The sequence below is a fragment of the Nonomuraea sp. NPDC050540 genome, assembly GCF_044457485.1.
In the GTDB taxonomy this organism is placed as follows: Bacteria; Actinomycetota; Actinomycetes; order Streptosporangiales; family Streptosporangiaceae; genus Nonomuraea.
The window spans coordinates 56544-168232 of sequence record NZ_JBITHA010000012.1 but is presented as its reverse complement, the minus strand read 5'-3'; the positions used below and the strand labels follow the sequence as shown (position 1 = coordinate 168232).

The window sequence follows — 111689 nt, the reverse complement described above, 5'->3', positions numbered from 1 at the left end:
TCGGTGAGCCCGTCGACGACCCGCCGCATCGTGGCCATGCGGGCGCGCCGCGGCGCGAGCACCTCGCCGAGCGTCGGGGTGGCTTCGAGGGTGAGACCGAGCTTGGCCGCCGCCTCGGGCGACATCCCGCCGTGAGGCAGGCCCAACGGGTGGTACGGCGCCTCCTCCTCCAGCACGGCATTGCCGAGCCAGGCATCGCCGGCCATCAGCAGGTGCCGTTGGGCCTCGACGAACGACCACTCGCCGTTGACCCGCTCGTGCAGCTTGGCCTCGGGCAGCAGCCCGGCGCGGTCGAGTGTCGCCGCCCACAGCGTCTCGATGGCCTCCCAGGCGGCCCGGTAGTCGTCGGGGGACGCGGCGTCACGCGCCAGCACCCGCGTGGGGTGCAGCCGGTCGAGTTCGGCCTCGACGTAGGCGGTCACGTCGACGTCGTTGACCACGACACGCTCGAAGGCGCCTCCGAGGTAGACGTCGCCCCCATAGCAGTCGACGATCTTCAGGCCGCTGACCTCGCAGTCGCGGATCTCGAGACCGGCAAGGTCGCACAGGTGGATGCGGGCACCACGGAACTGGTCGCTGTGGGCATATTCAGCAGCCATCGAGGCAGTCTCCCGCACCCGTCCCGCCCGCGCCACCATCGCGGCATGCTCCCCGCACCTGAGTGTGCCGCCCAGATCAGTGCACGGTGAGGAAGACCAACTGGGCCGAAGGCGTCAGGCCGCTGTCGAGCGGTTCGTAACGCGCGCGGAGCATGTATTGCGCCGGAGGAAGGCTCACGGTCGTGTAGCTGGCCGATCCCGAGTTGAGCCGGATGCGCTTCAGGTCCACCTGTCCCAGGCTTCCGAACAATTCGAAGATCGCATCCCCGTTCGCGGGAACGCCGCTATGAGAAACGACGGCCCCCCATCGGGTGCGTGAACCCGCGGGCGCCTCGTACTGAAACGGCCCCGTGAACGTCGCCCTGGCCGTCGTCGGCGGCTGGGGCTCTTCGGGAGTGAGGTTGGTCATCGTGATCGTGGTGACGAACTGCGCGAACTGCGCGACGTAGGGGTGCTGGAGTTTGAAAAGCTCCCAGTCCTCCACGGTGGGCGTTCCCCTGAAGACCGCCGCGGTGTGGTCCTGTACGGCCGCCATCTTCGCGTCCAGCGGCCATTGGTGGAACGGGACGTTCTGCCGGGCCAGTTCGCGCCAGTCGGACATGTTCTTTACCGCCTTCATTCAGCGATCGCGGCTGCCTGCCACCTCCATGTCTTCCCTGCGCCCGGCGTCCTATGGACGCCTTTCCGTCCAGAGGCGGTCAAGTTTCGGGATGCCGTGGGCCTCAGCGGATCCTCAACACGTTCTCAACATCGGCCGCCCTACCTTTCGCTCCATCAAAGGAGAGGAAGGCGACATGAGAGTGAAGCTGTTCGGATCGCTCGCGGCCACCTCCATCGCCGTGGGACTGCTCGCCAGCGTGCCGGCGCACGCCGCGGGCGTCTCCGGCGCGGGATCCGCCGCTACGTCGGCCACCGCGGCCTTCTCGGCGCTGGGTACGGCCCCGGCCTGCGTCGCGCGCTACGTCAGCACGTTCCACAAAACAATCATCCTGCGCAACACCTGCAACAAGAAGATGTGGGTCAAGGTGATCATCAAGCGCGGCCCCGACAGCCCCTGCTACGGCATGGGCAAGGGCAGCGTCAGGGCCTGGAAGTGGGGCACGCCGCTGTCCAGCTACGACAAGACCGTCACCTGCTGAAAGGGCGAAGTCATGAACAGAAGGTTCCGCATCGGCGCGGCCGCGTTCGTCGCCGTCGCCGCCCTCGGGCTCAGCGCGCCCGCGGCGGTCCAGGCGGCTCCGCAGCCCGCGGCCGCGGCGGCCTCCGTCCAGATGGCCCGCTGGGTCACCTACGGGCACTACCCGACGAAGTGGCAGTGCAAGGCCGCCGGGAAGTTCTACACGACCGGCAAGAAGCTGGCCAAGGAGTACCGGTGTGTACGGAAGGTCAAGATCGGTCCCTTCAAGACCTACCGTCTTGATCTGCTGATCACCTGGCTCTGATCGTGCCGGCGCGCCCATGGACCTGTGGTGATATCTCACTGGATATGGGTGCGCCGACGATATCGCTATTGGACAGGGCGACGCCTTGCCTGTTTGGCTCCTGCCGTTCAGTCAAGCGATCAGCAAGGAAATCACGCCCTATGCGCATCTCTCGTATCTCAGCCGGTCTCGCGCTGGCCGCCGCGCTCCTGGCCGGTGGTGTGACGACGGCGCCGGCCGTACAGGCGAAGGAGTCGCCGGAGGCCAGCGCGCGCAAGGAACTGCGCGCGCTGGAGGTGGCCTTCGGCGGCCGCATCGGCGCCTTTGCGATCGACACGGGCAGCGGCAGGACGTTCGGTTACCGGGCGGGTGAGAGGTTCCCGCTGCTGTCGACGTTCAAGGCGCCGTTGTGCGGGGCGGCGCTGCACCGGGCGCGCACCGTCGAACCCGGGCTGATGGAGAAGGTGGTGAAGTGGACGAAGGCGGATCTTAAGCCCAACTCCCCGACCACCGAGAAGCATGTCGAGGACGGGCTGACGGTCGCGCAGCTGTGCGAGGCGACCATCACGCTGAGCGACAACACCGCCGGCAACATGGTGCTCAAGCAGATCGGCGGCCCGTCCGGCCTGACCCGGTACTTCCGCACGCTGAAGGACCCGATCTCCCGCCTGGACCGCTGGGAGACCGAGCTCAACGACTGGAACCCGAAGGAGCGGCGCGACACCACCACGCCCGCGGCCATCTCACGCGACATGGTCAAGCTCACCGCGGGCAAGGCGCTGCACCCCAAGGACCGCGAGCGGCTGAACGGCTGGCTGATCGCGACCAAGACCGGTGACGAGCGCATCCGCGCCGGCCTGCCCAAGTCCTGGCTCATCGGCGACAAGACCGGCACCAACACCGAGATCGGCGCCGGCAACGACATCGCGGTCGCCTGGCCGGGCAAGTCGGGCGCGCCGATCATCATCTCCGTCTACACCAACCGGGACCAGCCCTCGGTCGACAACACGGTGATCGCGAAGACGGCGACCATCCTGGCCCGCGCGCTGAGCAGGATCTGACCGCTCACGTGCCGGGGTCGCCCGGCACGAGCGTGGCCAGAGCGGCCACGCAGAAGAGCGCGGCCAGGATCGCCCACGTCAGCCCGCCCACGGCCTGCAGCAAGCCGGTGACCAGGAGCGGGCCGAGCACATAGCGGCCGAACGAGCGGCCCATGCCGAACGCCGCGAGGTACTCCGCGCGGCGTTCGCCGGGGGCCAGCGCGTACGACAGGGTCCAGGCCGCGGCCACCACCGCGATCTCGCCGACCGTCAGCACCACGATCGCCACCGGGAACCAGGACGCCCAGAACGCCAGGCAGGCGGCCGCCAGCGCGACGGCGCCCGCCACCTGGCAGCGCCTGGCCGCCTTGACCGAGGCGGTGAACCGGGCGGAAGGCACCATGAGCGCCACGCCCAGCACCGTGTTGATCGCGTACAGCGGCCCGATCCAGGCTCGTGGCACCTGCCCGTCGGCGATCAGCCACAGCGGGAAACCCAGGTTCAGTATCGGCAGCCACAACTGCAGCACGGTGTCGATGCCGGCGAAGGCCAGCAGCCGGCGGTCGCGCAGGGCGAGCGAGCGCCGGACGGGGGCGGGCGCGGGGGCGGGCGCGGGGGTGCCGCGCCGGCCGATCGTGCGGACCAGCAGCGCGGTCAGCAGGTACGCCAGCGCGTTGACCAGCAACGTCACCTGAAAGGCCGAGCGTCCGGAGGCTCCGGTCAGCAGCCCGCCGAGCGGCCCGCCGATGCTGATCCCGATGTTGGCGATCGCGCGATAGGCGGCCATGACGCGCCCCCGCTGTTCCTCATCGGCCAGTTCCCCCACGAACGCCTGGGTCAGCGCCGCGATCGCCTGGTCGGCCACGGTGACCACGGTCACGGCGGCCACGAAGCCCCCGAACTCCCCCACGACCGCGTACGCGGCGGTGCCGCCGGCCCGCACCAGGTGCAGCGCCACCAGCATGCGGCGTACCCCGACCCGGTCGGCCAGCCGTCCGAGCGGCGTCGCAGCGGCCATGGCCACGCATCCGGCCGCCCCCATACCGAGCCCGACCTGGGCGATGGTCAGGCCGACGAGCTGGGTGAAGTACACGACGGAGAAGGCCAGGAACAACCCGGCGCCCAGATAGTCGACCAGCCCCGACACGAGTAACCGGCGAACAGATGCACTATATTGCGCCATAGACGCAATATAGTGTGTACATGGATCCCGCAGAGCCGATCAGCCGCGCGCTCGCCGCCAACCTCCGCGCGGCCCGGCAGGCCCGCGGCTGGCGGCTGGAGGACCTGGCCGCACGTTCGGGGGTCAGCCGCGGCATGCTCCAGCAGATCGAGACCGGCCGGACCAATCCGAGCATCGCCACCCTCGCCCGGATCTGCTCCACGCTGGGCGTCTCCGTCGGCCGCCTCGTCGAGCCGCCGGAGGAACTGGGCCACGTGGTGCGCGCCGCGGAGGTGGCGATCCGCCCCGCCGGAGCCGGCGGGCGGGCGCGGCTGCTCATCAACGACGGGCGGGCCGAGTTGTGGGACTTCCTCATCGCGCCGGGCGAGGAGGTGCGCTCCCCCGGCCACCCCGAGGGCACCGGCGAGCTTCTGCACGTCAACACGGGAGAGCTGGCGGTGACGGTGGGCGGAGCGGCGTTCTCGCTCGGGCCCGGCGACGCGCTGCGGATGCGCGGGGACCGGCCGCACGTCTACGCCAACCCGGGCGCCGAGCCGGTGCGCTTCACGATGACGGTCATCTACGGCGGCAGGCAGGATCCCCGGTTCGCCACCTGAAAGCCGTGTGATGATCGGTGGATGGTGAGACGGGTCCTCTGCGCGCTGCCGGCCGTACTCCTGACGGCTGCCTGCACGAGCAGCCCCGCCCCGCCCGCCCCCACCGCCAAGGCCGAGTGCGTGCTGAAGCCGGGACGGCACAGCCTGCGCTTCGCCGGCGAGGAACGCACCTACCTGCTGTCACTACCCGGCAAGGGCAAGGGCCCCTGGCCGATGGTGCTGAACCTGCACGGCCTCGGCTCCAACGCCGGCCGCCAGGCGGAGAAGAGCCGCCTGCCCGAGGCCGGCGCCGCGCGCGGGTACGCGGTGGTCACCCCGCAGGTGGCCCGCTACCGCATGGCCTGGACGCTGCCCGGCTACTACGGCCCCGACGACACCGGCTTCCTGACCGCGCTGCTCGACAAGCTCGTCGCCTCGGGATGCGCGGACAAGGACCGGCAGTTCGCCGCCGGCATGAGCTACGGCGCCGGGATGGCCATGGCGCTGGTCTGCGCGATGAAGGGCCGGCTGGCCGCCGTCGCGCCGGTGGGCGGGCTCACCATCGTGCCGCCCTGCGAGGAGGCGGCGCCCACCACGATCGTGGCCTTCCACGGCACCGGCGACGGCACCGTCCCCTACCGGGGCGGGCATCCGTTCTCGCGGGCGCCCTCGCGGCTGCGGACCCTGGCCAAGCTGGTACGGCTGGCCTCGGTGGAAGGCGCCGCCCGGCGGTGGGCGCGCATCATGGGCTGCGCCGAGCCCGCCACCTCCAAGGTCAGGACCGGCGTACGGCTGCGCACCTGGAAGGACTGCCGTCACCGGGCGAGCCTGCGGCTGTACACGATCGGCGGCGCCGGGCACGTGTGGCCACGCCCGGACGGCGGCCGGCGCATCGATGCGGCCGGGCTGATCCTGGACGCCTTCGACGCCGTCAGCGTCCGGCGGGGCGGGTGATGAGGGCGTCGATCAGGCCGGGGAAGGCGTCGTCGAGCTCGGCCCTGCGCAGGGTGTTCATGCGCGAGGTGCCGACGTAGTACTGCCGGATCAGGCCCGCCTCGCGCAGCACGTTGAAGTGGTGGGTGGCGGTGGACTTGCTGACCGGGATGTCGAACGCGCCGCATTTGATGTCCTGGCCGGAGGCGTCGAGCTGGGTGACGATGCTGCGCCGTACCGGATCGACGAGGGCTTCGAGCACCTGCTGGAGGTCGAAGGTGTCGGGGTGGGGCGGGGTGCGGGCCATGGCCCCATAGTACGACAGACATCGAAGTTTGACAGCCATCGTACTTCTGTTCCACAGTGGTGGCCATGACGAGAACGGTGCGTTTCCACGAGATCGGCGGCCCCGAGGTGATGCGGCTGGAGGACGTCGATCCCGGGGAGCCGGGGCCCGGCGAGGTGCTCCTGCGGGTGGAGGCGATCGGCGTCAACCGGGCGGAGGCGTTGTTCCGCGGCGGCCACTACATCGAGCCGGTCAAGGAACTGCCCGCGCGGCTCGGGGCCGAGGCCGCAGGGGTGATCGAGGCGGTCGGGCCACCAGCCGGGCCGCACGCGGCGGGGTTCGCCGCCGGGCAGGCGGTCAGCGTGGTGCCCGCCTTCTCCGCCAACGACTACGGCGTCTACGCCGAACGGGCCATCGTGCCCGCCGCGGCGCTGGTGCACCGCCCCGCGGACGTGGACGCGATCTCCGGCGCGGCCGTCTGGATGCCCTACGTCACCGCCTACGGCGCGCTGGTCGAGGTGGGCGGCCTGCGGGCCGGGGACACGGTGGTGATCAACGCGGCGTCCAGCAGCGTCGGGCTGGCCGCGATCCACACCGCGCTGCGCGTGGGCGCCGTCCCCGTCGCCGTGACCCGCACCGGCGCCAAGCGGGAGCGGCTCATCGAGGAGGGCGCGGCCGAGGTGATCGTCTCCGAGCAGGACGTGGCCGGGCGCGTGCTGGAGCTGACCGCCGGCCGCGGCGCCGAGTACGTCTTCGACGCCGTCGCCGGCCCCGGCGTCACCGACCTGGCCAGAGCCGTCGCCCCCGGCGGCACCCACTTCCTGTACGGCGCGCTGAGCGGCCTGCCCACGCCCTACCCGGGCTTCGACCTGGGCATGCCCGCCCTGAACCTGCGTACGTACACGATGATGGAGACGACCAGGGACCCGCGCCGGCTCGCCAGGGCCATCGCCTTCGTCGGCGCGGGCCTGCGCGCCGGCGCCTTCCGCCCGGTCGTCGACCGCGTCTTCCCGCTGGAGGAGATCGTGGCCGCGCACCGTCACATGGAGTCCGGAACCCGGTTCGGCAAGATCGTGGTGACCACCGGCTGATGGGCCTTCCGGCGCGACGGCCGGGGCGGTATGAACACCTCGGGGAGATTTCTCATCTTCGACGGGGAGAGTCCATGAGCGATGAGGTTCGCGTCATCATCGAGGCCGTTGCGCGCCCCGGCCTGTCGGCTGAGCGTGTCCGCCAGATCGTGGCCGAGCATCCCGAGATCCTGGCCGAGCTGGAGGTGGCCGAACCCGGCCGCCTGCTCGTCAGCGGCGCCGAGGCCCTCGGCCACGACCCGGGAGACGACGCGCCCTTCCGCGCCACCGTCTTCGACCCGGTCGGCAACCGCGGCCTGGAGCTCAGCGGCACCCTCGACCGGCTCGGCCACACCGAGGTCACGCCCACCGCCGCCCGCCCCGAGCCCAGCAGGGAAGAACTCGCCGCGGCCGCCGCCGTCCTGCGCGCCCACCCGGCCTTCCCCGCGGGCGAGGACGTCGTGGTCTACCGCCCCATGCCGCCCCTGGCCGACCTGGACAACCCCGACGGCACCACCACCCGCCGCCCCGCCCTCGGCCTCTACACCCCGAGCGACCCCACCGGCCTTCGCCACCGCATCGTCGCCGTCGACGTCCACGCCCGCACCGTCGACTGGACCCCGGCCGGCATCAACGTGCGGATGCACCACGACTGCGAGGACACCGTCCCGGAGGAGGTCGGCGCGCTCGCCGACCGCGGCGGCCCCGACCAGGTGCGGGTGCGCGTGGTGCGCGGCGAGAGCGAGCTGTGGAACCTCATCGTCGTACGGCCGCGCGCCTCCTCACCCCAGGACGGAGCCGGATCCGGCGTCGAACTGCGCAACGTCCGCTACAAGGGCCGCCTGCTGCTGCGCCAGGCCCACCTGCCCATCCTCAACGTCGAGTACGAGGAGGGCACGACCTTCCGCGACGGAGTCAGCTTCGAGACCCGCTTCTCGGCCACCGGCAGCGACCCGGTCGGCTGGGGCTGGCGCCTGTGCACCGCCGCGCCGCGCACCATCATCGAGCGTCCCTCCACCGACGCCGGCAACTTCCAGGGCGTCGCCTTCCACCACGACGGCGAGCAGTTGCGCATCGTCAGCGAACTGGCCGCCGGCTGGTACCGCTACGCCTCCGACTGGCGCCTGGGCGACGACGGCGCCATCAGGCCCCGTTTCGGCTTCGCCGCCACCCGCAACCCGATGACCTGCAAGGTCCACCGCCACCACGCGTACTGGCGCTTCGACTTCGACCTCGACGGCGCCGAGAACGACGTCGTCGAGCAGATCAACGACAGCGGCTCGATCATCCCCGAACCGGTGCCGATCATCCGCGAGACCTCCCGCAAGCGCCGCCACCCCGCCCTGTACTGGCAGGTGCGCGACAAGTCCTCCGGCCGCGGCCTGCAACTGCACCCCGGCCCCTTCGACGGCACCGCCGACGCCTTCGGCATCTCCGACCTGTGGTTCCTGCGCCACCACCCGGGCGAGCTCTACGACGGCGACCCCGACCCCCGCAACCGCGCCATGCTCAACCGCTTCGTCAACGGCGAATCCATCAACGGCGCCAACCTCGTCATCTGGTACGCCGGCCACTACTACCACGACCAGGCCCACCCGCAGCCGCACCAAGGGGAGCTGATCGGCCCCGAACTGATCCCCATCCCCTGACGGATACCCTGGTCTGCCATGAGTCAGGTTGAGGAGACGACGGCGCGGGCCCTGCTGCGCAGGCTCGCCGTCGAGCAGAGTGAGTGCCGGGTCCCGTCGCTCGCGGCGGCGATCGTCCGCGACGGAGAGATGGCCTGGTTCGGCGCCCGCGGGCAGGTCGAGGGCGCCGCGCCGACGGCCGACACCCAGTACCGGCTCGGCTCGATCACCAAGAGCATGGTCGCCGCCCTGGTCATGCGGCTGCGTGACGAGGGCGTGCTGAGCCTGCTCGACCCGATCGGCGGGCACGTGCCGGGCACGCCGTTCGACGAGGTGACGATCGCCCAGTTGCTCTCGCACACCGGCGGCCTGACGGCCGAACCGCCGACCGCGTGGTGGGAGCGCACACCCGGCCTCACCGCCGAGGACCTGTTCGCCCGGATCGGCCCGGCCGAGGCCAAGCACCGCCCCGGCCGCACCTTCCACTACTCCAACGTCGGCTACGCGCTGCTCGGCCGGCTGATCGCCAAGCACCGCGGCATGACCTGGTACGAGGCGCTGCGCCGGGAGGTGCTGGAGCCGCTCGGCATGACCCGCACCACCCTGCGCCCGGCGGCCCCGCACGCCACCGGCTTCGCCGTCCACCCGTGGGCCGACGTGCTGCTGGAGGAGCCCGAGCACGACCACGGAGCGATGGGGCCCGCCGGCCAGCTGTGGTCCACCGCCGCGGACCTGGCCAGGTGGGCGGCGTTCCTGGGCGGCCGGAGCGACGGCGTGCTGTCGCGGGAGACGCTGGCCGAGATGGCCGAGACCGCCGTGGTGGCCGACGGCGACGCGTGGGTGGCCGGGTTCGGGCTCGGCCTGCAACTGGCCCGGATCGACGGCCGCCGCCTGAGCGGGCACGGCGGCTCCATGCCCGGCTTCCTGGCCGGCGTGTGGGCCGACGCGAACGCGGGCACCGGCGTGCTGTTCCTGGCCAACACCACCTCCGGCGTGCGCTACCAGCTGCTCAACGAGCTGCTGGCCATCCTCGACGAGCACGAGCCGCGCCTGCCCGAGGAGTGGCGGCCGGTCGCCACCGACCCCGCGCTGCTGGCGGTGACCGGGCTGTGGCACTGGGGCCCGACCCCTTTCCACCTGCGGGTGCTGCCCGACGGCAAGCTGTCGCTGAACGCCGTCGCCAACTCCAGCCGCGGCTCGCGCTTCGTCCCCCAGCCCGACGGCACCTGGCTCGGCCTCGACGGCTACTACGCCGGCGAGACCCTGCGGGTGGAGGCCGGCCACCTCGACCTCAACACCTTCATCCTGACGCGCGAGCCGTACGAGCAGGGGCCGCCGATCCCGGGCGGCGCCGGCGAGTGGCACGCTTGACCGGGTGCGCATAGCGATCCTCGGCCCGCTCGCGGCCGGGTCCGCCACCATCGGCGGGCCCCGGCTGCGATGGCTGCTGGTCCGCCTGGCCCTGGCCGGCGGCCGTGCCGTCACGCTCGAAGAGCTCACCGACGCCCTGTGGCCGGGCGCCGTTCCCGCCGATCCGGCCAACGCCGTGCAGTCGCTCGTCTCCCGCCTGCGCCGCGCGCTGCCGTCGCCGTCGGCGCTGGAGTCGGTCCCCGGTGGTTACCGTCTGACGGCCGTGACCGACGCCGCCGAGTTCGAGCAGCTGGTACGGCGGGCCGCCGCCACCCCCGACCCCGCCGCGTCCGCGACCCTGCTGCGCCGGGCCCTGGGCTTGTGGCGCGGACCGGCGCTCGCGGACGTCACCGCCGCGCCCTTCGCCACCGGCCACGCCGCCCGCCTGGAGGAATCGCGCCTGTCGGCACTCGAAGACCTCGCCGAAGCCGACCTCACCCTCCTCACCCGGGGAGACGACCTCGCCGAAGCCGATCGTCACGGGGCGGCGGGGCTGGTGGCGCGCCTCAGCGAGCTCACCGTCCGGCACCCCCTGCGCGAACGCCTGCACGCCCTTCACATCCGCGCCCTGCACGCCGAGGGCCGCACCGCCGAGGCCCTGGCCGCCTACGAACACCTGCGCCGCGCACTGGCCGGCGAGCTGGGCGCCGACCCCGGCCCCGATCTGCGGGCCCTGCACCTGGACCTGCTGCGCGCCGCCCCGCCCCCACCCCCGCGCACCAACCTGCGCACCCCGCTGACCAGCTTCGTCGGCCGCACCACCGAGATCGACCGCATCCTCGGTCAGCTGCGCGGCCACCGCCTGGTCACCCTCGTCGGGCCGGGCGGCGCGGGCAAGACCCGCCTGGCCGCCACGGTCGCCGCCCTCGTCCTCGACCCGGACGCCACGACCGCGGACGACGTACGCGAGAGGGTGTGGCTGGTGGAGCTGGCCGCGGTCAGCGATCCGGGCGACGTGGCGCAGGCCGTGCAGGGCGTGCTGGGCGCGATGCCACCCCGGCGGCCGCCGGGCGACACCATGGGACGGCTGGCCGAGGCGCTGTCCGGCGGCCCCGTGCTGCTCGTGCTGGACAACTGCGAGCACCTCGTCGACGCCGCCGCCCGGCTGGCCGGCGACCTGCTCGGCCGCTGCCCCGAGCTGACCGTCCTGGCCACGAGCCGGGAGCCGCTGGGCATCGCCGGCGAGGCGCTCTCCCCGGTCGGGCCACTGCCGCTCGACCTGGCGGTGCGGCTGTTCGAGGAGCGGGCGGCCGCGGCGGACCCGTCGTTCGAGCCCGGACCACAGGTGACCGAGATCTGCCGCCGCCTCGACGGGCTGCCGCTGGCCATCGAGCTGGCCGCGGCCCGGCTGCGCTCGCTGACCCTGAGCCAGGTGGCCGAGCGGCTCGACGACCGCTTCGCGCTGCTGACCGGCGGCAGCCGTACCTCGTTGCCCAGGCACCAGACGCTGCGCGCGGTCGTGGCGTGGAGCTGGGACCTCGCCGAGGACGGCGAGCGGGCGCTGGCCGAGCGGCTGTCGGTGTTCGCCGGCACGTTCGACGCCGGTGCGGCGGGCTGCGTTGGCGCCTCGCTGGACGCCCTGGCCGCCCTGGTGGACAAGTCGTTGCTGCAGCAGGCGCCGGGCGGGCGCTACCGGATGCTGGAGACGATCAGGGAGTTCGCCCTGGAGCGCCTGGCCACCGGCGGTGGTGCGGAGGCGGCTCGGGACGCGCACGCCGCGTACTTCCTGCGCCTGGCCGAGACCGCGGAGCCGCACCTGCGCGGCGGCGGCCAGCGCGAGTGGATCAACCGGCTGATCGGCGAGCACGACAACCTGCTCGCCGCGCTGCACCACGCCGCCGCCCGCGACGACGCCGACACCGCGGTACGGCTGGCCGCGGCCCTGGGCCAGTTCTGGATGACGTGGGGCAACAACAGCGATTCGGTCGGCTGGCTGAAGACGGCGCTGGCGGTGCCCGGTCCGGCGCCGGTGCGAGCCCGTGCCATCGCCACGGCCGTCTTCCTGACCAACAGCGCGTTCGGCGGCGCGCCGAACAGCCCCGGCGCGGCCGTGGAGGGCGTCCAGGAGCTGATCGACGCGATCGACCCCGGCGACGACCACCCGCTGCTGGCGCTGATCGAGCCGGCGCTCGGCCTGTTCACCGACGACGACGCGCTCGGGCTGGCGGCGGTGGAGCGCAATCTGGACCACCCCGACCCGTGGACCCGGGCGGTCCTGCGCATGGCCAGGGGCGCGCTGCTGGAGAACCGCGGCGACTCCCTCGGCATGCGCGCCGACCTGCTGGTGGCCGAGGCCGAACTGGCGGCGCTCGGCGAGCACTGGGCACGTTCACAGGCGCTGACGATTCTGGCGGGCTCGCACGTGCTGCTGGGTGACTTCGATCGGGCGGTGACGGCGCTGGAGACCGCGATCGAGCTGATCCGCGCCCTCGATTCGGCCAACACCACCGGCCACCAGCGGGTCTGGCTGGCCGGCGCCCGCATCCTGCAGGGCGACGCCGCGCGCGGACGGGCCGAGCTGGAGGCGCTGGCGGCCGAGCCGCCGCGCGGCTGGAACACCAGCAGCGTGGCCTTCGCCCAGCTGGAGCTCGGCGACCTGGCCAGACGCGAGGGCGACCTGACCGAGGCGGCCCGCCGGTACGCGATCTCCTCGCGCACGATCGAGCGGCTGCCGGTGGTCGCACCGCAGTTCCACGCGCTGATCCTGGCGCAGCGGGCCCACCTGTCGGCGGCGCTCGGCGACGTCGACGACGCCGCCCGGCGGGTGCGTGGCGCGGTCGAGCAGGCGCTGTCGGTCAAGGACATGCCGGTGCTGGCCACGATCGGGGTGGCCGCGGCCGCGCTGTGGGCGGCCAGGGGCGAGCCCGCCCGCGCGGCGCGCGTGCTGGGCGCCACCGAGCAGCTGCGCGGCCTGCCCGCCGCCCACCATCCCGACGTGATCGCGCTGACGGCGCGGCTGCGGGCGGAGCTGGGCGAGGCCGCCTTCGGCAAGGAGTACGCCGACGGGAGCGGCCTCACCCGCGAACAAGCCGTCAGCCAGGTGCGCGACCTCGACTGACCGTCAGTCGGTGCCGACCTCCATGGCGGCGTTGTCGAGCAGCTCGTCGGCGTCGGGGCCCTCGGGGCGGGCGGCGATCACGTCGGCGCCGCCCTCGGGCATCGCGCCGATCAGCCCGCTGGCCGCCGTCTGCGTGGCGCCGATCAGCGTCGGATGCGCGCTGCCGACCATGCCGAGCCTGGCGTACTGCTCCAGCTTGGCGCGCGAGTCGGCGATGTCGAGGTTGCGCATGGTCAGCTGGCCGATCCGGTCGACCGGGCCGAAGGCGGGCTCCTCGACGCGTTCCATCGACAGCTTGTCCGGGTGGTAGCTGAAGGCCGGGCCCGCGGTGTTGAGGACGGTGTAGTCCTCGCCGCGCCGCAGCCGCAGCGTGACCTCGCCGGTGATGGCGGTGCCCACCCAGCGCTGCAGCGCCTCGCGCAGCATCAGCGCCTGCGGGTCCAGCCAGCGGCCCTCATACAGCAGCCGGCCCAGCCGGCGGCCGTCGTTGTGGTAGGCGGCGAGGGTGTCCTCGTTGTGGATCGCGTTGACCAGCCGCTCGTAGGCCGCGTGCAGCAGCGCCATGCCGGGCGCCTCGTAGATGCCGCGGCTCTTGGCCTCGATGACCCGGTTCTCGATCTGGTCCGACATGCCCAGGCCGTGCCGGCCGCCGATGGTGTTGGCCTCCAGCACCAGGTCGACCGAGGAGGCGAACTCCTTGCCGTTGATGGACACCGGCCGGCCCTGCTGGAAGCCGATCGTCACCTCCTCGGCGGCGATCTCGACGGCGGCGTCCCAGAAGCGCACGCCCATGATCGGGTCAACGATCTCGATGCCGGTGTCGAGGTGTTCGAGCGACTTCGCCTCGTGGGTGGCGCCCCAGATGTTGGCGTCCGTGGAGTACGCCTTCTCCGTGCTGTCGCGGTACGGCAGCGCGTGCGCGACCAGCCACTCCGACATCTCCTTGCGGCCGCCGAGCTCGTGCACGAAGTCGGCGTCCAGCCAGGGCTTGTAGATGCGCAGGGAGGGGTTGGCGAGCAGGCCGTACCGGTAGAACCGCTCGATGTCGTTGCCCTTGAAGGTGGAGCCGTCGCCCCAGATCTGCACGCCGTCCTCGAGCATGGCGCGCACCAGCAGCGTGCCGGTGACGGCCCGGCCGAGCGGGGTGGTGTTGAAGTACGTGCGCCCGCCGGAGCGGATGTGGAACGCGCCGCACGCGAGCGCCGCGAGCCCTTCCTCGACGAGCGTCTCGCGGCAGTCGACCAGGCGGGCGATCTCGGCGCCGTAGGCGGTGGCGCGGCCGGGGACCGACGCGATGTCGGGCTCGTCGGCCTGGCCGACGTCAGCGGTGTACGTGCATGGGATTGCACCCTTGTCGCGCATCCACGCGACCGCTACTGAGGTGTCGAGGCCGCCTGAAAAGGCGATCCCGACTCTTTCGCCGACTGGCAGGGAGGTGAGAACCTTGGACACGAGCAAAAATATATACACACCACTGCATGTCCATGCAAGCCTTTCCAGTCTCTGAGACGGGCGATGTCGAAAAAGTCCCCGGGGTTTCGACTTCTGGACGAAGCCGGTGATCCGAGGGGAGCCCTTGATGAAGTACCTGATCCTGATCTACAGCGGCCCGGAAGGCGCGGAACGGCCGGACCTGGCGGACGAGGTGACCGAGCCCGGCGAGCTGGTCGCGGGCGGGGTGCTGGCCGATCCGGTGAACACCGTGACCGTGCGCGTGGCGCGCGGGGCCGCGCTGGAGGAGCAGTTGTCCGGCTACCTGGTGGTCGACTGCGACTCGGGGCACCGGGCCGCCGAGATCGCCGCCCGGGTGCCCGGCGCCCGCACCTCCACCGTGGAGGTGCGCCCGATCATGGACCTGTCCGGCCAGGAGATGTGACCGGGCCCGTGTCACGAAGCCACCCGCTCGCGCCGAAGGCGTCGATCACGCGGGCCACCAGCCGGAGACGTCCACGCCGGAGTCGTGCAGCGTCCGGCGGATGAAGTCCTCGATGTCGGCCACGGTCCGCAGGTGGCGGCCCTCCCCCGTACGCAGGTCCTGGACCCAGGCCACCAGCCGGGGGGCGGCGCCGGGGACCTCGCGGGCCTCCACGAACACGCGGAGCAGGAACGCGTGTGTGCCTTGTCCGAGGCTTCCCTCCACCGCCGGCCACCCTTCAGGCGACATGCCTTTTCCTCTTGGGCAGGGCCGTCACCCGGCCGGGTGCGGGGTGAGCGCGCGCAGTTCGTCGGCGGCGCGTCCCAGCACGTCGGCGAGGCCACGCAGTTCGGCTTCCGCGCGTTCGAGCTGCCCCAGCAGCCGCAGCGCGTGCTCCTGCCCCGGTATCCAGGCGGCGGGCGCGCCCGCGGCGATGCGGGCCGCGGCGGCCGTCGTCTCCGGCAGGGGGTCCACGCCCAGCTCGTCGGAGAGCAGCCGCCTGCAGATCTCGTACTGGCCCAGCGCCTGCGCGCGGCGGCCCGCCTCGGCGTGCATCTCGATCATGGCGCGGTGCACGTCCTCGCGCAGCGGCTCGGTGTCGAGGATGGCCTGGCCGAACGTGAGCGCCGTGTCGAGATCGCCGCTGCCCCGGTACCAGGTGAGGAGCCTGGCCAGGGCCCGCAGGTACAGCTCGCGCAGCCGTTCGCGCTCCAGGACGACCCAGTCGTCGTCGGCGCCTTCGAGCAGGTCGCCGACGTACAGGCCGACCGCGCCCTTCAGCCGCTCGGCGTCGGCCCCCGACACCCGCCCCGGCCCGAGCGCGGGGGTGACCGCGGCCTCGAACCTGGCGACGTCCACGCGGGCGTCGCTGCGGCCGTTGAACGACATCGCCCCCGTCGGCTCGACCAGCAGGTACGTGCCCCGCGCCACGTGGGCGGGCTCGATCACCCTGCGCAGCCGCCAGAGCGCGGTGTTCAGCCGCCGCCTGGCCTCGGCCGTGGACAGCTCACCCCAGAACGCCGCGGCCACCACGTCACGCGGCTGAGGTCGCTCCCGCCGGAGCACCAGGTAGGCGAGCAGGCTGGCCGCGACCGGCTGTAGCCGCAGGCGGCCGCCTTTCGCGGTGCCTTCTCCCCGGTCGACCGAACGATGGTGTCCCAACAGCTTGATCTCCAGCATTCCTGACCCCCGTCCCTCACCTACCCGGAGGGCGAGCACGTCCCGCTGATACATCCCGCGGCTAGATCCATCCCTGTTCCCAGGCCCTCCGGGCCGCCGCGTGCCTGCTGGAAACGCCGATCTTGCCCATGGCCGACGAGAGGTAGTTCCGGACCGTTCCCGGCGCCAGGTGTACCTGTCCCGCTATCCAGTCGATGGAGTGGCCGGAGCGGGCCGCCCGCAGTACCTCGAGCTCGCGGGCGGTCAGGGGGCAGTCGTTCTCGGTCAGGGCGGAGGCGGCGATCTCCGGGTCCACGTAGCGCCGGCCCGCGTGGACCTCGCGGATGATCTCGGCCAGGCGTTCCGCCGGGGTGGTTTTGGGGACGAACGCCTTCACCCCGGCGGCCAGGGCGCGTCGCAGCACTCCGGGCCGGGCGTGCCGGGTGACCAGGACGATCCGGGTGGCCGGCTCGCCGTCGGTCGCCGGCTCGCGCAGGATGCGTTCGGCGGCGACCAGTCCGTCGGCCGGGGGCATCTCCAGGTCCAGCACCGCGATGTGGGGCCTGCTGAGCGCGGCGGCGGTCACGGCGCCGGTGCTGGTGTCCGCCTCGGCGACCACGGACAGGTCGGGTTCGAGGCCGAGCAGCGCCACCAGCGCGCCGCGGATGAGGGCCTCGTCGTCGGCGACGAGCACGCGGATCATGCGGCGGCCAGCGTCGCGGTCACGGTGAAGCGATCGCCGGTGTTTTTCCAGCTCAGCCGTCCACCGACCTGCTCCAGCCGCTCAGCCAGCACCCGCAGCCCGCTGCCCGCCTCTCCCGGCGCCTGCCGGGCGGCGTCGCCGGAAAGTCCGTGGGGGCGGTCGACGCCGTCGTTGGTGACGGTCAGGAAGGTCGTGCCGTCCGAGGTGGTCAGCGACAGGCGTACGGCCGACGCCGTCGAGTGGCGCAGGATGTTGGTCGTGGCCTCGCGGACCACCAGGCCGAGCAGCGGCTCCGCCGTACCGGCGACCGTCGCGGTGACGTGCGTCTCGGCGAGGACGCCGGCGGCGGTGAGCACCTTGCCGGCGTTGGCGAGTTCGGTGCGGAGCGAAACCCGCCGATACCCGCCCACCACGGCCTTGGTGTCGGCGAGCGCGTCGTGCGCGAGCTGACGGACCTCCCGCATGAGCGCGGTCGCCTCTCCGGTACGGCTGGGCCCCAGCCGCGCGGCCAGTTCGCTCTTGAGCGCGATGACCTGCAGATGATGTCCCTGAATGTCGTGAAGGTCGGCGGCGAAACGGACCCGTTCCTCGGCCACGGCCAGCTCACCGGCCACGGACCGGGCCGATTCCAGCCGCCTGGCCACCTCGTAGGTCCAGGTCTGCGCCACCACGACGAGACAGATCGCGGGCGGCAGGATCAGGGCGGGCAGGACGAAGGAGAAGAAGTCTCCCCGCGGCGCGCCCGCCGCGGCGGCCACCGCGGCCACCGCCACCAGGGCGAGAACGGTGGCCGGAAGCCGCCGCCCCTCCCGCGCCCGCAGCCCGGCGCCCGAGCACACGAGTCCGGCGATCCCGCCCGCGGCCAGCAGGTCGTTGGTGCTCGCCCACCCGGCGGCGGCGCCGACACCGGCCAGCGCCATGACGCCCGCCACGCCGGTCGCCATCCGCTCCCCAGAGGTGACGGCGGCGCCGAGGACCGCACGTACGAGCAGCAGCCCCGCCAGCCCGGCCACCGCCCCGCCACCGGCGGCTAGCGCGAACGTCAGCGGTCCCCACCCATGGGACACGCCCAGCATCACCACGGCGAACACCCACAGGAGCGGCACCCCGCTGACCAACGTGACCTGGGTGAACCACCGTAGACCGGTCAGTGATGGAGCACTCATGTCTCGTATTGTGCCTGGTAGGCGGCATGACATGTGTCACGAAAAATCAGGACATCCGGTTGTGGTCACGTGGTCGTCCGGCACTACACGCACCGGCCGCGCCCGGCCGACGCTGAGGTCATGCGAACACCAACCACCGGGGACGACACCCTCGCCGTGGACGTCCGGGGGCTCCGGGTCGTCTACGGCGGCTTCACCGCCGTCGACGGCATAGACCTCCAGGTACGCCAGGGCGAACTCCTGGCGCTCCTCGGCACCAACGGAGCGGGCAAGACCAGCACCCTGGAGACGCTGGGCGGCCACCGCCGGCCGAGCGCCGGGGAGGTGCGGGTGCTCGGAAAGGACCCCTACCGCGAGCGCCGTCACCTGGCCGGAGAGGTGTCGGCGATGCTCCAGCAGGCCGGTCTGGCCGACGAGCTGACCGTCACCGAGACCCTGCGCATGTGGCAAAAGCTGCATGCGGGACGTTCCGGCCCCGCCGATCCGCTGGCGGTCGTGGACCTGGACCGCCACAGGGACATCCAGGTCAAACGCCTGTCGGGCGGCGAGCGGCGGCGGCTGGACCTGGCGCTGGCCATCTCGACCGGCCCGTCGCTGCTGTTCCTCGACGAGCCCACCACCGGCCTGGACCCCGCTTCACGCGAACGCGCCTGGAACGTCCTGCGCGATCTGCTCGACGAGGGCCGCAGCATCCTGCTCACCACCCACTACCTGGAGGAGGCCGAAGCCTTGGCCGACCGCGTCGCGATCATGAGCGGAGGCACGGTGGTCGTGTCGGGCACCCAGGCCGAGGTGATCGCCGGCTACCCCGCCCGCATCCGCTGCGTGCTGCCGGGCGGAGCCGGGCGGGAACTGCCCCGGCTGACGGGCCGGCCGACCGTCCTGGGCGACGAGCTGAACGTGCTCACACACGAACCGCAGGCCGACCTCGACCGGCTGCTCGACTGGGCGCGGCGCCAACGTGTGGCACTCGGTCGCCTGCGCGTCACCGAGGCCTCCCTGGCCGAGGTCTTCGCGGCGATCAGCAGCCAGGAGGAGACACGATGAGGGCGCCCTGGCTGGTCATCGCGGCCACAGAACTGCGGCTCATTCTGCGCAACAAGCTCGTGGCCGCCATCGCGCTGCTGGTCCCGCTGGCGTTCGGGGCCGTGTTCGCGTTCGGGGGGTCCGACGGCGACATGCCGCCGCCGGTGCGGGCGATGGTGCAGATCGCGACGTTGCTGGCATTCACCGTGTACTGCACGGCGACAACCACCCTGACGGCCAGGCGGCAAGGGCTCTACCTGAAGCGCCTGCGAACCTCGAGGGCGTCCACGATGAGCATCGTGACGGGGCTGGCGGCGCCGCTGTTCGTGGTGGTGATCGTGCAGGCCGGGTTGCTGACGGGAGTCTCCGGCGTCTATCGCGGGCAGTGGCCGGAACGCCCGTGGACCTTGGTCCTCGCCCTGGTGATCGGCTCCGTGACCTGTGCGGCGGTGGCGTTCCTGACGGCGGCCTTCACCTCGTCTCCTGAGATGGCCCAGGTCACGACGATGCCGTTCATGCTGTCGTTGATCGGCAGCACGATCTGGGTCATCGACCGGCCGTCCGGCCAGGTCGACTGGATCGGGCTGGCCATCCCGGGGGGCGCGTTGGCGCACCTGACGCGGGCCGCGTGGGGCGAGTCGCACCTGGTGGCTGAAGTGCTGCCCGCGGCGGCGGTCGCCCTCGTCACGGCCGCGGTCTCGATCGGGCTGGCCGTGCGGTTGTTTCGCTGGGAACCGCGCGCCTGAAAAGAGAATGCCCGGCGCCCGCCGTTCAACCGCGCAGTCGCGCGTTGAGGCGGGCGGCCTGTCGCGTGAGGTGCTCGCGTTCGGGGAGGCTGGGCGCCGACCGGGCGGCATCGGCGTAGAGCCGCGCCGCGGTCGCCGCGTCACCGTCACGCTCGTGCAGGTACGCCAGGACGGCGGTATGGCGGGGCAGCGCCGGGTCGAGCCCGGCCAGGGCGGCCAGGCCGGCCCGCGGGCCGTCGGCCTCGCCGACCGCGACGGCCCGGTTGAGGCGGGCCACCGGGCTGTCGGTGAGACGCACCAGTTCGTCGTACCACTCGACGATCTGCACCCAGTCGGTCTCCCCCGCCGTCCGGGCGTCGGCGTGCAACGCGGCGATGGCGGCCTGAGCCTGGAACTCGCCCAGGCGGTCGCGGGCGAGGGCCGCCTGCAGGATGTCGACGCCCTCGGCGATCAGGCGGGTGTCCCACAGGCAGCGGTCCTGCTCGGCGAGCGGCACGAGCCGGCCACCGGCGCCGGTCCGTGCCGGGCGCCGGGCGTGGTGCAGCAGCATGAGCGCGAGCAGGCCCGCGACCTCCTCGTGGTGGGTCCTGGCCGCGAGCTGGCGGGTGAGCCGGATCGCCTCGGCGGCGAGGTCGACGTCGCCGGAGTAGCCCTCGTTGAAGACCAGGTAGAGCACGCGCAGCACGGTGGCGACGTCACCGGGCTGGTTGAACCGGACCTCGGAGACGGTCCGTTTGGCCCTGCTGATGCGCTGGGCCATGGTCGCCTCCGGCACGAGGTAGGCCCGCGCGATCTGACGTGTGGTCAGGCCGCCGACCGCGCGCAGCGTGAGCGCCACCGCCGAAGCGGGTGTCAGGGACGGGTGCGCGCACAGGAAGTACAGCTGGAGCGTGTCGTCCACCGCCTCGCCCTGGCCGGGCGCGGGCTCGGCGTCCACGCGTACCTCGCGGTGCCGCCGTGAGGTGTCCGCGCGGGCGGCGTCGAGGAACTTGCGCCAGGCCACGGTGACCAGCCAGCCCTTGGGGTCTCGCGGCGGGTCGTCCTGCCACACGCGCACGGCCTCGGCCAGGGCGTCCTGCACGGCGTCCTCGGCCGCCGCGAAGTCGGCTCCGCGACGGACGAGGACACCGATCACCGCGGGCACCAGTTCCCGCAGCAGCGACTCGTTCACTCGGTTACCACGCACGGCTCGCCGTAGAACGGGCGCACCTCGAGCCACTCGTGGATCGGCTTGCCGCCCGCGCCCGGAGCCGCGGACAGCTCGCCGGCCAGTTCGAGCGCCCGCTCGTAGCTCTCGACGTCGATCACCATCCAGCCGGCGATCAGGTCCTTGGTCTCGGCGAACGGTCCGTCAGTGACCGGCGGCCGCCCCTCACCGTCGTAGCGGACGAACGTGCCCTCCGGCGAGAGCGCCTGCTCGCCGACGAACTCGCCGGTGCTCTCCAGCCGCGCGGCGAAGTCACGCATGTACTGCACGTGGGCCGAAACCTCCTCCGGCGTCCACTGCTCCATCGGCACGTCGTTGACCGATGCCGGCGCGCCCCGGTAGTGCTTGAGCAGCAGGTACTTGGCCATCGTGTTTCTCCTTGGTGTGTTCTGGGCCCATTGTGGCCGTGTTCGCTCCGGGGACGGAGCCGCGGGCGGGTTCTCGACACCGTCTTGGCGGACTTTCTCCGACGTTCACGCGCGCTGGCGCGCCTCCCGCTGCCGGATCAGTTCCTCGACCGGGCTCGGCAGCGTCGTCTCGAAGTCGATCAGTTTCGCCCAGGTCGGGGTCACGACGATCCGGACCATGCCGTCGTGGTAGAGCGAACGCACCTCCGCCTCCCACACGACCCGCTGCTCGGGCGTCATCTCGTAGGTGCTGGTCGTCTGGAGGTACTCGTCCGGGATGCCGTCGACGTAGTCCAGCTCCGCCCGGCCCCGGATGAGCAAGATCTTGGGCGGGTGCACCTCGGTGTCGATCGTCAGCGCGACCATCGGGTTCTCGCTCAGGGCCCGGAGCTTCAGGGCGTTCTTCGGCGTGCACATGACGATCTGCGAGCCGTTCCAGGCGAAGATGATCGGGATGTTACGCGGTGTGCCGTCCTGGGCGACGTAGGCCAGGCGGGTCATGTCGCGAGCCAGGAGCTCCTGGCTGATCGGCCGGTTCAGCACCTCGGTGATCTCGTTCGGTCGCATGGTCGTTTCCTCCGGTCGTGGTTCTCGGGATGTGCCGGTACGCCGGGCCGTCAGCCGAGTTCCTCGGCCAGTGCGACGACGATGCCCTCGGGGCCGCGGAGGTAGCAGAGCCGGTAGCTGTCCTCGTACCGGGACACCTCGCCGACGAGTTCGGCGCCGTGGGTGCGCAGGCGGGCGAGGACGTCGTCGATGTCGTCGACCGCGAACATGATGCGGCGAATGCCCAGCGTGTTCGCCGGAGCCTCCTGCGGCACCCCGCCGATCGCCTCCGGCGTGTGGTATTTCGCCAGCTCGATCCGCCCATGGCCGTCCGGGGTCCGCATCATCGCGATGTCGACCCGCTGGTCGTCGAGCCCGACGAGCCGCGCCGCCCACGGGCCCTCGATGAGCGCCTTGCCCTCCAGCTCCATGCCGAGTTCCGTGAAGAACGCGATCACCACGTCGAGGTCGTCGACGACGATGCCGATGTTGTCCATCCGCTTGAGCGTCATGGTGGTTCTCCTTCGTCACGCGGCCCCGGTCGTGGCCACTGATGTACCTGGGACGAAGCCACCGCCACATTCTCGACACCCGGAACGCGACGAATTCTTCGCGACCCGTCACGCACTCACCCCGCCGAACAAGACCCGCGCACGCCACCTCGTCCACCGCGGCCCGGAAGCCACGTGCGCGGGACTACGGGCAGCCGCGCTCTACCTGGCCCGCCGTCGAAGGCAGGCCCGGCGACATCCAGGTTTGTATGCAATGTATGCTGTGCATGCAATCAGGAGGTGGCATGCAGACAGAGTCCGTGTATCGGCGGCTGCGCGAGCGGATCGTGACCGGCGGGTACACAGCTGGCGAACGGCTCACCGAGTTGTCCGTCAGCGCCGCGCTGGAAGTCAGCCGCACCCCGGTGCGGGAGGCGTTGCGGCGGTTGGAAGGCGACGGTCTGGTTCGCAGCGCCGGGCGGGGTGTGATCGTGGCGGCGCTCAGCGGCGAGGCGCTGGCCCATGCCTACGCCGTCCGGGCTTCGCTGGAGGCGCTCACCGCCGAGACCGCGGCAGCACGGCAGCGGGCCGGGCGGATCGCCCCCGCCGACCTGGCCGACCTCGGCCGCGACAACACGCTGCTGGCCGAGGTCACCAGGGCGGGCGACTACGACCAGGCGATGCTGCTCAACCGCCGCTTCCACCGGCGGGTCGCCGAGCTCGCGGCCAACCCGATCGCGCTGGAGATGCTCGACCGGCTCTGGGACCAGATCGTCGTCTCCACGCGTGCCTCCCTCACTCCCCCGCAGCGCCCCGACGCCGTCGTGGCCGAGCACCGGCTGCTGGTCCGCGCGATCGCGGACGGCGAAGCCGAACGCGCCGGCCGGATCGCCGCCGGGCACGCCCGTGCCACCGCGCTGGCCGTACCCGATGTCGATGCGGCGAACAACGGCACAACCGTCGAGAAAGGATCGTGACCCCATGGCCAGGACGCACCAGTACGAGGTTCAGGTGACGTGGACCGGCAACACCGGCACCGGCACCAGCGGCTACCGCGACTACAAGCGGAACCATGACGTCTCCGCACCGGGCAAGGACGTGATCGCGGGGTCCTCCGACCCGGCCTTCCGCGGCGACCCGGCCCGGTGGAACCCGGAGGAGCTGCAGGTGGCGGCGGTGTCGCAGTGTCACATGCTCTGGTTCCTGCACCTGTGCTCGGCCGAGGGGATCGTGGTGACCGGCTACACCGACCGTCCTCAGGGCACCATGGTCGAGTCGCCCGACGGCGGCGGCCGGTTCGAGGAGGTCGTGCTGCGGCCTGAGGCGACCCTGGCCGACCCCGCCACGGCCGCACGCGCGCTGGAGCTCCACGAGCGCGCCCACCAGATGTGCTTCATCGCCAACTCGGTCAACTTCAAGATCAGCCACGCTCCGGTCTTCCCGGCCTGAGACCTTCGGTCTCCTCCAGCCGCCCCCGCAGGTAGGCGCGGTCGGCGTCGGTCGGGGCCAGATCCAGCGCTTCACGGTACGCCAGCGCCGCCCGCCCGTACGAGCCCTGCCTGCGCAGCAGGTCGGCCCGCGTGGCCGGGAGCAGGTGGTAGCCGGCGAGCTCGCCCGCGGCGGCGAGCTCCTCGACCAGGACGAGCCCGGCCTCGGGGCCGTCGGCCATCGCGACGGCGACCGCGCGGTTGAGCCGGACGACGGGTGCGGGCACCAGCTCCAGCAGGTCATCGTAAAGCCGGACGATCTCCGGCCAGTCGGTCGCCTCGACGCTCGGGGCCGTCGCGTGGCGGGCCGCGATCGCCGCCTGGAGCTGGTACGGGCCGGGGGTGCCGGGCAGCAGCCGAAGCCCCTCCGTGATCTTGGATCTGTCCCAGAGCGATCGATCCTGGCGTTCCAGCGTGACCAGGACGCCCGCCTCGTCGACCCGGGTCGCCCGCCGCGCGTCGTGCAGCAGCATCAGCGCGAGCAGGCTTCGCGCCTCCGGCTCGGGCAGCAGCCGTACGAGCAGGCGGGCCAGCCGGATCGCCTCGGCGCCGAGGTCCTGCCGGACGAGACGGGCGCCGGCGCTGGCCGCGTACCCCTCGTTGAACAGCAGGTAGAGCACCGCGAGCACGGCCCGCAGGCGGCCGGGCAGCAGATGCGCGGGCGGGACCCGGTAGGGGATGCCCGCTTCGCGGATCTTCTTCTTCGCCCTGGTCAGCCGCTGGTACATGGTCGGCTCCGCCACCAGGAACGCCCGCGCGATCTCCGCCGTCGTCAGCCCGGCCAGCGTCCGCAGCGTCAGCGCGACCCGCGCGTCGAACGGCAGCGCCGGATGGCAGCAGGTGAAGATCAGCCGGAGCCGGTCGTCGGGCACCTCGTCCGGCTCCCCCGGCTGCTCGGCGGCGCGGGCCAGCACGGCGGCCTGGCGCAGCTTGGCGGTGCCGACGGCTTCGCGCCGGAGCAGGTCCATGGCCCGGTTACGCGCCGTCGTGGTGAGCCAAGCGCCCGGGTTGTCGGGAATTCCGTCGTGCCGCCACCGATCGAGGGCCGTCGTGAACGCGTCGGCGGCGCAGTCCTCGGCCAGGTCCCAGTCACCGGTCACCCGGATCAGTGTCGCGACGACCTGTCCCCACTCCGCGGCGAACGCCTCGGCCACCGCCGACCCGGCCGCATCGGTCACTCCCACACCGGCCGCACCTCGATGGTGCCGAACGCGGCGAACGGGTGTCCCGCCGCGATCTCGATCGCCTCGTCCAGATGCTCGCACTCGACCACGAGGAACCCGCCGATCAGGTCCTTGGTCTCCGCGTACGGGCCGTCCGAGATCAGCGTCTCACCGTCGCGCACCCGCACCTTCGTGGTGGCCGCCGGCCGCAGGCGGTTGCCGCCCCGGTAGACCCCGCGGGCCTCGAGGTCGGCGAACCAGGCCTCGTGCTCCGGCCACGCATGGATCTCCTGGGGCGATTCCGAGTGTTCCTCACCGTGCCAGATGACCAGTGCGTACTTCATCTACAGCACTATGGCACGCCCACTCGCGCGATCACGGCGCGGTGGTGAGGTCGTCGGAGCGTCCAGCCTCGATGCGCGACCACTGCGAGAGCGGGCGCCCGTCGATCCGCCAGAACTGGGTGGGTTCCTCCTCCCGCCACGCCTGCGGCCAGCCGGGAGGCGAGTCCTCGCCCGGGTGCTGGCGTCCGTACACGGTGAGGTCCATGAGCGCGAGGCTGTAGTCCATCGCCTCCACGCCGCGGCCCGTCGTCCAGTACGTCTCGAAGACGCGCTCGCCGTCGCGCAGATAGCTCACCAGCTGCATCGAGCCGATCTGGCGGCCGACGAGCAGCGTGCCGACGGAGGCCTTCGCCGAGTACCACGGCATGTCCCAGCCCATGAAGTCGCGATAACGGCGGCTTTCCCGGTACGGGCCCTGGCAGAAGACGGCGTAGGTGATGTCGCGCGAGTGCAGGTAGGACAGCTCCGAGATCTGGCCGCCGCACCAGGTGCAGCCCTCGCACTGCGCGGCGGCCGGATGACCGTCGCGCCACATGAAGTAGTACGCGAGCAGCTGCCGCCGTCCCTCGAACGTCTCCAGCAGGGTGACCGGCCCGTCAGGTCCGACCAGCTCGGTCGTGGGGTCCACCTCGACCATGGGCAGCCGGCGCCGGGCGGCGGCGATCGCGTCGCCCTCGCGTGTGTGCGCCTTCTCCCGGGCCCGCAACTCGTCCACCTGGGCCTGGAAAGTGGCCCGGTCGACGGCCGCGGGCATGCTCGGCGCGTTGCGGGCGAGGGCTGTCGGCTCGCTGAGGTTGTCCTTCATGGTCAGTCTCCTCCTTCGGTACGTGGCTTCGCCCACCGACGAACGGGGCACCGGGGGATTCGACATCGCCGGGAAAGAATCTTCAGCGCATGGTCACGGGACCTCCCAGATCGGGCGGATCTCGATGCCGGCGCCGATCGGGCACTTGCGGGCCACCTCCTCGGCCTCGTCGAGGTCGGTGCATTCCACGACGTAGAAGCCGGCGAACTCCGCGCGCCTCGGCGTGAAGGGACCACCGGTGGCGGCGGGGCCGTCGGCGGCCGGTCGCAGGGTGCGGGCCTCCCGCTCGGGGTGCAGCGCCTGCCCGGTGTAGGCGACTCCGCGTCCGTCCAGATAGCGGGCGAACGCCTGGTGCGCGGCCAGCGCCGACGCCATCTCCTCCGTGGAGACGGCGTCCCAGTAGCCCTCGGGGTCGAACAACAGCAGTGCGAACTTCATTTTCTGTCCTCCTTACCCCGATGACGCGCAGGTCATCCGGAAATCGACAGCGCTCAGGCGCGTCGCCGATAGGCCCGCACGGCCAGCGGCGCGAACACCGCCACGATCCCCAAAGCCCACGCCAGCGAAGCCAGCACCGGCCCGCCCGCCGGACCGCCGAGCATGAGCGCCCGCGAGGCGTCCATCACCCGCTCGACCGGATTGACGTTCAGCCACACCTGCAACCAGCCCGGCATGGTGCCCTTGGGCGCGGTCATGCTCGTGCCGAACGTCAGCGGGAAGATCACCAGGAACGACAGCCCCTGCACCGCCCCCGGCGTCCTGGCGACCATCCCGAAGAGCACGAACACCCAGCTCACACAGAACGCGAAGAACATCGTCAGCAGGCACGCGGCCAGCACGCCCAGCGGCCCGGTCTGCGCCCGGAACCCCAGCAACGTGCCGAAGCCCAGCATCGAGGCGGTCGCCACCACATACCTGATCACATCCCCCAGCACCGACCCCAGCAACGGCGCCGAGCGGCCGATGGGCAGCGCGCGGAAACGGTCGAAGACGCCCTTGTCGATGTCGGTGCTGAGGTTCACCCCGGTGGACATGGCGGCGATCAGCATGACCTGCACCAGCATCGCGGGCAGGACGAGCTGCAGGTACGCGCCGGTGGAGCCCGACACCGCCCCGCCCAGCAGGAAGACGAAGATGACCAGGAACATCAGCGGCTGGACCGTCACGTCGAGCAGCTGCTCGGGGGTGCGCAGGGTCTTGGTGACGCTGCGCCCGGCCAGGGCGAGGCTGTGCCGTACCAGCGCGAAAGGGCGCGCCTGGGCGCGTGCGGGAGCTTGCTCGTCCACGGTGAGGGTCATGCGGCGGCCTCTCGTCGTCCGGTCAAGGTGAAGAAGACCTCGTCCAGGCTGGGCAGGTGCAGCGACAGCTCGGCCGCGGTGATGCCGGACGCGGCCAGTGCGGCCACGATCTCGGCGAACGCGGCGTCGCCGGCCACCGGGACCGTGACCACGCCGCGGGCGGGGCGCTCGGGCCGCCGGCCGGACAGGCGGGCCAGGATCGACTCGGCTTCGGGCAGGCGTTCGGGGTCGGTGGGGCGTACGAGGGCGGTCTGGCCGCCGACGACACGTTTGAGCTGGGCCGGGCTGCCGTGCGCGATGACCTTGCCGTGGTCGATGACCGAGATGTCGTCGGCCAGCGCGTCGGCCTCCTCCAGGTACTGCGTGGTCAGCAGGACGGTCACGCCGTCCTCGACCAGATCGCGCACGATCGTCCAGACGTCCTCGCGCTTGGCGGGGTCCAGGCCGGTGGTCGGCTCGTCAAGGAAGATCACGTCGGGACGGCCGACCAGGCTGGCGGCCAGGTCGAGGCGGCGTCGCATGCCGCCCGAGTAGGTCTTGCACCTGCGGTCGGCCGCCGCCTCCAGCCCGAACTCCGCGAGCAGCTCGGCCGCTCGGCGCTTGGCCTGGTTGCCAGGTAGGTCGAGAAGGCGGGCTATCAGCACCAGGTTCTCCCGGCCGGTCAGGTCCTCGTCGACCGAGGCGTACTGGCCGGTCAGGCCGATCAGGCGGCGCACACGGGCGGCGTGGCGCACCACGTCGAGCCCGCCCACGGTGGCGCGCCCGGCGTCGGCCTGCAGCAGCGTGGCCAGAATGCGCACGGCGGTCGTCTTGCCGGCGCCGTTGGGACCGAGCACCGCCAGCACACTGCCCTGGCGGGCGGCCAGGTCTATTCCGGCCAGGGCGGTGGTCTTGCCGAAGCGTTTGACCAGCCCTTCGGCTTCGAATGCGTTCATGACCGCCAGCGTGCCCGGCGGCCCTGGCAGATCCCGCACAGATCCCTGTCAGAACCTCGCCGCCGAAACAGCCCTATTGGCCGCGAAGGATTTCGACGAGGCTGGCGAAGCTGTCCTTACCGTGGCCGGCCTCGATGCCCCGGGCCGTCAGCGACTTGATGAGTTCGGGCAGGGCGGTATCGAGGCCCCGCGCTCGGACGGCGTTGATGAGGTGGTCCATGAGCGGGGCATCCAGCTCCAGCCATTCCTGGTCGCCGGGGTAGCGGTGGTCATCGATCTGGCGGGCGTAGTCGGTGATCACTTCCGTGACGGTCGTGGACAGCCAGTGGGTCAGCAGGGGCGCCACCGTCGTGGCCCGGACCTGGGCGGTGCCGAGCAGGGCGGTGGTCTGCAGGAAGCCGATCAGGGTGGCCCAGGCGAAGTTGAGCATCGCCACGTCATGGAGAGCCGCGGTGCCGGGGGCCGAGCCCAGATAGGTGGCGCCGCCGATGTGTGCGAGCGAGCTTCGATGGCGCTCGAACACCTCGCGGGAGCCGCTGTAGACCAGCACCGTCTCCGGCTGACCGACATGCTCGGGATGGGCCATCAACGCACCGTCGAGATAGTGCCCGCCCCTGGCCCGCACCCAGCCGGCGGCCTGCTCGGCCTGCTCGCTCGTTCCGGACGTGAGGTTGATCAGGTCGGCCGAGACGATGTACGGCTCGGCCCGGCCCAGCACGCGCCGGACGCCGTCGTAGTCGTCCAGGCACATCAGCACCAGTGAAGCCGTGAACGCGACCTGCGGCGACGCCGCCCGCCGTACGTCCTCGACGGGCTCGGCCGGTGCGCCGGCCTCGTCCCAGACCACGACATCGTGACCTGCCGCCGCGAGGGCCTTGGCCAGCGCCGCACCTCGCGGGTTCAACCCTATGACCGACGTACGCACGCTCATCACTCCTCCTGGGCGCCCTTCGCGTGGTTAGGCTAGACCTTCACATGGATGTGAGAGTCAACCGGAGGCGCGGTGCGGATCGGAGAGCTGGCGGGGCGGACCGGCGTCAGCCCACGGCTGCTGCGCTACTACGAGGAGCAGGGCCTGCTGCGGCCGCGGCGACGGCCGAGCGGATACCGCGAGTACGGCGAGGGCGACGTGGAACAGGTGCGACGCATCCGCGTCCTGCTCTCGGCCGGGCTCCCCACCACGACGATCGCCGATGTGCTGCCGTGCACGGTCGGCACCGGCGATGGCCTGGCCGCGGCATGTCCTGGCCTCCTGCCCGAACTGCGCCGCGAGCGGGACCGGATCAGCCGCTCCATCACCGAGTTGTCCACCGCCCGGACGATGCTCGACACCATCATCGGCGCCACCTCACGCTGAGCAGAACCTGAAGGGCCGAAGGTTCCCTCTCGGAGACGCTTGGGTGGCCATCGGCGTTACGGCGGTTGAGCCTGCCTCGGGGGCCGAATGGGAGAGGGTGACGTGCGGTCCCGTGGGCGGATCCGGCTCTGGGCCGCCGGCGTGGGCGAGTGCGGCGATGGCGACCGTCAGGTGGGGTTCCGCCTCACGCCCGAGGGCCGAGCCCGATCGCGGGCAGGATGGCCTGGTCGACGATCGCCGCGAGGTCCTCGTCGGTGGGCGGCGCCCCGGCATCGATCAGGCGCTTGGTGACGAGGGCCTCGCCGATGTCGGCCACGACCGGGGTGAGCAGTTCGGCGGGGAAGTGGCCCCGTTCGGCGTAGTGTTCCAGCACGGTACGGGTGAACGTGCCGCCGCGACCCGCGAAGACCCGCTCGAACAGGGCGTCGGACATCAGCGCCGCGCTTCTGGGGTCGGTGAGGATGGCCGCGACCGCCCGGCCGGCCGGGCTGAAGGCCCACTCCACCATGAGCCGCAGGGCGCGGACGAGGTCGCCGCGCAGGTCGTCGGCCCCGGGCGTGGGCTCCTCGACCGGATGCTGGTGGTAGAGCGCGTCGAGAAGCACTTCGATGGGATCGGACCAGCGCCGGTAGAGGGTCGTGCGGGGTGTCGCCGCGCGCCGGGCGATGCCGTCCATGGTCAGCCGCCCCGCGCCCACCTCCAGCACCTCGTCCAGAGCGGCGTCGTGAATGGCCTTGATCAGCTCTTCGCCGCGACGGCGCGTCCGGGAATCACCCATTACCACCCCTTGATTAGCTACGCCTTTGTATCTTACCTTGTAGCTCAGCTACAGTCGTGTATCTAAAGTCGAGGGGACACCCATGTCCATCGCCCCACCGCCTCCCGTCGTGGGAGCCACCCCCATCACCCAGCGCGCGCTCGCGCCCGATCTCGCCCGTGGGCTGATGCTGCTGCTCATCGCGTTAGCGCACGCGCACATGTACCTGTCCGGTCACGCGACGGGCTTCCGCGGCTACGCCCTCGACGGCGGGGTGCTGGACCGGCTGGTCGCCGGGGCGCAGATCCTGCTGGTGGACGGCCGTGCGCTGCCGATGTTCGCCGCCCTGTTCGGCTACGGCCTCGTGCGGCTCGCCGACCGGCAACTCGCCACCGGCAGGAACTGGACGCAGGCGCGCAAGGTCCTGCGCCGGCGGAGCCTGTGGCTGCTGGCCTTCGGGTTCTGCCACGCGCTGCTGCTGTTCTTCGGCGACATCCTCGGCGCGTACGGGCTGGTCGGGCTGGTGCTCGTCGGATTCGTCCGGCGCACGGACCGGTCAGTGCTCCGGGCCGCCGCCGTCGGGCTGGCGCTGCATGTCGTGGTGATGTTCGGCTTCGGGCTGCTCACCGTCTCGGCCTCCAAGGGCGATACGCCTGCCGCCGTGGCCGACCCGATCGCGGCGGTGGTGATGCGGCTCATCGGGTGGTTCGGGATGACGCCGACGTACTTCGCCGCGAGCGTGGTGCCGGCCCTTCTGTTCGGGATCTGGGCGGCCAGGCGCCGCGTGCTGGAGGACCCCGCCGCGCACCGGGACCTGCTGACGCGGGTCGCCGTCGTGGGCACCGCTGTGGCCGTGGCCGGCGGAGTGCCGCTGGTGCTGGTCGACACCGGGCTCTGGATGCCGTCGGATCCGGTGGCGGTGTCGGCGTACGCGCTGCACAGCGTGAGCGGCGTCGCCGGTGGTCTGGCGTACGCGGCGATCGTTGGCCTGGTCGCCGGCCGTCGTCGAGGCGATGGTCCGGTGGTCAAGGCGCTCGCCGCGTGCGGCCAGTGGTCGCTGACCTGCTATCTCCTCCAGTCCGTGGTCTTCGTGGCACTCTTCGCGCCGTACGCGGGCGGTCTCGGCAACCGGGTCGGCGACGCCGCGGCTTCCGGCATCGCGGTGCTGACCTGGCTGAGCACCGTGGTCCTCGCCGCGCTGCTGGCACCGGGCGGGCGACGGGGACCGGCCGAGGCCGCGCTGCGGCGGCTCACCTATGGCCGCCGGTAATGCGTAGCTCACGTGCGCATCTCGCCTGTGGCGATGGCAGGCAGAGGGGTCCGGCGCGGGCTTGCCGCCCTCGACGCCGAAGTCCTCGCGCTTCACTCGGCTGCGCGAGGACTTCGCGGCCCGCGCCGGGTTGGAGTGGCTCAGTCGTCGCCGAACAGGGCGATCAGCTCCAGCAGCTTGATGACGTCCGCCCTGAGTTCGCCGTCGGGCAGGTCACTTCCTGAGAGAGAGTACTTTCCCTTGAATTTCTTGGGCGCCTCGGACGGCTTGGCCTCGGTTTCGTTGATGGTGAAGAAGTAGTTTCCGTTGTAGGTGCTGCCCGTAATCGTGAGATGGGCGCTGTTGAAATAGAAACTCTCGTCCGAGCCGTCCAGCGGGCTGAGGCTGATGTGGCCGTTGTACCACTTTCCCTTGATCTTGTACTGGAGTCCCTCCAAGAAGGACTGGTCCCCGCTGCCGCCGTCCGTACGCGTCTTACCTTCGGCGATGCGCAGCGAGTCAAAAGTCCACGCGCTCCAGTCGAAGGTTTTGAAGGTGGTGATCGCCTGCGAGATGGTGCGGCTGGAACGTTCCTGTACACCGTCGGTCACGTCGACTCCTTCGTCGCCACGGAGAAACAAGAAATGCATCGTGCGCCCCGCTCACGTTCTCGTCAAGGGCTTTTTCTGGAGTTCCTGTGTCATCCCATGGGGAAACGAATGATAGAGCCTCTCGGTGCTTACTCCCTTGGTGGCCTTTCGGTTCGCGGGGCATCAGGCAGGGTGGGTGGTCGACTCCGGTGGCCTGTCAGGGATGGGCGGCGTGGTGGAGCGATCGGAGACCTGGGACGGGGATGCCGGCTTGCTGGGTTCCCTTTTCGTCCAGGGCGATTACGCGGTCGCCGGCGCCGGCCAGCAGTTGCCCGTTCAGTGTGGCCAGGCCACGCGCGGGGCCAGGCAACTGCCAGGTTCCGCGTGGCGCCAGCGTGGCCGGGTCGGCCAGTTGTAGGGAGGTGCCGGCCGCGAGGTAGAGGTGCTGGTCGTCGGCCAGCGCGTATGCCTCGCCTGTGTGCTTGGCGCCGAAGGCGGTGCGTTTCACGGTGAGGTCTGTTGTGTCGGCCTGGGCGATGCGGCCGCTGGTGGCGTCGTAGACGAAGAGGGTGCGGCCGTCGGGGCTGAGCGCCAGGGTGTGCGCCTTCGGTGGGCCCAGGCCGAACGGCTGTGGCAGGTCGAGGCAGTAGGCCCACCGCTGGTCCAGTTGGAGGACGTGGACAAAGGCATGCACGCCGGGCGCGGAGTCGCCGCCCGCGATCAGGTCGCGGGTGTGCAGGTGGTCGGGCTGATGGGTGTAGAGCGTGTAGAGGACCCCCGCGTCCGCGTCCAGGACCGCCTGGCGGCCCTGCCCGCGCATCTCCTCCTCCTTGCCCTCCGGCACGGGTTTCTTGTCGCGCGTGTTGAGGGGTTTCGGGGTGCCCGAGGGCAGGTCCAGCACGCGTACCCGGTAGCGGTCTGGCTTGTCGGGTGGCAGGTATTCCAGGACGTACATGACCTGGCCGTCGGTGGAGAAGGCCTCCGGCTCGACGTTGCCGCCGAGCCGGAGGTCGCGCCCGCCGTCCGGTCCGGCCAGGGAGATGAGGGTGCTGGTACGCGGGCCGGGCGGCGGGCCGACGGCGACGAGCTCTCCCGCGCGGGAGACCACCTTGACCTGCGTGCCGCTGACAGGTGCCTCGCGGCGCACCTTGCCGCTCGGGAGGTCGAGCACGCGCAGCCGCCCGTCCTTCACCTGGTGCAGTCGTTCCCAACCGGCATCCGGTACGGCCTCACCGTACTCGCGGATCTGCTTGCCGGTGGCCAGGTCCACGGCGACCAGCCCGGACGCGGTGCTGGCATACAGCGTCCCCGCGAGTCCGGTCGTCCTGGCGGGTGGTGGTGGACTCACGGGCTTGGCGGCCGCGGGTTCGGCCTGGCTTGCGGCACAGGCGGACAGGGCGGGCAGGGTGGCCAGGGCGAGCGCCCCGGCCAGCAGTTCACGTCGCGTCGTCCTCACACCTGCCCTACACCGCCCGGCCACGAAAGGTTCGGCGCCTTGACTGCCGGAGCTCGAACTCCCCACCGACAGGTCGTGAGGCGTTCGCCTCGCCTCTGTCACTGCTTGAGGTGAGGAGTTCAGCATCCCGATCGGCGCTACCAGGGGTGACACGTCGTCCGCCTTCTCCCGACCGCCCGGTCGCTGTGTATCCGTCGCTGCCGGGGAAGGAAGGGTTGAGCGCCGTGCCTGGTGCTGCCCAGGGTGTAACCGCTTGGCTGCTAAAGGCCGCTGCTTCTTGGTGCTAGGTGGCCGGTGGGCCGTGTTCGATGCGGCGTAGGACCGGGACCAGCTTGTCCAGGGTGTCACCGCCGATGTGCTGGCGTTCGTCCCACCAGGTGACGCCCTCCTCGGCCAAGGGCGCGATGACGGCCCGTGCCTGCGTGGGGTCCGTGGGGGTGACGCCGCCGGCGACGATGTCGAAGGGGCCGGTCCGGTTCAGGCGGGCGCGTTCTTCGCGGGTGAAGGCGATCAGGTCGCGTACCTCCTGTACGTGTGGGGGTTGTCCGTGTCTGGCGGACTCGAACAGCGGGACCGCGCCGTCCCAGCGGGCCGCGCGGCGCATGGGGCGGCGGTTCGGCCAGTAGCCGGCCACCCACACGGGCGGGCGGGGCTGCTGAACGGTGGCCGGTAGCAGCGCCACGTCGTGAGCCTCGAAAAAGCGGCCCTTGTGGGTGACTGGCTCGCCGCTCCAGTAGCGCGCCATCAGGTCGAGGCCCTCATCGAGGCGTGCGGCCAGCTCGATCGGGTCGGTGCTCTCTCCGAACGCGCCGTACTCCTCCTCGATCGGCGCGCCCAGACCCGCGCCGAAGATGACCCGGCCGGTGCTGAGGGAGTCGAGGGTGGCGACCTGGCGGGCGAGTTGCTGGGGGCGGCGCCTGGCCACCGGGGTGACCAGGGTGCCCAACCGGAGGCGGGTGGTAGCCAGTGCGGCGGCGGTCAACAGCATCCAGGGGTCGCCGAAGGGGGTGCGTTGCTTGCGGTGTACCACGTGGTCCCAGACGAACAACGCGTCCCAGCCGGACTCTTCGGCAGCCGCGGCGACCTTGGCCACGTTCCTGGCGTCGGCGAACTCCCCGAAGTTCGGGATGTTGATCGAAAAGCGCATCCTCGCATCCTGTCCGACGGGCGAACGACCCGGCAATCGACAGGCCGCACTCGCCTCCCCGGCAACCTGACAACCCGCATGCCGGACGACCGCCGCCCCAACCACGTGCCGGACAACCTGGTAAGCGTCCACCGGAGTGGCCTGGCCGTGTCAGGTGCTGGGAAGCCGGACAACCCTGCGTGAAGCCGCCTGCCGGAGAGCCGGACCATCGGGCGTGATGTCGTCTGCCGGTGCGGCCTGACAGCGGGGGTGGCCGGGAAATCGGACAACCCTGCGTGAAGCCGCCTGCCGGAGAGCCGGACCATCGGGCGTGATGTCGTCTGCCGGTGCGGCCTGACAGCGGGGGACGCGGGGCAGCGGGTGGCCGGGCAGCAGGGTTGCCGGGCAGCCTGACAACCCGTCTGGCGGGGGCATGGCGTTGGTCGGCAAGGCAGGCTCGTGGTGGGGCAGGCTCGTGGTGGGGCAGGCTCGTGGTGGGGCCGGCTGGGGGTGGGGCTGGCTGGAGGTGGGTGGGGCTGCTGTTGGCGAGGGCTTGGTGGGGCTGGGGGTGGGGTGGGTAACCTGCTGGCATTCGGGGGCCAAGGTTGCATCGAGGCATCGGGAACCACTGAAAGACCTGCGACGATAGCCGTTTCGTCATCGCCGGATGGCGGATATCGGTCTTGGACATGTCCCTGCCCGATCTGGTCTTATTTGATGCGCAATTTCGGGGAACGGGGGGCACGGGTGGGGAAGCGGGCTGGTCGGAGCGTCGCGCAGTTGGCGGGGGTGGGGCTGGCGGCGGGGGTCGTCGCGGCGGGGCTTGGGGCGCTGCCCGTCGGGGGCGCGGGTATGGCGATCATGGCGGCCACCGATGAACTGCAACCCGTGGAGCTCAAGGAGCCGCCGCTGGCGGAGAAGTCCACGCTTCTGGACGCTGCGGGCAAGCCCATCGCGCAGTTCTATGAGGTCTATCGCGAGATCGTTCCTCTGGCCGACGTGGCCGAGACGATGAAGACGGCGATCATCGCGATCGAGGACTTCCGCTTCTACGAGCACGGCCCGATCGACTTCCAGGGCATGGCCAGGGCGCTGGCCAAGAACCTGTCGGCGGGCGGGGTCAGCGAGGGCGGCTCGACGATCACCCAGCAGTACGTCAAGCAGGTGCTCCTGACCCAGGCCCGGACCAAGGAGGAGAAGGCCAAGGCCCTGGAGACCAGCTACGCCCGCAAGCTCAACGAGCTGCGCTACGCCATGTCCGTGGAGCAGAAGTACACCAAAGACCAGATTCTCGAGAAATATCTGAACATCGCGTACTTCGGCGCCGGTGCCAACGGCGTCGAAGCCGCCGCCAAACGGTTCTTCGGCGTCTCGGCGGCCAAGCTCACGCTCGGGCAGGCGGCCACGCTGGCGGGAGCCGTACAGTCGCCGAGCAACACCGACCCCTCGGTCAGCAAGGCCCACCGCGCGCGGCTGCTGGAACGCAGGAACGTCGTCCTGGACCGGATGGCCGGCCTCGGCAGGATCTCCAAGGAGGACGCGGCGGCCGCCAAGGCCAAGAAGCTCGGTTACAAGGGCGTGCCGCTGCCCGGCGGTTGCGAGTCCAGTTCGTACGCCTATTTCTGCCTGTACGCGCGCAACGAGATCCTCAACGACCCGTCCTTCGGCAAGACCAGGACCGCCCGCAAGCACTTCCTGGAGCGCGGCGGGCTGACGATCCGCACGACGCTCGACCGCCGCATGCAGGCCGCCGCCGACCGCGCGATCAAGAAGCGGGTGTACGCCACCGACAATCCGGTGGCAGCCGAGGCGCTCGTCCAGCCGGGCACCGGCAAGATCAAGGCGATGGCGGCCAGCCGCGAGTACGGCAGCGGCAAGAACCAGATGTCCTACAACCTGGTGGCCGACGTCGCCCACGGCGGCGGGACCGGCTTCCAGCCTGGATCGACGTACAAGACGTTCACGCTGGTCACCGCGTTGCAGCAGGGCATGCGGGTCAACGACGGGATGACCGTGGGAGCCGGTTACCGCGCGCCCGGCTACTCCACGTTCAAGAACTGCAAGGGCGGCAACGTCGGCGACCCCACGCACACCGTCACCAACGACGAGGGCTCCGGCGGGTACAAGACGCTGCAGACCGGGACGTGGGGCTCGGTCAACACGTTCTTCCTGGAGCTGGAGCAGCGGGTCGGGCTCTGCGAGACGGTCAAGACCGCCAAGGCGCTCGGCAGCAAGCGGGCCGACGGCAAGCCGCTGGGCGAGTACCAGACGTTCACGCTCGGGATCAACGAGAGCGACCCGGTGACAGTGGCCGCCTCGTACGCGGCGCTGGGCGCCCGGGGCAAGTACTGCGCGCCGATGGCCATCACCGCGATCACCGACCGCGACGGCAAGAAGACGGCCTACGAGCCGGAATGCCGCCAGGCGATCGACCCCGAGGTGGCCGACGCGACCGCGCACGTGCTGTCGGGGGTGTTCACCAAGGGCACGATGCGCGGGGTGGGCGGCATCGGACGTCCGGCCGCGGGCAAGACGGGCACGACCGACGACTACGCGGCCGCCTGGTTCGCCGGGTTCACCCCTGATCTGGCGGCCGCGGTCAGCATCGGCGACCTGCGCGGCGCGCAGCGCTACAAGCTGACCGGCGTCATGATCGGCGGCCGGTACTACGGCCTGGTGGCCGGGGCCACGATCTCGGGGCCGATCTGGCAGGAGACGATGGTGGAGGCGCTCAAGGGGGTGCCCCAGACGCCGTTCACGCCGCTCAACACCGCCCGCTTCGGCGGCGGCGAGCCGCCGCCCAGCCAGGACGAGCCGACGAGCGACGAAGAGCCGCGACAGGACGACGAGGGGCCCCTGCCGAACGAGGACGTACCTCAGCGCTGAGCCAGCTCCCCCAGCCTGAGCAGCGACCGCCGGGCCAGCAACACGGTCGCCGCGTGCACCACCGGCCAGCCCGGCAGCGCCCACCGGGGCACCTCGACCCGCTCGGCCCACACCACCCGGCACCATCGCGGGCCGAGCGGCCGTACCCGGAAGGCGCCTTCCCCGCGCACGACCGTCCCGGTGTGCTCCACCCGCACCCGGTGCGGCGGCTCCCACTCGGTGATGGTCATCGTGTCGAGGAAGCCGAATGGCCTGATCCCGGTGTAGGCCTCGATCATGTCCGGCCCGGCCTGCCAGGCGTCGGTCATGAACATCCACTCGTGGTGGCGTGGCCAGTCGGTGATGAGGGCGAAGACGTCCTCGGCCGGTGCGTCCAGCTCGACGGCCACGGCGGCGTACCTGAGGCTCATCAACCCAGCCTACGGTGGATGGATGCAAGGAGATCGCCAGCCCGGACTCAAGGGGTTTCTCGGCTTCGGCCTGCTCGGTGTGGGCGTGCTCTGGGACTGCCTGGCCGGGGTCTACCAGCCGGTGTGGCCGGCCTGGGCGGGGCTGGCGCTCACGCTGGGCCTGTACGCGCTGCTGATCCTGGCTCCGCTGCCGGTCGCCGCCGCCCGCTGGGTGGTGGGCGCGATGGCGGCGGTGGTGACGGGCATGGCGCTGGTCTACGCGAACGGCTGGTTCTACCTGTTCCCGTTGCTCGCGCTGGCCTGCGCGCTGGTGCTTCAGGGCCGGGCCGTCCATCTCGCGCTGGGCGCGCTGGCGGCCGTGACCGCGTTCGCGGTGTGGCGCGGCGGTGAGGGGATCGGGCCGATCATGGGCTTCGCCTGGGGGTCGTTCAGCACGGGCGTGGTGATGGCGGCGTTCCTGCGACTGCACGTCGTGATCGCCGAGCTGAACCGCACCCGGGAACGGCTGGCCGAGGCGGCCGTGGCCGAGGAACGGCTGCGCTTCTCCCGGGATCTGCACGACCTGCTGGGCCACACGCTCTCGGTGATCGTGGTGAAGGCCGAGGCGGTGCGGCGGCTGGCCGTACGCGATCCGGAGCAGGCGGCGCGGCAGGCGTCCGACATCGAGTCGGTGGGCCGGCAGGCGCTGACCGAGGTACGCGAGGCGGTGACCGGCTACCGCGAGGTCAGCCTGGCGGCGGAGCTGGAACGCGTCCGCGAGGCGCTGCGGGCGGCGGGCGTGGAGGTGGTCGTGCGCCGCGACGGCGCGCCGCGCTCCGCGCAGGCCGAGGCGCTGCTGTCGTGGGTGGCCCGCGAGGCGGCCACGAACATCCTGCGCCACAGCACGGCCGCCCACGCGGTCTTCGAGGTTTCCGGCGCCGCGCTCACGGTCCGCGACGATGGCGCGCCCAAGCATCAGGACCGGCCACCGGGCGGCGGCCTGCGCGGCCTGTCGGAACGCCTGACCAGGGCCGGGGGCAGCGTCGAGGCCGGTCCGCTGCCCGGCGGCGGCTACGAGGTGCGGGCGAGCCTGCCCGTCACGACTGCAGATAGCTGAGCACGGCCAGCACGCGCCGGCTGTAGCCGGTGGTGTGGGAGAGGCTCAGCTTGTCGAAGACGGCGTTGACGTGCTTTTCCACGGCGCTCTGCGAGACGTGCAGCGCCTGGGCGATCGAGGCGTTGGTCAGCCCCTGGGCCATGTGCTCCAGCACCTGCCGTTCGCGCGCGGTCAGGCGTGAGAGCGGGTCGGTGTGGCTGGTGCGGGCCAGAAGCTGGCGGACCACCTCCGGGTCGAAGGCGGCGCCGCCCTCCCCCACCCGCTCCAGCGCGTCGAGGAAGTCGGCCACCTGCGCCACCCGGTCCTTCAGCAGGTAGCCGACGCCGTCGACGCTGCCGGTCATGAGCTCGGTGGCGTACTTCTTCTCGACGTACTGCGACAGGACCAGCACCTTGACCGACGGCCAGCGGCGCCGGATCTCCAGCGCCGCGCGCAGGCCCTCGTCGGTGTGGGTGGGCGGCATGCGCACGTCGACGACGACGATCTCCGGCTCGTGCTTCTCGACGGCCTCGATGAGCGCCTGCCCGTCGCCGACGGCCGCGGGCACCTCGTGGCCTTCCTCGTGCAGCAGCCGTACGAGGCCCTCGCGCAGCAGCGTGGAGTCCTCGGCCAGGATCACCCGCATGGCAGCTCCGCGGTGATCACGGTGGGCCCGCCGGCCGGGCTGTCCACGAGGAGCCTGCCGTCGATCGCGGCCACGCGCCGCTCCAGCCCGGACAGTCCCCCGCCCGTGGGTACGGCTCCGCCGCACCCGTCGTCTTCGATACGCACGACGACCATTGTCCCGTCCTGCCGGATCTCCACGCTCACCCCGGTGGCCGCGGCGTGCTTGGCGGCGTTGGTCACCGTTTCCGAGACGACGAAGTAGGCGGCGGTCTCCACGGCCATCGGCGGGCGCACGGCCAGGTCGCAGCGGATGTGCACGGGGACGCTCGAACGTTCGGCGACCCCGGCCAGCGCGTCTGCCAGGCCGAGGGTGTCCAGCCCGCTGGGGTAGACGCGCCAGGCGACCTCGCGCAGTTCGGCCAGCGCCCGTTGCGCGTCCTCGTGCGCCTGGGCCAGCAGGTCGGTCTTGCCGCCGCGGCGGGCGCGGCCGATGAGCATGGACAGCGCGACCAGGCGTTGCTGCAGCCCGTCGTGCAGGTCGCGCTCGATCCTGCGCCGCTCGGCGTCGACGGCGGCCACGATGCCCGCCCTGGTCTCGGCCAGTTGCTCGATGCGCCGGATGAGCGCGGCGGTGGGGTCGGGGGCGAGCATTCTGCGGGCCAGGCGGCGCTCGACCACGCGCACGCCCACAAGTCCCGAAATATCGAGGAAAAGCAGGACGATGCCGATGAGGCCGAGGTAGAGCAGCAGCGGGACCGTGGGCAGCATCCCGTCGTACGGCTCGTTGTGCGCCCACGCCCAGCCCGCGCGGAGCCCGGTCGCGATTCCGAGTTCCAGCAGCGACAGCACGAGGCCGCCGAGCAGCCCGAGCGGCACCCTCGCCGCCAGATAGGCCATGGCCCGCCCGGCGTCGGCGATCTCGTCCACCGGCACCCGCAGCCGCCGCGCCTCGGCCCGCGCGAGCCACAACGCCGCCCGGTCCAGCGCGGTGGGCGAGGTGGCCCCGCCCACCTTCCGGAAGGCGCGGACCGGCGCGCCGACGATCAGGAAGACGAGCTCGGCCACCGCGGTGAGGGTGCCGAGCGCGATCTCCCAGAGCAGGCGCAGCGCGTCAGCGACGCGCCCCATGCTTGCCTTTCCGCCGCTCGCTGAGCCGCATGCCGATGAAGATCAGCACGGCGAGCACCGCGAGGCCGAGCACCACCTTGCTTCCGATCCCCACGTACGCCTCGACCAGGTGCCAGCTCTCCCCCAGGTAGTAGCCGGCGAGCACGAAGATGGAGTTCCAGATCGCGCTGCCTGCCAGCGTGAGCAGGGTGAAGGTGGGCAGCGGCATCCGCTCCACACCGGCCGGGACCGAGATGAGGCTGCGGAAGATGGGGATCATCCGCCCGAAGAAGACCGTCTTCTTCCCGTGCTTCTGGAACCAGGCCTCGGTCTTCTCGATGTCGGAGATCTTCACCAGCGGCAGCTTGCCCGCCAGGCGCAGGGTGCGTTCGCGGCCCAGCATGGCACCCACCCAGTACAGCGCCAGCGCCCCGACCACCGAGCCCAGCGTCGTCCACACCAGCGCGTCGATGAGATCCATCTCACCACGGCTGGCGGTGAAACCGGACAGCGGCAGGATCACCTCACTCGGCAGCGGTGGGAAAAGGTTCTCCAGCGCGATCGCGAGGCCCGCCCCTGGTGCGCCCAGGGTCTCCATGAGGTCAACCACCCAGTCCGTCATGTCATGAAGGCTAGGCAAGATCCGGGTAAAGCGAGAATGAGGCGTACTCCCGAATCGTGGTGGGGTAAACCACAGGTCCGCGTACCGTACACTGTACGGCTGTGACTTCCTTGGTACGGCATGCCGTCGTCTTCGAGCCCGGCGATCCCCCACGAGCAGGGACGATGGCCTTCCTCGTCCCCGACGGCGAAGACGGCGTCACGGTGGCCGAGCAGGATGGCGGCGCGGTGCGGACGCTCCGGGTTCCGGCGCGCAGAATTCCCGTTTCGGAAGCGGTCGCCGTGCTCGCCAGGGCCAGGACCGACCACGAGGCGCACCCGGCGGCCCGCTTCTGGGGCGCCGCGGCGCTGGTGGCGCTCCAGCTGGTGACCAGGGGGCGGATCCTGCCCGGGGTGTCGGCCGGGGACCACGACGCGTGGCGGGCCGGGCCGTTCGACGCCGCCGACGTGGCCAGGATCAGGGAACTGGCCGACGCCATGCCCGCCGCGGCGCGCGCCGTACCGCTGGAGGAAGGCCCTGAAGGGCCGGTGCTGCCCGACGCGGAGAGTCTCGTGCGGGCCTTCCTCGACGCGGTCGCCGACGCGATGCCGCGCTCGCCCGGCGCGGTGCGCGCGACGGGAACCTCCGCGTTCGCGGCGCTGCGCCCGGTGAAGGTGCCGCAGTTGCGCCCGTGGGCGGAGGAGGTCGCCGCGGGCCTCGACTCCGGGGTACGGCTGTCGCTGCGCCTGGAGTGCGACGACCCGGCCGGATCGGAGTTCCGCGCCGTGGTCCAGCTCCACAGCCTGGCCGACCCCTCACTCGTGGTCGACGCGGCGGACCTGTGGGCCGGTGAGGACCCCGGCTTCGGCGCCCGCGCCAGGATCGAGACGCTCATCGCCGTGCGCCGTGCCGCCAAGGCCTGGACCCGGCTGGAACGACTGCTGGAGAGCGCCGTCCCCGACGAGCTCATCCTGACCGACGGTGACGTCGAAGAACTGCTGGCCGGGGCGTCCACCCGGCTGACCGGCGCCGGCGTGGACGTGCACTGGCCCAGGTCGATGGTGCGCGGGCTCAGCGCCCGCGCCGTGCTCGGCGAGAGCGAGCAGGCGCCTTCCGACCTGCCGTCCTACCTGGGCGGTGCCCAGCTGACCAGCTTCAACTGGCAGCTCGCGCTCGGCGGGCAGCGGCTGACGGCGGCCGAGATGGACCAGCTCGCCGAGTCGCACCGCCCGGTCGTCCGGCTGCGCGACCAATGGGTGCTCATCGACCCCGACGTCGCCCTCAAGGCCCGCCAGCGCGAGCTCAAGCCGCTGAACGGCATCGACGCCCTGGGCGCCGCGCTGACCGGCACGGTCGAGGTCGACGGCGAGCAGGTCGAGGTCGAGCCGAGCGCCTGGCTGCTGGAGCTGCGCGACCGGCTGGCCGAGCCGGAGGAGATCGGCGTGCCGGCCGGGCTGGCCGCGACGCTGCGTGACTACCAGTTCCGCGGCCTGCGCTGGCTGGCCAGGATGTCCTCGCTGGGCCTGGGCGCGTGCCTGGCCGACGACATGGGGCTGGGCAAGACGATCACGCTGATCGCTCTTCACCTGCACCGGGGCGGTGGTCCCACGCTGGTGGTCTGCCCGGCCTCGTTGCTGGGCAACTGGGAGCGGGAGATCACCCGGTTCGCGCCGGGGGTCCAGGTGCGGCGCTATCACGGGACTAATCGCGATTTGTCTGACGAAGGCTTTGTTCTCACGACTTATGGGACGATGCGGTTGGACGCCGAGAAGCTGGCCGCTCATCCGTGGGACCTGCTCGTCGCCGACGAGGCCCAGCACGTCAAGAACCCCGCCTCCAGCACCGCCAAGGCGCTGCGCGACATCCCCGCCGCGGCCCGTGTCGCGCTGACCGGCACCCCGGTCGAGAACAACCTGTCCGAGCTGTGGGCGATCCTCGACTGGACCACGCCCGGCCTGCTGGGCTCGCTGGCCCGCTTCCGCGCTCGCTGGGCGAAGCCGGTCGAGTCCGGCGACTCCGTGGCGGCCGAGCGGCTGGCCAGGCTGGTCGGGCCGTTCCTGCTGCGGCGCCGTAAGTCCGATCCCGGCATCGCGCCCGAACTGCCGCCCAAGACCGAGACCGACCGGCCCGTGCCGCTCACCACCGAGCAGGCCGCGCTCTACGAGGCGGTCGTGCGCGAGATCATGGCGCAGATCGAGTCCGCCGAGGGCATGGCCAGGCGCGGGCTGATCGTCAAGCTCCTGACCGGGCTCAAGCAGATCTGCAACCACCCCGCCCAGTACCTGCACGAGGCGGCGCCCCAGCTCACCGGCCGCTCGGGCAAGCTGGAGCTCCTCGACGAACTGCTCGACACCATCACCGCCGAGGACGGCGCCGTACTGGTCTTCACCCAGTACGTGGCCATGGCCAGGCTGCTGGAGAAGCACCTGACCGGACGGGGCGTCACCACCCAGCTCCTGCACGGCGGCACCCCGGTGCCCAAACGCGAGGAGATGGTCCAGCGCTTCCAGGACGGCGAGGTCCCGGTCTTCCTGCTCTCCCTCAAGGCCGCCGGAACCGGGCTCAACCTCACCCGCGCCGACCACGTCATCCACTTCGACCGCTGGTGGAACCCGGCCGTGGAGGACCAGGCCACCGACCGCGCCTACCGCATCGGCCAGACCCGGCCCGTCCAGGTCCACCGGCTGATCACCGAAGGCACCATCGAGGACCGCATCGCCGAGATGCTCACCGCCAAGCGCTCGCTGGCCGAGGCCGTGCTGGCCGGCGGCGAGGCCGCCCTCACCGAACTCACCGACGCCGAACTCGCGACCCTGGTGGAGCTGAGATGACCGCCGTCAAGGGATTCCCCGCCTTCCCGCCGCAACGCGCCGGCGCCCGCTTCGCCACCTCCTGGTGGGGCCGGGCGTGGATCAAGGCCATGGAGGACACCTCCCTGGACCACACACTCCTGCGCAAGGGCCGTGCCTATGCCAAGACCGGGCAGGTCGGGCCCATCGCCGTCTCACCCGGACGGCTGGTCGCCACGACCGAGGGCGAGTACGACACCGTCGTACGCGTCGCCCAGCTCACCGACGCCGAATGGGAACGTTTCCTCGACCAGGTGGCCGCCCAGTCCGGGCACATCGCCGCGCTCCTGGACGGGGAGGTGCCGCACGCCCTGGTCGAAGCGGCCGAAGACGCCGCCGTCCCGCTGCTGCCGACCGTCGGCGACCTGGAGCCGGAGTGCGACTGCCCCGACTGGGGGCATCCGTGCAAGCACGCGGCCGCCTTGTGCTACCAGGCGTCCTGGCTGCTGGACGGCGATCCGTTCATGCTGCTTCTGCTGCGGGGGCGGGGCCGTACCGACCTGCTGGAGGCCCTTCAGCTGCGCGACGCCCCCACACCCGCCGCGACGGGCATCTCCGCGTTGGCGGCGTTCTCGCTCGGCGTCCCGCCGCTGCCCGCGCCGCCGCCGGTCGCGGTGGAGTACGTCCCGCTGGAGCTGGAGGAGGCCGCCGGCGTGGACGTCGCGGCCCTGAAGGTGCTGGCCGCCTCGGCGTCCGCGCGGGCGCGCGAGCTGCTGTCGGGCGGCAGCCCCGCCGTCCTCACCGAACGCCAGGACCGCGTGCGGCTGGCCGCCGAGCACGACCTGGACATCGGCGACGCGCCCGCGGTCCTCGCCTGGCAGTACGGCGGGCCGGCCGGCCTGGAGGTGCTGGAACACGCCTGGACCCCCGGCAGGCAGGAACTGGCCAGGGCCGAGGCCGCCTGGCAGCGCGAGGAACTGCCGCCCGTCCAGGCCGCCCGCAACCGCTGGACGCTGGGTTCCCTGCAGTTGCGCCTGGGCAAGGACGGCCGCTGGTATCCGTTCACGCTGCGCGAGGGCGAGTGGTGGCCCTCCGGAGCACCGGAACGCGACCCCGCGGCGCTCGCCTACTGATGACCGGCGTCCGGATCGGCCTGCTCGGGCCGACGACCCTGTCCGGGGTCGTCGCCCTGCCGGGACGGCCCCGGACGCTGCTGGCCCGGCTGGCGCTCGACGCCGGCCGCCAGGTGGCCGTCGACGCGCTGACGGAGGCGGTGTGGCCGGACAGGCTGCCTGACCATCCCGTGCGGGCGTTGCAGTCGCTGGTGTGGCGGTTGCGCGGCGCGCTGCCGGACGGCCTGGAGTCCGGGCAGGGCTGGTACCGGCTGAACGTCGAGGCGTCCTCGGTGGACGCGCACCTGTTCGAGCGGCTCGCCCTCGAAGGCGGCCGGGCGCTGCGGGAGGGCCGGGCGCGGACCTCGGAAAGGCTCCTGGGCGAGGGGCTCGCGCTGTGGCGGGGTGACGCGCTCGCCGACGTGGCCGACTCGCCGTTCGCCGGCGCGGCGGCCCGGCGGCTGCGGGAGGCCCGGCTGACGGCGACGGAGGACTGGATCGAGGCCGGGCTCGTGGCGGGGGCGGAGCCGTCCCGGCTGGTGGCGCTGCTGGAGGAGCACACGGCCACGCACCCGGTGCGCGAGCGTGCGCACGGGCTGCTGATGCGGGCGCTGCGCGCGGACCTGCGGCCGAGCGAGGCCCTGGCCGCCTACGAGCGCTTCCGGGTACGGCTCGCCGACGACCTCGGCGCCGATCCCGGCCCCGAGCTGGCGGCGATCCACGCGGCGTTGTTGCGCGGCTCGCCCGGCGCCGCCGAAGTGCGGGCGCGTGGCAACCTGCGGGCGCCGCTGACCGCGATCGTGGGGCGGGAGGAGGACCGGCGCCGGGTGGGTGAGCGGCTGGCGGGCGCGCGGCTGGTCACGCTGACCGGTCCGGGAGGGGTGGGAAAGTCGCGGCTGGCCGCGGCCGTGGCCGGGGATCTCCGCACCGGCTTTCCCGGCGGCGTGTGGTGGGCGGATCTGGGTGCGGTGGCCGGAGACGACGACGTGCCCGCGGCGGTGGCGACCGCCGCCGGGCTGCGCGAGTCACTGCCGCCGAGCCCGGTACGCGACGTGATCGCGCGCCTGGCCGAGGCGTTCGCCGGCCCGCCCGCGCTGATCGTGCTGGACGGATGTGAGCACGTGGTCGACGCCGCCGCCCGGCTGGCGGGTGAGCTGCTCGGGCGCTGTCCCCGGCTGACGGTTCTGGCGACCAGCAGGGAGCGGCTCGGCCTGGCCGGGGAGGCGCTGTGGCCGGTGCGCCCCCTGCCCGTTCCCGGGCCGGGCGAGGACGCGGCGGCCAGTCCCGCCGTGCGGTTGTTCGCCGAGCGGGCCGCGGAGGCCGACCCCGACTTCGCCTTGTTGTCAGGCAACCTGGCCGTGGTGGTCGGCGTCTGCCGGGAGCTGGACGGGCTGCCGCTGGCGCTCGAACTGGCCGCCGCCCGGCTGCGGTACGTGAGCCTGGAGCAGCTGGCCGCCCGCCTGGGCGACCGCTTCGGGGTGCTGGTCGGCGGCAGCCGTACCGGCTCGCCCCGGCACCGCACGTTGCGCGCGGTCGTCGACTGGAGCTGGAACCTCCTCGGCGAACCCCAGCGCCATCACGCGGCCAGGCTCGCGGTGTTCGCCGGGACGTTCTCCGAGCAGAGCGCGGCGTGGCTGGGCGTGTCCGCGGAGACGCTGACCGAGCTGGCCGACCGCTCGCTGATCGCCGCGCACGCCGGCCGCTACCGGATGCTCGACACGATCCGCGCCTACGGCCGCGAACGCCTGGACGAGCGCGGCGAGCTGCAGGCGGCGCAGCGCGAGCACGCCGCCTGCTTCCTGGACCTGGCCGAACGCGCCGCCCCGCACCTCCGCGGCCCAGGGCAGCGCCGGTGGACGGCGGACCTGGCCGCCGACCGGGACAACCTGCTGCTGGCCTTCCACCACGCCCGCGAACACGGTGACGCCGCCACAGCGCTCCGCCTGGCGCTGGCACTGGAGGCGTTCTGGGCCGGCCACGACGACCACGCCCAGACCGCCACGCGCCTGCGCGCCGCCCTGCTGGTGCCGGGTCCGGCGCCAGAAAGCGCGCGAGCGGCCGCGACGGCCTGGTGCCTGTTCCACGCCCACCTGTGCGAACAACCCGCCAGAGCCGCGGACCTCCCCCCGGCCCCGCCCCCGAACGGCCGGGTGGAGGACACGATCATCCACGCGCTGACGACCGGCGACCTGTCCGCCCTCGCGCGCGGGCGACCGCATCCCGATCCGTGGACGCGCGGCAGGCTCTCGGTGGTGGAGGCCATGCTGCACGACCGCGCCGGCGACGCCCCCGCGATGCGCCACCACCTGGCCGCGGCGGCGCGAGCCTTCCGCGAGGCAGGCGGCGGCTGGGAGGCGGCCATGGCCCTGGCCTACCTCGCCGCAGAACACACCAGAGCCGGCGACCACCACGAGGCCGGCGACGCCCGCACCCAGGCTCTCGCCCTGGCCCACGACCTGAACATCACCGATCAGGTACGGCAGGCGTGGGCGGAAGCCGGTTGAGAGCGATCTGAGAGCGCCACCCGGCAAGGTCGGGTTCATGACGATTGACGATGAGAACGCGATCAAGGACCTCGCGCACCGGCAGCTGACCGCCTGGGCCGACGGCGACGGTCAGGCCTTCGCCGGCACCTTCACCCACGACGCCGACTTCATCGCGGCCAACGGCGAGCTGATCCAGACCCGGGAGGCGCTAGCGCTCAGCATGCAGGAGGGCTTCGACGGCTTCATGAAGGGCACCCGCATGTCAGAGGCCCAGCACACCCACATCCGCTTCCCCGCCCCCGGCACCGCCGTCATGATCACGATCGGCAACTGCGTCCTGCGCGACGGCGCCACCCAGTGCAGGACCGAGGACCTGTCCCAGCAGACCCGCGTGGCCGTGCGGACCAACGAGGGCTGGCTGTTCACCAGCTTCCACAACAGCCGCGTGCGACCACGCCTCTAGTCCCCCAGCCAGGACTCCCGGCCTCCTGGAGTTCGGCGGCGGCGCGGGCCCGCTCCTCCGGTGTCAGCGCGAGCGCCTTCAGGTCGACCTGTGGCGTTCGTCCAGGGCGATGGCCGGCTCGATCATCGTGGGCAGGGCCGGCGCGCGGTCCACGGCCTGCGCGCCCTCGCGTCGATCATCACGAGGCGGCCGCCGCCGTCCTCCTTGGCCGGGTCCACGCCCTCGGGCGGCTTGCCGACGTGGAGCTCGACGTTGCTCCACCGCGGCGCCAGGTACAGGTCATCTTGTAGGTGATCTCGAACCCGAGCGACTGGGAGAACTCCAGCGTCTCGTCGAGGGACACGCACGGCAGGACCGGGATGGTGGTCTCGCTCTGGGGCATCGTTGGAGTCACGGGGCGAGTCCAAGGTGACAAGTAGGATGCCCGCGTGTCGTATGAGATCTTGACCGTCGCGCTCGCCCAGACCTCCGCCGTGCCCGGTGACGTGGCCGCCAACGCTCGTGACGCCGCTGTCGCGATCAAGGCCGCTGCCGCGTCCGGTGCGAGTCTGATCATGTTTCCTGAGCTGTCTCTTATCGGGTATGACCTGGACCTTCTCCATGATTCCGGCGCTTGGGTGAGTGAGGATGACCCTCGGCTGGATGACGTGCGCGGGGCCGTACAGGAAGGTGGGCTGACGGCGGTTGTCGGTGCGGCCTACCGGCACCCCGACGGGACGGCGTGGCTCGCGTCGCTGGCGTTCTCGCCGGGCGGTGCGCATGTTCACGGGAAGTGTCATCTGCACGGGCGTGAGCGGGAGCTGTTCCGGGCCGCCGGGCCGGGGGCGCTGCTCGACGTGGACGGGTGGCGGGTCGCGCTGGCCATCTGCTACGACGCCGGTGTGCCTGGGCATGCGGAGGACGCGGCTCGACGGGGCGCGGAGGTTTATGCGGGTTCGGCGCTGTACACCCTGGAGGAGACGCGCCGGATCGACCTGCATTTCGGGGCGCGGGCGATGGATCATCGGATGTTCGCCGTGGTGGCCAATCACGCCGGGAGCGGGCCGGGGTGGGTGTCGTGCGGGGGCAGTGGCGCATGGCATCCGGACGGGACCCGGATCACCCAGGCCGCGACGGGTCCCGGGGTGTTCACGGCGGTGTTGTCGCGGGCCGAGATGGCGGGACTGCGGGAGAAGGACGCGCGTGCGGGGTACCCACGTACGGCCGGGTGAATTCAGCGGTGCCGCTGTTGGTGCCGTGCTTTAGCGGCACCGATGCGGTCAGGTCGTGGCGTTGTACAGGGCGGTGACCAGGGCGTCGTTCTCCGGGGCGCCCCATGCGCCGCCTGCCGGTGAGAAGCGGCGGCGGGTGTAGGCGTAGGCCAGCCCGCGGCCGGGGTCGGCGAAGGACAGGGCCCCGACCGCGCCGCTGTGGCCGAATGCCCGCCGGTCCGCGAACGGGTAGCGCGCCGCCATCGGCACGAACCCCAGTCCGAACGGCCGCGACTCCCCCGTCACCAGGTCGCCGCCCTCGGCGTGCACGCGGCTGAACTCGGCGACGGTCTCCGGCGCGAGCAACGCCGGCCACCTGTCCAGGACGCCGATCGCCGCCGCGTACATCCCGGCCAGGCCCCTGGCATTGCCCACGCTTCCCGCCGAACTGCTGCCCAACGCCCGCGTCTCGCGCGTGTTGGCGAAGGCGACCAGGTCGGTGGGCACGTTGAAGGCCACGGCCATGAGTCCGCGCGGGTGGAGCTCCGGCTGCCGCTCCGCTGGACGTACCGGGTCGTAGCGCGGCTCTTGCGCCTCGGGCAGGCCGAGGTTGAAGTCCAGCTCGTACGGTGCCCGGACCCGCTGCTCGTAAAGCTCCTGGATGGAGGCGCCGGTGACCCCGGTCCACAGGTCGACCACCCGCCGTCCGTGCGCGTAGACGGCCAGCTGGGCGCCGTCCGCACTCGCCACCCGCACGAACTCCTCGCGCACCCCTTCAAAACCGGCCTCAACAGTGCCTTGCACGTTCATGGCCAGCCCTCTCTCAGATCAAGCTGATAAACTAAACCGTATAGTAAAGTCTGTCAACGCTTCGGCTTCCGACTATCGGGCCTCGAATAAACTGCGCGGCATGGACGTGTTCGACGGCATCCTCGCCGCGTGGCAACGGGAACGGCCCGATCTGGATCTTTCGCCCATCGGGGTGTTCGGGCGGCTCGCCGGGGTGACACGGCGGATCGAGGCGGCGGTCGAGGAGGTGTTCGCGCGGCACGGGCTGAGGCAGGGCGAGTTCGACGTGCTGGCGGCGCTACGGCGATCCGGCCCGCCGTACACGCTGATCCCGTCCGAACTGGCGGCGGTGCTGATGATGTCGCGCGCCGGCATGACGAACCGCCTCGACCGCCTGGAGGCCGCCGGCTTCGTCGAGCGCGCCCTCGACGTCGCCGACCGGCGCAGCTTCCGCATCACGCTCACGGAGGAGGGCCGCCGCGTGATCGACGAAACCCTCACCGAACACGCCGCCACCCTGGCCCGCCTGGCCACCACTCTCTCCCCCGAAGACACCGCCACCCTCGACCGCATCACCCGAACCATGCTCACCAACCTGAACCGCTAACACCCAAGTCAAGGGACCCGCCCGCACCCACCCGCCTCAACACCCGCCCAGACGCCCCCAACCCCGACACCCGCCCCACCCCAAGACGCACCCCCGAGTCACCACCCGCCCCCGACCCGAGCCGAACCCGCACGCCCCACACCTCGACCCGAGCCAGAACCCTCACGCCCCCACCCGACCCGAGCAGACACGACATCCCGATCGGCGCCCCCACCCCGACTCTCGAGCCCTCACCGCCCCTGGCCTGCGCCATGGCCCGCTCTGGCCCGTGCGCTCGCCACGCTGGCTCGGTCCCTCACCACACCCCTGGGCCACCACCCCAACCTCCTGGGCCACAACCCCCGCCGCATCCCAACCGCCGCCGCAGCCACGCGCCGCGACGCCGTGGCGAGCTGTGGCGTGACCACCCTGGCGCAAGCTAGCAGGCCAAGCAGGTGTGTTGGCCTGCCTGCCTGGCCACACGATGTGCATAGCCAAGCGACGTGCATTGCCACACGGCCCAGCGCGGCCAGGCAACCTTCGGGCCCGGCGCGGAGGTGCTACCCCGGGATGGGCGAGCACCGAGCGGCGCTTCAGGCCCCGGATTGCCGCCACACAAGGGCTCGGGCCCCCGGGATGTCGAGCGTTGAACGGGTGCGTCCGGTTCGCAGGATCGGGCTGGGCGGGAGGATCCGGGCTGTCAAGAAGGTGTCAGGTTGCCTAGCCGCACGCTAGGATGGCGATCGAACAACGGCGGCCACACGACGAGGGGTTTCAGGCGATGGCGACGGGCGGCTCGAAGTTCGAGGTGACCCCTGTGGTCAAGAAGAGCGCGGCGGTGCAGGTGGCCGACCAGCTCGTGGTGGCCATCCGCGACGGGCACCTCAAGCCGGGTGACAAGCTACCGCCCGAACGTGAGCTCGCGCAGAACTTCGACGTCAGCCGCCCGACCATCAGGGAAGCGCTGGCCGCGCTGGAGCTTGCCGGGCTGGCCAAGTCGCACAAGGGCAGGGGGACGATCGTCACCGGATCGTCGGCCGTCGTGGCCACGTGGGGTGTCGAGGTGCTGCCGCCGCAGGTGTTCGAGGCCCGGCTGGCCATCGAACCGGCCCTGGCGGCACTGGCCGCCGAGAAGCGCTATCCCGAGGACCTCAACGCGTTGGAGTCGACGCTGGCGGAGCTGGAGGACGAATACGCGCGGACCGGCGCGTACGTCAGCGACCTGCCCCTCCACCGCGCCATCGCCCGCGCGGCCCGCAACCCGATCCTCGAAAAGTCCCTGGAGGAGGCGCTTCGCCACCTCGACGGCCCGCTGTGGTCGGAGCTGCGCCGCCGCGCGCTGTCCGCGCCGGGTGCGCGGGGCGGGCATGTGGCCGAGTTCCGTCTGGTGTTCGAGCACATCGCGGCCGGCCGGGCTGAAGAGGCGGCGGACGTGTGGCGTCAGCACCTCCTCCTCTACCGCAGCGAGATCATCGGCTCCCCGCCCGCCTGACCGAAGCACGCGTGATCGTCGCCCAAGCCGGCTGAGCAGCCTCCAAGGGCCGCTGACGAGCAGGCATTCAATCTGACGGCGCCCCTTTCAGAGATCGAGAACGTGCTGGATCGCCGGCTCCGGAGAGGCCGTGCTGGAACTGCCTCACAGGGGTGATCAGGGCGGTGGGCAGGTCGTGGAGATCGGGCAGCGCCCGGCGGGGAGGCCGGGACCAATCGTGCGCTACGCCGGATCAGCCCTGCGACCGCCCGAGCCCGATCGGAATCGTGATCACGTGGCCGGGAAATGGTTGGACGGGATGATGGTCGGGCTTGTAGCTTGCAGGTGATCGTGACGCCGTCCGAGGAGGTGAGACCCATGAACGCAAAAGCGATGTGGGTGCTCCCCCTTACCGTCACGGTCGGGCGATTGACGTAGGTGTCGCCGGGAGCGCCTCGCCAACAAGGCACTCCCGAAAGGCAACACCTATGCACTCTCAGCAGCCCATCGCCGAGCCACCGTCGAACGACGGGGCGGGCGAGGTTCTCCGGTCGCCGGTCTCCGGAGCCGGGCGCGCGCCGCTCCTTCACGACGTGATCATCGCCGGATGCGGGCCGACCGGTGCGATGCTGGCCGCCGAACTGCGGCTGCACGACGTGCGGGTACTCGTTCTGGAGAAGGAGACCGAGCCCACGTCATTCGTTCGCATAGTCAGTCTGCATATTCGCAGTCTCGAGCTCATGGCGATGCGCGGACTGCTGGATCGCCTGCTCCGGCAGGGAAGACAACGTCCGGTCGGCGGTATCTTCGCCGCCATCCCCAAACCCGCGCCCAAGGGCCTGGATTCCGCGTACGCCTATCTGCTGGGTATTCCGCAGCCGGTCATCGAGAATCTCCTTGAAGAACATGCGATCGCACTGGGTGCGCAGGTCCGGCGCGGTTGCGCGGTCGCCGGTTTCGAGCAGGACGACGAGGGTGTGACCGTCGAGCTGGCCGACGGGGAAAGGCTGCGTTCGCGCTATCTCGTCGGCTGTGACGGCGCGCGCAGTGCGGTGCGCAAGTTGCTCGGCGTCGGTTTCCCCGGCGAGCCCTCACGGTCCGACACGCTCATGGGCGAGATGAAAGCAGGCATGTCGCAGGAGGAGATCGCCGCCAAGGTGGCCGAGATCGGTCAGACCCATCAGCGATTCTGGCTCAGGCCCTTCGGCGAAGGGGTTTACAGCGTCGTGGTTCCCGCCGCGGGCGTCAGTGACCGCGCGGAAGCGCCCACCCTTGAGGATTTCCAACGACGGTTGCGCGCCATCGCCGGAACCGATTTCGGCGTGCATTCTCCGCGCTGGCTGTCGCGTTTCGGGGATGCCACCCGGCTGGCCGAGCATTATCGGGCCGGTCGGGTGCTGCTGGCCGGCGACGCGGCGCATATTCATCCGCCCATCGGCGGTCAGGGCCTCAACCTGGGCGTTCAGGACGCGTTCAACCTCGGCTGGAAACTGGCCGCACAGGTCCGCGGCTGGGCGCCGGAAGCATTGCTGGACACCTACCACGCCGAACGCCATCCGGTCGCCGAGGACGTGCTGGACAACACCCGTGCCCAGACGCAACTGCTGTCCGCCGAACCGGGCGCGCAGGCCGTGCGCAGGCTGCTCACCGAACTGATGGACCTCGACGAGGTGAACCGCCGTCTGATCGAGAAGATCACCGCGACCGGCATCCGCTACGACTTCGGCGAGGGTCCCGACCTGCTCGGCCGCCGCCTGCGTGACATCGGCGTCAAACAGGGCCACCTCTATGGTCTGTTGCATCGCGGCCGCGGCCTGCTGCTGGACCGCACCGAACGGCTGAGCGTCGGCGGCTGGTCAGACCGGGTCGATCACCTGGCGGATCCCACCGCGGAGCTGGATGTCCCGTGCGTCCTGCTCCGCCCCGACGGTCACGTCGCCTGGATCGGCGACGATCAGCGGGACCTGGACGACCACCTCTCCCGCTGGTTCGGCGAACCGCCCACTGATCTCGCCTGAGCCACCGCCCGCCGGCATGACGGAACACGGCCATGCCGGCCGGCGGTCACCGGTCGTGCCATCAGGTCTTCCCACGGCCCCGACCTCGGTAGCGGTCGGGGCCAGGCGGGTCGGGGGCGATCAGGTTCCCGTGCCGATCACGTGGCCGTGGGCTTCCAGTGCCGCCTTGGCAGTGGGGAGGTCGACGGTGCGTACCAGCAGATAGTCGGTGTCGAACGTGGACAGGACGAACACCGAGACCCGCACCTCGGCCAGCGGCGCGGTCAGCGACGCCAGGATCCCGACGAGCGAGAAGTCCAGCGCGTCGGCCACCCGCAGTGCGCTGAAGCCGCTCTCCACCTTGGCCCCGGGTGGCTCCGCACCGGAGCGGCACACCACCGAGACCTCCTCGGCGGTGACCGTCAGCGTGTAGAGCTCGGCCGCCACTGGTGGCGGGGGCGGGGAGGTGGTGGCGGGCAGCCGGCAGACGGAGTACTCGTTCGCGAGCAGGAGCAGTTCCATGTCCTTCACCTTCCCGAGGCGGGCGGCAGGGCGGCCACGACGGGTGCGAGCGCGTCGAGGGCCTCGGCCAGGTAGCCGGTGTCCATGCCGATGTTGATCCTGAACCATCCTTCCCTGCCGAAGAACACGCCGGGCGCGACCAGCACGCTCGCCTCGCGCCGGAACAGGTCGCCGACCTCGACGGACGACAGGTCGCTGTCATAGCGGACGAACGCCAGCGCGGAGGCCATCGGCGGGAGCGCGGCGAGCTTGCCGTCCTGCCGCCTCGCCCATGCGGAGAACAGGTCGTAACCTCTGCGCACGCAGGCGCGGTTGCGCTCGAACAGCCGCCGCCTGGCCGCGGGCCTGAGCGCGCACTCGGCGAGGAGGTTGTCGAGGCGGCCGGTCGCGATCGCGACGTACTCGTGCCGGCGCCACAGGTCGGCGAGCTCAGGATGAGCGCATACGGCCCAGCCGATGCGCAGACCGGACAGACCATAGGACTTCGACAGGCTGCCCACCCCGATGACCTTGTCGGTCATGCCGAGGAACGACGGCGTCTCGTCGTCGGTCAGGCGTTCGCTGCCCCGGTAGACCTCGTCGGCCACGAGCCAGGCGCCGCAGTCCTCGGCGATCCGCACGATCTCGGCCATCTCCTCCCTGGTGAGGATGTAGCCGGTCGGGTTGTTGGGGTTGCACACGTAGATGAGCCTGGTGCCGGGGGTGGCGACCTGGCGGAGTTGCTCCAGGTCGGGCGCCCAGCCGCGATCGGCGCGCAGTTCGAACGCCGCCACGTCGCAGCCGCGGTTGCGGGCCAGGCCCCAGACCTGGCGGTAGCCGGGTTCCATGACCACGACGCGGTCGCCCGGCTCGCAGAGCGCGTCGACGATCGCGGCGTTGGCCTCGGACGCGCCCACGGTGACCAGCACGTCGTCGGTGCCGATGCCGTCGTGGAGACCGGCGATGAGGCCGCGCAGGGACCGTTCGCCGTTGACCTCCGGGTAGTAGAGCGGCACGGACATGATCCGCTCCAGGTCCTCGCCGTCCTCGACGAGGTCGGCCACGGTGACGGGGTCGACGGTCGAGTCGGCGAGGTTGAAGCGCACGGTCTGCTCGTGGTCGGACTGCCAGTTCTCGAGCTCGAACGTCTGGAAGGTCACAGGCACTCCTTCGGCGAACAGGTCAGGTTGCCTGGCAGGTTGCCTGACGCCCTAAATCCTGTCAAGGGTGTCCGTTGTCTGCATATTTAGGGATTGACACGCCCTCTTTCCCCATGGAGTCTGGCTGTCTACCTACCAGGCAACCTTTCAAGTGAGGGGTGATGCTATGGATCAGAACCGTGTCGAACACGACCTCCTCGGCGAGATCAGACTTTCCTCGAACGACCTGTTCGGCATCCATACGGCGCGGGCCAGCGAGAACTTCCGTCTCGGCGGCGAGTCGCTGCGCCAGTTCCCCGCCCTGCTGACCGCGCTCGCGCAGGTCAAGAGCGCGGCGGCATGGGCCAACGTCAAGCTCGGCGTGCTGCCCGAGGAGATCGGGAACGCCATCATGGCCGCGGCCGCGGAGATCGCCGCCGGTGACCTGCACGAGCACTTCCCGCTCGACGTGGTGCAGGGAGGCGGAGGCACCTCGACCAACATGAACATGAACGAGGTCCTGGCCACCCGCGCCACCGAACTCCTCGCCACAGCACCAGAACCCACCCCGAACAGCCACACCCCGCACGCCGACCCAGACGGCCGCCAGCCACCGGCCGCCCCACCCGAACACCCGTGGACCGATGCGCGCGACCACCCCACGGAAGTCAACCCGAGCAGCCAGAACACGCGGACCGGCCCACGGGCCCTCCGCACGCAGATGGATCCGCACGGGCGCACTCCGGGCACCGGCCTGGAGGTCCGCACCACGGAAACCGACCCGGGCGGCCACACCACGAGGATGGATCCGGGCGACCGCAGCGCGTGGACTGATCCGGGCGGCCACACCTCGGGGGCTGACCCGGGCGGCGACACCACGGAGGCTGACCCGGGCCGCCGGAACACGCTTGAGGGTCCGAAAGACCACAGCGCGCACGAGGGCCCGAGAGGACATGGTGCGCACGAGGGTCCGAGAGGACACCAAGCGCGGGCGGATCCGTACGGCCAGGCCACGGGCGGCGAGCCGCGCGGGCACGCAATGCGGGTCGATCCGCATGATCACGTGAACCGGTCGCAGTCGACCAACGACGTGATGCCCACCGCGCTCAACCTCGCCGTCCTGACCACGGCCCAGGCGACCGTGCGGTCCCTGCGGGTGGTCGCCGAGTCGCTGCGCCGCCAGGCCGCGCGCTACCGGTCGCTGGACAGACTGGGACGCACCTGCCTGCAGGACGCGGTGCCCGTACCGGCTGGACTTGTGCACGACGGGCAGGCGAGCGCGGTCCTGTCGGCCGCGAGGCTGCTGGAGTCGGCGGCCGGTGAGCTGCGGGGGGTGCCGCTCGGCGCGACCGCGATCGGCACCGGCCTCGGCGCCCCGCCCGGCTTCGCGGAGCTGGCCCTGGAACGGCTGGCCGAGGAGACCGGACTCGCCCTGGAGCCCGCCGCGAACCTGTCCGAGGGCATCGCATCGCTGGAGAGCCTGGCCTCCGTCGCCGACGCCATGGCCAGAGGCGGACGCGTGCTCGCCCGCGTGGCGAGCGATCTGCGGCTGCTGTCCTCAGGCCCGGTGGGCGGCATGGCGGAGGTACGGCTGCCGCCCATGCAGGCAGGCTCCTCGATCATGCCGGGCAAGGTGAACCCGGTCATCCCCGAACTGGTCATGCAGGTCTCCTTCCAGTTGGAAGGCGGCGCCCACACCGTCCACCTGGCCTGCGCGGCCGGCGAACTCGAGGTCACCCCCTGGGCCCCGGTGGTCACCGCGGAACTCCTGCGCGGCCTGCGCCGTCTGGAACGCGTGGCCCTGCTGTTCGCCACCCGGTGCCTGGACGGGATGGCGTGGAACGAGGACGCGGTCCGCGACAACCTGCGCGGTTCCCTGCGCGAGGCGGTGGAGTCGGCGGTCGAGCACGGTCACGCCTACGCCGTCACCCACTTTCCCCTGGAACCCTCACCCATCACCGACCTGAACCACGCGGCAGGCACCCCATGACCCTCATCACCGACCCGATCCACGACGGTGCCACCGATCCCGTGCTCGTCTGGAACGGCGCCGAGTCCACGTGGTGGTGCCTGTTCGTCCACCGCCGGGCCAACACACGGATCGGCGGAGCACCCAGGATCGGTCGCTGTCACGGCGGCCGGGTCGCCGCCGCCAGCTCGGCCGACGGCGGTGGGAGCTGGCTCTACCGCGGCACCCTGGACCTCCCGGTCGAACCGGGTCTCAACACCTTCTGGGGCCCCGACGTGATCCGGCACGACGGCCTGCACCACATGTTCGTCACGTTCATCAGAGGCGTGCCCGACGACCCCGCCTGGGACACCCACGGCAGGCCGAGCCCGTGGCACCGCCAGATCCACCACCTGACCAGCCCCGACCTGTGGACCTGGTCGCACGCGGGACGCGTGGACCTCGGCACCGACCACGCCGTGGACCCTCACGTGCACCCGCTGCCCGAGGGCGGCTTCGGGCTCTGGTTCAAGGACGAGAACCGCGGCGGCTCCGTCTGGCTGGCCGTCAGCGACGACCTCGACGGGTGGAAGGTCGAGGAGCGGGCGCTGGCCGACTGGCACGAGGGCCCGGCGGTGTTCACGCTGGGCGGCCAGGGGTGGATGGTCGCCGAGACCCGCGCCGGTCCGGCCGTCTACCGCTCGCCCGACCTGCGCCGATGGGAACACCGGGGCGCCCTGACCGTGCCCGGCCACGCGCCGCGGCAGCCGTACATCCATCCGGTCGCGCACGACCGGGCGGCCATCCTCTACTACGCGCAGACCGGACGGGACAGTTTCGGCGAGGAGGTGCCGACGTCGGGACAGTCGTCGGCCATCCACGCCGCGGAGCTGGTCCTGATCGGGGGCGACCTCACGGTTCGCACGGCGAGCGCGCTCTCACTGACCGGCCACGACTCCGCCGTACGGCGGGCGCCGTCGGCCGGCGCACCCAGCCCCTGAACCGCGCACAGCAAGTTGGTGACACCATGAACAACCGCATCTTCTTCGTCGCCCTCGTGACCCTGCTGCCGCTGACCGCGTGCGGCGTCAACACAGCGCCGGACCTGGCGGAAAAGGCCGTCGACATCGCCAAGGACGACAAGCTCGCCGCCGGCGTGCCGAAGGAGATCCGCGACCGCGGGACGCTCATCATCGGCACGAACGCGCCCTACGCGCCGCTGGAGTTCTTCGCCGAGGACAACAAGACGCTGGTCGGCTTCGACATCGACACCGGCGACGCCATCGGCAGGCTGCTCAGCCTGAAGGTGGAGTGGCGCAACACCTCCTTCGACAACATCATCCCCGGCCTTGAGGCGGGCAGGTACGACATCGGGATCGCCGGGTTCGGCATCGAGAAGGAACGCCTGGGCGTCGTCGACTTCGTCTCCAGCTACCTCAACGGCGGCGGCTTCCTGGTGAAGAAGGGCAGCGGCATCAAGGTCAACGACTTCAAGGACACCGTCTGCGGCCTGCGGGTGAGCGTCCAGAGCGGCACCTCGCAGGTGGAGCGGCTGGAGAAGGCCGACGCCTACTGCAAGGGCGCGGGCAGGAAGCCCGTCCAGATCATCAGGATCCCGGACCAGAACCAGGCGGTGCTGACACTGTCCAGCGGGCGCGCCGACGTGGTGAGCGCCGACAAGCCGGCTGTGGAGTGGGCGGCCAAGCAGTCGGAGGGCACGCTCTGTGTGACGGGGACCTACCGAACGCCGCACAGCCTGTCCGGCATCGCCGTACCCAAGCGCAACTCCGCGATGAACGCGGTGCTGCAGGAGGCGATGACCAGGCTGCTGCAGCAGGGCCACTACACCCGCATAGCCGGCAAGTGGGGCGTCGTGGACGGCGCGATCGAGAAGTCGGAGATCTTCACCGACCCCGCGCAGGTGCAGGACGGCGACGAGATCTTCCCGCAGGCGATCAAGGAAGGGTGTGCCTAGCGATGGCGACCGGCACCGTGCGGAAGAGCCGGCGGCCCGACGCCGACATCAAGGCGGTCCCGGTGCGGCGCCCGTGGCGGTGGGTCGCCACGGCGGTGGTGCTGGGCCTGCTGGCGCTGCTGGTGACGTCCATGGTCACCAACCCCCGCTACCGGTGGGAGATCGTGGCCAGGTACCTGCTGGACGGCAGCGTGCTCAACGGGCTGCTGCTCACGCTGCAGTTCACCGCGATCGCCATGGTCCTCGGCATCGTGCTGGGCGTGCTGTTCGCGGTCATGCGCAGCTCGGACAACAAGGTGCTGTCGTGGACGGCCGCGGCCTACATCTGGTTCTTCCGTGGTACGCCGCTGCTGGTCCAGCTCATCTTCTGGTTCAACCTGAGCGCGCTCTACCCGACGATCCAGCTCGGCCTGCCGTTCGGGCCGACGCTGGCCACCCTTGACGCCAACACGCTCATCACCCCGTTCATCGCGGGCGTGCTCGGGCTGGCGCTCAACGAGGGCGCGTACATGGCCGAGATCGTCCGGGCGGGGATCGTGTCCGTGCCGAAGGGGCAACTGGAGGCGGCCAGTTCGCTGGGCCTGTCCAAGAGCATGACGATGCGCAGGATCGTGCTCCCGCAGGCCATGCGGGTGATCATCCCGCCCACGGGCAACAACACGATCGCGATGCTCAAGACCAGCTCGCTGATCAGCGTGCTGGCCATCCCCGAACTGCTCTACAGCGTCCAGATCATCTACGGGCGCAACTTCCAGACCATCCCGCTGCTGCTCGTGGCCAGCATCTGGTACCTGCTGGCGACCTCGATCCTGACCTCCGTGCAGACCCGGATCGAGCGCCGTTTCTCCCCCGACCGCGACCCCGGCGACTCGTACGGCTCCCGCCTGCGCCGCAACCTGGCCGCCCGCCGCGCCCACGTCAAGGAGGACCGCTGATGTCCGCTCTGGTCCGCGCGGAGGGGGTGCACAAGCACTTCGGGCGCAACCACGTGCTCAAAGGCATCGACCTGTCCCTGGACGAAGGGCAGGTGATGTGCCTGGTCGGCCCCTCGGGGTCGGGCAAGAGCACGTTCCTGCGCTGCGTCAACCACCTGGAGACGATCAACAGAGGCCGGCTCTGGGTGGACGGCGAGCTCATCGGCTACCGGCAGAGCGGCGAGGCGCTGCACGAGCTCAACGACAAGGAGGTCTGCCGCCAGCGCGCCCGCATCGGCATGGTCTTCCAGAGCTTCAACCTGTTCCCGCATTTCACCGCGCTGGAGAACGTCGTGCTCGGCCCCTGCCTGGTGAAGAAGGAGAGCAAGGCGGCCGCCACCGCGCACGCCGAAGAACTGCTGCGCCGGGTGGGGCTGGCCGAGAAGCTGCACAGCTATCCGGCCAAGATGTCGGGCGGCCAGCAGCAGCGCGTGGCCATCGCCAGGGCGCTGGCGATGCGGCCCAGGCTCATGTTGTTCGACGAGCCGACCTCCGCGCTGGATCCCGAGCTGGTCGGCGAGGTGCTCGACGTCATGCGGGGCCTGGCCCGCGAGGGGATGACGATGATCGTCGTCACCCATGAGATGGCCTTCGCCCGGGAGGTCGGCGACACGCTCGTCTTCATGGACGACGGCGTGGTGGTCGAGTCGGGTGACCCGCGCGAGGTTCTGGCCAGGCCGCGGCACCTGCGTACCCAGACATTCCTGTCCAAGGTGTTGTGACAGATGGGAGCACATCCATGAGAGACGTCATCGTGATCGGGCTGGGCGCCATGGGCTCCATGGCCGCCTGGCAGGCCGCCGCGCGCGGCGCCTCGGTGCTCGGCGTCGAGCAGTTCGACGTCGGCCATGCGCGCGGGTCCTCGCACGGCGGGTCCCGTATTTACCGGCAGATCCTCTTCGAGGGCAAGGAGTACGTGCCGCTGGCCCGCCGTACCCTCGACTTGATCAAGGAGCTTGAGCGGGACGGCGGGCGGCTGTTCGAGCCGTCCGGCGGCCTGGTGATCGGCACCGACGGCGGCGAGCTCATCGAGGACGCGCTGGCCAGCGCCGCCGCGGGCGAGGTCGCCCACGAGTGGCTGACGCCCGACGACCTGCGCGCGCGCTATCCGCAGCATGCCGTGCTGGACGACGATGTGGCGATCTTCGAGCCGGGCGCGGGGGTCTTGCGGCCAGAGGCGTGCGTCACGGCGGCGGTGCGCGCCGCCCGGCGGGCAGGCGCCGACATCCGCACCGGCGTGCCCGTCTCGGAATTGCGCGTGCAGGACGGGCGGGTCGCGGTGACCGTGGGCGGCGAACGGTTCACGGCGGCCAGGGTGATCCTCGCCTCCGGCGCCTGGACGCTCGATCTCCTGCCGGAGGTGTCGCTGCCGCTGCGTACCCAGCGCTCGTGTCTGTCGTGGTTCAAGGCGCGCGGGGACGCGGCGGAGTATCGCCCCGGCCGATTCCCCACGTTCGTCCGCGAGAGCCATGAGGCGCACGGCTGGGGCATCCCGGACGTGGACGGCGTCGGCGTCAAGGTCGGCATCAGCGGCCCGCAGGCGAAGAAGGCGTGGCTGGAACGGCCGGAGGACAACTGGCGCGACCCGGCGCGCGAGGACCTGGCGCCGATCGAGGAGTACTGCGCGACCGCCTTCCCCGGCCTCGTCCCGCGGGTCAGCAAGGCGATGGCCTGCATGAACTCCAAGAGTCCCGACGGCGACTTCGTCATCGGCCCGGTGGGCGCCGGTGGCCGGGTGGTTTTCGCCGGCGGCTTCTCCGGCCACGGCTTCAAGCACGCGGCCGCCGTCGGCCAGATCTGCGCCCAGCTCGCCCTCGACGGCGGTTCGGAGTTCGACCTGTCGGCCTTCTCCCCCACCCGCTTCGGAGCATGACCATGGAATACACCCACCTCGGCCGCTCCGGTCTCCAGGTCGGCAGGCTGGCCCTCGGCACCATGAACTTCGGCCCGCTGACCGACGAGGCGACCTCCCACCGGCTGCTCGACCTGGCCGTGGACAGCGGCATCAACCTCGTCGACACCGCCGACGTCTACGGCGCCGACGCCAACAAGCAGGTGTACGGGCTGGAGCCGGAGAAAGGCAGGACCGAGGAGATCATCGGAACCTGGCTGTCCAAGACGCCGTCCCGCCGTGACCAGATCGTGCTGACCACCAAGGCCTACGGCGCGATGGGGCCGGGCGTGAACGACATCCGGCTGTCGGCGCGGCGCCTGCGCCGGGCGTGTGAGGAGTCGCTGCGCCGCCTCAACACCGACCACCTCGACATCTTCATGCTGCACCACGTCGACAGGTCGACGCCGTGGGAGGAGATCTGGGCGGCGTTGTCGCTGCTGCGCCGGCAGGGCAAGGTCCTGTACTTCGGTACCAGCAACCACGCGGCCTGGCACATCGTGCGCGGGCAGTCGGCGGCCGAACGGCTCGGCGAGTTCGGCTTCGTCGTCGAGCAGAGCATCTACAGCCTCATGCGGCGCACGATCGAGCTTGAGGTGTTGCCCGCGTGCCGTGATCTGGGGATCGGCGTCCTGCCGTACAGTCCGCTGCACGGCGGTCTGCTCAGCGGCATCCTGCGCAAGCGGGAGATCGCGCGGGGCAGGGCGGGCCGCGCCGAGGCGGGTCTGCGCGAGGACAGGGACCGGGTGGAACGCTACGAGCGGCTGTGTGATGAGATCGGGGAGCATCCCGCGGCCGTCGGCCTGGCGTGGCTGCTGCACCAGCCGGGCGTGACGGCTCCGATCGCGGGCGCCCGCACGGTCGAGCAGCTGACGCTCGCGCTGAAGGCGCTGACGATCCGGTTGGACGAGGACCGGCTGGCCGCGCTGGACGCCATCTTCCCGGGTCCCGGCGGCCCGGCCCCCGAGGCGTACGCCTGGTAGTACCGACAATCTTCACCGTCTTGTCAGATTTAATTGTCGGTGAGATCGTAGAGGCATGTTCGACGTGACCGTGATCGAGGACCCGGCCGCCGCCGAGGTGTCGCTGGATCCCATGCGTTCCAGGCTCCTGGCCGAGCTCGCCCAGCCCGCCTCGGCGGCGATGCTGGCCGCCCGCGTCGGGTTGCCGCGCCAGAAGGTCAACTACCATCTGCGCACGCTCGAACGGCACGGCCTGGTCGAACTCGTCGAGGAACGGCGCAAGGGCAACGCGACCGAGCGGCTGCTGCGTGCCACCGCGGCCTCCTACGTGATCTCCCCCGTCGCGCTGGCCGCCGTGCAGCCCGATCCGGCCCAGTCGCCGGACCGGCTGTCGGCGCGCTGGCTGCTGGCGCTGGCCGCACGGCTGGTCCGTGACGTGGGCGCGCTCATCACGGGCTCGGCCAAGGCGGGCAAGCGGGTGGCGACGTTCGCGCTGGACGGCGAGGTGCGCTTCGCCACCCCGGCCGCGCGGGCGGCGTTCGCGGAGGAGCTCACGCAGGCCGTCACTACGCTGGTCTCGAAATACCACGACGAAGAGGCCGCATCAGGGCGGGACCATCGCATCGTGGTCGCCGTCCACCCCAGCACGAGGGAGTCGTGAGCATGGGCCACGAGTTCGAGATCGAGCAGCGGGCCGAGGTGCCCGCGACGCCCGAGGAGATCTGGGCGGCCATCTCCACCGGGCCCGGCATCGACTCCTGGTTCATGGGCCGCAACGAGGTCGCCGACGGCGCCGTCACCACCGTGTTCGGCGACTACTCCCCCACTACCCGCATCACCGGGGCCGACCCCGGCGCCCGCTTCGCCCACGGCACCGAGACCGCCCCCGACGGCCGCTTCGTCGCCTACGAGTTCCTCATCGAGGCCCGGTCCGGCGGCACCACCGTGCTGCGCGCCGTCACCAGCGGCTTCCTGCCGGGCGACGACTGGCAGGACGAGTTCGAGGCGATGTCGGCGGGCCTGGAGCTGTTCTTCGCCACGCTGGTGGAGTACCTGACCCACTTCCCCGGCCGCACCGCCACCCCCCTCACCGTCTTCGGCCCGCCCGTGCCCGGCTGGGAGCAGGCCTGGCACGACCTCGCCAAGAAGCTCGGCCTGCCCCGCCCGGCGCGGAAGGGCGATCGGGTACGGCTGGCCGGCGAGGACGGAGTCGTCTACTTCGTCAACTCCCAGAACGTCGCCGTCCGCACGCCCACCGCCCTGTACCGCTTCATCCGCGGCTTCCACGGCCCCATGATCGCCTCCCACCACCTGTTCACCGAGGACCCCGGCATCGACTGGAAGTCCTGGCTGGATCAATGAGGCCGTGGGGGCGCGTCACTTGGCCGGGGTCAGGATCTCGAAGTAGAAGCGGTCGTTTCGCTCCAGAGGAAGGCTGACGTCCCACAGGAGCATCCGGTCATGGACGTAGTAGTCGCGAAGCGCGATGCCGGCACGGCTGTTGCCGTCCGTGAGCACTGCGCGGACGGAGAAGTCGTACTCAGGATGGTCGGCGCCTTCCAACGTGGAGGCCGGAGGGTACTCGTCACACTGCTCTCCGGGGCGCGGCCGGACGGGCAGGCCCAGGCCGAAGTACTCGGCGGCGTATGGACCTTCTCCGTAGCAGGCGCCGGTCTTGCGCTCGCCGTTTCTCCTGTGCTCGGGGTCGGGCGGTATCGTCCCCGACTGCTCGGTCCTGATGCGGTGCAGGCCGGGCGCGTCAGGGTCGCCGGGCTTGTACTTGCCGGGGATGATCTTGTCTCGGGGCGGGGGCTGCCCATCGGGCACCAGGCGGGGCCAGGTGGCGTTGGGGAAGTCCTGGGCGTTGGCGATATGAAGGGCCACTTCCGCGTGGGGGGCCTTCCCGATCTCCCACGTCAGGCGCGGAGTCGTCTCGGCGAAGACGCACGCCGCCTCGTAATGGCCGCCGCCGAGCCGGAAGTAATCCGCCGAGTCGCAGCGGACGATGCGCGGGGCGCTGTGGCCGGGCCGGGTCACGAGGCCGCCGGAAATGGCGGAGCCGAGCTCCAGCCACGAGTCGTGCAGGGTGATCCGGTCCCGGCCTTCCGCGTTGGCGGCCTGGTTGACGGTGTCCCACTTCCACCAGAGGGTCTCATCGTCCCATTGGCGGAACGGCAACACGACCGGCGCGTGGGCGACCGGGCAGGCGACGCCGCTCTGCTCGCACTTGCCGACGAGGTAGAACGGCCAGGCGGGCGCGATCGTCCGCCACAAGAACGTCCCCTCATGACGGACCGAACCCTTCTGGATGCGGCCGAACATACGGGTCCTGCGCTGGTGATTGTCGCCCTGGGTGATCAACTCGTAGGTGAACTTCGTGGTTCCGATGCGGACCAGCCGGCCGTTCTGGAAGACGTCGACCGGCATTTCCGCCTTGACGCGCTGGCAGAACACGAAGCGGTTCAGGATGTGGCCGGTGCGGCTGTCCGCCGCCGGGGTGAAGCAGTCGGCCAGCGCTTTGGGGTCGGGGTTCTCGCCGATCGGTGGGGGCGCCAGCGGCGTCTTCGCCGTTCGCGGGCCGTTCACCTCCATGCGTGCGGCGTTGATCCGCGACTCCCTGGCCACGGCGGCGATGCCGCGCTTCGTCAGCAGCGGGGACGTGTCCTTTGAAGGGCTTGCCGCAGGGGACGGGTCCGCGCGGATCCGATCCCAGTCGGCCGCGGAGAGCACGATCCCGGGTGACGCCGGTTGCCTGTCGATCGTGGGGGTGCCCGCCGCGGCCGGCAAGGCCTGCAGCAGGGACGTGCATAACGTGGCCAGCATGACGCCGACGGCCAGCCGGCGTTGTCGCGATGTCATCGGCACTCCAGAGGTTGGTTGAACGCTCGGGATCAGCCTGTCCGGGGGTGCCTCGGGCGCTCGACGACTTTCACGCCTGCCTGAAGGTCTCGGCGGACCGGGTCTCCGGGACACAGGCGACCGCGTCGTAGGCCCGGACGACGGGGACGTCCATGAAGTAGTCCAGCATCCTGATCCGCGTGAACGCCTCCGGGTCGTGGCCGCGCAGGTCGGCGATGGCCAGGGGCGCGCCGCCGTCGAAGAGCGTCTCGACGCTGCCCTCGGCCAAAGCGGGCAGTTCGACGTCGACCGCTTCGAAGCCCAGCGGGTGCTCGGGCGCGACCCGCCCGGCGGAGGTGCGGCCACCGAGGCTGGTGGCGGCGATGGAGACGTAGTCAGGGCCGAGCGCCTGGGCCAGGTGGTAGCCCTGCGGGAACAGCCCGAAGTCGCCCTCGTGCTCGATCACCGTCTTGCGGATGTGGGTGTTGTGCGTCGCCACCACGACGCGGGCGCCCTCGTCGACGAGCCGCAGCACGCTCTCGGCGCCGAAGGCGTCCAGGCACGCGGTGCCCACGGCCATGCCGCGCCCGCCGAGGTCGCGGCCCCCGTGGTCCAGGTACCAGGCGTTGCGCAGATGCTGGAACGCGGCCGCGTGCTGGGCGGCGCGGCCCTGGCCGCGCTGGTATCCGGCCATCGTCTCCATGCGCGCCAGCAGGCGGCTGATCGCCACGGTCAGCTCGTCCTGCGCCGCGATCGGGCGGCGGGCGTGGTCCATCATGGCCTTCATGCTGGGCACCTCGCGGTCGCCGCCGGCCAGCCGGAAGGCCCGGTCGGCCAGGGGGTACGCGTCGGGGTCCGCCTCCTTCATGTACGCGGCGACCGCGCGCAGGGCGGTGCGCGGGACGCCGGCCAGGCAGCCGGCGAAGCGCAGGGGGCGCTCGTGCTCGCGCATCCAGCGCAGGAGGTCGTGCATCTCCCGGCAGTCGCCCATGCCGTGGTCGATGCCGGCGGAGGCGACCTGCTCGACGGTGCCGGGGCCGCCGCGTACCCACGCGTCGATGGTGTGCGCGTCGGTGTACGGGGCTTCGAGCGCGTAGACGGTGAAGCCGCGGCGTTCGACGAGAAGGCGCAGCAGGCGGTGGCGCAGCAGGTAGAACTCGCGCACATGGTGGGAGCTCTCGCCGATCGCCACCACCCGGGCGTCGCCGACCAGGTCGAGCAGGGGTTCGAGGTCGTCGAGGGGGTCCATGGGGTCGAGGGAGCGGGATTCGACGATGTTCACTGGTTGCGCCTCCTGAAGGCGATGACGGCGAGGGGGACGAAGACGAGGAGAAAACCGGCCGACCAGATGAGGGTGGTGCTCGCCGCGGTGGCGACCGGCCCGCCGAGGAGCAGGCCGCGGGTGGCGTCGATGGCGTGGGTGACGGGGTTGACGTTGACCCAGGCCTGGAGCCAGCCGGGCAGGGTCTCGGTGGGCGCGACCATGTTGGTGCCGAAGGCCAGCGGGAAGATCCCCAGGAACCCGACGCTCTGCACGATCGAGGTCTCCTTGATGAGCACTCCGACGAGCACGTTGATCCAGCTCATGCAGAAGCCGAGGGTGACCGCCAGGGCGCAGGCGGCCAGCGCCGACACCAGGTCGGTCCTGACCCGGAAGCCCAGGAGGTAGCCGAGGAGGAACAGGGTGACGAGCGCGACGCCGTACCTGATGAGATCGCCGACGACGGAGCCGATCAGCGGCGCGGAACGGCCGATGGGCAGGCTGCGGAACCGGTCGAAGACACCTTTCTTGATGTCGACGTTGAGGCTGACGCCGGTGGACAGCAGGCCGGCCATGAGCGTCGACATCACCAGCGTGCCGGGGAAGATGTACTGCAGGTACGCCTGCGGCGACCCGGCGACGGCGCCGCCGAACAGGTAGACGAACATCAGCAGGAAGACGATCGGCAGGAACAGCGCGTCGAACAGGATGCCCGGGTTGCGGCGAGTCTTGCGCAGACCGCGCCCGGCCAGGAGCAGGCTGTGCCGGAGCAGGGCGAACGGCATCACGCGGCTCCGGTCAGTGCGAAGAAGGCCTCGTCCAGGCTGGGCAGCCGCAGCGACAGCTCGGCGACCTCGATGCCGGCCTCGGCCAGCGCCCCGACGACGGCGGTGAACGCGGCGCCGCCGTCGACGGCGACGGTCAGCACTCCTGCGGCCACGCTCGCGGGCTCGCGGCCGGTGGCCTTGGCGGTCAGTTCCGCCGCCCGCGCCAGCTCGGCCGGATCCTTGGGCCGTACCACGATGGTCTGCCCGCCGACGACCTGCTTGAGCTCGGCCGGGGTGCCGTGGGCGATGACCCGGCCGTGGTCGATCACGCAGATCTCGTCGGCCAGGGCGTCGGCCTCCTCCAGGTACTGGGTGGTGAGCAGGACCGTGCCGCCGCCGTCGGCGATGGTGCGGATCATGCGCCACAGGTCTTCCCTGCGGCCGGGGTCGAGGCCGGTGGTGGGCTCGTCGAGGAAGACGACGCTCGGTTCGCCGACGAGCCCGGCGGCCAGGTCGAGGCGGCGGCGCATGCCGCCGGAGTAGGTTCCGGCCCGCTTGCCGGCGGCCTCGGCCAGGCCGAAGCGGCCGAGCAGCTCGCTCGCGCGCCGTTCGGCCTCGGGTTTGCGCAGGTCGAGGAGGCGGCCGAGGAGGACGAGGTTCTCCGTGCCGGTCAGGTCCTCGTCCACCGAGGCGTACTGGCCGGTCAGGCCGACCATTTTGCGGACCCGCGGCGCGTGCCTGACGACGTCGAGGCCGCCCACCTCGGCGCGGCCCTCGTCGGGGCGCAGCAGCGTGGCCAGCACCCGGATGGCCGTCGTCTTGCCCGCGCCGTTGGGGCCGAGTACGCCCAAGATCGTGCCCGGCAGGGCCGCCAGGTCGACGCCGGCCAGCGCCGTCGTCTTCCCGAACCGTTTGACCAGGCCTTCCGCCTGGAACGCGTACGTCATGGGGGCCACCGTGCCCGGCGGTCCTCGCAGACCGCCCACAGATCCCTCGCAGGAGCGCTCAGCGCGTGTGAGCGAGCGCGGCCTTGACGAGGGAGATCGCGACCGCGCGGTCGAGGCGGCGGGCGTGCTCGTACGCCGCGTGGTAGGCGGGCTCGCCCAGTTCGGCGCGGAGGACGCGGGCCGGCCGTTCGACGTCGGGGTGGCGGGCGTCGGGGCCGCCTCTCAACGCGTGCGCGGCGCCGAGCACTCCGGCCGCCTCCGAGGCGTCGGTGGCCAGGCGCCAGGAGGCCACGGCGACCGCGGCCATGGCCACCAGCGGCATGTCCCAGATCTCCAGGGCCAGGGCGAACGCCTCGGCCAGGTCGGGCCCGGCGTCCTCGCCTCTGGCCACCGCCAGCTGGGCGCGGGCCAGGAGGAAGAGCGGGTCCCTGCTCACGGCCGCCTCGGCCAGGTGCCGGGCGGCGGCGTCGAGGTCGCCGTCGAAGCGGGCGAGGTTGGCCAGCTGGACCCGGGCGAGCCCGAGCCGGCTCGCGGGCGGGTTGCCGCGAAGGACGTCGAGCAGTTCCGCGCGGGCCGCGGCCGTCTGCCCGGTGTGGCTGCGGACCATGGCCAGCCAGACCCGTTGTCCGTCGCCGGTCCCGAGGTCGCGCGCCAGCCCGATCGACTCCTCCAGCGCCGCGGCGCCCGCCTCGAAGTCGCCGAGCGTGGTGCGGGCGAAGGCCAGGTAGCTCAGCGCGGTCGCCTGTCCCCAGTGCTCGCCGCAGGCGCGGAACGCCGTCGCCGCCTGCCCGAGATCGGTGCGCATCGCCTCCATGTCCCCGAGACCGCCGTCCAGGAACGACCGCACGAACCACAACACCCCCCGATCCCACGCCGCGGATCGGGGCAGACCGGCGTCGATCGCGGCCAGTCCGGGCGCGGCGTCACCGGTGATCAGCGCGACAAGGGCCTCGATCATCGCCTTGGTCGCGGGCCGCTCGCACCCGGCCGCGAGCGCGAGCAGCCCGCCGGCCTCGCCCTTGGCGCGGCCCCCTTCCGCGGCCAGAACCAGATTGAGCAGGTACGCCGCCGCGACCTCCGGATGCGGCGCCACGTTCAGCACCCCGCGCAGCAGGGCTGCCGCTTCGCCCGGATCCTCCGCGATCGTCCAGAAGAAGCGCAGGCCGGCCCCGAGCCGCGACGCGGTGGCCGCGTCCCCGGAATCCGCGGCGAACCGCACCGCCGCCAGCAGATCGTCCCGGTCGGCCCGCAGCCGCCGGACCCAGGTGAGCTGTCCGGCCCCGCGCAGCCGCGGCTCGGCGTGTTCGGCCAGCTCGGCGAAGTAGGCGGCATGCGCCGCCCTGGCCTCCGCCAGCCCGCCGGACTCCGCGAGCCGTTCCAGGCCGTACTCCCTGACGGTCTCCAGCATCAGGTAGCGCGGCTGCGGCCCCGGCACGAACTGCAGCAGCGAACGGTCGGCGAAGTCCTCCACCGCCGCCCACCCCGACACGCGGGCCGCCGCCTCCGGCGTGAACGAGCCGGGGAAGACCGCGAGCCGTTCGACCGCCGCCCGCTCCTCCCGCGACAGCAGGTCCCAGCTCCACGACACGACCGCACGCAGTGTGCGATGGCGCGGCAACGCCGTACGGCTGCCGCCGGTCAGCATCAGGAAGCGGTCGCCCAGCCCGGCGGCCACCTGTTCCACGCTCGCGTACCGCAGCCGTGCCGCCGCCAGCTCGATCGCCAGCGGCAGCCCGTCCAGGCGCGCGCAGATCCGCTCGGCGGCGGCCCGGCCTTCCTCGCTCAGCGTGAACCCGGGCCGCACGGCCGCCGCCCGGTCGGCGAGCAGCCGTACCCCGTCGGCGGCGGGCAGCGGCGCGAGCGGGCTCAGCGCCTCCCCGAGCAGGCCGAGCGGCTCACGGCTGGTGGCCAGGACGCGCAGGTGCGGGCACCGGCCGAGCAGGTCCTCGACGAGGCGGGCGGCGGCGTCGATCAGGTGCTCGCAGTTGTCCAGCACGATGAGCGTCGGGCTCGCGGGCAGCGCGTCGGCCAGCCGTCCCATCTGGTCGCCCGGCCTGCCCGGACCGGTCAGGCCCAGGGTGGTGACGATGGTCTGCGGCAATGCCGCCGGGTCGGTCACCGATGCCAGCTCGACCAGCCAGGCGCCGCCGGGGAACCCGGCCGCCAGCTCGCTCGCGGCCCGCGTCGCCAGCCGGCTCTTGCCGACGCCACCCGGGCCGAGGAGCGTGACCAGCCGCCGCTCGTTCAGTTGCCGGATCAGGTGCGCCTGCTCCTCGACGCGGCCGACGAAGCTGGACAGCGGCGCGCGCAGGTTGCCGCGTACGGGGCTTTCTGCGCGCAAAAGAGCCAGGTGGAGCTCTTTCAGTTCCGGTCCGGGGCCGGCGCCCAGTTCCTCGGCCAGCGTCGCACGGAAGGACTCGAAGGCGGCGAGCGCTTCGGCCCGGCGGCCGGTGGCGTGGAGGGTTTCGATGAGCAGGGCCCGCAGCCGTTCACGAAGGGGGTGGGCGGCGAGGAGTTCCTCCAGCTCGGCCACGAGGGCGGAGTGGTCTCCGCTCAGCCGCAGCTCGGCGGCGATCCGGTCCTCTGTGGCGGCCAGTCTGAGCTCGTGGAGCCTCGCGGCGGCGGCCCATGCGTAGGGTGCGTCGGCCACGTCGGTCAGCGCCTCGCCGCGCCAGAGCGCCAGTGCCGCGCGCAGCCGTTCCACGGCCGGTTGCGGGTCGTCCTCGCGCAGCGCCTGCCTGCCCTGACGCGCCAGGCGTTCGAAACGCAGGGCGTCCACGGCGTCGGGCGGGAGGTCCAGGCGGTACCCGCCGGGAACTTGCAGGATGGCCGCCGGCAGGGCGCGGCGCAGCCGGGAGACGAGGGAGTGCAGGGAGTGCACGGGGTCGGCCGGGCCGTCCTGCGGCCAGAGCGCCCCGGTGAGCGCCTCCACCGCGACCACGCTGCCCGCGTCCAGAGCCAGCCGGATCAGCAGCGCGCGCAGCCGGGCGCCTCCGACCTGCACCTTCTCGCCGCCGCCGTCGGTGACCTCCAGCGGGCCCAGGACCCCCACGCGCATTACGCGCCCTTGGTGCGGGCGTAGTGGCGGGCCACCCGCACGCGGTTGCCGCAGCCGGTCGAGCACCATTCCCGGCGCGGGTGCTCCTTCAGGAAGAACTGCACGCAGCCGGGCGCCCCGCAGGGCCGTACGTGGTCGCGGTCGGGGCCGGTCAGCAGCAGGATCGCCTGCTCGGCCACCTCGGCGACGGCCGCCAGGACGGGCGGCCGCGCCGAACGGGCCGTGACCGACGGCGGCTCACCCCATGCCAGCTCACGCCATCGCGGCGCCGCCCGCACCGCGTCGTTGAGCGCGCGGACGTGCTCGTCCGTTTCCTGCGCGCCTCCCATCAGGGCGCGTACGGCGTCGCGGGCCCGCCGGGCGGCGGCGGCCTCGTCGTCACCGATCGCCAGGAGGTCGGCCTCGTCCAGGCGTACCTCCAGCTCGGAACGCCGCTCACGCAGCCATGCGGCGAGACCGGCGGCAGTGGCCAGCGCGTCCCCCGTGGAGACGCGGACGGTGTTGGCGAAGGCGACGGCGATGTGCACCACTCTGCTAATGCTACCCCGCACTTGCACCCATTAGCGACTAATGCTTGAATTGCGGTACATCCATTAGAAGGGAGTCGCTCTGTGGCGACCGCACTCCAGACCGGGCACGTCGGGCTCAACGTCACCGAACTCGACCGCTCGATCGACTTCTACTGCCAGGTCTTCGGCCTCGGCCTGTACGGCAAGACCGACGGCGGCGACTGGCGCTACGCCCGGCTCGGCCGGCCGGAGGAACTCGTGCTCACGCTGTGGGAGCAGAGCTCGGGACGCTTCGACGGCGACCGGCCCGGACTGCACCACCTGTCCTTCGAAGCGCCCGGCATCGACGAACTGGAGGCGATCGAGGCCCGGCTGCGCGAGCTCGGCGTGGCCATCCGGCACGACGGGATCGTCCCGCACGGCACGGGCCGCGAATCCGGCGGGCTGTTCTTCGAAGACCCCGACGGCACCCGGCTGGAGATCTACGTGACCGAGGGAGTCACCACCCCCGCCCCGCACGAGGACGCCCCCACCTGCGGATTCTTCTAGCCATGGGCATTCATCCCGGTGAGGTGAGCGCGCAGCGGCGCGCGGGCATCACGAAGCTGCTCGGCTCGGCCCGTGCCCGCCCCGAGCTGCCCGAGGTGGCCAGGGAGTTCCTGCGCCGCCAGCGGATGCTGGTCGTCGGCACGAGCTCGCGGATCGGGCTGATGACGGGCGAGCCCGGATTCATCGAGCCGCTCGGGGCGACGACGCTGGCCGTACGCGGGCAGCCGCCGTTCGAGGCCGGCGGGGAGATCGGGACGCTGGCGATCGAGCCGTGGACGCGGCGGCGCATGCGGGTCAACGGCACCGCCACGCAGGAGGGCGACCGGCTGGTCATCGAGACCGACCAGGTGATCGCGAACTGCCCCAAGTACATCGTGATCAGGGAGATCACCTCGGTGGCCGAGCCGGAGGCGCGCCGTACCGTGGAGCACGCGGCGCTCACCGACGGGCACCGGCGGTGGATCGAGAGCGCCGACACCTTCTTCATCGCCACCCGCGCGGACGGTCAGGGCGCGGACGTCTCACATCGCGGCGGCCCGCCCGGCTTCGTGGACGTGCCGGAGCCCGGACGGCTGCGCTGGGCCGACTACCTGGGCAACTTCATGTTCCTGACGCTCGGGAACCTGGAGCTGGAACCGGCCGCCGGGCTGTTGTTCGTGGACTGGGAGCGGGGGCACACCCTGCGGCTGGCCGGTCGCGCCCGCGCCGACTGGAGCGGCGAGCAGCGGATGATCGACTTCGAGGTGGAGGAGGTCGCGGAGACCATCGGGGACAGCCCGCTGCGCTGGGCCCTGCGCCCTTAGGGGAGCAGGCCCGCGCGCCGGGCCGCCACCACGGTCTCCATCCTGGTGTGGGTGCCGAGCTTGCGCATCGCGCCGCGCAGGTAGCTCTTGACCGTCTCGGGCCGAAGCCCCAGCCGCTCGCCGGCCTCGGCGTTGCCGCAGCCCACCGCGACCAGCGACAGCACGTCGATCTCGCGGGGCGAGAGCGGGTTGCGCGCGGGCGGCGGCGCGTGCGGCGCGCCCAGCCGCTCGCACACGTCCCGCAGGCGCTCGCGCAGGGCCGGGTCGGTGATCTCCTGGGCGATGGAGCGCAGCTCGGCGTGCGCCTCACGCAGGTTCTCCCGTTCCGGCCCGGTCGGCCGCTCGCGGGCCGCGCGGGTGATCGCGGCGGTCTCCAGCTCGGCCATCCGCCGCTCCACCTCAGCCTGTACGGCCAGCTCCACGCCGAGCCGGGCGGCGATCCTGCCCATGGCGTCGAGCACGCGGGTACCGAGGGTGAGCGGCTCGCGGATGCCGCCGTACAGCAGCCCGCCGACGCTCTCCCCCACGACCACCGGGACGGCCGCGATCGCCCGCAGGCCCTCGGCGCCCACGGGCTGGTCGTACTCGTGGCTGATGCGCGCGTCGGTGGCGTAGTCCTCGACGCTGCCCGGCCGGGCGGTGACCAGCACCCGGCCGCCCAGGCCGCTGCCTGCCCGGATGGCCAGCCCGCGCAGCGCGCCGGTCGTGGTCCCGGCCAGCTCGGTCAGCCGCACGGTACGGCCCGCCGTCACGGTGCCGCCGAACAGCACGGGCAGGCCGGTGACGTGCCGCATCCGGGCCAGCGCCGCCCGCAGTGCCACCATTACTCCAGCATGGCACGGCCACCCCCGAACGGGGGTAGCGCCGGGCAGGACCCTGCCGGATGCTTCCGTCATGGGTGACTCACACGCGTCAGGCGTCTCCGCGCTTCCTCTGCTGGGCCAGACCATCGGGGACAATCTGGAGCGCGCCGCGGCCCGCTTCGCCGACCGTGAGGCCCTGGTCGACGTGGCGAGCGGACGGCGCTGGACCTATGCCGAGTTCGACGCCGCCGTCGACGAGGTCGCGCTCGGCCTCATGGCCAGGGGCATCGCCAAGGGAGACCGGGTCGGCATCTGGGCGCCGAACTGCGCCGAGTGGGTGCTGACGCAGTACGCCACCGCCAAGATCGGCGCGATCCTGGTCAACGTCAACCCGGCCTACCGAGGGCACGAGCTGGACTTCGTGGTCCGCCAGTCCGGCATGCGGCTGCTGGTCAGCGCGGTGGCGTTCAAGACCGGCGACTACCGGGCGATGCTCGCCGAGATCGGCTTCGAGCAGGTGGTCTTCATCGGCGAGCGGGGCTGGGAGGAGCTGGTGGCGAGCGGCCGCGGCGCCGACCGGGCGGCTCTGCGCGAGCGCGCCGCCACGCTCTCCTTCGACGACCCGATCAACATCCAGTACACCTCGGGCACGACCGGCTTCCCCAAGGGCGCGACGCTCTCGCACCACAACATCCTCAACAACGGCTACTTCGTCGCCGAGGGCCTCGGCTACACCGAGGCCGACCGGGTGTGCCTGCCGGTGCCGCTCTACCACTGCTTCGGGATGGTCATGGGCAACCTCGGGGCCACCTCGCACGGCGCGTGCGTGGTGCTGCCCGCGCCCGGCTTCGACCCCGAGGCCACGCTGCGGGCCGTGGAGAGCGAGCGCTGCACCTCCCTGTACGGCGTGCCGACCATGTTCATCGCCGAGCTCGGCCACCCGCGCTTCGCCGAGTTCGACCTGTCCAGCCTGCGCACCGGCATCATGGCGGGCTCGCCCTGCCCGGTCGAGGTGATGAAGCGGGTGGCCGGCGAGATGCACATGGAGGAGGTGGCGATCTGCTACGGCATGACCGAGACCTCCCCGGTGTCCACGATGACCGGGCGCGATGACGGGCTGGCCCGCCGTACCGAGACGGTCGGGCAGGTCATGCCGCACCTGGAGGTCAAGATCGTGCACCCGGAGACCGGGCTGGTGGTGCCCCGCGGCGAGCCGGGCGAGCTGTGCACGCGCGGGTACTCGGTGATGCTCGGCTACTGGGACGAGCCCTCGAAGACGGCCGAGGCCGTCGACGCCGCCCGCTGGATGCACACCGGAGACCTCGCCACCATGGACGAGGAGGGCTACGTCAACATCGTCGGCCGGATCAAGGACATGGTCATCCGCGGTGGTGAGAACGTCTACCCGCGCGAGATCGAGGAGTACCTCTACACCCATCCCGACGTGGCCGACGTGCAGGTGATCGGCGTGCCGGACAGCAAGTACGGCGAGGAGCTCATGGCCTGGATCGTCATGCGCCCCGGCGCGGAGCCGCTGACGGCCGAGGCGGTCAGGGAGTTCTGCGCGGGCCGCCTGGCCCACTACAAGATCCCCCGCTACATTCACCTGGTCGAGCGGTTCCCGATGACGGTCACCGGCAAGATCCGCAAGGTCGAGATGAGGGAGCGGGCGGTGGAGCTCCTGGACCTCCCCGGATAGTGGACAGAATTTCTGAACAAATGATCCCTTCATCACGATGTCGGGAAATATCAACTTCTAGATCACTTCGGGCTCCTGTGTTCATGGTGGGGTGGGCGCGCCCTTCTCCCATGAACCACAGGAGCGCGCATGAACAAGGTCTCCCGCCGGGGTTTCCTCACCGCCACCCTCGTGGCCGGCTCGGCCGCGGCCATCCCCAGCTGGGCCGGCGCGGCCGGCGCCTCATCCACCCCCTTCACCCTCGGTGTCGCCTCCGGTGACCCGGCCCCCGACGGGGTCGTGCTCTGGACCAGGCTGGCCCCCGACCCGCTCGCCGTCGACGGCCGCGGCGGCATGCCCGAGCGGCCCGTGCCCGTGCAGTGGCAGGTGGCCGCCGACGAGGGCTTTCGCCGCGTCGTCCGCGAAGGCCACACGCTCGCGCGGCCCCAGTACGGCCACAGCGTCCACGTCGAACTGCACGGCCTGCGCCCCGGGCGCGACTACTTCTACCGCTTCCGCGCCGGGGGCGAGATCAGCCCGGCCGGCCGTACCAAGACCGCTCCCCCGCCCGGCGCCCGCCCGGACAGCCTGGCCTTCGCCTTCGTCTCCTGCCAGAACTGGTACGAAGGCTTCTACACCGCCTACCGGCACCTGGCCCAGGAGGATCTCGACGTCCTGTTTCACCTGGGCGACTACCTGTACGAGTACGGCGTCGGCGCGACCGGCGGCGTACGCGGGATCGCCCTGCCCGAGCAATACCTCAAGGAGACCTTCACCCTCACCGAGTACCGCAACCGCCACGCCCTCTACCGCACCGACACCGACCTGCAGGCGGCGCACGCGGCGTTCCCGTGGATGGTGACGGTCGACGACCACGACGTCGAGAACAACTGGGCCAAGGACATCTCCCAGATCGACACCGAGCCGGACCAGGACCGCCAGGTCTTCCTGCAGCGGCGGGCCGCGGCCTTCCAGGCCTTCTACGAGCACATGCCGCTGCGCCGATCGGCGCTGCCCCAGGGCGCCGACATGCGGCTCTACCGGCGGCAGGCGTTCGGCCGGCTGGCCGCGTTCAGCGTGCTGGACACCCGCCAGTACCGCGACGACCAGCCCTGCGGCGACGGCGAGAAGGCCGGCTGCGCCGAGCGCCTGGACCCGAACCGCACCATGCTCGGCGAGCGCCAGGAGGCCTGGCTCCTCGACAGCCTCGGCCGCTCCCACACCACCTGGAACATCCTGGCCAACCAGCTGCTCATGGCTCCGCTGGACCACGACGCGAGCCCGGACGTCCAGTCGTTCGGCATGGACCTGTGGGACGGCTACGCCGCCGCCCGCGACCGGCTGCTCACCGGGATGGTCCAGCGCGGGGTGCGCAACCCCGTGGTGATCTCCGGCGACATCCACCGCAGCCTGGCCGCCGAACTCACCACGGACTTCGACGACCCGAACGCCCCGGTCATGGGCGTGGAGTTCGCCGGCACCTCGATCTCCTCCGGCAAGGACGGCGCCGACCAGGACCGGATCGGGCAGATCTTCATGCGGGCCAACCCGCACCTGAAGTTCCACAACGTGCAGCGCGGCTACGTCCGGGCCAAGGCCACCCCGGACACGCTCACCGTCGACTACCAGGTCGTCCCGTACGTCTCCCGGCCCGGCGCGCCCGTCTCCACCCGGGCCTCCTTCGCCGTCGAGGCGGGCCGTCCCGGTCTGCACCAGACCGCCGACAACCCGCCCGTGGGCGTCCGCTTCGACCCGGACGTGGCCGGCCCGCTCGACCACCTGGCCGAGCAGAGCGCCCGCTAGGGCATGTACTCGCGCGCCTGGTACGGCTCGGACAGGAACGCGACCTCCTTGTCCGACAGCTTCACCGCGGCGGCGGCGACCGCGTCGTCGATCTGCGCCGCCTTGGTGGTGCCGACGATCGGCGCGGTCAGCCCCGGCTGGTGCATGAGCCAGGCCAGCGCGACCTGGGCCGGCGGCAGCTCGCGCTCGGCCGCCACCTGGATGAGGCGGTCGAGGATGGCCCGGTTGTTGTCGGTCTCGTAGGTGGCCGGGATGCGGCCGTCGTTGGCGCTGCGCGTCGTGGCCGCCTGCGCGAGCGCGGGCCGGGCCAGCACCCCGCGCGCCAGCGGGCCCCAGGGGATCACGCCCACGCCCTGGTCGCGGCAGAGCGGCAGCATCTCCCGCTCCTCCTCGCGATAGAGCAGGTTGTACTGCGGCTGCATCGACACGAACCTCGTCCACCCGTTGACCTCGGCCACGTGCTGTGCCTTGGCGAACTGCCAGGCCCGCATGGTGGAGGCGCCGAGATAGCGGACCTTGCCGGAGCGCACGACATCGTGCAGCGCCGCCATGGTCTCCTCGATCGGCGTCTCCTCGTCCCAGCGGTGGATCTGGTAGAGGTCCACGTAGTCGGTGCCGAGCCGTTCCAGCGAGGCGTCGAGCGCCGCCATGATGTGCTTGCGCGACAGCCCGCGGTCGTTCTGCCCCTCGCCCGTGGGGAAGAAGACCTTCGTGGCCAGCACGTAGTCCTCACGCCTGGCGAACGTGCGCCGCAGCACGTTGCCGGTGATCACCTCGCTGCCGCCGGTGCTGTACATGTCGGCGGTGTCGAAGAAGGTCACGCCGCCGTCCGCGGCCCGCCGGACGATGGCCTCCGCCTGCTCCTCGGGGACGAACCAGTCCAGCAGGTCCGGATCGCCGAAGCTCATCATGCCCAGGCACACCCGGGACACCTTCAGGCCACTGCTCCCCAAACGGATGTATTCCATGACATCGATCCTTCCATCCCGCGTTAAGTGTTCGGGCCATACGGTCCGGTCATGACCACCAACGATGAGGATCCGGCGGTCGCCGTCGCCGACATGGTCGGGCACGTCCTGCGCCTGGCCGGCACCTGGACCCGATGGGACGGCGAACTGCGCCCGGTCGACGACCGCGTCTACACCCCGCACAAGGCGATCCGCCGGGTGGCCGACCACATGATCGACCACCTGGCGGAGGTGGAGGCGCGCCTGGCGGGCCTGCCCACGATCCCCGACCACTGGCACGCCTCCGTCGTCACCACCGAGCACGACATGGCGCCCTTCACCAGGGACGACCTGGACGAGGCGGCCAGCAGGCTCAACCGGCTGGCCCAGATCTGGACCGTCCGGCTCGGCTCACTGACCGAGGAACGCCTCGACAGCAGCCCCGGCGACGGCTGGAGCATCCGGCGGGTCGCCCTCCACCTGGCCGGATCCACCTATTACGCCGACGCCGTCGGGGTCATGCCAGAGTGACCAGCTCGCCGTAGCCGGGGCTCCAGAGGTCCTCGACGCCGTCGGGCAGCACGAGCACCCGGTCGGGACGCAGCGCCTCGACCGCCTCCTCGTCGTGGGTGACCATGACCACCGCGCCCTCGTACCCGCCGACCGCCGCGAGCACCTCCGCGCGCGAGGCCGAATCGAGGTTGTTGGTCGGCTCGTCGAGCAGTAGCACGTTGGCCCGCGAGCTGACCAGCCCGGCCAGGGCCAGCCTGGTCTTCTCCCCGCCGGACAGCACCCCGGCCGGCTTGTCCACGTCGTCGCCGCCGAACAGGAAGGCGCCCAGCACCGAACGCGCCTCGCCGTCGCTCAGCTGGGGCGCGTGCGCGGCGAGGTTCTGCCGCACGGTACGCCCGGGGTCGAGCGTGTCGTGCTCCTGGGCGAAGTAGCCCAGCCGCAGCCCGTGCCCGTGCACGACCCGGCCGGAGTCGGGATGCTCGTGCCCGGCCAGCAGCCGCAGCAGCGTGGTCTTGCCCGCGCCGTTGAAACCGAGCACGACCAGGCGGCTGCCCCGGTCCACGGCGAGGTCGACGCCGTTCAGGACGTCGAGCGCGCCGTAGGACTTGGTGAGGCTGACCGCGCCGAGCGGGGTCCGCCCGCTCGGAGCGGGCTCGGGCAGGCGGATCTTCGCCACTTTGCCGGTACGGCGGGCCGGCCGTACCTCCGCCAGCATGCGGTCGGCCCTGCGGGCCATGTCGCGCGCCCGCGTCGCCGTGGAGGAACGCGCCCGCATCTTGTCCGCCTGCGCGTGCAGGGCGGCGGCCTTGCGTTCCGCCACCGCCCGGTGCCGCGCGTCGCGGCGCTCTCCGGCGGCGCGGTCGGTGAGATAGGTGTGCCAGCCGGTGTTGTGGATCTCCAGGGTGGCGTGCTCGGCCTCGACGTGCCACACCCGGTTGACCACGTCGGCGACCAGCTCCGTGTCGTGGCTGATCATGACGAGACCGCCGGAGTAGCCGGTCAGGAAGCCGCGCAGCCAGGTGACGGAGTCGGCGTCGAGGTGGTTGGTGGGCTCGTCGAGCAGCAGCGTGCCCTGGTCGGCGAACAGGACGCGGGCCAGTTCGACCCGGCGGCGCTGCCCGCCCGACAGGGTGCCGAGCGGCTGCGTCATGGCTCGCTCCGGCAGGCCGAGCCCGGCGGCCACGCGGGCCGCCTCGGCTTCGGCAGGGTAGCCGCCGCGGGCCTGGAACTCGTCGTCCGCGCGGACGTAGCGGGCCATCGCCCGTTCGGCACCGGCGGCCAGGGCCTGTTCGGCGGCGCGCAGCTCGCGTACGGCGGCGTCCATGCCGCGTGCCGACAGGATGCGGTCGGTGACCGAGACGGCGGGATCGGCGGCGGCCGGGTCCTGCGGGAGGTAGCCGATCGGCCCGGACGCGGTGATCGTGCCGGCCGCCGGAGGCAGCTGCCCGGCCAGCGTACGCAGGAGGGTGGTCTTGCCCGCGCCGTTGCGGCCGACCAGGCCGACGCGGTCGCCGGGGGCGATGTGGGCGGTGATGCCGGAAAGAAGAAGACGGGCGCCGACGCGCACGTCGACCCCACGGAAGGTAAGCATGGGATGACACTCCGAAACGACTTAAGGACACACGGGTGGCGGGAAACGTGTGCGGCAGCTAAGACGTGTAGGGAGTAGACATGCGTCCAGTATAAAGGGCCATGACAATCGAGGCATTCGATATTTCGCTCGGCGACGATGTCCTGCTTGACCTGCGGGAACGCCTGAGCCGCACCCTTTACACCCAGCCCTCGGACTCGGCCTACTGGGCGGCCGGCGTCGATCCCGGCTACCTGCGCGAACTCGTTGCCTACTGGGCCGGGGAGTTCGACTGGCGGGCGGCCGAGGCGAGGCTCAACGCCTTCCCGCAGTTCCTCGCCGACGTGGGCGGGCGCAAGGTGCACTTCGTCCACCTGCGCTCCGAGCGGCCGGAGGGCGCCCTGCCGCTGGTGCTGACCCACGGCTGGCCCAGCAGTTTCGTGGAGATGCTGCGGGTCGCGCCGCTGCTGACCGGCCGGTTCGACGTGGTGGTCCCGTCGCTGCCCGGATTCCTGTTCTCCGAACTGCCGCAGCAGGCCTACACCCGGCGCGGCGTCGCCGAGACCTGGCACGAGCTGATGACCGGCGTGCTGGGGTACGAGCGCTTCGGCGCGTTCGGCGGTGACATCGGCGGCGGCGTCACCCAGTGGCTCGGCGCGTTGTTCCCCGAGTCGGTGGCCGGGGTGCACGTGACTTCCGCCGTCAGCACAGCCGACTTCAGCGAGCGGCCCCCGACGCCGGAGGAGCAGGCCTACCTCGACCACCTGGCCGCCTACGACGAGCGCGACCAGGGCTACAGCGAGATCATGTGGACCCGCCCCGACACGATCGCCGCCGCGCTGGCCGACTCCCCCGCCGGGCTGGCCGCCTGGATCATCGACAAGTACCGCGACTGGAGCGACTGCGACGGCGACCTCGAGAAGCGCTGGGACAAGGACACCCTGTGCACCGTCGCCACCCTCTACTGGGCCACCGGCACCATCGGCTCCTCCTTCCGCCAGTACTACGACTACCCGAACAACCGGCCCGTCCCGCCGATCTCCGTACCGGCCGCGATCACGCTCAGCAACGAGCCCGCGTACACAGGCCTGCCCCGCTCACTGCCCGAGCGCCTGTGCTCCGACCTGCGCCACTGGAGCACACCGGGCAAGGGCGGCCACTTCATGGCCCATGAGGAGCCCGAACAGGTGGCCCGCGAGATCACGGAGTTCTTCGGCACGCTGCGCTGAAGGCTTCCGCCGTACCCGCCATTCCGGTGGGTACGGCGGGTATCCGTCCTCTGCCTTCACAGTCCGCGTGTCCGCGTGTTCCGGAGGCGATCGCACGCGACCAAAGGCGCTCCCATCAATAGGCTCTTCCGGGCCCGACCGTGCTCGTGGGCGCAAGCGGCGTACGCGGGTCAGACGGAGATCGGCAGGCGTTCCGGGCCGCGCAGGTTCATGCGGCCGTTCATCTCCACCTCGCCGGCGAAGGCGAGGGCGGGGAAGCGGGTGACCAGGCGTTCGATCGCGACCCTTCCCTCCAGCCTGGCCAGGGCGGGACCGAGGCAGTAGTGGACGCCGGCGCCGAAGGAGATGTGGTTGCGCGCCTGCTCGCGTTCGATGCGTAGTTCCTCGGCGTCCTGCCCCCAGTAACGGGGGTCGCGGTTGGCCGAGGCGAGGCAGGCCAGCACGAAGCTGCGCGGCGGGATCGTCCTGCCGCCCACCGTGTACGGCTCCAGCGTGATGCGCCGGGTCTGCTGGACGGGACTGTCGAAGCGGAGGAACTCCTCGATCGCGTTGGCGGCCAGCTCGGGGCGTTCGCGCAGCAGGGCGAGCTGGGCGGGGTTGCGCAGCAGGGCGGTGACGCCGTTGGCGATGAGGTTCATGGTGGTCTCGTGCCCGGCGACGTAGAGCAGGGAGACCTGGGCGATCAGCTCGTCGTCGCTGAGCGTGTCGCCGTCCTGCTCGGCGGCGATGAGGGCGGTGAGCAGGTCCTCGGCCGGGTGGGCGCGCTTCCAGGCGAGCGCCTCGCGGATGACCCGCGTCATCTCGCCGCCGGCCTTGGACACGGTCGCCAGCAGCTCCTGGTCGGCGACGGGTTCCAGGGTGCGGACCAGCAGGCCGCTCAGATCGCGGATGCGGGTGTGGTCGGCGGCGGGCATGCCGAGCAGCTTGGAGATCACCGCGAACGGCAGCGGGAAGGCCAGGGTGGCCATGAGGTCGACCCGGCCGGCCGTCTCGATCTCGTCGAGCATGGAGTCGACCAGTTCGGTGATCTCAGGCTCCAGCGCCGCGACCTTGCGCGGGGTGAACACCTTGCCGACGAGTGAGCGCAGCCGGGTGTGGTCGGGCGGGTCGCGGTCGAGCATGGACATTCCGAGCACGTTGTCACCCGCGTGGGCGAGCTGGTCGCGCTGGTCGCGGACCGGGCCGGGGTCGAGCTTCCGGTCGTCCACGGACAGGCCGGCGCGCAGGAGCCCGGCGATGTCCTCGTACCCGCTCAGGACCCAGAATCCGAACGGGCTCTCGTGCACCGGCTCGGACTCGCGCAGCCTGCGGTAGGCGGGGTACGGGTCGTCGGTGAAGCCGGGCTCGAACGGGTCGAACAGCAGTTCCGTCATCGGAGAACTCCTCAGGCGGTGGATGGGCGGGCGACGAGCCACCGGCATCGGCGGCGTCGGGGCGGAGGTCGCGGTAGCCGTACCGCGTGGACTCCCGTGGCGGCGTGCAGCGTGCGGCGGTGGTGCGCGTCCAGGTCGGTGAGGGCGGGACGGCCCGCGTGGGCGTCGAGCAGGAACCTCGCCCCCGGCATGGCGGCGGACAGGTCGCGCCACAGGGCGGTCAGCGCCGCGTCGATGTCAGGCGGCCAGTCCTCCAGCAGGGCGTCGAGCCGGGCGTCGAAGGCCCGGTACCAGCGCAGTTGCACCTCGCGCAGGAGCCCGTCGAAGTCCCCGAACTCCGCCGCCACCCGCGCGGCCAGCTCGCCGGAGACGCAGGTGCGTCCGGTCGCGGTGATGTCGGCGAGTACGGCGTGCACGACCTGATGGCGCCGGCGCGACGATTCCCACGACATCGGTGACCTACTTAGCGTCGGAAACATACACTGCGTATGTCGTATACTCCGCGTATGCCTCCTGTCAAGAGCCGCCGGGAGCAGTACTCCCAGGCGACCAAGGCCGCGCTGCTCGAAGCGGCAACCCGTCGATTCGCCGACCAGGGCTTCGCCGCCACCGCGCTGGAAGACGTCGCGGCCGACATCGGCGCCAGTCGCGGCGCGGTCTACCACCACTTCGCCAACAAGTCGGCGCTCTTCGAGGCGGTGCTCGACCTGCTGGAGAAGGAGATGCTCCGTCAGGTGGTCGAGGCGACCGCGGGCGCCGGCGGCCCGTGGCAGGCGGCGATGGCGGCGACCGAGCAGTTCCTGGAGTGCTGCTGCGACCCGGTCTACGGGCGGGTCGCCTGGCAGGAGGCGCCGCAGGCACTGGGCTGGCACCGGTGGAAGGAGTTCGAGGCGGAGTACGCCTACGGGCTGATCGAGACACTGATCGCCACGCTCGTGGCGGCCGGGGAGATTCCGGCCATGCCGGCGGAGCCGATGACGCGCATCACCTTCCACATCCTGGGCGCGGCGGGGATCGCGCTCGCCGAGACGCCGGAGGCGGACAAGCAGCGGGTGAAAGCCGACTACCTGCTGACCATCACACACCTGCTCGGCGGGGCTCGACTTTGACGCCAGGTTGAGGGTTTCCGCGCATTCACCTGGGTGCTTTCCGGGAAACCTTTCATGGCGAGGTCAATGGAATAATTCAAGACATGCAGCCTTCGGACTACGACGCCGCAGACAACCACGACCTCATCCAGGTCCGTGGAGCCCGAGAGAACAATCTGAAAGGGGTCTCCCTCGACCTGCCCAAGCGCCGGCTCACCGTCTTCACCGGCGTGTCCGGGTCGGGGAAGTCCTCGCTCGTCTTCGACACGATCGCGGCCGAGTCGCGCCGGCTGATCAACGAGACCTACACCGCGTTCATCCAAGGTTTCATGCCGCCGCTGTCGCGGCCCGAGGTGGAGTCGCTGCACAACCTGAGCGCCGCCATCATCGTCGACCAGGAACGGATGGGGGCCAACGCCCGTTCGACGGTCGGCACGGCGACGGACGCGTACACGATGCTCCGGATTCTGTTCAGCCGGCTGGGCGAGCCCTTCGTCGGACCCGCCCCGCACTTCAGCTTCAACCGGGCCGAGGGCATGTGCCCGGCGTGCGAGGGCCTGGGCAAGGTCACCGACATCGACGTCGACGAGCTGGTCGACAAGGACAGGACGCTCAACGAGGGCGCGATCACCGCCCCCGGCTACGCCGTCGACACCTGGTACTGGCAGATCATCGTCAACTCCGGCTTCTTCTCCCCTGACCGCAAGCTCGCGGACTTCACTCCCGAGGAGTGGCAGCTGCTCCTGTACGCGCCGGTCACCAAGGTCAAGGTCGGCACGAGCAACCTCACCTACGAGGGCCTGGTTCCCAAGATCAGGAAGCAGTACCTCGGCAAGGAACGCGACTCCATGCAGTCGGCGGCGCGCGCCTTCGCCGACCGCGCCATCAAGCTCGGCACCTGCGCGGACTGCGGCGGCTCCCGCCTCAACCAGGCCGCCCTGTCCTGCCTCATCGACGGCCGCAATATCGCCGACTGCTCCTCCATGCAGATCAACGACCTGGCCGAGTTCGTCCGCGGCCTCAAGGGCTCCGGCGTCGGACCGATGATCGACACCCTCGGCACGACACTCGACTCGCTGGTCGAGATCGGCCTCGGCTACCTCAGCCTCGACCGCGAATCCGGGACGCTCTCAGGCGGCGAGTCGCAGCGCGTCAAGATGGTCAGGCACCTCAGCTCTCCCCTGACCGACGTCACCTACGTCTTCGACGAGCCCACCGCCGGCCTGCACCCGCACGACATCCAGCGCATGAACGACCTCCTGCTCCAGCTGCGCAACAAGGGCAACACCGTCCTGGTCGTCGAGCACAAGCCGGAGACCATCGAGATCGCCGACCATGTCGTGGACCTCGGCCCCGGCGCCGGTTCCGCGGGCGGCGAGCTCTGCTACGCCGGTGACCTCGACGGGCTGCGCGCCTCAGGCACCCTGACCGGCCGCTACCTCGACCATCGGGTACGGCTGCGCGAGACGTTCCGCGCCCCGACCGGCCACCTGCCCGTCACCGGCGCCACCCTCCACAACCTCAGGAACGTCGACGTCGACATCCCCCTGGGCGTGCTGACGGTCGTCACCGGCGTGGCCGGATCGGGAAAGAGCTCGCTCATCCACGGCTACGTCTCCGGCGGTGACGGCGTGGTCGTCGCCGACCAGTCGCCGATCCGCGGCTCCAGGCGCAGCAACCCGGCGACCTACACCGGCGTCCTGGACCCCATCCGCGCCGCCTTCGCCAAGGCCAACGGCGTCAAGCCCGGCCTGTTCAGCGCCAACTCGGAGGGCGCCTGCCCGGCCTGCAAGGGCATCGGCATGATCTACACCGACCTGATGATGATGGCCGACGTCGGCTCGGTCTGCGACGAGTGCGACGGCAAGCGGTTCACGGCCGAGGTGCTGTCGTACCGGCTGCGCGGCAGGAACATCAGCGAGGTCCTGGCCATGTCCGCGGAAGAGGCCCGCGACTTCTTCACCACCGGCCAGGCCAGGACGATCCTCGACCGCCTGAACGCGGTCGGCCTCGGCTATCTCGGCCTCGGCCAGCCCCTGACCACCCTGTCCGGCGGCGAACGCCAGCGGCTCAAGCTCGCCATCCACATGGCCAGGAACGGCTCCACCTACATCCTGGACGAGCCCACCACCGGCCTGCACCTGGCCGACGTGGACCAGCTCCTGGCCCTGCTGGACCGGCTGGTCGACGACGGCAACACGGTCATCGTCATCGAGCACCACCAGGCCGTGATGGCCCACGCCGACTGGATCATCGACCTGGGTCCCGGCGCCGGCCACGACGGCGGCCAGATCGTCTTCTCCGGCACCCCGGCCGACCTGATCGGCCAGGGCTCCTCCCTGACCGCCCAGCACCTGCGCAAGTACGTGAGCGCCGGCTAACCGTCACCGAGCGGCGAGATCCGGCCTGCGCACATGGCGCGTCAGACCGGGGAAACGATCCCGTCGGTCAGCTCGCGCAGCCGGGCGGCACCCGGTGTCAGCAGGTCGGCGACGGCGAGCGCCGACCTGACCGCGCTCTCCTGGCTGTCGCTGCCGGTCAGATGACTGCCCGCCAGGTAGATCCCGCCGTGTCCCTGGCGGGCGGCCAGCGTGGCGCGGGCCCGTACGGCCGCCGGGGTGACGACGAGCTGGCGGAAGGAACGCTGGGCGACGACCTCGGCGGGCGGGCGGTCGCGGTAGGTGATCCAGCTCTTGAACACGTCCACCCCGAGGGCCGGGCCGTACCAGTGGGCCGCCTCGGCCCAGCCGTCGTGCACCTGCAGGTTCACCGCCGACCAGTGCCGCCGGTCGGCGGGCTGGTAGGCGGGGTCCAGGTGGACGGCGACCTCGGCCGGCGTGTACGTGAACGCGCCCAGCGCCAGCCGTAGCCGATGTGTGCCCGCCAGCGGGGACAGCAGCGACAGCGCAGCGGGCGCGGGCACGGCCAGCACCACGCAGTCGGCCACGACCGCGCGGCCCGCGGCGTCCACGACCTCGAACCGCCCGTGGTCCCGGCGCAGCGCGCCGACGGGCGAGCCGGTGCGGACCGCTCCAGGGGGCAGCGCGCCGGCCAGCCGCCTGGCCACGTCCTGGGTGCCGGGGACCAGGGCGGACCACAGCGGCGCGTGCTCCCCGGAGGAGGCCGACACGCTCAGGCAGAACTCGATCGCCGCCCGCGCCGACACCTCGGGCGCCTGCTCGTTGGCGCACCGGACGTGGTGGGCCAGCAGCGGGTAGAGCAGCCAGTCCTTGGTCTCGCGCGCGAGCGGCAGCGGCTCGACCAGCTCGGCCAGCGGGATCTCCCAGCTCGGATCGGTCGCCTGGAATTTCGCCGCGGCGGCCAGAAACGTCTCCAGCGCCTTCCACGGCCGTCCCGTCACCGGTGCGCGATCGCCGCGCCGCTCGTCGGGCAGGTGCGGGGTGACCAGCATCGGCGCCGCCCGGTCCGGCCCGGTCACCGTGAGCGTCAGCGGCGCGGGGGCGAGGTCGGCGCCGGACAGTCCCAGCAGCCGCAGCAACCGGCCGTGCGCGGGAAAGCCGGTCGGTGAGAGGTACTGCGCGCCGAGGTCGACGGTGACGCCTTCCGCCCGCACGCTGTGGGCGTGCCCGCCGGCGTGCCGGTCGGCTTCGAGCACGACCACCTCGTGCTCGTCGTCCAGCAGCCACGCGGTGGTCAGACCAGCCAGGCCACCTCCCACGATCGCGATCCGCATGCGTCACCCCTATGGCAGGTCTCTGACGGGCAGTCAGAAGAAGAGTCAACCCACCACATTAGGCCGCTTGTGCGGAATTGCCCACGCCTTGGCGCTACCGGCTCCTCCGGCGGCCGAGCGCCCAGCGCACCGCCCAGCGCACCGCCCGGCGGCCGATGACGGCCGCGGCGGCGCCCAGAAGCAGGAGCACCAGCGCGACGATCGTCGCCGGCCACAACCAGCCGCTGCCACGCAGGTCCACGTCCATCACGGGGTACTCCAGCGTCTTGGCCGCCCACCGGGCGGTCGGCACGTCATAGGTGCGGGCGATGTCCCGCAGAACCGGGTCGAAGGCGAACTCGGCTCCGGTGTGCAGATACTCCGCACCCGCCTCCCGGCCGCGGACGGCAGCCGTGCCCGGCACCAGCAGACGGTCCAGCCCGCTGGCGTCGCGGGCGCGCGGGACGAACGTCAGGCCGTGCCGCGACCTGATCGGCCCCTCGCCGACCGCGACCGTCCGCCCGACCATGGAGTGTTCGGTGTACGTCGCGAACGCCGAGGCCAGCTCCAGCTCCCCCGTCCCCTCGACGAGCCGGACGCCGATGGCGGAAGGACCGACCTGGTAGGAGGAGTTCAGGGCGACGACGGCCACGTCCGCCGGTTCCCAGCTGGAGACCGGCACGGACCCGGACGCGCCGGGCGTGTAGTGGCGCCAGTGGACCCGGCGAGCGGCCTCGCGGGCGGCGTCCATGCCGACCAGGCGTTCCAGGACGCGCAGTCCGCCGTCGATCCCCGACAGGACGCCGGCCGTGGAGATGACCTCGCCGTCGTCCACATAGCGGCGGCCGCCGACCCAGCCGACCTTGCCGAAGTCCGCGCGCAACTCGGGCAGCCGCCACCAGTGCGAGGTCGCGGGCCGGCCGTCCAGCAGTCCGCTGGCCGCCAGCGTGCGGGCCCCCGCGCACACGCTGACGGCCAGCGCCCCGGCCGCCGCCTGCCTGCGCAGCCATGCGGTGATCGCGCCGAGCTCGGCCGGGTGGTTCAGGGCCGGGACGACGACCGCGTCGAGGGTGTCGCTCCGCCCGGCCAGCAGCCGGTCCAGTTCGCCGAAGGTCAGGTCGGGCACCAGGTCGAGGCCGCCGGTCAGCGGTACCAGCCGGGCTCCGGGCGAGACGACGTAGGTGTTGACGCGGCCGGAGCCGGCCAGCACCTCGTACGGCCCGAGCAGGTCGCCGGCGTTGGTGCCGCCGTCGCCGGCCAGCAGGGCCACGGTGGGTTTGGCCGGGTCGTGCCTGGCCTGGTTGCCCGCCGGCCGTACCGTGACCGCGTCGGCGCGGGCGGCGTACAGACCCGCGAACTTCCCCGCGGTGTTCACCTCCGAGACCGACGCGGGGACCAGCAGCGCCACCAGCACGACCCCCGCGCGCCCGAACCACCGCGGATCCAGCCGATGCCGATGGTTCAGGTACTGCTCGCGCCGCCACAGCATGACCGCCGCCATGGCGACGAACATGAGCACGTGCCCGATCGTCATCACCAGATGGCCGGACATCACCCCTAACCAGTACGGGACGAGCAGCAGGAGGAACGGGGCGATCATGGCCACGCTCATCTCGGCGATGGCGGGCCAGGCGTGGTGGCGTACGCGCATCCACAGCGCCATGCCGAGGGTCATGTCGGCGGCCATGATGAGGACGTCGACGTCGGTTCTGCGGCTTCCGGGCAGGACCGCGTCCCACAGCAGGCCGAGCAGCAGCATGCCGGCGAGCATCGCGACGGCCATCTCGAGGTAGTGCAGTCCGAATCGCAGCCATCTCTTCGTCTGAGTCATGGTTCGACTATCGGAGCGGGCGGGGCCGTACCCCAGGAATGGACGTGCGCAGGTCCGGAATCTTGGGTGTCCGGTCTTTCCTGCCGTGGGTCAGCGCGGCTGGCGCACGCCGCGGCGCCAGACCTCGGCGATGGCGCGGGTGGCGGTGATGCCGCGGGTCGGGTCGCCGTCGACCAGGACGAGGTCGGCGCGCAGGCCGGGCAGGACGCTTCCGCGGTCCGTGAGCCCGAAGTGGAGCGCGGGCAGGCGGGTGGCGGCGGCCAGCGCCTGCTGGGGGGTGAGCCCGGCCTCGACCAGCAGCAGCAGTTCGCGGTGCATGCTCGCGCCGTGCAGCGGGGCGAAGAAGTTCGCGTCGGTGCCGGCCAGCAGGGCGACGCCCGCGCGGTGCAGGACGGCGGCCGTGCTCAGGGCGTTGACGACGCCCTGCGGATGGACGGGGACGACCGAGTGGTCACGGTCGAGCGCGGCCCTGGCCCGCTCGGGCAGGCGGGCGGCGATGCGCTCGTCGCGCACGAGCTCGGCGCCGCGCGGGTCCTGGGTGATCGACTCGATGTACGCCAGCGTGCTGACCACGAAGACGCCCTGCCCGGCGGCACGGGCGGCCAGTTCTTCCGTCACCGGGTCGCCGGGCGCGCTGTCGTGGAAGACGTGGGCCAGGCCGTCGATGCCGGCGTCCAGCGCGATGGCGGTGTCGCGGGCGGTGGCGACGTGCGCGATCGTCCGCAGCCCCGCCGCGTGTCCCGCCTCGACCAGGGCCTCGACCACGTCCGGGCCGATCGCCGGCAGGTCGAGCCCGGCGCTCTCACCGTTGTCGATCACGATCTTCAGGTAGTCGGCGCCCTCGGCCACCCGCGCCGCCACGAACGCCTTGGCCTGCCCGGCGTCGGCGATCGTGTCGAAGGGGCCCACCGCGTCGCCGAGCCAGTCGAGCGCGCCGCCTTCGGCGGCCATGATCTGACTCGGGTGCCCGCCGGGCGCGGTGGCCAGCACGCCGGAACTGCGCAGGTCGGCCACGTCGTCGCGGTCGGCCGCCAGCCGGCGTTGGCGGGCGAGGTTGCCGGGCAGGCAGAACATGTCGAGCTCGGTGGTCACGCCGAACGTGAGGGCTTGGGCGAGCATGCCGTCGGAGACGTGCACGTGGGCGTCGATCAGGCCGGGCAGAAGGGTCTTGCCCGAGCCGTCGATCTCCACGTCGGCGCGCAGCCCGTCGGGCTCGGCGATCCGGTCGCCGACGATCAGGACATCGGCTTTGGGGAGGATGCGCTCGCCGGTGAAGACGCGGGTACCACGGATCAAAGTACGCATGCGCCTGATAGTACGACCTCAAACTATCTGATGTCGAATTTACGGCGGGCGACCACCACCACCAGGAGCACGATGGCCGCCACGTCGAAGAGCGCGCCGGGCGCGTCCCCGAACCGGCCCGGCCCGAGCACGGCCAGGAAGGTCGCCTTGGTCACGATGGCCGCGGCGGCGGCCGGGATCCGGGCCAAGGGCTGGAAGGCGGCCCAGACCAGCGCGGCGCCGAGCGCCGCCTGCAACATGCCGCGGTGTTGCAGCAAGGCCAGGGTCATCGGGTCGGACGGCACCGCCATGCCGTACGCGGTGGTCAGGGACGCGGGCACGAACAGGGCGGCGACCGGCGTGGCGGTGATCACACCGAGAGCCACCAGGATGATCCTGTCCAACATGCTCCCTCGCTCTGATTATCAGTAGGGCTGATTATCAGCATAAGGAATCGATCTGTCCCCGTGAAGGCCCTAGATTGGGGTTCATGGAGCCACGCCTCGACACCCAGACGGGCTACCTGCTCGTCAAGCTCGGAGCCCAGGCCGGGGCGCGGTTCGACGGCGTGCTGGCGCCGCTGGGCCTGCGCGGCCGGCACGTGCGGGTGATCGAGGAGATGCGCGGCGCCAGTCACTCGCAGCAGGAGTTGTGTCAGGCCACCGGCCTGGACCGGACCACGATGGTGGCCGTGCTGGACGACCTGGAGCAGCGCGGGTACGCGCGGCGCTCGCGCAGCACGGCGGACCGGCGCAAGCACGTGGTGACGCTCACCGGTGCGGGCGAGCGCGCGTTCGAGGAGGCGGCGCGGGTGCTCGCCGAGGCGCAGGAGGCCTTTCTCGCTCCGCTGAGCGCCGGGGAACGCGACCAGCTGCACGACCTCGTCGAGCGGCTGCGGGTCACGGCAGGACGAGCTGCTCCGTCACCTTCTCCAGGAAGGCGTTGACGTTGGCCACGGTCCGCTCGGCCAGCTGGTCCAGCGTCAGCGACTCGTGCAGCCGCGAGCCGGGCCCGGCGTCCTTCTTGCCGCGCAGGTACAGGGAGCAGGCCAGGTCGGTACACATGTAGGCGCCCACGGAGTTGCCCTGCTGGCCGCCCTTCCCGGCTCTGCGCGCGGTCAGCAGGGACACGCCGTCCCCCATGTGGCTGGTCAGGCAGATGGAGCACAGGCTGCGCCGTACATGGCGGGCGTTCGGCGCGGCGCGGCGCAGCGCGACCCCCATGAACGCCACGCCGTCGTCGGCGACAAGGTAGGCCCGCTCGGGCGCGGCGGGGTCCTGCCAGCCGAGGAAGTCGAGGTCGTCCCACGGCCGCTCGGCCAGGTCCCTGGGTACGGCCAGCCGCTTGGCCTCCCCCTTGGTGCAGTTGACGAAGGACGCACGGATATCACGCTCGGTCAGTGGTCTCATACCGGCGAAGCTAGCTTTTCCTAGAGGTACTATGCAAATGATTAATCCCTCTAGGAAGATGGTCACATGGCACGCGTAGGACTGAGCGCCGACCGCCTGACCAGGGCGGGCGCGGAACTGGCCGACGAGATCGGCTTCGAGAACGTGACCGTCTCGGCGCTCGCGCGCAGGTTCGGCGTCAAGGACGCGAGCCTGTACTCCCACATCAAGAACGCCCGGGACCTACGCGTACGGATGGCCGCCCTGGCCCTGGCCGAGATGGCCGACCAGGCCGCCGCCGCGCTGGCCGGCCGCTCGGGCAGGGACGCGCTGGCCGCCTTCGCCAACGCCTACCGCGACTACGCCACGGAACACCCAGGCCGCTACGCCGCCGCCCAGATCGAGATCGACCCCGAGGGCCCCGCCGCCGACGCCGCCCGGCGGCACTCGGCGATGACCCGCGCGATCCTGCGCGGCTACGCGCTGCCCGAACCCGACGAGACCGACGCGGTACGCCTGCTGCACAGCACCTTCCACGGCTACGTCAGCCTGGAGCGGGCGGGCGGCTTCGGCCACGGCGCCCGCGACTCCGGCGCCTCCTGGGCCCGCATCCTCGACACCCTCCACGCGCTGCTCACAACCTGGCCGGCCGGAAGGTGAAACAGCCGCTCTTGGCGAGGTGTACGTTCCCGAACCTTATGCCTGGCGTCTCGGCGTCACGCGGCAGTTGGTGTGAAGGTACTGGGCCGCACCGTCCTTGAAGTCGTAGATCGCGACGGTCTGGGTGTCCTCCTCGGTGGGCATCAGGAAGTGCGTCTCGCTCACCGGCAGCAGTTCGTGGGTCAGGCGGTCCGGTTTGCCGAGGAAGGCGGCCTCCATCGGGTTGAGGAAGAGGGTCATGAACAACTTCTCGCCCTCCGCCTTCACCTCGTAGCGGACGTCCGGTCGCTCGTAGACGCCGTCGTACCGCGAAAGATCAAGCTTGAGATCCGGAACGGGCGCCGGGAGGGCGGGGATCGTGACCGCGCCGAGTTCGGCCAGGATCTCGTTGAACACCTTCCGGTACAGGCCGTCGCGCGGCCCGCCGTTGGTCAGCATCGTGATGGCGAGGTTCGAGTCCGGCAGGACGCGCAGCCGGGCGTTCTGGCCGATGGTGCTGCCGTCGTGGGCGTAGACGGTCTCGCCGTGCCAGTCGCACACGATGAGCCCGAGTCCCCATTCCGGTCCGAACAGGTACGGATCAGGCACCGGCACGCGTGACCGCATCATCTCCTGGAGGCTCGCGGCCGAGACGATCCTCGTGCCGTCGGCCGCCGTGCCGCCGTTGAGCAGGACGTGGGCCAGCGCGAGCACCTCCCCGACCGTCGAGCTGAGGTTGCCTCCGGGGCCGAAGGAGCGCGGCAGGTAGTCCACCGGCGAGACGATCGGCCCTTCCTCCGGTGAGCGGACGACGTGCCCCGTGGCCGCCCGTGTCCGGTCCACGTGCTCACGCCGGCTGCTCGTACTGCTCAACCCCATCGGCTCAAAGAGCCGATATTTCATGATGTCGTCCCACCGCCGCCCGTCGGCGACTTCCATGATGCGCGCGAGCACCGCGTAGCCGAGGGCCGCGCTGTATCCATGGGTGTACGCCAGCGGGTGCACCTGCGGCGCCCCGGCGATGTTGCGGATCATGCGCTCATAGACATCGTCGCCTTCACCGGGATCGCCGAAGGACTCCTCGATGCCGTTGGTGTGGTTCAGCAGATGACGCGGCGTGACCGCGGCGCTGACCTCCGGATCGGCGACCGCGAACTCGGGCAGATAGCTCCGCACCGGCTCGTCCAGGGCGGCCTTGCCCTCGTCGACGAGCTGCATGAAGGCCAGCGCGGTCCAGGTCTTCGTCAGGGAGCCGCACTGGTAGATGGTGCCGGGCGTCGCGGGCTCCCGTGTCACGACATGCCTGACCCCGGCGGCGAACTCGGTGATCTCACCGTTGTGCAGAATGCCGACCGCGGCGCTCGGGGTCTGGAACTCGCCGAGGATCTCCAGCAGCCGCTCCGGGGTCATCCGGGCAGCCCGACCGCGTTGGCGCCGTCGGCCTCGAAGTACTCCGTCGTGGCGTGGGGGCCGTCGAGGACGGCCTTCACGCTGTCGATCGAGTCGTGGACGATGACGTTGACCGCCTTGGTCCCGTCGGTGCTCGCCACCGCCACCAGCCACCGCGCGCCCGAGGGCAGCCGGCCGTGCGCCCGCTTGAGCGTGTCCCAGAATCCCCGCTCGTCGTTGATCGTGGAAATCGCCATGATGTGCATGCTTGTCGCACCCCTTTCGAATCGCGGAAAGGCTACGTTGCGTTTCACATTACGTCAACGGAAAGTGCAGCTTTTACCCTGATAATTGCAATGGTATTGACGGGAAACGCAACGAGTGTTGCAATGGCTTGTCGACGAACGCACCCAGGAGGCGCACCGATGCCCGGAGGCAGGCTGACCCACGACGAACGCCGGCAGATCGCCGCCTGCGTCGCCGAAGGCCTCGGATACGCCGAGATCGCCCGACGGCTCGGCCGGCCGACCTCGACCGTCAGCCGCGAGGTCGCGCGCAACGGCGGGCCCGGCGGCTACCTGGCCGACCACGCCCAGCAGGCCACCGGGCGGCGGGCGGGGCGGCGCCGGCCGTACCGGACGGTGTCACCGACCGTGACCCACGACTTCGCGGAACGGCTCGCCGCGCTGATGTCCGGGACCGGCCTGCCCCGCATGCCGTCCCGGGTCTTCGTCTGTCTGCTCACCACGGAGTCGGGCAGCCTGACCGCCGCCGAGCTGGCGGCGCGCCTGCGGGTCAGTCCCGCGTCGGTCTCCAAGGCGATCGCCTACCTCCACCCCCTGGGACTGGTCGGCCGCGAACCCGACCCCGGCGGCCGCCGCGAACGCTACATCGTCCACGAGGACTCCTGGCTACGTGCCTGGACGGCTGACACGCGCGCCCACGACAAGGTCGCGGAGGCGACGCGCGACGGCATCGAGATCCTGGGCGCCGACACGGCGGCCGGAGTCCGGCTGGCCCGTATGGGCAGGTTCTTCACCTGGATCAGCGAGGAGATGTCCAGCACCGTCCTGACGGAACCGGCCGTGCACAACGCGCTGACGGTACTCGCCGCCCTGGTCCACGCCGCCCGGCCGCTCACGGTCGACGAGCTCGCCACCGCGCTGGCACTCCCCCGCGAACGCGTCGCCGACGGCCTGAACGCCCTCGTCCGACGCCCGGCCATCGCCGACCCGCTGACCGTGCTGCACGCCGCCACCGGCGCCTACTCCGTCACCACCCGCCCGGACCGCCTCACCCCGGCCCAGCGCACCGCACTCACCGCCCTCTGACCCGAGCGCTGATCGGCACCGGGTTCTCGGGGAGCTGCCAGCCGCCGCCGCGGTCCTCCTTCGACAAGCGCGCGACGAGATCGGGAACGCGCAGGAAGCAGGCCAGTGCGGTGGCGGCCTGGAAGGCGTCGATCGCACGCTGCGTCATCGGCATGCCCAGGCGCAGGAGACGCGGGTTCACCTCGCCCTGAATCGCGTCGGCGAAGGGCCGCAGCACGTTGTCGTAGTTCGCCAGTGCGGCCGGCAGGTCGCCCGGATGCCGGTTGATCTCGCCGGCCAGGACGTAGGCGCCCACCAGGCCGCCGGATACGCCCATGCCGCTGTAAGGGGAGGCGCAGTGGGCGGCGTCGCCGGCCAGGACCACGCGGCCCTCGGACCACGTGTCGGTACGGACCTGGACGATCTCCTGGGAGTAGAAGAAGGGGCTCGTCCGCATGCCGTCGACGAAGCGCTCGGTCTGCCAGCCGGCGTCGCGGAACCTGCTCGCCCAGAACTCCCGCTGGCGCTCGACGGGTTCCCGGTGGACCGCCGAGGCCTCCTCGGACTCCTCCCTCATCACGAAGTACACCTGGGTCTCGGCCGGGTTGTGGCTGCGGCGCATGATCTGACGGCCACCCGGGACCATGTAGGTGTCGCGGATGTCGCCGTCGGACGCCGTGCGCGGGATGAACCAGTAGGCCATGTGCATGCCGAGCCGCCAGTACGGGTCGGAGCCCGCGGGCAGGATCGCCTGCCGGATGCGCGATCCCTGCCCGTCCGCGCCGACCAGGAGGTCGAACTCGCCGGAGGACCCGTCGGAGAAGTGCGCGATGACCTTTTGTTCGTCCTGCTCGAAGCCGTCCACGCTCACGCCGAAGACGTACTCGGTGTCGTCCTTCGACGCGTCGTGCAGGATGCGTACCAGGTCACCGCGCATGATCTCGTACTCGGAGGTGAGGGTCTGCCGGCCCTGGCCGGAGGTGTTGGCCATGATCGTCGCCTTGGCCCTGCCGCGCGCGTCGACGAAGGCGACACCCCTCTCGTCCACCAGCTTGCCGCGGACGGCGTCAAGCAGCCCCATCCGCTCGATGGCCTCGATGCCCCGCCCCCGAAGGTCGACCTGCGCCCCGTTGGCCCGCAGCGCCGGAAAGCGTTCGGCGACGGTCACCCGGTGGCCGCCCCGCGTGAGCCAGAAAGCCAGCGCCTGACCCGCTATCCCGCCGCCGGCGACCAGGACCCTCAGGGGGTGCGCTCCCGATCCGTTCGCCATGCCCGTCACCCCAAAATCTATCAGTGAATGATTCCCCTGCAGAGTCACCTATCAGTGATAGATTTGTCAACGTGACCAAGGTGAACCGCGAGATCGTCGTCTCCGAAGCACTCGACCTGCTCGACGAGGTCGGGCTGGACACGGTCAGCACGCGGCGGCTGGCGAAGCGGCTCGGCGTCGAACAGCCCTCCCTCTACTGGTACTTCCGCACCAAGAAGGACCTCCTCGCCGCCATGGCGGAAGCGGCGATGGCACCGCATGCGGCCGCGCCGCTGCCGGCACCCGACGACGACTGGCGCGACTGGTTCCTGGACAACACGCGAAGCTTCCGGCGTACCCTGCTGATGCGCCGGGACGGCGCACGCCTCCACGCGGGCAGCACCCCCGCCGGCGACCTCGACCGGATCCGCCACAAGATGGACTTCCTGATCGCCTCCGGGGTGCCTGAGCGGGACGCCCAGATGGCGATGCTGGCCGCCGGCCGTTTCACGGTCGGCAGCGTCCTGGAGGAGCAGGCGGACACCGACTCGGATCCACCGGCGGACATGCCAGTGATCGACCACGAGTCGGCGTTCGAGGCCGGCCTGACCCTTATCGTGGACGGCCTGATGCACGGCGCCGCCATGCCGGCGGACAAGGCCTCTCGACAGGCCTTCGGTAACTGTCCTCGGTGATCAAGCGGTCCTGGACCAGTGCGCGTGGGAGGGATTTCGAACGGACCCCGGCGTTGGCGCGGTTCGGCTGTCCCGTCTCGGTGCGCAGAAGGCGCTGCCGGCGAGGATGGTGCAGAGGTTGCCCGGTACGCAGTCAGCTGAACAGGCTGACGATGAGGTCCATGCTGGGTGCGACCGGTGTGAGGCGGTGCCGCGGCGGTTCGACTCCCATGAGGTTGCGCAGGAGGAAGTCCCACTTACGCCGGTTGACGTGATGTTCGTAGCCGATGAAGAAGTGCTCGGCGCCGGGGACGATGAGGAGTTCGACGTCCTTGTCGGCGGCGATGAGGCGTTCGGCGAGCCGTAGCGAATGGTGGGCGTGGACGATGTCGTCCACGCCGCCGTGGATGAGCAGGAGCTTGCCGTCGAGCCGGTCGGCCAGCTCCACGTTCGATGAACGGGCCCAGGCGGCCGGGTCCGGGCCGTCGTAGGCTTCGGCGAACTGCAGGTGGAACAGGCGGGTGTCGTGGTTGCCAGACTCGGCGACGCCGACCTTGTAGACGTCGGGGAAGGCGATCATGGCGCGGACGGTGGCGAATCCGCCGCCGGAGTGGCCGGTGACGCCCACGCGGTCGAGGTCCATCCAGGGGCGGGTGGCGGCCAGTTGCCGCAGGGCGGCGACGTGGTCGTCGATGCCGCCCGCGGCCGCCTGGTTGCCGTAGGAGGCGTCATGGAAGGCCTTGTCCCGGCCGGGAGTTCCCCGCCCGTCGATGGCGACCACGACGAAGCCGAGCGCGGCCAGGACCTCGGCTTCCTGGCCGAGGATCCCCGGGTGGAAGGCGGGCGAGACGCGGGTGGTCTGCGGGCCGGGGTAGACGTGGTCGATGACCGGGTATCGGCGGCCGGGGTCGAAGTCGTGGGGCCGGTAGATGACCCCGTAGACGTCGGTGACGCCGTCGGCGGCGGTGGCCCGGAAGCGTTGCGGAGGGGTCCAGCCGGTCGCGAGCAGCGGGGTGATGTCGGCCCGCTCCAGTTCGACCAGCACCCGGCCGTCCCATCCGCGCACGGTGGTCACCGCGGGCAGTTCGACCGTGGAGGCGGAGTCGATGAAGCAGTCCTTGCCAGGGGCGAGGGTGACGACATGGTGCAGGTCGTCGTCGGTGATGCGGGCGAAGCCGGTGCCGTCGAGATTGATCCGGCACACGGAATGGCGGTAGGGGTCCTCGGCGACCAGGCCGGCGGCGGTGAAGTAGAGCACGCCTGCCGGTTCGTCGACGCGCAGGATGCGCTGCACCGCCCAGGCGCCCGAGGTGACCTGCCGGATGGGTGTGCCGGTGTGCGCGTCGTACAGGTAAAGGTGGCCCCAGCCGTCGCGCTGGGAGTACCACAGCACCTGTGATCCGCCGGACAGGACAGCGATGATCGGCTCCGCCCCCGTCTGGTTCGGCTCGACGCGGGTCGAGCCGCTCTCGCTCAGCACCCTGCGTACGTCCCCGGTCGCCGGGTCGAGCCGGTTCAGGTGCAGGGAACGCAGGTCGCGGGGCTGGCTCAGGTAGTACACGGCCGAGCCGTCTTCGGCCCACCAGGCCCAGCCGGAGGCGATCGGCGACTGCAGCGGCATGGGTTCCGGGGCGGTGCGGGCCTTGACGACGTGGCGGGTCGCCGCGTCGATCACCACGAACTCCCCCTGCGACATGTGGGCGTCACCGGGGTAGGCGAAGCGCTGGGTGATCGGCCGCGGGAAGCCGCCGTCGGCCGGCAGCTCCTCCATGATCTGGGTACGGCGGACCGCGCGCTGGTCGGTGCGGTGCGTCAGCACGCGCGTCGAGTCGGGCGACCAGGCGAGGGCGGGCGGCAGGTGGCCGCGCAACCCCAGCTTGTTCGGCAGCACCGAGGGGGCGAACGGCGTGGCGCCGTACTCCTCATCCTCCCGGCCGTCGGTCGTCAGGGGCCACTCCCGGCCGTCGGCCACCGACCGCGCCCACAGGTCGTGACCGCGCAGGAACGCCACCAGCTTGCCGTCCGGCGAGGGCACTTCGAGGAAACCGGGGCCGTGGAGGGTGGCCGGGGCCGCCGGCGTACAGGTGTAGGTGTCCAGGCGGCAGCTCCAGAAGGAGCCGAAGGCGAAGAATTCGACCGCGTCCTGGCTCAGTACGATGGCGGAGAACGGCAGCGCGCCCGGGTTCACCTCCTGCCCGGTGGCGGCCGCCAGCGCGACCGCCAGGCGGTCATGGTCGAAGGCGGGCTCGCGGGATCCGGCGGCGGGATCGGCGAGAATGAAGCGCCTGCCATCGCGGGCGTCCACGGTGTACCAGAAGCGGGCGCCGTCCCACCGCGGGTTGATCTTGTCGCCGCGTACCAGGGTCGCTCGGTTGTGCCGGAGCAGTCGCTCGGCTGCTTGGTACCGGGTTGCGTCCATCGATATCACTCCACACGGCAGACTTCTAAACGAATCGTTTCGTTTTGCAGGATGGCATCGGATGCCGAGAAGTGTCAAAACGAATCGTTTCGTTTAGAGTGTGGGCGTGACGAGACCCCCGAACCCAGACCGCCGCCGGGACGCAAGCCGCAAAGCGACCCTGGCCGCGGCCCTGGAGTTGTGCGTAGAGCGGGGATACGCCGCGGTGACCGTCGACGCCATCGCCACCCGCGCCGGCGTCAGCAAGGCCACCATCTACCGCTGGTGGCCGGCCAAAAGCGCGATCGTCCTGGAAGCGGTCGATGAGGCCGCGCCCATCCCGGAGACGTTCCCCGACACCGGCGACCTGACCGCCGACCTGCACGCCTGGCTCAGCGGCATCCTCGGCGTCTTCCACGACCCGCGCCTCGGCCCGGCCTTCACCGGCGTGCTCGCCGAAAGCCAGCTGGATGCGCACCTCGCCCACCAGCTACGCGAACGGCTGATCAACCACCGAGTCACCCAGCTCGAGGAACGCATGACCAAGGCGCGAAAGAACGGCGAACTCGCCCCCGACGCCGATCTCGAAGTGGCGCTGGACATCCTCCACTCACCCATCTACCGAAGGCAGGCGCTGCACTACCCGCTGCCCGATGACGCCTACCTGACCAGGCTCATCACGCTCGTCATGCGGGCCATCGGGCCCACTCACGCCAACTGACCTTCACCAGGCCACAGCTCTGGACGATCGCCGATCATTCCAAAGCTCCGATCCACGCCGCCGGGCAGGGTAGCGGCGCTGCCGTAAACCAGATCGGTGTTTTGCCGAATTCCAGTTCTCCACCACCTGCAAACCCCTCGTGGATCTCCCGGCGCAGCTCCGATGAGGCGACGACGATGAGGGGCCGGGGCCGCCTTCGGGAGGAGGACGCCGACAGGCCGCGCTCGTCACCGTTCAGTCCCACCGCCCTTTAGCTCCGCCACGACGGCCCGCTCCCGCAACTGCGCCGCCTCCGCCCTGACCGTCTCCAACTCGGCCCGCAGATCCTCCAGCCGAGCCCGATCCACCAGCGACTCTCCCCTGAGCCTCTCCTTCTCAGCCCGCGCTTCGTCCAGTTCGGCCCGCGCTTTGTCCAGCTCAGGCCCACCGCTGGCGGCCACCCGAGCCTCGACCTCGCTCAACTCCGCCCGCGCCGCATCCCGGGCGTCCTGTGCCTCGGCCAGCCGTACCCGCGCCTCATCCCGGGCGGCCTCCGCCTTGGAGAGCTCCGCGGCAGCAGTCCGCCGCCCGTCCTCCGCGGCATCGGCCCGCGCGACCGCCCGCTCCCGCTCCTGCACCGCCGCCTCGGCCCGCGCCCCGGCCGCCGCGACGTCCCGCTCCGCTTCCTCCCGCCCCCGCTCAGCCTCCTGCCGCGCGACCGCCGCCGTCTCCGCACTCCTCCGTTCCCGCTCAGCTTCCTGCTCAGCGTGTACGGCCCGCGCCTCCGCCACCGAAACCTGCCCAAGAGCCGCCTCAACCCGCCCAGCCAGCTCCTCCCGAGCCAGCTCAGCAGCCTCCACCCGCCGAGCAGCTTCCTCGGCCACTTCCTCTGCCCGCCGAGCCGCCCCGTCCGCCAGCTCCTTGGCCTGCCGTACAGCCTCATCGGCCCGCTGGTTGGCCTGCCGTTCCGTGGAGGCCGCCTCCCGCAACGCCGCCAGCGCCTGCTCCCTGGCCTGCTCGGCATCACCGAGCGCGGCATCCCGCTCCGCTTCGGCCTCGCCGACCCGCCCCCGCATACGCTCGGTCTCCCGCTGCGCCTCCTCGACGGCTTCGCGAGCCAGCCGTACCTGCTCAAAGGCCTGTTCCCGCTCCGTACGCGCGATCGCCACCCGCGTGTGCGCCTCAGCCTGAACCGCACTCAACTTGGCCTCGACCCCAGCAGGGCTGAGCTCCTGGGACAACGCCCGAGCCAACGGCTCAACAGCCGCCGCCAGCCCGGTCTCCATCCGCTCATACAACTGCTCAGCCCTGGCCAACGCCCCCTCAAGCCCCGGCGTGGCCCGCCGCAACTCCCGCTCCCGCTTGGCCGCCGCCTGGCAATCCCCCTCGGGACAGTACGCCTTGGGCCGCCCCCGCCCCGCCCGCTGCTCAATCGGCGTCCCACAGTGCTTACAAGGCGTCACCACGCCCGTTTCCCCGCTCACAGAAGCACTCTAGCATTTTCTATTTTCTAGAAAATCAAAACCAGAAAATAAGATCCGTTGTGTCGAGCAGCGTCAGGCTAACTTGCGGGAATGGAGAATTCCCGCAAGTAACTGTCCTGAGCACCCCCGCGCAGATCCCCGCCGATCACGGGGTCACACCAGTCTCGCCGAAAATCCAACGAACCAGCTGCTGACCTGCGATAACAGCGCCTCTCAACCTCGTTGATCGTCATGCTGGCCAGGTCCTGTCGACCTACACCCACGTGTCCGACCAGTGGTCGACCTACGGCACCCAGCAGATCGTCCCCACCACTCGCGAGGGCCACCTCACCCTGGATGAGATCCTGGGGAACCAGACCGATCTGCCGATCACCGAGCACGCCACCGACACCCACGGCGCGACCCTGGTGAACTTCGGGCTGTTCGACCTGGTCGGCAAGGCCCTCACTCCGCAGATCCGCGACCTCGGCAAGATCACGATGTGGCGGGTCGACACCCCCGGCCCCACCAACGCCCTCTACCGGCACGCCGGGCCGCTCCTGGCCGACCGGTGGAACGAAGACCTGATCATCAAGTGCTATCCCGACCTGCTGCGGATGGGCGGGTCGCTGAAGTTCGGCGAGGCGACCGCCTCTTTGATCGTCGGGAAGTGGTCGGCGGCCTCCCGGCAGAACACCCTGGCGGCGGCGCTCAAGGAGTGGGCGCGGATGCGGCGAACCCCGCACGCCCTGCGCCGCGACCCCGCACAGTAGGGCACGATCGTCCGCCCGCACTTCACCGACCAGAGCGAGCAGGCGTGGTGCCTGACCCTGCTCACCAACGCCGTGATCACCTGGACGACCGAGTACTACGGCGTCGCGATCTCCGAGCTGCGATCCCAGGGCAGGGAGATCCGGGACGAGCTGCTGTCATTCATCTCGCCCGGCCACCGCGAGAACATCAACTTCTTCGGGTTCATCACCGTCGACATCGAAGCCGAACTCGCCAAGCTCATCGAGGGCTGGCGGCCACTGCGCCCGACCACCGTCACCAGCTTCCTCCTCAACCCCTGAATCCCTCCGGGGCGCGACGAGCAACGGAACAAAAGTCTCGGTTCCGGCCAACTCGAGCTGATTCAGGCCCCCGCGCGGCAACTGATCACATGGGTGGAGTCGCTGCGGTGCTTTACCCGCGGCCGCGCCCGTTGAGAGCCTTAGCTGCGCTTTCACGCTGACCCCCTGTCCGGGAGTCGTACCGTAACGGCGAGGCCGCCGCCGGTGCGGGGGACGGCATCGATCGTGCCTCCGTGGACGCGTGTGATGGCGGCCACGATCGACAGGCCGAGGCCCGCGCCGGACACCGACTCGGTACGGTCGCCGGTGAGGCGCCGGAACGGCTCGAACAGCGATGGCACCACCTCGTGGGCGATCTCCTGCCCGGTGTTCTCCACGGTGACGACCGCGCCTCCATCGCCCGTTCCGGTCCGGACGGCGATGAACCTACGCTGGTCGTTGTACTTCTCGGCGTTCTCCACGAGATTCGCGATCAACCGCTCCACCAGGACGGGATCGCCGGAGGTGAGGGCCGGTGACAGGTCCACCGTCGCGCCGGGGTACTCGCAGAGGACACGCCGGGCCAGGTCGGCCAGATCGACGGGTTCTGCGTTGGTCAGCGTGTGTTCTGCCGCGGCCAGCATCAGGAGTCCGTCGATGAGCCGATGCTGGCGGCTGTTGGAGGCGAGGAGTTCATCCCGGGCCTCCAACAGTTCCTCGGGAAGTTCGCCGAACGCCACCTGCAGTAGCGCCCGGTCCAGCGCCAAGGGTGTCTTGAGCTCATGGGAGGCGTTGGCGGCGAACCGGCGCTGAGCATCGGTCGAGCGCTCGAGCCGGTCGAGCATGTCATCGAAGGTGTCGGCGAGTTCCTTGAGTTCATCGTCGGGGCCCTGCATCGCGATCCGCTCATGGAGGTTGGACAGGGACAGCCGGCGGGCCGTGGAGGTGACGCTGTGAATCGGGCGCAGGACGCGTCCGGCCAGCCACCAGCCCAGGATCACGGAGACCACCGTCAGGGCAGCGATAATGACCGCGGTGGCGACCCATTGGTACCTCAGCACCTCATACTGCAGCTGCAGGTCGCCTTGGAACACCACTTCCTGGTCGACTTCGCCCTGTGCCCCGGGGGCCTGAGGTGCCCGGCCCGAGACGGAGACGCTCACCCCGAGCGCGCTGCTGAGCAGCAGGTTCACCGCGAGCAGCATGACGACGGCCAGGACGAGGAACGGGCTGGCGTACAGCGCGGTCAGGCGGACCCTGACGGTGCTCCGTGCCCAGGGTCGACGAGACGGTAACCCGCTCCGATCACGGTCTGAATCACCGGTGGCGCTCCCAGCTTCTTGCGTAGCGTCGCCACTGTTACCCGCACGGAGTTGGTGAAGTAGTCGACGTTCTCGTCCCATGCCTTCTCCAGCAGATCCTCGACACTGACCACGCTTCCCCCCGACCGCATGAAGACCTCCAGCACCGCGAACTCCTTGGGGCTGAGAGCCACATAGCGGCCGTTGCGGTACACTTCGTGGTGGGCCGGGTCCAGGGTGATGCCCGCCATCTGCAGAACCGGCGGGAGCCGGGTCGGTACCCGCCGTGCCAGGGCCCGGATCCGGGCGACGAGCTCGGGAAAGTCGAAGGGCTTGGCGAGGTAGTCGTCGGAACCCAGGCCCAGCCCCTCCACCTTCGACCACAGGTCACCCGCGGCGGTGAGCATGATGATCCGTGCGGGGACCTGCGCCTCCATCAGCCTCCGGCAGACCTCGTCACCGTGGATCTCGGGTAAGTCCCGATCGAGCACGATCACGTCGTACTCATGGGTCATCGCCCGTTCCAGGGCCGCGTCCCCGTCATAGACGACGTCCACGGCCATTCGGGCCTTGCGCAGCCCGGTGCCGATGATGTCGGCCAAGCCTTTCTCGTCCTCGGCAACCAGCACGCGCATGTTCGATGCTCCCGGATGTCGGTCGTCATGGTAAGTCTCAGGCGGACAGGGCCATCGTCGGCGACATCCGAGCGGCCCGCATCGCCGGGTAGAGTCCGGCGATGGCGCCGACGGCGAGTGTGGCGCCGAGTCCGCCGCCGATCACCCACGTGGGCACGACCGGCGGCAACCCTTGCGTCAGCGCGAACCCGATGGTGCCGACCACTCCCAGCAGCGAGCCGGTGAGCCCGCCCGCCCCGGCCAAAATCAGGGATTCGGCGAGAAACTGGATGCGAACCTGGGCGGTGGTGGCCCCGAGCGCGCGACGCAGGCCGATCTCACGACGCCGCTCCAGTACCGAGATGATCATCGTGTTGGCGATGCCGACCCCGCCCACCAGCAGGGCCACTCCGCCGACACCAAGCAACAGGCTGGTGAACGCCCCCGCCACCGCGGCCCTCGCCTCCAGAGCGTCGGAGGGGCGGCTGACCGTGACCTCCTCCGGATGCTCCGGGTTCGCCGCGTGATTCAGCAACGCCCTGACCTCCGTGACCTTCTCCTCAGCGATCTTCGTGTAGACCAGGGTCGGGTGTCCATCGGATCCGAGGAAGGCATCCGCCGCGGCGAAGCCGACCAGCGCGGCCACGTCGACGTCCTCCGCCAGTGGCGATTCGGCCAGGACCCCGATCACCGTCCACCGCTGACCGTTGATCCACACCGAGTCTCCGGCGCTGGCGGCGAGCCGGGTGGCGGCCGTGGATCCCAGCACCACGGTGCGTTGCGCCGCGGTGGCCGCATCGTGCCACCTTCCGCTGCGGACAGGGGTCTGCAGGACCTCCAGCAGCTCCAGGGACGTGGCGCGGACCTGAAGGCCACCGGTGCGCGTCGAAGGGATGCGATCGTTGCGGTAGATGGCCTTGCCGGTATCACCGGTCTGACCGGCCATGGTGACATGCTCCACGCCCCGGATCATCGGGCCCGCGTTCTTCGGCAGCCTGGCTTTCTTCTCGGAGAACTGCTTGCCGGGGGCGACGGTCAACATGTTCGTCCCCAGCTCATCCAAGGTCTCCATGACGCGAGCCTGGCTGGAGGAGGAGATGCCCAGCACCGCCACCATGGTCGCGATGCCGATGGCGATCCCCAACGCGGACAGCACGGCCCGCGTGGGCCGGGCCCGTAGCCCCGCCACACCCACCCGCGCCACATCCTCCAGGTTCATCCGGGCCGGTGTCAGCCGTGCTTCGCCGTTCCGAACCGTCATCGGAGCGCTCCAGTCTCGACGACCAGGCCGTCTCGGATGTGGATCCGGCGTGGCGCGGCGGCCGCAACCTCCAGATCGTGCGTAATGATCACCACAGTGGCGCCGGCGGCGTTCAGATTCCGCAATGTCGAGAGAACCTCTGCCCCTGATGCGGTGTCAAGGTTGCCGGTCGGCTCATCGGCCAGCACCAGGGAAGGCTCCCCGACCACGGCGCGGGCCACGGCGACCCGCTGCCGCTCCCCGCCCGACATCTGATTCGATCGGTGCTCCAGCCGACCCGCCAGGCCGACACGCTCCAATGCCTCACCCGCCCGTCGCCGGCGTTCACGCCGCGCCACCCCGGCATACAGCAAACCGTCAGCGACGTTGTCGAGAGCGGAAACACCGTCCGCGAGGTGGAACTGCTGGAAGATGAACCCGATGTGCTGGGCACGCAGCGCCGAGAGCTCGGGGTCGCTCAACCGCGCCACGTCGTAGCCGGCGATGCGCACCTGGCCCCCCGTTGGCCGGTCCAAGGTACCGATCATGTTGAGCAGCGTCGATTTGCCCGACCCGGAAGGGCCGACCATGGCGACCAGCTCTCCGGTATCCACCCGCAAATCCACTCCTCGCAGCGCCAGAACGCCACCGGGAAACTCCTTGGACACCTTGCTCAGCTCGACGACGGCGGTCATAGCTTGGGCACCTCGACTCTCACGCCCTCCGACAAGCCTGCGCCGGAGATCTCCACGCGGCTCCCCATGAACAGGCCCGTCTCGACCGGCACCACCCGGCGGGTGCCGCCCCGCACCACCCGCACGCCGTACTGGCCGCCTGCCCGCGCAATCAGGGCCTCGACCGGCACCGACAGCACGTCCTTGCGGCGCCCGGTTCGCAGCTCGACCGTGACCGGCGCCTGATCCAGCCTGCCCAGTTCGCCGCCGACCTTGACCCTGACCTCGATCGTCGCCGGACTGTCCGCATCCTTCCCCGGCCGTGCGACGGTTCCGACAGAGAAGATCGTTCCATCGACCTTCTTGCCGTCCGGCAGCTGTACCTTCACCCTGGCGCCCTTTCGGGCGAATTGCTGGTGGGAGGATTCCAGTTTGATGGTGATGGCCCGTTCGGTCCTGGTCGTTGTCACCACCGAACCTTCAGCGGCATCCCCCGCCTGCTTGGCGTTCTCCGCGATCCGCAGCGCGCCCCCCGAGAAGATCACTTGGTTCACCTCGGCCCGGCCCGTCGCCACCAGTCCCTTCTCGCGCTGCCAGGCCCACACCGCGTTGGCGGTCACCGCGGTGAAGGTCTTGTCGACCGTTCCGGGCTTGTATCCCAGCTTGACCAGGTTCAGCTCCAGCTGCTGGACATCCGGACCTGTCGAGCCGACACCGAGGCGGCGATACATCGGGACGGCGCCGTACATCAGGAACACCGGCTTTCCCTCCACCTTGTACAGCCAGCCGCCCCGACGCACCACCGTTCCCTCGGCCCGGATGGCGGTGACAACCCCGCCGGCCCGGTTGGGCTGAACGCGGCGGCCCGCGTACCCGAGTGTGCCGCTGACCTGTTTGGTGTCCACCATGTCGGAACGGGTGATCGGCACGGACGACGCTTGCGTACCGCTGGGACTCGACGCCGGCGCTGCCGTACGACCGGGGAGGTACATGAACCCCACCACAGCCCCGCTTCCGATCACCGCTACGCCGCTCAGCAGCACCGCCGTGCGCCTCACCCGGAGTTCCCAGGAGAGAGCTCCTGACACGCCTTCTGCGCCTGCTGAACCACCGGCGTGTCCTCGGTCATCCCGTCCGGCAGCTTCACAGCGACACCACCGTCGGGATCCTGCTCCGGATCCGGCATGTCGACGCCCGCCTTGCGCATGCACTCGACGTACTTGAGCGCGGAGTCCATCGCCTGCTTCTTGTCCTCGGGCGACACCTCCTCACCGGCCGGGGCGTACTGCTTGCAGGCCGACTTGGCCGCGTTGTTTTTCTCCGGGGAGTCCGCCTTGATGTCCAGCCCGTCGCTCCGCTCCGTGACAGTGAGACCCTGATCCCGCAGGCACGCCGCGTACTTCGCTTGATCACCGGAGTCGCCCTGCGCACCGGGGCCACCGCCGCATGAGGCGAGGACGACTGAGGTAGCGAGGAAGGCTGCGATCTTCAGGGCAATCTTTATGTTCGCCATGCTCCGCAGCATGCCGGACAAGGGTTTAAAAGAAGCTAACCAGATTTGCTTAACTCATCTTTAACGCAGGCCACAATCCGAGCTCGATTTCGACTTGAAAAGTAGGCTGTATGGGCGAGCGTTGCGGGCTCTTCGAACCCAAATAGTGCGGAGCGTGATCCCGAGGTTGGGGGCTCCGCTGGCCCAGGCCTTGGCGAAGTCAGCGGCCTTCCAGGTCCACGTATCGATGACCGACCCTCGAACGTGCTGGTGTCGAAGGTCAGCAGGGATCGACTCACCGAGGCGGGCTGCCGGCCCATCCGGCCGGCGCCGTAAGAAGACCTGCTCCAAGCCTTGGCCGTTCGGGGCACCGGAGGAGATGGAGGTTCTTCTGTACATCTAGGGAAGTGGCCGACTCTACCGTGACCGGATAGACCGTATCCGGATCGACCTGGAACGCGCTTCGAGATGTCTATGCACCATCCTGGCCGCAGTTTGCTGCGGGACGGCCCCGGCCTGGCACGCTCGGAACACCACACCAACGCGAGGTGCACGCATGTACTGCGGGAACCGGGGAGGGCGCCGATCATGAGCGCGAACGCCGCCGAGGTGATCCCGCTCCCGCCCGCGATCTGCCCGATGACAAACGCGGCAGCGTGATCTCCAAGGGCGGCGCGACCGACTGGGTGCACTGGCAGTCCGATACTGCCCAGCCTCATCAAAGGCCGACTGCGCGGCCTGGTGTTCCTCACCACCCGCAAGGCGCTCACTGGAACGGTACGCCCGGCCCGGTGTCGACGCTGTCGCCGACCACGTCGCCTCCCGCGAATCCGCCGCCCGACGCGAACACCGATGACCGCGAACTGACCGAACCCCGAATCCCTGAGGGTTCCGCTCGTCGTGGGCGGGTTCGTTGGATTGTCCGTTGTTGCTGTCCGACGGGCATCGCCGTCGGGCCCGATCCCGGGTGTTCCGCGGCCCGAACGCTTCGTCGGCAGGCGGATTCGGTGGCGAAGACCCCGCCCAGCGCGACGCTCAATGAGCTTGAAAGGGCGTGTCATCGCAGGTCGGGGATGAGTTCGTTGGATTCCCGGCCGAGACTACGGTGACCCCCCCGACCCCGGCCACCCGCTTGGACCTGGAGTCGCGCGTCCTGTTCCGCGTGAGCTGAGAGCACGCGGAACAGGCCATCTTGATCAGGGAATCAGCTCCCGCATCGCGGCGAGCGGCAACGACGGGTTAGCGGCGGCGGCCTCCACTACCTGCCAGTCTTCGTCGTCGAGCAGTTCGACGATCGCCGACGGTGGCAAGGCGGGGTGTCGAGCGGCCAAGGGCCTGGCCTGGCGATCGGCCAGGCAGGCCAGCAGTGCCACGGCCGTGGCACTGGGATGCCGAGCGATCTCGCGGAATGCCTTGCGCGCCGGCGGCCGATGCTGAGCAAGGTCCTGCAGCAGCGTGGCCGTGGCAT

General features: G+C 71.1%; 108 protein-coding genes and 1 pseudogene (2 of these 109 cut by a window edge). 49 read left to right on the top strand and 60 right to left on the bottom strand.

The features are described 5' to 3' along the window. Both ACIBI5_RS34945 and ACIBI5_RS34940 read right to left on the bottom strand, forming a co-directional pair. A protein-coding gene (locus tag ACIBI5_RS34945; RefSeq protein ID WP_397252988.1) for a DinB family protein crosses the window boundary here: on the bottom strand, positions 1-599 show its 5' portion. The gene continues 157 nt to the left of window position 1, outside the view; the window shows 599 of its 756 coding nt (coding positions 1-599); it begins with the start codon at positions 597-599; its stop codon lies off the left edge, out of view. Between the two features lie 76 nt (positions 600-675). Next, positions 676-1218, bottom strand: a complete 543-nt coding sequence (locus tag ACIBI5_RS34940; RefSeq protein WP_397252987.1) for a hypothetical protein — start codon at positions 1216-1218, stop codon at positions 676-678. Between the two features lie 175 nt (positions 1219-1393). On the opposite strand from ACIBI5_RS34940, the gene ACIBI5_RS34935 reads away from it, so the two are divergent. The 3 genes from ACIBI5_RS34935 (at position 1394) to bla (ending at position 3081) form a co-directional block, all read left to right on the top strand. Next, complete coding sequence (locus ACIBI5_RS34935; RefSeq protein WP_397252986.1) at positions 1394-1738, top strand: hypothetical protein; 345 nt, start codon at positions 1394-1396, stop codon at positions 1736-1738. Between the two features lie 12 nt (positions 1739-1750). After that, positions 1751-2041 (top strand): hypothetical protein, encoded by a 291-nt coding sequence (locus ACIBI5_RS34930; RefSeq protein ID WP_397252985.1) that lies wholly within the window; start codon positions 1751-1753, stop codon positions 2039-2041. 140 nt (positions 2042-2181) lie between these two features. Further along, positions 2182-3081 carry a class A beta-lactamase gene (gene bla / locus ACIBI5_RS34925; RefSeq protein ID WP_397252984.1) on the top strand — a complete coding sequence of 300 codons (900 nt, stop codon included), beginning with the start codon at positions 2182-2184 and terminating at the stop codon, positions 3079-3081. A 4-nt stretch (positions 3082-3085) separates the two neighbouring features. Here the strand turns inward: bla and ACIBI5_RS34920 are convergent, their stop codons facing one another. Then, entirely contained in the window at positions 3086-4243 is a 1158-nt protein-coding gene (locus ACIBI5_RS34920; RefSeq protein ID WP_397252983.1) for an MFS transporter, read from the bottom strand. Between the two features lie 20 nt (positions 4244-4263). Between ACIBI5_RS34920 and ACIBI5_RS34915 the strand changes: the two genes are divergently transcribed. Next, positions 4264-4839 (top strand): helix-turn-helix domain-containing protein, encoded by a 576-nt coding sequence (locus tag ACIBI5_RS34915; protein ID WP_397252982.1) that lies wholly within the window; start codon positions 4264-4266, stop codon positions 4837-4839. A 21-nt stretch (positions 4840-4860) separates the two neighbouring features. Next, positions 4861-5772: an alpha/beta hydrolase family esterase gene (locus ACIBI5_RS34910; RefSeq protein ID WP_397252981.1), complete on the top strand. Its 912-nt coding sequence runs from the start codon at positions 4861-4863 to the stop codon at positions 5770-5772. Here ACIBI5_RS34910 and ACIBI5_RS34905 read toward each other — a convergent pair. Continuing rightward, positions 5750-6058, bottom strand: coding sequence for an ArsR/SmtB family transcription factor (locus ACIBI5_RS34905; protein ID WP_397252980.1), 309 nt, complete (start codon positions 6056-6058; stop codon positions 5750-5752). The genes ACIBI5_RS34910 and ACIBI5_RS34905 overlap by 23 nt on opposite strands. 65 nt (positions 6059-6123) lie before the next feature. Between ACIBI5_RS34905 and ACIBI5_RS34900 the strand changes: the two genes are divergently transcribed. The 4 genes from ACIBI5_RS34900 to ACIBI5_RS34885 all read left to right on the top strand — a co-directional run bounded on the left by ACIBI5_RS34900 (position 6124) and on the right by ACIBI5_RS34885 (position 13203). Next, positions 6124-7128, top strand: coding sequence for a zinc-dependent alcohol dehydrogenase family protein (locus ACIBI5_RS34900; protein WP_397252979.1), 1005 nt, complete (start codon positions 6124-6126; stop codon positions 7126-7128). A 74-nt stretch (positions 7129-7202) separates the two neighbouring features. Continuing rightward, positions 7203-8756 (top strand): hypothetical protein, encoded by a 1554-nt coding sequence (locus ACIBI5_RS34895; RefSeq protein WP_397252978.1) that lies wholly within the window; start codon positions 7203-7205, stop codon positions 8754-8756. Positions 8757-8774: 18 nt separating this feature from the next. Beyond that, positions 8775-10106 carry a serine hydrolase domain-containing protein gene (locus tag ACIBI5_RS34890; protein ID WP_397252977.1) on the top strand — a complete coding sequence of 444 codons (1332 nt, stop codon included), beginning with the start codon at positions 8775-8777 and terminating at the stop codon, positions 10104-10106. Positions 10107-10110: 4 nt separating this feature from the next. Beyond that, positions 10111-13203 carry a BTAD domain-containing putative transcriptional regulator gene (locus tag ACIBI5_RS34885; RefSeq protein ID WP_397252976.1) on the top strand — a complete coding sequence of 1031 codons (3093 nt, stop codon included), beginning with the start codon at positions 10111-10113 and terminating at the stop codon, positions 13201-13203. A gap of 3 nt (positions 13204-13206) precedes the next feature. Here ACIBI5_RS34885 and argG read toward each other — a convergent pair whose 3' ends face one another. Further along, a complete protein-coding gene (gene argG / locus ACIBI5_RS34880) occupies positions 13207-14655 on the bottom strand; it encodes an argininosuccinate synthase (RefSeq protein WP_397252975.1) in 1449 nt (482 codons plus the stop codon). A 127-nt stretch (positions 14656-14782) separates the two neighbouring features. On the opposite strand from argG, the gene ACIBI5_RS34875 reads away from it, so the two are divergent. After that, positions 14783-15079 (top strand): YciI family protein, encoded by a 297-nt coding sequence (locus ACIBI5_RS34875; RefSeq protein WP_397252974.1) that lies wholly within the window; start codon positions 14783-14785, stop codon positions 15077-15079. A gap of 45 nt (positions 15080-15124) precedes the next feature. Here ACIBI5_RS34875 and ACIBI5_RS34870 read toward each other — a convergent pair whose 3' ends face one another. From ACIBI5_RS34870 to ACIBI5_RS34855, 4 genes are all read right to left on the bottom strand, one after another. Continuing rightward, positions 15125-15343, bottom strand: a complete 219-nt coding sequence (locus tag ACIBI5_RS34870) for a hypothetical protein (protein WP_397252973.1) — start codon at positions 15341-15343, stop codon at positions 15125-15127. A 48-nt stretch (positions 15344-15391) separates the two neighbouring features. Further along, positions 15392-16297 (bottom strand): BTAD domain-containing putative transcriptional regulator, encoded by a 906-nt coding sequence (locus ACIBI5_RS34865; RefSeq protein WP_397252972.1) that lies wholly within the window; start codon positions 16295-16297, stop codon positions 15392-15394. A gap of 61 nt (positions 16298-16358) precedes the next feature. Then, positions 16359-16979 (bottom strand): DNA-binding response regulator, encoded by a 621-nt coding sequence (locus ACIBI5_RS34860; protein ID WP_397252971.1) that lies wholly within the window; start codon positions 16977-16979, stop codon positions 16359-16361. Next, the gene (locus tag ACIBI5_RS34855; RefSeq protein ID WP_397252970.1) at positions 16976-18145 is read right to left on the bottom strand and encodes a sensor histidine kinase; all 1170 of its coding nucleotides are present in this window, start codon (positions 18143-18145) and stop codon (positions 16976-16978) included. Before ACIBI5_RS34855 ends, ACIBI5_RS34860 begins: the two co-directional genes overlap by 4 nt. 120 nt (positions 18146-18265) lie before the next feature. Between ACIBI5_RS34855 and ACIBI5_RS34850 the strand changes: the two genes are divergently transcribed. Both ACIBI5_RS34850 and ACIBI5_RS34845 read left to right on the top strand, forming a co-directional pair. Then, positions 18266-19192, top strand: coding sequence for an ABC transporter ATP-binding protein (locus ACIBI5_RS34850; RefSeq protein ID WP_397252969.1), 927 nt, complete (start codon positions 18266-18268; stop codon positions 19190-19192). Further along, positions 19189-19917 carry an ABC transporter permease gene (locus ACIBI5_RS34845; protein WP_397252968.1) on the top strand — a complete coding sequence of 243 codons (729 nt, stop codon included), beginning with the start codon at positions 19189-19191 and terminating at the stop codon, positions 19915-19917. The genes ACIBI5_RS34850 and ACIBI5_RS34845 overlap by 4 nt, the downstream gene beginning before the upstream one ends. 25 nt (positions 19918-19942) lie before the next feature. Here ACIBI5_RS34845 and ACIBI5_RS34840 read toward each other — a convergent pair whose 3' ends face one another. The 4 genes from ACIBI5_RS34840 to ACIBI5_RS34825 all read right to left on the bottom strand — a co-directional run bounded on the left by ACIBI5_RS34840 (position 19943) and on the right by ACIBI5_RS34825 (position 22574). Beyond that, the gene (locus tag ACIBI5_RS34840; protein WP_397252967.1) at positions 19943-21088 is read right to left on the bottom strand and encodes an RNA polymerase sigma factor; all 1146 of its coding nucleotides are present in this window, start codon (positions 21086-21088) and stop codon (positions 19943-19945) included. Beyond that, positions 21085-21492 carry a YciI family protein gene (locus tag ACIBI5_RS34835; protein WP_397252966.1) on the bottom strand — a complete coding sequence of 136 codons (408 nt, stop codon included), beginning with the start codon at positions 21490-21492 and terminating at the stop codon, positions 21085-21087. The genes ACIBI5_RS34840 and ACIBI5_RS34835 overlap by 4 nt, the downstream gene beginning before the upstream one ends. A 105-nt stretch (positions 21493-21597) precedes the next feature. Further along, positions 21598-22098 (bottom strand): pyridoxamine 5'-phosphate oxidase family protein, encoded by a 501-nt coding sequence (locus ACIBI5_RS34830; RefSeq protein WP_397252965.1) that lies wholly within the window; start codon positions 22096-22098, stop codon positions 21598-21600. A 50-nt stretch (positions 22099-22148) separates the two neighbouring features. After that, the gene (locus ACIBI5_RS34825; RefSeq protein WP_397253263.1) at positions 22149-22574 is read right to left on the bottom strand and encodes a VOC family protein; all 426 of its coding nucleotides are present in this window, start codon (positions 22572-22574) and stop codon (positions 22149-22151) included. 299 nt (positions 22575-22873) lie between these two features. Between ACIBI5_RS34825 and ACIBI5_RS34820 the strand changes: the two genes are divergently transcribed. Beyond that, the gene (locus ACIBI5_RS34820; protein ID WP_397252964.1) at positions 22874-23545 is read left to right on the top strand and encodes a GntR family transcriptional regulator; all 672 of its coding nucleotides are present in this window, start codon (positions 22874-22876) and stop codon (positions 23543-23545) included. A gap of 4 nt (positions 23546-23549) precedes the next feature. Next, positions 23550-24017 carry an OsmC family protein gene (locus ACIBI5_RS34815; RefSeq protein WP_397252963.1) on the top strand — a complete coding sequence of 156 codons (468 nt, stop codon included), beginning with the start codon at positions 23550-23552 and terminating at the stop codon, positions 24015-24017. Here the strand turns inward: ACIBI5_RS34815 and ACIBI5_RS34810 are convergent. From ACIBI5_RS34810 to ACIBI5_RS34780, 7 genes are all read right to left on the bottom strand, one after another. Then, positions 23989-25239: an RNA polymerase sigma factor gene (locus tag ACIBI5_RS34810; protein WP_397252962.1), complete on the bottom strand. Its 1251-nt coding sequence runs from the start codon at positions 25237-25239 to the stop codon at positions 23989-23991. The two genes, ACIBI5_RS34815 and ACIBI5_RS34810, sit on opposite strands and share 29 nt — an antisense overlap. Beyond that, the gene (locus ACIBI5_RS34805) at positions 25230-25562 is read right to left on the bottom strand and encodes a YciI family protein (RefSeq protein ID WP_397252961.1); all 333 of its coding nucleotides are present in this window, start codon (positions 25560-25562) and stop codon (positions 25230-25232) included. The genes ACIBI5_RS34810 and ACIBI5_RS34805 overlap by 10 nt, the downstream gene beginning before the upstream one ends. Before the next feature lie 31 nt (positions 25563-25593). Next, complete coding sequence (locus ACIBI5_RS34800) at positions 25594-26367, bottom strand: DUF899 family protein (protein WP_397252960.1); 774 nt, start codon at positions 26365-26367, stop codon at positions 25594-25596. Positions 26368-26460: 93 nt separating this feature from the next. Then, on the bottom strand, positions 26461-26805 hold the full coding sequence (locus ACIBI5_RS34795; protein WP_397252959.1) for a YciI family protein: 345 nt from the start codon (positions 26803-26805) through the stop codon (positions 26461-26463). 53 nt (positions 26806-26858) lie between these two features. Further along, positions 26859-27665 carry an ABC transporter permease gene (locus ACIBI5_RS34790; protein WP_397252958.1) on the bottom strand — a complete coding sequence of 269 codons (807 nt, stop codon included), beginning with the start codon at positions 27663-27665 and terminating at the stop codon, positions 26859-26861. Then, entirely contained in the window at positions 27662-28600 is a 939-nt protein-coding gene (locus ACIBI5_RS34785) for an ATP-binding cassette domain-containing protein (RefSeq protein ID WP_397252957.1), read from the bottom strand. Before ACIBI5_RS34785 ends, ACIBI5_RS34790 begins: the two co-directional genes overlap by 4 nt. 73 nt (positions 28601-28673) lie before the next feature. Beyond that, the gene (locus ACIBI5_RS34780; protein ID WP_397252956.1) at positions 28674-29531 is read right to left on the bottom strand and encodes an NAD(P)-dependent oxidoreductase; all 858 of its coding nucleotides are present in this window, start codon (positions 29529-29531) and stop codon (positions 28674-28676) included. Positions 29532-29603: 72 nt separating this feature from the next. Between ACIBI5_RS34780 and ACIBI5_RS34775 the strand changes: the two genes are divergently transcribed. Next, on the top strand, positions 29604-29957 hold the full coding sequence (locus ACIBI5_RS34775) for a MerR family transcriptional regulator (protein ID WP_397252955.1): 354 nt from the start codon (positions 29604-29606) through the stop codon (positions 29955-29957). 184 nt (positions 29958-30141) lie between these two features. Here the strand turns inward: ACIBI5_RS34775 and ACIBI5_RS34770 are convergent, their stop codons facing one another. Continuing rightward, entirely contained in the window at positions 30142-30735 is a 594-nt protein-coding gene (locus tag ACIBI5_RS34770; RefSeq protein WP_397252954.1) for a TetR/AcrR family transcriptional regulator, read from the bottom strand. An 82-nt stretch (positions 30736-30817) separates the two neighbouring features. Between ACIBI5_RS34770 and ACIBI5_RS34765 the strand changes: the two genes are divergently transcribed. Next, the gene (locus ACIBI5_RS34765) at positions 30818-31984 is read left to right on the top strand and encodes a DUF418 domain-containing protein (protein WP_397252953.1); all 1167 of its coding nucleotides are present in this window, start codon (positions 30818-30820) and stop codon (positions 31982-31984) included. Positions 31985-32124: 140 nt separating this feature from the next. Here ACIBI5_RS34765 and ACIBI5_RS34760 read toward each other — a convergent pair whose 3' ends face one another. From ACIBI5_RS34760 to ACIBI5_RS34750, 3 genes are all read right to left on the bottom strand, one after another. Beyond that, positions 32125-32574 carry a hypothetical protein gene (locus ACIBI5_RS34760; RefSeq protein ID WP_397252952.1) on the bottom strand — a complete coding sequence of 150 codons (450 nt, stop codon included), beginning with the start codon at positions 32572-32574 and terminating at the stop codon, positions 32125-32127. Positions 32575-32770: 196 nt separating this feature from the next. Beyond that, on the bottom strand, positions 32771-34009 hold the full coding sequence (locus ACIBI5_RS34755; RefSeq protein WP_397252951.1) for a YncE family protein: 1239 nt from the start codon (positions 34007-34009) through the stop codon (positions 32771-32773). Positions 34010-34292: 283 nt separating this feature from the next. After that, positions 34293-35156 carry an LLM class flavin-dependent oxidoreductase gene (locus ACIBI5_RS34750; protein ID WP_397252950.1) on the bottom strand — a complete coding sequence of 288 codons (864 nt, stop codon included), beginning with the start codon at positions 35154-35156 and terminating at the stop codon, positions 34293-34295. 768 nt (positions 35157-35924) lie between these two features. On the opposite strand from ACIBI5_RS34750, the gene ACIBI5_RS34745 reads away from it, so the two are divergent. Continuing rightward, positions 35925-38021, top strand: coding sequence for a transglycosylase domain-containing protein (locus ACIBI5_RS34745; protein ID WP_397253262.1), 2097 nt, complete (start codon positions 35925-35927; stop codon positions 38019-38021). Here the strand turns inward: ACIBI5_RS34745 and ACIBI5_RS34740 are convergent. Next, the gene (locus ACIBI5_RS34740) at positions 38012-38431 is read right to left on the bottom strand and encodes an SRPBCC family protein (protein WP_397252949.1); all 420 of its coding nucleotides are present in this window, start codon (positions 38429-38431) and stop codon (positions 38012-38014) included. The two genes, ACIBI5_RS34745 and ACIBI5_RS34740, sit on opposite strands and share 10 nt — an antisense overlap. Before the next feature lie 22 nt (positions 38432-38453). Here ACIBI5_RS34740 and ACIBI5_RS34735 point away from each other — a divergent pair, with 22 nt between their 5' ends. Then, complete coding sequence (locus ACIBI5_RS34735) at positions 38454-39527, top strand: sensor histidine kinase (RefSeq protein WP_397252948.1); 1074 nt, start codon at positions 38454-38456, stop codon at positions 39525-39527. Here the strand turns inward: ACIBI5_RS34735 and ACIBI5_RS34730 are convergent. From ACIBI5_RS34730 to ACIBI5_RS34720, 3 genes are read right to left on the bottom strand one after another with little or no spacing between them, the layout of a single operon-like run. Continuing rightward, on the bottom strand, positions 39508-40152 hold the full coding sequence (locus ACIBI5_RS34730; RefSeq protein ID WP_397252947.1) for a response regulator: 645 nt from the start codon (positions 40150-40152) through the stop codon (positions 39508-39510). The two genes, ACIBI5_RS34735 and ACIBI5_RS34730, sit on opposite strands and share 20 nt — an antisense overlap. Then, complete coding sequence (locus ACIBI5_RS34725) at positions 40143-41261, bottom strand: sensor histidine kinase (protein WP_397252946.1); 1119 nt, start codon at positions 41259-41261, stop codon at positions 40143-40145. Before ACIBI5_RS34725 ends, ACIBI5_RS34730 begins: the two co-directional genes overlap by 10 nt. Then, entirely contained in the window at positions 41245-41862 is a 618-nt protein-coding gene (locus ACIBI5_RS34720; RefSeq protein WP_397104894.1) for a DedA family protein, read from the bottom strand. Before ACIBI5_RS34720 ends, ACIBI5_RS34725 begins: the two co-directional genes overlap by 17 nt. A 101-nt stretch (positions 41863-41963) precedes the next feature. Between ACIBI5_RS34720 and ACIBI5_RS34715 the strand changes: the two genes are divergently transcribed. Genes ACIBI5_RS34715 through ACIBI5_RS34700 form a run of 4 tightly spaced genes read left to right on the top strand, consistent with a single transcriptional unit; the run spans position 41964 to position 48691 of the window. Beyond that, positions 41964-44672, top strand: coding sequence for an SNF2-related protein (locus tag ACIBI5_RS34715; RefSeq protein ID WP_397252945.1), 2709 nt, complete (start codon positions 41964-41966; stop codon positions 44670-44672). Beyond that, positions 44669-45763 carry an SWIM zinc finger family protein gene (locus ACIBI5_RS34710; RefSeq protein ID WP_397252944.1) on the top strand — a complete coding sequence of 365 codons (1095 nt, stop codon included), beginning with the start codon at positions 44669-44671 and terminating at the stop codon, positions 45761-45763. Before ACIBI5_RS34715 ends, ACIBI5_RS34710 begins: the two co-directional genes overlap by 4 nt. After that, a complete protein-coding gene (locus ACIBI5_RS34705) occupies positions 45763-48246 on the top strand; it encodes a BTAD domain-containing putative transcriptional regulator (RefSeq protein WP_397252943.1) in 2484 nt (827 codons plus the stop codon). Before ACIBI5_RS34710 ends, ACIBI5_RS34705 begins: the two co-directional genes overlap by 1 nt. A gap of 37 nt (positions 48247-48283) precedes the next feature. After that, positions 48284-48691, top strand: a complete 408-nt coding sequence (locus ACIBI5_RS34700; RefSeq protein WP_397252942.1) for an SgcJ/EcaC family oxidoreductase — start codon at positions 48284-48286, stop codon at positions 48689-48691. A gap of 178 nt (positions 48692-48869) precedes the next feature. On the opposite strand, the gene ACIBI5_RS34695 is transcribed toward ACIBI5_RS34700, so the two are convergent. Next, positions 48870-49085, bottom strand: a complete 216-nt coding sequence (locus ACIBI5_RS34695) for a hypothetical protein (RefSeq protein WP_397252941.1) — start codon at positions 49083-49085, stop codon at positions 48870-48872. A gap of 49 nt (positions 49086-49134) precedes the next feature. Here ACIBI5_RS34695 and ACIBI5_RS34690 point away from each other — a divergent pair, with 49 nt between their 5' ends. Next, a complete protein-coding gene (locus tag ACIBI5_RS34690) occupies positions 49135-49902 on the top strand; it encodes a carbon-nitrogen hydrolase family protein (RefSeq protein ID WP_397252940.1) in 768 nt (255 codons plus the stop codon). Positions 49903-49950: 48 nt separating this feature from the next. Here ACIBI5_RS34690 and ACIBI5_RS34685 read toward each other — a convergent pair whose 3' ends face one another. Continuing rightward, the gene (locus tag ACIBI5_RS34685) at positions 49951-50691 is read right to left on the bottom strand and encodes a serine hydrolase (RefSeq protein WP_397252939.1); all 741 of its coding nucleotides are present in this window, start codon (positions 50689-50691) and stop codon (positions 49951-49953) included. Between the two features lie 100 nt (positions 50692-50791). Between ACIBI5_RS34685 and ACIBI5_RS34680 the strand changes: the two genes are divergently transcribed. From ACIBI5_RS34680 to rox, 3 genes are all read left to right on the top strand, one after another. Next, a complete protein-coding gene (locus ACIBI5_RS34680; protein ID WP_397252938.1) occupies positions 50792-51277 on the top strand; it encodes a MarR family winged helix-turn-helix transcriptional regulator in 486 nt (161 codons plus the stop codon). Positions 51278-51992: 715 nt separating this feature from the next. Beyond that, complete coding sequence (locus tag ACIBI5_RS34675; RefSeq protein WP_397252937.1) at positions 51993-52748, top strand: FadR/GntR family transcriptional regulator; 756 nt, start codon at positions 51993-51995, stop codon at positions 52746-52748. Between the two features lie 467 nt (positions 52749-53215). Next, positions 53216-54745: a rifampin monooxygenase gene (gene rox / locus ACIBI5_RS34670; RefSeq protein WP_397252936.1), complete on the top strand. Its 1530-nt coding sequence runs from the start codon at positions 53216-53218 to the stop codon at positions 54743-54745. A 120-nt stretch (positions 54746-54865) separates the two neighbouring features. On the opposite strand, the gene ACIBI5_RS34665 is transcribed toward rox, so the two are convergent. Both ACIBI5_RS34665 and ACIBI5_RS34660 read right to left on the bottom strand, forming a co-directional pair. Then, the gene (locus ACIBI5_RS34665) at positions 54866-55246 is read right to left on the bottom strand and encodes an ACT domain-containing protein (protein WP_397252935.1); all 381 of its coding nucleotides are present in this window, start codon (positions 55244-55246) and stop codon (positions 54866-54868) included. Positions 55247-55251: 5 nt separating this feature from the next. Beyond that, on the bottom strand, positions 55252-56385 hold the full coding sequence (locus tag ACIBI5_RS34660) for an aminotransferase class I/II-fold pyridoxal phosphate-dependent enzyme (RefSeq protein WP_397252934.1): 1134 nt from the start codon (positions 56383-56385) through the stop codon (positions 55252-55254). A 166-nt stretch (positions 56386-56551) separates the two neighbouring features. On the opposite strand from ACIBI5_RS34660, the gene ACIBI5_RS34655 reads away from it, so the two are divergent. From ACIBI5_RS34655 to ACIBI5_RS34615, 9 genes are read left to right on the top strand one after another with little or no spacing between them, the layout of a single operon-like run. Next, positions 56552-58354 carry a lyase family protein gene (locus ACIBI5_RS34655; RefSeq protein ID WP_397252933.1) on the top strand — a complete coding sequence of 601 codons (1803 nt, stop codon included), beginning with the start codon at positions 56552-56554 and terminating at the stop codon, positions 58352-58354. Further along, complete coding sequence (locus tag ACIBI5_RS34650) at positions 58351-59313, top strand: hypothetical protein (protein WP_397252932.1); 963 nt, start codon at positions 58351-58353, stop codon at positions 59311-59313. The genes ACIBI5_RS34655 and ACIBI5_RS34650 overlap by 4 nt, the downstream gene beginning before the upstream one ends. Positions 59314-59339: 26 nt before the next feature. Beyond that, complete coding sequence (locus ACIBI5_RS34645) at positions 59340-60287, top strand: ABC transporter substrate-binding protein (protein ID WP_397252931.1); 948 nt, start codon at positions 59340-59342, stop codon at positions 60285-60287. A gap of 2 nt (positions 60288-60289) precedes the next feature. Next, entirely contained in the window at positions 60290-61222 is a 933-nt protein-coding gene (locus ACIBI5_RS34640; protein WP_397252930.1) for an amino acid ABC transporter permease, read from the top strand. Beyond that, complete coding sequence (locus ACIBI5_RS34635; RefSeq protein ID WP_397252929.1) at positions 61222-61983, top strand: amino acid ABC transporter ATP-binding protein; 762 nt, start codon at positions 61222-61224, stop codon at positions 61981-61983. The genes ACIBI5_RS34640 and ACIBI5_RS34635 overlap by 1 nt, the downstream gene beginning before the upstream one ends. 17 nt (positions 61984-62000) lie before the next feature. Beyond that, positions 62001-63134 (top strand): N-methyl-L-tryptophan oxidase, encoded by a 1134-nt coding sequence (solA, locus tag ACIBI5_RS34630; RefSeq protein ID WP_397252928.1) that lies wholly within the window; start codon positions 62001-62003, stop codon positions 63132-63134. 2 nt (positions 63135-63136) lie between these two features. Further along, positions 63137-64135 carry an aldo/keto reductase gene (locus ACIBI5_RS34625; protein WP_397252927.1) on the top strand — a complete coding sequence of 333 codons (999 nt, stop codon included), beginning with the start codon at positions 63137-63139 and terminating at the stop codon, positions 64133-64135. A gap of 55 nt (positions 64136-64190) precedes the next feature. After that, the gene (locus tag ACIBI5_RS34620; RefSeq protein ID WP_397252926.1) at positions 64191-64775 is read left to right on the top strand and encodes an ArsR/SmtB family transcription factor; all 585 of its coding nucleotides are present in this window, start codon (positions 64191-64193) and stop codon (positions 64773-64775) included. A gap of 2 nt (positions 64776-64777) precedes the next feature. Beyond that, on the top strand, positions 64778-65476 hold the full coding sequence (locus ACIBI5_RS34615) for an SRPBCC domain-containing protein (RefSeq protein ID WP_397252925.1): 699 nt from the start codon (positions 64778-64780) through the stop codon (positions 65474-65476). Between the two features lie 15 nt (positions 65477-65491). Here the strand turns inward: ACIBI5_RS34615 and ACIBI5_RS34610 are convergent, their stop codons facing one another. The 6 genes from ACIBI5_RS34610 to ACIBI5_RS34585 form a co-directional block, all read right to left on the bottom strand. After that, positions 65492-66973 carry a hypothetical protein gene (locus ACIBI5_RS34610; protein ID WP_397252924.1) on the bottom strand — a complete coding sequence of 494 codons (1482 nt, stop codon included), beginning with the start codon at positions 66971-66973 and terminating at the stop codon, positions 65492-65494. A 70-nt stretch (positions 66974-67043) separates the two neighbouring features. Continuing rightward, positions 67044-68234 (bottom strand): erythromycin esterase family protein, encoded by a 1191-nt coding sequence (locus tag ACIBI5_RS34605; RefSeq protein ID WP_397252923.1) that lies wholly within the window; start codon positions 68232-68234, stop codon positions 67044-67046. Next, positions 68231-68998 carry an ABC transporter permease gene (locus ACIBI5_RS34600; RefSeq protein ID WP_397252922.1) on the bottom strand — a complete coding sequence of 256 codons (768 nt, stop codon included), beginning with the start codon at positions 68996-68998 and terminating at the stop codon, positions 68231-68233. The genes ACIBI5_RS34605 and ACIBI5_RS34600 overlap by 4 nt, the downstream gene beginning before the upstream one ends. Then, positions 68998-69927 carry an ATP-binding cassette domain-containing protein gene (locus ACIBI5_RS34595; RefSeq protein WP_397252921.1) on the bottom strand — a complete coding sequence of 310 codons (930 nt, stop codon included), beginning with the start codon at positions 69925-69927 and terminating at the stop codon, positions 68998-69000. The genes ACIBI5_RS34600 and ACIBI5_RS34595 overlap by 1 nt, the downstream gene beginning before the upstream one ends. A 58-nt stretch (positions 69928-69985) precedes the next feature. After that, complete coding sequence (locus tag ACIBI5_RS34590) at positions 69986-72985, bottom strand: BTAD domain-containing putative transcriptional regulator (RefSeq protein ID WP_397252920.1); 3000 nt, start codon at positions 72983-72985, stop codon at positions 69986-69988. Next, the gene (locus tag ACIBI5_RS34585) at positions 72985-73515 is read right to left on the bottom strand and encodes an ABATE domain-containing protein (protein ID WP_397252919.1); all 531 of its coding nucleotides are present in this window, start codon (positions 73513-73515) and stop codon (positions 72985-72987) included. The genes ACIBI5_RS34590 and ACIBI5_RS34585 overlap by 1 nt, the downstream gene beginning before the upstream one ends. A gap of 81 nt (positions 73516-73596) precedes the next feature. On the opposite strand from ACIBI5_RS34585, the gene ACIBI5_RS34580 reads away from it, so the two are divergent. Both ACIBI5_RS34580 and ACIBI5_RS34575 read left to right on the top strand, forming a co-directional pair. Continuing rightward, positions 73597-74043, top strand: a complete 447-nt coding sequence (locus tag ACIBI5_RS34580; protein WP_397252918.1) for a VOC family protein — start codon at positions 73597-73599, stop codon at positions 74041-74043. A gap of 2 nt (positions 74044-74045) precedes the next feature. After that, positions 74046-74846 (top strand): pyridoxamine 5'-phosphate oxidase family protein, encoded by an 801-nt coding sequence (locus tag ACIBI5_RS34575; protein ID WP_397252917.1) that lies wholly within the window; start codon positions 74046-74048, stop codon positions 74844-74846. Here ACIBI5_RS34575 and ACIBI5_RS34570 read toward each other — a convergent pair. After that, a complete protein-coding gene (locus tag ACIBI5_RS34570; protein WP_397252916.1) occupies positions 74843-75670 on the bottom strand; it encodes a LuxR C-terminal-related transcriptional regulator in 828 nt (275 codons plus the stop codon). The genes ACIBI5_RS34575 and ACIBI5_RS34570 overlap by 4 nt on opposite strands. A gap of 70 nt (positions 75671-75740) precedes the next feature. Here ACIBI5_RS34570 and ACIBI5_RS34565 point away from each other — a divergent pair, with 70 nt between their 5' ends. Both ACIBI5_RS34565 and ACIBI5_RS34560 read left to right on the top strand, forming a co-directional pair. Beyond that, positions 75741-77348 (top strand): AMP-binding protein, encoded by a 1608-nt coding sequence (locus ACIBI5_RS34565; RefSeq protein ID WP_397252915.1) that lies wholly within the window; start codon positions 75741-75743, stop codon positions 77346-77348. 129 nt (positions 77349-77477) lie between these two features. Beyond that, positions 77478-79130 (top strand): alkaline phosphatase D family protein, encoded by a 1653-nt coding sequence (locus ACIBI5_RS34560; RefSeq protein WP_397252914.1) that lies wholly within the window; start codon positions 77478-77480, stop codon positions 79128-79130. Here the strand turns inward: ACIBI5_RS34560 and ACIBI5_RS34555 are convergent. After that, the gene (locus ACIBI5_RS34555; protein ID WP_397252913.1) at positions 79127-80098 is read right to left on the bottom strand and encodes an aldo/keto reductase; all 972 of its coding nucleotides are present in this window, start codon (positions 80096-80098) and stop codon (positions 79127-79129) included. The genes ACIBI5_RS34560 and ACIBI5_RS34555 overlap by 4 nt on opposite strands. Positions 80099-80149: 51 nt before the next feature. On the opposite strand from ACIBI5_RS34555, the gene ACIBI5_RS34550 reads away from it, so the two are divergent. Beyond that, entirely contained in the window at positions 80150-80608 is a 459-nt protein-coding gene (locus tag ACIBI5_RS34550) for a hypothetical protein (RefSeq protein WP_397252912.1), read from the top strand. On the opposite strand, the gene ACIBI5_RS34545 is transcribed toward ACIBI5_RS34550, so the two are convergent. Beyond that, the gene (locus tag ACIBI5_RS34545; protein ID WP_397252911.1) at positions 80595-82181 is read right to left on the bottom strand and encodes an ABC-F family ATP-binding cassette domain-containing protein; all 1587 of its coding nucleotides are present in this window, start codon (positions 82179-82181) and stop codon (positions 80595-80597) included. The genes ACIBI5_RS34550 and ACIBI5_RS34545 overlap by 14 nt on opposite strands. 101 nt (positions 82182-82282) lie before the next feature. On the opposite strand from ACIBI5_RS34545, the gene ACIBI5_RS34540 reads away from it, so the two are divergent. After that, positions 82283-83389, top strand: coding sequence for an epoxide hydrolase family protein (locus ACIBI5_RS34540; protein ID WP_397252910.1), 1107 nt, complete (start codon positions 82283-82285; stop codon positions 83387-83389). Between the two features lie 170 nt (positions 83390-83559). Here the strand turns inward: ACIBI5_RS34540 and ACIBI5_RS34535 are convergent, their stop codons facing one another. Then, positions 83560-84762, bottom strand: coding sequence for a cytochrome P450 (locus ACIBI5_RS34535; protein WP_397252909.1), 1203 nt, complete (start codon positions 84760-84762; stop codon positions 83560-83562). Between the two features lie 11 nt (positions 84763-84773). After that, positions 84774-85214, bottom strand: a complete 441-nt coding sequence (locus ACIBI5_RS34530; RefSeq protein WP_397252908.1) for a hypothetical protein — start codon at positions 85212-85214, stop codon at positions 84774-84776. A gap of 54 nt (positions 85215-85268) precedes the next feature. Between ACIBI5_RS34530 and ACIBI5_RS34525 the strand changes: the two genes are divergently transcribed. After that, complete coding sequence (locus ACIBI5_RS34525) at positions 85269-85871, top strand: TetR/AcrR family transcriptional regulator (RefSeq protein WP_397252907.1); 603 nt, start codon at positions 85269-85271, stop codon at positions 85869-85871. Between the two features lie 83 nt (positions 85872-85954). Continuing rightward, the gene (locus ACIBI5_RS34520) at positions 85955-88231 is read left to right on the top strand and encodes an ATP-binding cassette domain-containing protein (protein WP_397252906.1); all 2277 of its coding nucleotides are present in this window, start codon (positions 85955-85957) and stop codon (positions 88229-88231) included. A gap of 41 nt (positions 88232-88272) precedes the next feature. On the opposite strand, the gene ACIBI5_RS34515 is transcribed toward ACIBI5_RS34520, so the two are convergent. The 4 genes from ACIBI5_RS34515 to ACIBI5_RS34500 form a co-directional block, all read right to left on the bottom strand. Beyond that, positions 88273-89544, bottom strand: a complete 1272-nt coding sequence (locus ACIBI5_RS34515; RefSeq protein ID WP_397252905.1) for an FAD-dependent oxidoreductase — start codon at positions 89542-89544, stop codon at positions 88273-88275. 94 nt (positions 89545-89638) lie between these two features. Then, the gene (locus tag ACIBI5_RS34510; RefSeq protein ID WP_397252904.1) at positions 89639-91354 is read right to left on the bottom strand and encodes a DJ-1/PfpI family protein; all 1716 of its coding nucleotides are present in this window, start codon (positions 91352-91354) and stop codon (positions 89639-89641) included. 90 nt (positions 91355-91444) lie between these two features. Continuing rightward, a complete protein-coding gene (locus tag ACIBI5_RS34505) occupies positions 91445-92659 on the bottom strand; it encodes an amidohydrolase family protein (protein ID WP_397252903.1) in 1215 nt (404 codons plus the stop codon). A 23-nt stretch (positions 92660-92682) separates the two neighbouring features. Continuing rightward, positions 92683-93045, bottom strand: coding sequence for a hypothetical protein (locus tag ACIBI5_RS34500; RefSeq protein WP_397252902.1), 363 nt, complete (start codon positions 93043-93045; stop codon positions 92683-92685). Positions 93046-93128: 83 nt separating this feature from the next. Between ACIBI5_RS34500 and ACIBI5_RS34495 the strand changes: the two genes are divergently transcribed. After that, on the top strand, positions 93129-93584 hold the full coding sequence (locus tag ACIBI5_RS34495; RefSeq protein ID WP_397252901.1) for a MarR family winged helix-turn-helix transcriptional regulator: 456 nt from the start codon (positions 93129-93131) through the stop codon (positions 93582-93584). On the opposite strand, the gene ACIBI5_RS34490 is transcribed toward ACIBI5_RS34495, so the two are convergent. Further along, positions 93538-94047, bottom strand: coding sequence for an FBP domain-containing protein (locus ACIBI5_RS34490; protein ID WP_397252900.1), 510 nt, complete (start codon positions 94045-94047; stop codon positions 93538-93540). The genes ACIBI5_RS34495 and ACIBI5_RS34490 overlap by 47 nt on opposite strands. A 66-nt stretch (positions 94048-94113) precedes the next feature. On the opposite strand from ACIBI5_RS34490, the gene ACIBI5_RS34485 reads away from it, so the two are divergent. After that, positions 94114-94686: a TetR/AcrR family transcriptional regulator gene (locus tag ACIBI5_RS34485; RefSeq protein ID WP_397252899.1), complete on the top strand. Its 573-nt coding sequence runs from the start codon at positions 94114-94116 to the stop codon at positions 94684-94686. Positions 94687-94722: 36 nt separating this feature from the next. On the opposite strand, the gene ACIBI5_RS34480 is transcribed toward ACIBI5_RS34485, so the two are convergent. After that, a complete protein-coding gene (locus ACIBI5_RS34480; protein ID WP_397252898.1) occupies positions 94723-96075 on the bottom strand; it encodes a serine hydrolase domain-containing protein in 1353 nt (450 codons plus the stop codon). Further along, positions 96072-96311 carry a hypothetical protein gene (locus tag ACIBI5_RS34475; protein WP_397252897.1) on the bottom strand — a complete coding sequence of 80 codons (240 nt, stop codon included), beginning with the start codon at positions 96309-96311 and terminating at the stop codon, positions 96072-96074. Before ACIBI5_RS34475 ends, ACIBI5_RS34480 begins: the two co-directional genes overlap by 4 nt. Before the next feature lie 168 nt (positions 96312-96479). Here ACIBI5_RS34475 and ACIBI5_RS34470 point away from each other — a divergent pair, with 168 nt between their 5' ends. Further along, positions 96480-97385: a MarR family transcriptional regulator gene (locus ACIBI5_RS34470; protein ID WP_397252896.1), complete on the top strand. Its 906-nt coding sequence runs from the start codon at positions 96480-96482 to the stop codon at positions 97383-97385. Here ACIBI5_RS34470 and ACIBI5_RS34465 read toward each other — a convergent pair. Beyond that, a complete protein-coding gene (locus ACIBI5_RS34465; protein WP_397252895.1) occupies positions 97372-98634 on the bottom strand; it encodes an FAD-dependent monooxygenase in 1263 nt (420 codons plus the stop codon). The two genes, ACIBI5_RS34470 and ACIBI5_RS34465, sit on opposite strands and share 14 nt — an antisense overlap. 71 nt (positions 98635-98705) lie before the next feature. Here ACIBI5_RS34465 and ACIBI5_RS34460 point away from each other — a divergent pair, with 71 nt between their 5' ends. Continuing rightward, on the top strand, positions 98706-99308 hold the full coding sequence (locus tag ACIBI5_RS34460; protein ID WP_397252894.1) for a TetR/AcrR family transcriptional regulator C-terminal domain-containing protein: 603 nt from the start codon (positions 98706-98708) through the stop codon (positions 99306-99308). 133 nt (positions 99309-99441) lie between these two features. On the opposite strand, the gene ACIBI5_RS34455 is transcribed toward ACIBI5_RS34460, so the two are convergent. Then, on the bottom strand, positions 99442-101706 hold the full coding sequence (locus tag ACIBI5_RS34455; protein WP_397252893.1) for a DPP IV N-terminal domain-containing protein: 2265 nt from the start codon (positions 101704-101706) through the stop codon (positions 99442-99444). Positions 101707-101812: 106 nt separating this feature from the next. On the opposite strand from ACIBI5_RS34455, the gene ACIBI5_RS34450 reads away from it, so the two are divergent. After that, complete coding sequence (locus tag ACIBI5_RS34450) at positions 101813-102406, top strand: TetR/AcrR family transcriptional regulator (RefSeq protein WP_397252892.1); 594 nt, start codon at positions 101813-101815, stop codon at positions 102404-102406. A 227-nt stretch (positions 102407-102633) separates the two neighbouring features. Here ACIBI5_RS34450 and ACIBI5_RS34445 read toward each other — a convergent pair whose 3' ends face one another. Then, the gene (locus tag ACIBI5_RS34445) at positions 102634-103869 is read right to left on the bottom strand and encodes a hypothetical protein (RefSeq protein WP_397252891.1); all 1236 of its coding nucleotides are present in this window, start codon (positions 103867-103869) and stop codon (positions 102634-102636) included. 200 nt (positions 103870-104069) lie between these two features. Here ACIBI5_RS34445 and ACIBI5_RS34440 point away from each other — a divergent pair. Then, positions 104070-104921, top strand: a pseudogene (locus tag ACIBI5_RS34440) (Tn3 family transposase). Between the two features lie 152 nt (positions 104922-105073). Here the strand turns inward: ACIBI5_RS34440 and ACIBI5_RS34435 are convergent. From ACIBI5_RS34435 to ACIBI5_RS34405, 7 genes are all read right to left on the bottom strand, one after another. Further along, entirely contained in the window at positions 105074-106093 is a 1020-nt protein-coding gene (locus tag ACIBI5_RS34435) for a sensor histidine kinase (RefSeq protein WP_397252890.1), read from the bottom strand. Positions 106094-106146: 53 nt separating this feature from the next. Further along, entirely contained in the window at positions 106147-106836 is a 690-nt protein-coding gene (locus ACIBI5_RS34430; RefSeq protein ID WP_397252889.1) for a response regulator transcription factor, read from the bottom strand. 37 nt (positions 106837-106873) lie between these two features. Then, positions 106874-108076, bottom strand: a complete 1203-nt coding sequence (locus ACIBI5_RS34425; protein WP_397252888.1) for an ABC transporter permease — start codon at positions 108074-108076, stop codon at positions 106874-106876. Further along, the gene (locus ACIBI5_RS34420; protein ID WP_397252887.1) at positions 108073-108750 is read right to left on the bottom strand and encodes an ABC transporter ATP-binding protein; all 678 of its coding nucleotides are present in this window, start codon (positions 108748-108750) and stop codon (positions 108073-108075) included. The genes ACIBI5_RS34425 and ACIBI5_RS34420 overlap by 4 nt, the downstream gene beginning before the upstream one ends. Continuing rightward, positions 108747-109658, bottom strand: a complete 912-nt coding sequence (locus ACIBI5_RS34415) for a peptidoglycan-binding protein (protein WP_397252886.1) — start codon at positions 109656-109658, stop codon at positions 108747-108749. The genes ACIBI5_RS34420 and ACIBI5_RS34415 overlap by 4 nt, the downstream gene beginning before the upstream one ends. 125 nt (positions 109659-109783) lie before the next feature. After that, positions 109784-110242: a hypothetical protein gene (locus tag ACIBI5_RS34410; RefSeq protein WP_397252885.1), complete on the bottom strand. Its 459-nt coding sequence runs from the start codon at positions 110240-110242 to the stop codon at positions 109784-109786. A 1175-nt stretch (positions 110243-111417) separates the two neighbouring features. Beyond that, on the bottom strand, positions 111418-111689 hold the final stretch of the coding sequence (locus ACIBI5_RS34405) for a hypothetical protein (RefSeq protein ID WP_397252884.1). The gene runs 1243 nt beyond the window's last position; the window shows 272 of its 1515 coding nt (coding positions 1244-1515); the start codon falls outside the window, past its right edge — the gene reads right to left on this strand; it ends in the stop codon at positions 111418-111420.

Bases quoted from the DNA above. Each gene is read 5' to 3' on its own strand.
- ACIBI5_RS34480 (WP_397252898.1), bottom strand. From the start codon at position 96,075: ATGACCCCGGAGCGGCTGCTGGAGATCCTCGGCGAGTTCCAGACCCCG.
- ACIBI5_RS34935 (WP_397252986.1), top strand. From the start codon at position 1,394: ATGAGAGTGAAGCTGTTCGGATCGCTCGCGGCCACCTCCATCGCCGTG.
- bla (WP_397252984.1), top strand. From the start codon at position 2,182: ATGCGCATCTCTCGTATCTCAGCCGGTCTCGCGCTGGCCGCCGCGCTC.
- ACIBI5_RS34655 (WP_397252933.1), top strand. From the start codon at position 56,552: ATGGATCAGAACCGTGTCGAACACGACCTCCTCGGCGAGATCAGACTT.
- ACIBI5_RS34940 (WP_397252987.1), bottom strand. From the start codon at position 1,218: ATGAAGGCGGTAAAGAACATGTCCGACTGGCGCGAACTGGCCCGGCAG.
- ACIBI5_RS34765 (WP_397252953.1), top strand. From the start codon at position 30,818: ATGTCCATCGCCCCACCGCCTCCCGTCGTGGGAGCCACCCCCATCACC.
- ACIBI5_RS34900 (WP_397252979.1), top strand. From the start codon at position 6,124: ATGACGAGAACGGTGCGTTTCCACGAGATCGGCGGCCCCGAGGTGATG.
- ACIBI5_RS34470 (WP_397252896.1), top strand. From the start codon at position 96,480: ATGCCCGGAGGCAGGCTGACCCACGACGAACGCCGGCAGATCGCCGCC.
- ACIBI5_RS34930 (WP_397252985.1), top strand. From the start codon at position 1,751: ATGAACAGAAGGTTCCGCATCGGCGCGGCCGCGTTCGTCGCCGTCGCC.
- ACIBI5_RS34770 (WP_397252954.1), bottom strand. From the start codon at position 30,735: ATGGGTGATTCCCGGACGCGCCGTCGCGGCGAAGAGCTGATCAAGGCC.
- ACIBI5_RS34780 (WP_397252956.1), bottom strand. From the start codon at position 29,531: ATGAGCGTGCGTACGTCGGTCATAGGGTTGAACCCGCGAGGTGCGGCG.
- ACIBI5_RS34920 (WP_397252983.1), bottom strand. From the start codon at position 4,243: ATGGCGCAATATAGTGCATCTGTTCGCCGGTTACTCGTGTCGGGGCTG.
- ACIBI5_RS34800 (WP_397252960.1), bottom strand. From the start codon at position 26,367: ATGAAGGACAACCTCAGCGAGCCGACAGCCCTCGCCCGCAACGCGCCG.
- ACIBI5_RS34465 (WP_397252895.1), bottom strand. From the start codon at position 98,634: ATGGCGAACGGATCGGGAGCGCACCCCCTGAGGGTCCTGGTCGCCGGC.
- ACIBI5_RS34725 (WP_397252946.1), bottom strand. From the start codon at position 41,261: ATGGGGCGCGTCGCTGACGCGCTGCGCCTGCTCTGGGAGATCGCGCTC.
- ACIBI5_RS34720 (WP_397104894.1), bottom strand. From the start codon at position 41,862: ATGACGGACTGGGTGGTTGACCTCATGGAGACCCTGGGCGCACCAGGG.
- ACIBI5_RS34835 (WP_397252966.1), bottom strand. From the start codon at position 21,492: ATGGCCAAGTACCTGCTGCTCAAGCACTACCGGGGCGCGCCGGCATCG.
- ACIBI5_RS34560 (WP_397252914.1), top strand. From the start codon at position 77,478: ATGAACAAGGTCTCCCGCCGGGGTTTCCTCACCGCCACCCTCGTGGCC.
- ACIBI5_RS34675 (WP_397252937.1), top strand. From the start codon at position 51,993: ATGGCGATCGAACAACGGCGGCCACACGACGAGGGGTTTCAGGCGATG.
- ACIBI5_RS34865 (WP_397252972.1), bottom strand. From the start codon at position 16,297: ATGCTGGAGATCAAGCTGTTGGGACACCATCGTTCGGTCGACCGGGGA.
- ACIBI5_RS34740 (WP_397252949.1), bottom strand. From the start codon at position 38,431: ATGAGCCTCAGGTACGCCGCCGTGGCCGTCGAGCTGGACGCACCGGCC.
- ACIBI5_RS34875 (WP_397252974.1), top strand. From the start codon at position 14,783: ATGAAGTACCTGATCCTGATCTACAGCGGCCCGGAAGGCGCGGAACGG.
- ACIBI5_RS34735 (WP_397252948.1), top strand. From the start codon at position 38,454: ATGCAAGGAGATCGCCAGCCCGGACTCAAGGGGTTTCTCGGCTTCGGC.
- ACIBI5_RS34485 (WP_397252899.1), top strand. From the start codon at position 94,114: ATGGCACGCGTAGGACTGAGCGCCGACCGCCTGACCAGGGCGGGCGCG.
- ACIBI5_RS34785 (WP_397252957.1), bottom strand. From the start codon at position 28,600: ATGAACGCATTCGAAGCCGAAGGGCTGGTCAAACGCTTCGGCAAGACC.
- ACIBI5_RS34555 (WP_397252913.1), bottom strand. From the start codon at position 80,098: ATGGAATACATCCGTTTGGGGAGCAGTGGCCTGAAGGTGTCCCGGGTG.
- ACIBI5_RS34550 (WP_397252912.1), top strand. From the start codon at position 80,150: ATGACCACCAACGATGAGGATCCGGCGGTCGCCGTCGCCGACATGGTC.
- ACIBI5_RS34730 (WP_397252947.1), bottom strand. From the start codon at position 40,152: ATGCGGGTGATCCTGGCCGAGGACTCCACGCTGCTGCGCGAGGGCCTC.
- ACIBI5_RS34455 (WP_397252893.1), bottom strand. From the start codon at position 101,706: ATGGACGCAACCCGGTACCAAGCAGCCGAGCGACTGCTCCGGCACAAC.
- ACIBI5_RS34825 (WP_397253263.1), bottom strand. From the start codon at position 22,574: ATGGACAACATCGGCATCGTCGTCGACGACCTCGACGTGGTGATCGCG.
- ACIBI5_RS34590 (WP_397252920.1), bottom strand. From the start codon at position 72,985: ATGCGCGTGGGGGTCCTGGGCCCGCTGGAGGTCACCGACGGCGGCGGC.
- ACIBI5_RS34700 (WP_397252942.1), top strand. From the start codon at position 48,284: ATGACGATTGACGATGAGAACGCGATCAAGGACCTCGCGCACCGGCAG.
- ACIBI5_RS34510 (WP_397252904.1), bottom strand. From the start codon at position 91,354: ATGACTCAGACGAAGAGATGGCTGCGATTCGGACTGCACTACCTCGAG.
- ACIBI5_RS34845 (WP_397252968.1), top strand. From the start codon at position 19,189: ATGAGGGCGCCCTGGCTGGTCATCGCGGCCACAGAACTGCGGCTCATT.
- ACIBI5_RS34570 (WP_397252916.1), bottom strand. From the start codon at position 75,670: ATGGTGGCACTGCGGGCGGCGCTGGCCCGGATGCGGCACGTCACCGGC.
- ACIBI5_RS34530 (WP_397252908.1), bottom strand. From the start codon at position 85,214: ATGTCGTGGGAATCGTCGCGCCGGCGCCATCAGGTCGTGCACGCCGTA.
- ACIBI5_RS34595 (WP_397252921.1), bottom strand. From the start codon at position 69,927: ATGACGTACGCGTTCCAGGCGGAAGGCCTGGTCAAACGGTTCGGGAAG.
- ACIBI5_RS34610 (WP_397252924.1), bottom strand. From the start codon at position 66,973: ATGACATCGCGACAACGCCGGCTGGCCGTCGGCGTCATGCTGGCCACG.
- ACIBI5_RS34860 (WP_397252971.1), bottom strand. From the start codon at position 16,979: ATGATCCGCGTGCTCGTCGCCGACGACGAGGCCCTCATCCGCGGCGCG.
- ACIBI5_RS34680 (WP_397252938.1), top strand. From the start codon at position 50,792: ATGGACGTGTTCGACGGCATCCTCGCCGCGTGGCAACGGGAACGGCCC.
- ACIBI5_RS34535 (WP_397252909.1), bottom strand. From the start codon at position 84,762: ATGACGGAACTGCTGTTCGACCCGTTCGAGCCCGGCTTCACCGACGAC.
- ACIBI5_RS34815 (WP_397252963.1), top strand. From the start codon at position 23,550: ATGGCCAGGACGCACCAGTACGAGGTTCAGGTGACGTGGACCGGCAAC.
- ACIBI5_RS34625 (WP_397252927.1), top strand. From the start codon at position 63,137: ATGGAATACACCCACCTCGGCCGCTCCGGTCTCCAGGTCGGCAGGCTG.
- ACIBI5_RS34620 (WP_397252926.1), top strand. From the start codon at position 64,191: ATGTTCGACGTGACCGTGATCGAGGACCCGGCCGCCGCCGAGGTGTCG.
- ACIBI5_RS34645 (WP_397252931.1), top strand. From the start codon at position 59,340: ATGAACAACCGCATCTTCTTCGTCGCCCTCGTGACCCTGCTGCCGCTG.
- ACIBI5_RS34685 (WP_397252939.1), bottom strand. From the start codon at position 50,691: ATGAACGTGCAAGGCACTGTTGAGGCCGGTTTTGAAGGGGTGCGCGAG.
- ACIBI5_RS34490 (WP_397252900.1), bottom strand. From the start codon at position 94,047: ATGAGACCACTGACCGAGCGTGATATCCGTGCGTCCTTCGTCAACTGC.
- ACIBI5_RS34890 (WP_397252977.1), top strand. From the start codon at position 8,775: ATGAGTCAGGTTGAGGAGACGACGGCGCGGGCCCTGCTGCGCAGGCTC.
- ACIBI5_RS34505 (WP_397252903.1), bottom strand. From the start codon at position 92,659: ATGCGTACTTTGATCCGTGGTACCCGCGTCTTCACCGGCGAGCGCATC.
- ACIBI5_RS34915 (WP_397252982.1), top strand. From the start codon at position 4,264: ATGGATCCCGCAGAGCCGATCAGCCGCGCGCTCGCCGCCAACCTCCGC.
- ACIBI5_RS34650 (WP_397252932.1), top strand. From the start codon at position 58,351: ATGACCCTCATCACCGACCCGATCCACGACGGTGCCACCGATCCCGTG.
- ACIBI5_RS34495 (WP_397252901.1), top strand. From the start codon at position 93,129: ATGGAGCCACGCCTCGACACCCAGACGGGCTACCTGCTCGTCAAGCTC.
- ACIBI5_RS34710 (WP_397252944.1), top strand. From the start codon at position 44,669: ATGACCGCCGTCAAGGGATTCCCCGCCTTCCCGCCGCAACGCGCCGGC.
- ACIBI5_RS34635 (WP_397252929.1), top strand. From the start codon at position 61,222: ATGTCCGCTCTGGTCCGCGCGGAGGGGGTGCACAAGCACTTCGGGCGC.
- solA (WP_397252928.1), top strand. From the start codon at position 62,001: ATGAGAGACGTCATCGTGATCGGGCTGGGCGCCATGGGCTCCATGGCC.
- ACIBI5_RS34525 (WP_397252907.1), top strand. From the start codon at position 85,269: ATGCCTCCTGTCAAGAGCCGCCGGGAGCAGTACTCCCAGGCGACCAAG.
- ACIBI5_RS34905 (WP_397252980.1), bottom strand. From the start codon at position 6,058: ATGGCCCGCACCCCGCCCCACCCCGACACCTTCGACCTCCAGCAGGTG.
- ACIBI5_RS34820 (WP_397252964.1), top strand. From the start codon at position 22,874: ATGCAGACAGAGTCCGTGTATCGGCGGCTGCGCGAGCGGATCGTGACC.
- ACIBI5_RS34500 (WP_397252902.1), bottom strand. From the start codon at position 93,045: ATGTTGGACAGGATCATCCTGGTGGCTCTCGGTGTGATCACCGCCACG.
- ACIBI5_RS34640 (WP_397252930.1), top strand. From the start codon at position 60,290: ATGGCGACCGGCACCGTGCGGAAGAGCCGGCGGCCCGACGCCGACATC.
- ACIBI5_RS34750 (WP_397252950.1), bottom strand. From the start codon at position 35,156: ATGCGCTTTTCGATCAACATCCCGAACTTCGGGGAGTTCGCCGACGCC.
- ACIBI5_RS34615 (WP_397252925.1), top strand. From the start codon at position 64,778: ATGGGCCACGAGTTCGAGATCGAGCAGCGGGCCGAGGTGCCCGCGACG.
- rox (WP_397252936.1), top strand. From the start codon at position 53,216: ATGCACTCTCAGCAGCCCATCGCCGAGCCACCGTCGAACGACGGGGCG.
- ACIBI5_RS34540 (WP_397252910.1), top strand. From the start codon at position 82,283: ATGACAATCGAGGCATTCGATATTTCGCTCGGCGACGATGTCCTGCTT.
- ACIBI5_RS34575 (WP_397252917.1), top strand. From the start codon at position 74,046: ATGGGCATTCATCCCGGTGAGGTGAGCGCGCAGCGGCGCGCGGGCATC.
- ACIBI5_RS34665 (WP_397252935.1), bottom strand. From the start codon at position 55,246: ATGGAACTGCTCCTGCTCGCGAACGAGTACTCCGTCTGCCGGCTGCCC.
- ACIBI5_RS34855 (WP_397252970.1), bottom strand. From the start codon at position 18,145: ATGAGTGCTCCATCACTGACCGGTCTACGGTGGTTCACCCAGGTCACG.
- ACIBI5_RS34850 (WP_397252969.1), top strand. From the start codon at position 18,266: ATGCGAACACCAACCACCGGGGACGACACCCTCGCCGTGGACGTCCGG.
- ACIBI5_RS34895 (WP_397252978.1), top strand. From the start codon at position 7,203: ATGAGCGATGAGGTTCGCGTCATCATCGAGGCCGTTGCGCGCCCCGGC.
- ACIBI5_RS34790 (WP_397252958.1), bottom strand. From the start codon at position 27,665: ATGACCCTCACCGTGGACGAGCAAGCTCCCGCACGCGCCCAGGCGCGC.
- ACIBI5_RS34795 (WP_397252959.1), bottom strand. From the start codon at position 26,805: ATGAAGTTCGCACTGCTGTTGTTCGACCCCGAGGGCTACTGGGACGCC.
- ACIBI5_RS34475 (WP_397252897.1), bottom strand. From the start codon at position 96,311: ATGGCGATTTCCACGATCAACGACGAGCGGGGATTCTGGGACACGCTC.
- ACIBI5_RS34910 (WP_397252981.1), top strand. From the start codon at position 4,861: ATGGTGAGACGGGTCCTCTGCGCGCTGCCGGCCGTACTCCTGACGGCT.
- ACIBI5_RS34805 (WP_397252961.1), bottom strand. From the start codon at position 25,562: ATGAAGTACGCACTGGTCATCTGGCACGGTGAGGAACACTCGGAATCG.
- ACIBI5_RS34430 (WP_397252889.1), bottom strand. From the start codon at position 106,836: ATGCGCGTGCTGGTTGCCGAGGACGAGAAAGGCTTGGCCGACATCATC.
- ACIBI5_RS34600 (WP_397252922.1), bottom strand. From the start codon at position 68,998: ATGCCGTTCGCCCTGCTCCGGCACAGCCTGCTCCTGGCCGGGCGCGGT.
- ACIBI5_RS34420 (WP_397252887.1), bottom strand. From the start codon at position 108,750: ATGACCGCCGTCGTCGAGCTGAGCAAGGTGTCCAAGGAGTTTCCCGGT.
- ACIBI5_RS34410 (WP_397252885.1), bottom strand. From the start codon at position 110,242: ATGGCGAACATAAAGATTGCCCTGAAGATCGCAGCCTTCCTCGCTACC.
- ACIBI5_RS34565 (WP_397252915.1), top strand. From the start codon at position 75,741: ATGGGTGACTCACACGCGTCAGGCGTCTCCGCGCTTCCTCTGCTGGGC.
- ACIBI5_RS34515 (WP_397252905.1), bottom strand. From the start codon at position 89,544: ATGCGGATCGCGATCGTGGGAGGTGGCCTGGCTGGTCTGACCACCGCG.
- ACIBI5_RS34520 (WP_397252906.1), top strand. From the start codon at position 85,955: ATGCAGCCTTCGGACTACGACGCCGCAGACAACCACGACCTCATCCAG.
- ACIBI5_RS34425 (WP_397252888.1), bottom strand. From the start codon at position 108,076: ATGACGGTTCGGAACGGCGAAGCACGGCTGACACCGGCCCGGATGAAC.
- ACIBI5_RS34545 (WP_397252911.1), bottom strand. From the start codon at position 82,181: ATGCTTACCTTCCGTGGGGTCGACGTGCGCGTCGGCGCCCGTCTTCTT.
- ACIBI5_RS34705 (WP_397252943.1), top strand. From the start codon at position 45,763: ATGACCGGCGTCCGGATCGGCCTGCTCGGGCCGACGACCCTGTCCGGG.
- ACIBI5_RS34830 (WP_397252965.1), bottom strand. From the start codon at position 22,098: ATGCGACCGAACGAGATCACCGAGGTGCTGAACCGGCCGATCAGCCAG.